74 protein-coding genes are annotated in these 86,913 nt (G+C 59.7%); 41 read left to right on the forward strand and 33 right to left on the reverse strand.

Going from position 1 to position 86,913, the window contains the following annotated elements:
- Positions 1 to 161: 161 nt before the first annotated feature.
- The 5 genes from ACNA0J_RS19705 to ACNA0J_RS19725 are packed head-to-tail and all read right to left on the reverse strand — an operon-like array spanning position 162 to position 6,427.
- Positions 162 to 2,276 carry an acetate--CoA ligase family protein gene (locus tag ACNA0J_RS19705; RefSeq protein WP_415820561.1) on the reverse strand — a complete coding sequence of 705 codons (2,115 nt, stop codon included), beginning with the start codon at positions 2,274 to 2,276 and terminating at the stop codon, positions 162 to 164.
- A complete protein-coding gene (locus ACNA0J_RS19710) occupies positions 2,276 to 3,418 on the reverse strand; it encodes an acyl-CoA dehydrogenase family protein (RefSeq protein WP_415820562.1) in 1,143 nt (380 codons plus the stop codon). Before ACNA0J_RS19710 ends, ACNA0J_RS19705 begins: the two co-directional genes overlap by 1 nt.
- 3 nt (positions 3,419 to 3,421) lie before the next feature.
- Positions 3,422 to 4,633 carry an acyl-CoA dehydrogenase family protein gene (locus tag ACNA0J_RS19715; protein WP_415820563.1) on the reverse strand — a complete coding sequence of 404 codons (1,212 nt, stop codon included), beginning with the start codon at positions 4,631 to 4,633 and terminating at the stop codon, positions 3,422 to 3,424.
- Between the two features lies 1 nt (position 4,634).
- Positions 4,635 to 5,411: an enoyl-CoA hydratase/isomerase family protein gene (locus ACNA0J_RS19720; protein WP_415820564.1), complete on the reverse strand. Its 777-nt coding sequence runs from the start codon at positions 5,409 to 5,411 to the stop codon at positions 4,635 to 4,637.
- A 50-nt stretch (positions 5,412 to 5,461) separates the two neighbouring features.
- Positions 5,462 to 6,427, reverse strand: coding sequence for a Bug family tripartite tricarboxylate transporter substrate binding protein (locus tag ACNA0J_RS19725; protein WP_415820565.1), 966 nt, complete (start codon positions 6,425 to 6,427; stop codon positions 5,462 to 5,464).
- Between the two features lie 137 nt (positions 6,428 to 6,564).
- On the opposite strand from ACNA0J_RS19725, the gene ACNA0J_RS19730 reads away from it, so the two are divergent.
- Positions 6,565 to 7,749: an RNA-guided endonuclease InsQ/TnpB family protein gene (locus ACNA0J_RS19730; RefSeq protein ID WP_415820566.1), complete on the forward strand. Its 1,185-nt coding sequence runs from the start codon at positions 6,565 to 6,567 to the stop codon at positions 7,747 to 7,749.
- A gap of 52 nt (positions 7,750 to 7,801) precedes the next feature.
- Here ACNA0J_RS19730 and ACNA0J_RS19735 read toward each other — a convergent pair whose 3' ends face one another.
- A complete protein-coding gene (locus ACNA0J_RS19735; protein ID WP_415820567.1) occupies positions 7,802 to 8,782 on the reverse strand; it encodes a Bug family tripartite tricarboxylate transporter substrate binding protein in 981 nt (326 codons plus the stop codon).
- 282 nt (positions 8,783 to 9,064) lie between these two features.
- On the opposite strand from ACNA0J_RS19735, the gene ACNA0J_RS19740 reads away from it, so the two are divergent.
- Entirely contained in the window at positions 9,065 to 10,459 is a 1,395-nt protein-coding gene (locus ACNA0J_RS19740; protein WP_415820568.1) for an ankyrin repeat domain-containing protein, read from the forward strand.
- 310 nt (positions 10,460 to 10,769) lie between these two features.
- Positions 10,770 to 11,372 carry a TetR/AcrR family transcriptional regulator gene (locus tag ACNA0J_RS19745; protein WP_415820569.1) on the forward strand — a complete coding sequence of 201 codons (603 nt, stop codon included), beginning with the start codon at positions 10,770 to 10,772 and terminating at the stop codon, positions 11,370 to 11,372.
- A 239-nt stretch (positions 11,373 to 11,611) separates the two neighbouring features.
- On the opposite strand, the gene ACNA0J_RS19750 is transcribed toward ACNA0J_RS19745, so the two are convergent.
- Entirely contained in the window at positions 11,612 to 12,439 is an 828-nt protein-coding gene (locus ACNA0J_RS19750) for an SAM-dependent methyltransferase (RefSeq protein WP_415820570.1), read from the reverse strand.
- Positions 12,440 to 12,466: 27 nt separating this feature from the next.
- Positions 12,467 to 13,873 (reverse strand): APC family permease, encoded by a 1,407-nt coding sequence (locus tag ACNA0J_RS19755; RefSeq protein WP_415820571.1) that lies wholly within the window; start codon positions 13,871 to 13,873, stop codon positions 12,467 to 12,469.
- Between the two features lie 137 nt (positions 13,874 to 14,010).
- On the opposite strand from ACNA0J_RS19755, the gene ACNA0J_RS19760 reads away from it, so the two are divergent.
- Positions 14,011 to 15,195 (forward strand): RNA-guided endonuclease TnpB family protein, encoded by a 1,185-nt coding sequence (locus tag ACNA0J_RS19760; RefSeq protein WP_415820572.1) that lies wholly within the window; start codon positions 14,011 to 14,013, stop codon positions 15,193 to 15,195.
- A gap of 71 nt (positions 15,196 to 15,266) precedes the next feature.
- Here the strand turns inward: ACNA0J_RS19760 and ACNA0J_RS19765 are convergent, their stop codons facing one another.
- From ACNA0J_RS19765 to ACNA0J_RS19820, 12 genes are all read right to left on the reverse strand, one after another.
- A complete protein-coding gene (locus ACNA0J_RS19765) occupies positions 15,267 to 16,649 on the reverse strand; it encodes a heavy metal sensor histidine kinase (RefSeq protein ID WP_415820573.1) in 1,383 nt (460 codons plus the stop codon).
- Positions 16,646 to 17,344, reverse strand: a complete 699-nt coding sequence (locus tag ACNA0J_RS19770; RefSeq protein ID WP_415820574.1) for a heavy metal response regulator transcription factor — start codon at positions 17,342 to 17,344, stop codon at positions 16,646 to 16,648. The genes ACNA0J_RS19765 and ACNA0J_RS19770 overlap by 4 nt, the downstream gene beginning before the upstream one ends.
- 195 nt (positions 17,345 to 17,539) lie before the next feature.
- Positions 17,540 to 17,920 (reverse strand): YchJ family protein, encoded by a 381-nt coding sequence (locus ACNA0J_RS19775; RefSeq protein ID WP_415820575.1) that lies wholly within the window; start codon positions 17,918 to 17,920, stop codon positions 17,540 to 17,542.
- A gap of 3 nt (positions 17,921 to 17,923) precedes the next feature.
- The gene (locus ACNA0J_RS19780; RefSeq protein WP_415820576.1) at positions 17,924 to 18,208 is read right to left on the reverse strand and encodes a GNAT family N-acetyltransferase; all 285 of its coding nucleotides are present in this window, start codon (positions 18,206 to 18,208) and stop codon (positions 17,924 to 17,926) included.
- Between the two features lie 41 nt (positions 18,209 to 18,249).
- Positions 18,250 to 18,630, reverse strand: a complete 381-nt coding sequence (locus ACNA0J_RS19785) for a hypothetical protein (protein ID WP_415820577.1) — start codon at positions 18,628 to 18,630, stop codon at positions 18,250 to 18,252.
- A gap of 47 nt (positions 18,631 to 18,677) precedes the next feature.
- Entirely contained in the window at positions 18,678 to 19,943 is a 1,266-nt protein-coding gene (locus ACNA0J_RS19790; protein ID WP_415820578.1) for a glutamate-5-semialdehyde dehydrogenase, read from the reverse strand.
- A gap of 169 nt (positions 19,944 to 20,112) precedes the next feature.
- Positions 20,113 to 21,171: a DNA polymerase III subunit delta gene (gene holA, locus ACNA0J_RS19795; RefSeq protein WP_415820579.1), complete on the reverse strand. Its 1,059-nt coding sequence runs from the start codon at positions 21,169 to 21,171 to the stop codon at positions 20,113 to 20,115.
- Positions 21,172 to 21,174: 3 nt separating this feature from the next.
- On the reverse strand, positions 21,175 to 21,834 hold the full coding sequence (locus tag ACNA0J_RS19800; RefSeq protein WP_415820580.1) for an LPS-assembly lipoprotein LptE: 660 nt from the start codon (positions 21,832 to 21,834) through the stop codon (positions 21,175 to 21,177).
- Positions 21,835 to 21,844: 10 nt separating this feature from the next.
- Entirely contained in the window at positions 21,845 to 24,502 is a 2,658-nt protein-coding gene (leuS, locus tag ACNA0J_RS19805; protein ID WP_415820581.1) for a leucine--tRNA ligase, read from the reverse strand.
- An 84-nt stretch (positions 24,503 to 24,586) separates the two neighbouring features.
- Entirely contained in the window at positions 24,587 to 25,804 is a 1,218-nt protein-coding gene (locus ACNA0J_RS19810; protein ID WP_415820582.1) for an MFS transporter, read from the reverse strand.
- 14 nt (positions 25,805 to 25,818) lie between these two features.
- The gene (locus ACNA0J_RS19815) at positions 25,819 to 26,322 is read right to left on the reverse strand and encodes a MarR family winged helix-turn-helix transcriptional regulator (RefSeq protein ID WP_415820583.1); all 504 of its coding nucleotides are present in this window, start codon (positions 26,320 to 26,322) and stop codon (positions 25,819 to 25,821) included.
- 137 nt (positions 26,323 to 26,459) lie between these two features.
- Positions 26,460 to 26,915, reverse strand: a complete 456-nt coding sequence (locus ACNA0J_RS19820) for an HU family DNA-binding protein (protein WP_415808489.1) — start codon at positions 26,913 to 26,915, stop codon at positions 26,460 to 26,462.
- A gap of 295 nt (positions 26,916 to 27,210) precedes the next feature.
- Here ACNA0J_RS19820 and ACNA0J_RS19825 point away from each other — a divergent pair, with 295 nt between their 5' ends.
- From ACNA0J_RS19825 to ACNA0J_RS19840, 4 genes are all read left to right on the forward strand, one after another.
- Complete coding sequence (locus ACNA0J_RS19825; protein ID WP_415820584.1) at positions 27,211 to 29,007, forward strand: chloride channel protein; 1,797 nt, start codon at positions 27,211 to 27,213, stop codon at positions 29,005 to 29,007.
- Positions 29,008 to 29,015: 8 nt separating this feature from the next.
- Positions 29,016 to 30,179, forward strand: a complete 1,164-nt coding sequence (locus ACNA0J_RS19830) for a D-alanyl-D-alanine carboxypeptidase family protein (protein WP_415820585.1) — start codon at positions 29,016 to 29,018, stop codon at positions 30,177 to 30,179.
- Positions 30,180 to 30,285: 106 nt separating this feature from the next.
- Positions 30,286 to 30,834: a hemerythrin domain-containing protein gene (locus ACNA0J_RS19835; RefSeq protein WP_415820586.1), complete on the forward strand. Its 549-nt coding sequence runs from the start codon at positions 30,286 to 30,288 to the stop codon at positions 30,832 to 30,834.
- A 237-nt stretch (positions 30,835 to 31,071) separates the two neighbouring features.
- Positions 31,072 to 32,874, forward strand: a complete 1,803-nt coding sequence (locus ACNA0J_RS19840; RefSeq protein ID WP_415820587.1) for a SulP family inorganic anion transporter — start codon at positions 31,072 to 31,074, stop codon at positions 32,872 to 32,874.
- A 140-nt stretch (positions 32,875 to 33,014) separates the two neighbouring features.
- Here ACNA0J_RS19840 and rpmG read toward each other — a convergent pair whose 3' ends face one another.
- The 3 genes from rpmG to ACNA0J_RS19855 all read right to left on the reverse strand — a co-directional run bounded on the left by rpmG (position 33,015) and on the right by ACNA0J_RS19855 (position 34,931).
- A complete protein-coding gene (gene rpmG, locus ACNA0J_RS19845) occupies positions 33,015 to 33,182 on the reverse strand; it encodes a 50S ribosomal protein L33 (protein ID WP_003810296.1) in 168 nt (55 codons plus the stop codon).
- 30 nt (positions 33,183 to 33,212) lie between these two features.
- Complete coding sequence (gene rpmB / locus ACNA0J_RS19850) at positions 33,213 to 33,449, reverse strand: 50S ribosomal protein L28 (RefSeq protein ID WP_012250213.1); 237 nt, start codon at positions 33,447 to 33,449, stop codon at positions 33,213 to 33,215.
- Between the two features lie 303 nt (positions 33,450 to 33,752).
- A complete protein-coding gene (locus ACNA0J_RS19855) occupies positions 33,753 to 34,931 on the reverse strand; it encodes a Bcr/CflA family multidrug efflux MFS transporter (protein WP_415820588.1) in 1,179 nt (392 codons plus the stop codon).
- A 214-nt stretch (positions 34,932 to 35,145) separates the two neighbouring features.
- Between ACNA0J_RS19855 and ACNA0J_RS19860 the strand changes: the two genes are divergently transcribed.
- The 4 genes from ACNA0J_RS19860 to ACNA0J_RS19875 all read left to right on the forward strand — a co-directional run bounded on the left by ACNA0J_RS19860 (position 35,146) and on the right by ACNA0J_RS19875 (position 40,461).
- Complete coding sequence (locus tag ACNA0J_RS19860) at positions 35,146 to 36,405, forward strand: class I SAM-dependent methyltransferase (RefSeq protein WP_415820589.1); 1,260 nt, start codon at positions 35,146 to 35,148, stop codon at positions 36,403 to 36,405.
- A gap of 573 nt (positions 36,406 to 36,978) precedes the next feature.
- Positions 36,979 to 37,977 carry an ABC transporter substrate-binding protein gene (locus ACNA0J_RS19865; protein ID WP_415820590.1) on the forward strand — a complete coding sequence of 333 codons (999 nt, stop codon included), beginning with the start codon at positions 36,979 to 36,981 and terminating at the stop codon, positions 37,975 to 37,977.
- 370 nt (positions 37,978 to 38,347) lie between these two features.
- Positions 38,348 to 39,205, forward strand: a complete 858-nt coding sequence (locus ACNA0J_RS19870; RefSeq protein WP_415820591.1) for an ABC transporter permease — start codon at positions 38,348 to 38,350, stop codon at positions 39,203 to 39,205.
- Entirely contained in the window at positions 39,202 to 40,461 is a 1,260-nt protein-coding gene (locus ACNA0J_RS19875) for a quaternary amine ABC transporter ATP-binding protein (protein ID WP_415820592.1), read from the forward strand. The genes ACNA0J_RS19870 and ACNA0J_RS19875 overlap by 4 nt, the downstream gene beginning before the upstream one ends.
- A gap of 206 nt (positions 40,462 to 40,667) precedes the next feature.
- Here ACNA0J_RS19875 and ACNA0J_RS19880 read toward each other — a convergent pair whose 3' ends face one another.
- From ACNA0J_RS19880 to ACNA0J_RS19890, 3 genes are all read right to left on the reverse strand, one after another.
- The gene (locus tag ACNA0J_RS19880) at positions 40,668 to 41,639 is read right to left on the reverse strand and encodes a Bug family tripartite tricarboxylate transporter substrate binding protein (RefSeq protein WP_415820593.1); all 972 of its coding nucleotides are present in this window, start codon (positions 41,637 to 41,639) and stop codon (positions 40,668 to 40,670) included.
- Between the two features lie 150 nt (positions 41,640 to 41,789).
- Positions 41,790 to 42,260 carry a MaoC family dehydratase gene (locus ACNA0J_RS19885; RefSeq protein ID WP_415820594.1) on the reverse strand — a complete coding sequence of 157 codons (471 nt, stop codon included), beginning with the start codon at positions 42,258 to 42,260 and terminating at the stop codon, positions 41,790 to 41,792.
- Positions 42,257 to 43,510 (reverse strand): CaiB/BaiF CoA transferase family protein, encoded by a 1,254-nt coding sequence (locus ACNA0J_RS19890; protein WP_415820595.1) that lies wholly within the window; start codon positions 43,508 to 43,510, stop codon positions 42,257 to 42,259. The genes ACNA0J_RS19885 and ACNA0J_RS19890 overlap by 4 nt, the downstream gene beginning before the upstream one ends.
- 102 nt (positions 43,511 to 43,612) lie before the next feature.
- Between ACNA0J_RS19890 and ACNA0J_RS19895 the strand changes: the two genes are divergently transcribed.
- Positions 43,613 to 44,506, forward strand: a complete 894-nt coding sequence (locus tag ACNA0J_RS19895; protein WP_415820596.1) for a LysR family transcriptional regulator — start codon at positions 43,613 to 43,615, stop codon at positions 44,504 to 44,506.
- 38 nt (positions 44,507 to 44,544) lie between these two features.
- Here the strand turns inward: ACNA0J_RS19895 and ACNA0J_RS19900 are convergent, their stop codons facing one another.
- From ACNA0J_RS19900 to ACNA0J_RS19910, 3 genes are all read right to left on the reverse strand, one after another.
- Positions 44,545 to 44,919 carry a tautomerase family protein gene (locus ACNA0J_RS19900; RefSeq protein ID WP_415820597.1) on the reverse strand — a complete coding sequence of 125 codons (375 nt, stop codon included), beginning with the start codon at positions 44,917 to 44,919 and terminating at the stop codon, positions 44,545 to 44,547.
- Between the two features lie 87 nt (positions 44,920 to 45,006).
- Positions 45,007 to 46,020 carry an acyl-CoA dehydrogenase family protein gene (locus ACNA0J_RS19905; protein ID WP_415820598.1) on the reverse strand — a complete coding sequence of 338 codons (1,014 nt, stop codon included), beginning with the start codon at positions 46,018 to 46,020 and terminating at the stop codon, positions 45,007 to 45,009.
- Between the two features lie 70 nt (positions 46,021 to 46,090).
- Positions 46,091 to 47,248 carry an acyl-CoA dehydrogenase family protein gene (locus ACNA0J_RS19910; RefSeq protein WP_415820599.1) on the reverse strand — a complete coding sequence of 386 codons (1,158 nt, stop codon included), beginning with the start codon at positions 47,246 to 47,248 and terminating at the stop codon, positions 46,091 to 46,093.
- A gap of 188 nt (positions 47,249 to 47,436) precedes the next feature.
- On the opposite strand from ACNA0J_RS19910, the gene bktB reads away from it, so the two are divergent.
- Together bktB and ACNA0J_RS19920 are read left to right on the forward strand one after the other, a co-directional pair.
- On the forward strand, positions 47,437 to 48,618 hold the full coding sequence (gene bktB, locus ACNA0J_RS19915; protein ID WP_415820600.1) for a beta-ketothiolase BktB: 1,182 nt from the start codon (positions 47,437 to 47,439) through the stop codon (positions 48,616 to 48,618).
- A 65-nt stretch (positions 48,619 to 48,683) separates the two neighbouring features.
- Positions 48,684 to 49,454: a spermine/spermidine synthase domain-containing protein gene (locus tag ACNA0J_RS19920; protein WP_415820601.1), complete on the forward strand. Its 771-nt coding sequence runs from the start codon at positions 48,684 to 48,686 to the stop codon at positions 49,452 to 49,454.
- A gap of 47 nt (positions 49,455 to 49,501) precedes the next feature.
- Here the strand turns inward: ACNA0J_RS19920 and ACNA0J_RS19925 are convergent, their stop codons facing one another.
- A complete protein-coding gene (locus ACNA0J_RS19925) occupies positions 49,502 to 50,209 on the reverse strand; it encodes a VIT1/CCC1 transporter family protein (protein WP_415820602.1) in 708 nt (235 codons plus the stop codon).
- Positions 50,210 to 50,425: 216 nt separating this feature from the next.
- Here ACNA0J_RS19925 and ACNA0J_RS19930 point away from each other — a divergent pair, with 216 nt between their 5' ends.
- The 8 genes from ACNA0J_RS19930 to ACNA0J_RS19965 all read left to right on the forward strand — a co-directional run bounded on the left by ACNA0J_RS19930 (position 50,426) and on the right by ACNA0J_RS19965 (position 59,118).
- The gene (locus tag ACNA0J_RS19930; protein ID WP_415820603.1) at positions 50,426 to 51,208 is read left to right on the forward strand and encodes a GntR family transcriptional regulator; all 783 of its coding nucleotides are present in this window, start codon (positions 50,426 to 50,428) and stop codon (positions 51,206 to 51,208) included.
- Positions 51,159 to 52,457: a malonyl-CoA decarboxylase domain-containing protein gene (locus tag ACNA0J_RS19935; RefSeq protein ID WP_415820604.1), complete on the forward strand. Its 1,299-nt coding sequence runs from the start codon at positions 51,159 to 51,161 to the stop codon at positions 52,455 to 52,457. Before ACNA0J_RS19930 ends, ACNA0J_RS19935 begins: the two co-directional genes overlap by 50 nt.
- 15 nt (positions 52,458 to 52,472) lie before the next feature.
- Positions 52,473 to 53,285, forward strand: a complete 813-nt coding sequence (locus ACNA0J_RS19940) for an enoyl-CoA hydratase/isomerase family protein (RefSeq protein WP_415820605.1) — start codon at positions 52,473 to 52,475, stop codon at positions 53,283 to 53,285.
- A gap of 5 nt (positions 53,286 to 53,290) precedes the next feature.
- Positions 53,291 to 54,832 (forward strand): malonate--CoA ligase, encoded by a 1,542-nt coding sequence (locus ACNA0J_RS19945; RefSeq protein ID WP_415820606.1) that lies wholly within the window; start codon positions 53,291 to 53,293, stop codon positions 54,830 to 54,832.
- Between the two features lie 237 nt (positions 54,833 to 55,069).
- Positions 55,070 to 56,053, forward strand: a complete 984-nt coding sequence (locus tag ACNA0J_RS19950) for a Bug family tripartite tricarboxylate transporter substrate binding protein (protein WP_415820607.1) — start codon at positions 55,070 to 55,072, stop codon at positions 56,051 to 56,053.
- Between the two features lie 295 nt (positions 56,054 to 56,348).
- Complete coding sequence (locus ACNA0J_RS19955; protein WP_415820608.1) at positions 56,349 to 57,326, forward strand: ABC transporter substrate-binding protein; 978 nt, start codon at positions 56,349 to 56,351, stop codon at positions 57,324 to 57,326.
- A gap of 104 nt (positions 57,327 to 57,430) precedes the next feature.
- Positions 57,431 to 58,321 carry an ABC transporter permease gene (locus ACNA0J_RS19960; RefSeq protein WP_415820609.1) on the forward strand — a complete coding sequence of 297 codons (891 nt, stop codon included), beginning with the start codon at positions 57,431 to 57,433 and terminating at the stop codon, positions 58,319 to 58,321.
- A gap of 2 nt (positions 58,322 to 58,323) precedes the next feature.
- Positions 58,324 to 59,118: an ABC transporter ATP-binding protein gene (locus tag ACNA0J_RS19965; protein ID WP_415820610.1), complete on the forward strand. Its 795-nt coding sequence runs from the start codon at positions 58,324 to 58,326 to the stop codon at positions 59,116 to 59,118.
- 333 nt (positions 59,119 to 59,451) lie between these two features.
- Here the strand turns inward: ACNA0J_RS19965 and ACNA0J_RS19970 are convergent, their stop codons facing one another.
- On the reverse strand, positions 59,452 to 60,258 hold the full coding sequence (locus ACNA0J_RS19970) for a TOBE domain-containing protein (protein ID WP_415820611.1): 807 nt from the start codon (positions 60,256 to 60,258) through the stop codon (positions 59,452 to 59,454).
- Positions 60,259 to 60,422: 164 nt separating this feature from the next.
- On the opposite strand from ACNA0J_RS19970, the gene ACNA0J_RS19975 reads away from it, so the two are divergent.
- From ACNA0J_RS19975 to ACNA0J_RS20025, 11 genes are all read left to right on the forward strand, one after another.
- A complete protein-coding gene (locus tag ACNA0J_RS19975; protein WP_415820612.1) occupies positions 60,423 to 61,019 on the forward strand; it encodes a DUF4136 domain-containing protein in 597 nt (198 codons plus the stop codon).
- Positions 61,016 to 62,203: a DUF3734 domain-containing protein gene (locus ACNA0J_RS19980; RefSeq protein ID WP_415820613.1), complete on the forward strand. Its 1,188-nt coding sequence runs from the start codon at positions 61,016 to 61,018 to the stop codon at positions 62,201 to 62,203. The genes ACNA0J_RS19975 and ACNA0J_RS19980 overlap by 4 nt, the downstream gene beginning before the upstream one ends.
- Before the next feature lie 182 nt (positions 62,204 to 62,385).
- Positions 62,386 to 63,606 (forward strand): efflux RND transporter periplasmic adaptor subunit, encoded by a 1,221-nt coding sequence (locus ACNA0J_RS19985; protein WP_415820614.1) that lies wholly within the window; start codon positions 62,386 to 62,388, stop codon positions 63,604 to 63,606.
- Between the two features lie 62 nt (positions 63,607 to 63,668).
- Positions 63,669 to 66,899, forward strand: a complete 3,231-nt coding sequence (locus tag ACNA0J_RS19990; protein WP_415820616.1) for a multidrug efflux RND transporter permease subunit — start codon at positions 63,669 to 63,671, stop codon at positions 66,897 to 66,899.
- 44 nt (positions 66,900 to 66,943) lie between these two features.
- Positions 66,944 to 68,533 carry an efflux transporter outer membrane subunit gene (locus ACNA0J_RS19995; protein ID WP_415820633.1) on the forward strand — a complete coding sequence of 530 codons (1,590 nt, stop codon included), beginning with the start codon at positions 66,944 to 66,946 and terminating at the stop codon, positions 68,531 to 68,533.
- An 88-nt stretch (positions 68,534 to 68,621) separates the two neighbouring features.
- A complete protein-coding gene (pdxJ, locus tag ACNA0J_RS20000; protein ID WP_415820617.1) occupies positions 68,622 to 69,362 on the forward strand; it encodes a pyridoxine 5'-phosphate synthase in 741 nt (246 codons plus the stop codon).
- A gap of 10 nt (positions 69,363 to 69,372) precedes the next feature.
- On the forward strand, positions 69,373 to 69,807 hold the full coding sequence (gene acpS / locus ACNA0J_RS20005) for a holo-ACP synthase (protein ID WP_415820619.1): 435 nt from the start codon (positions 69,373 to 69,375) through the stop codon (positions 69,805 to 69,807).
- 45 nt (positions 69,808 to 69,852) lie between these two features.
- On the forward strand, positions 69,853 to 70,908 hold the full coding sequence (gene nagZ / locus ACNA0J_RS20010; RefSeq protein WP_415820620.1) for a beta-N-acetylhexosaminidase: 1,056 nt from the start codon (positions 69,853 to 69,855) through the stop codon (positions 70,906 to 70,908).
- Positions 70,871 to 72,700 (forward strand): excinuclease ABC subunit UvrC, encoded by a 1,830-nt coding sequence (uvrC, locus tag ACNA0J_RS20015; protein WP_415820621.1) that lies wholly within the window; start codon positions 70,871 to 70,873, stop codon positions 72,698 to 72,700. Before nagZ ends, uvrC begins: the two co-directional genes overlap by 38 nt.
- A gap of 81 nt (positions 72,701 to 72,781) precedes the next feature.
- A complete protein-coding gene (pgsA, locus tag ACNA0J_RS20020) occupies positions 72,782 to 73,354 on the forward strand; it encodes a CDP-diacylglycerol--glycerol-3-phosphate 3-phosphatidyltransferase (protein ID WP_415820622.1) in 573 nt (190 codons plus the stop codon).
- 144 nt (positions 73,355 to 73,498) lie between these two features.
- Entirely contained in the window at positions 73,499 to 74,785 is a 1,287-nt protein-coding gene (locus ACNA0J_RS20025; protein WP_415820623.1) for an MFS transporter, read from the forward strand.
- Between the two features lie 18 nt (positions 74,786 to 74,803).
- On the opposite strand, the gene ACNA0J_RS20030 is transcribed toward ACNA0J_RS20025, so the two are convergent.
- The gene (locus tag ACNA0J_RS20030) at positions 74,804 to 75,727 is read right to left on the reverse strand and encodes a LysR substrate-binding domain-containing protein (RefSeq protein WP_415820624.1); all 924 of its coding nucleotides are present in this window, start codon (positions 75,725 to 75,727) and stop codon (positions 74,804 to 74,806) included.
- A 108-nt stretch (positions 75,728 to 75,835) separates the two neighbouring features.
- Between ACNA0J_RS20030 and ACNA0J_RS20035 the strand changes: the two genes are divergently transcribed.
- The 6 genes from ACNA0J_RS20035 to ACNA0J_RS20065 all read left to right on the forward strand — a co-directional run bounded on the left by ACNA0J_RS20035 (position 75,836) and on the right by ACNA0J_RS20065 (position 83,782).
- On the forward strand, positions 75,836 to 76,423 hold the full coding sequence (locus ACNA0J_RS20035) for a cysteine dioxygenase family protein (protein ID WP_415820625.1): 588 nt from the start codon (positions 75,836 to 75,838) through the stop codon (positions 76,421 to 76,423).
- A 42-nt stretch (positions 76,424 to 76,465) separates the two neighbouring features.
- The gene (locus tag ACNA0J_RS20040; protein WP_415820626.1) at positions 76,466 to 78,043 is read left to right on the forward strand and encodes a rhodanese-like domain-containing protein; all 1,578 of its coding nucleotides are present in this window, start codon (positions 76,466 to 76,468) and stop codon (positions 78,041 to 78,043) included.
- 41 nt (positions 78,044 to 78,084) lie between these two features.
- The gene (metC, locus tag ACNA0J_RS20045) at positions 78,085 to 79,299 is read left to right on the forward strand and encodes a cystathionine beta-lyase (protein WP_415820627.1); all 1,215 of its coding nucleotides are present in this window, start codon (positions 78,085 to 78,087) and stop codon (positions 79,297 to 79,299) included.
- Positions 79,296 to 80,123, forward strand: an 828-nt coding sequence (locus tag ACNA0J_RS20050; protein ID WP_415820628.1) for a M14 family metallopeptidase, incomplete at its 3' end; no start/stop codon positions are given. The genes metC and ACNA0J_RS20050, both read left to right, overlap by 4 nt.
- Before the next feature lie 270 nt (positions 80,124 to 80,393).
- Positions 80,394 to 81,389 (forward strand): tripartite tricarboxylate transporter substrate binding protein, encoded by a 996-nt coding sequence (locus ACNA0J_RS20060; RefSeq protein WP_415820629.1) that lies wholly within the window; start codon positions 80,394 to 80,396, stop codon positions 81,387 to 81,389.
- Positions 81,390 to 81,448: 59 nt separating this feature from the next.
- The gene (locus ACNA0J_RS20065; RefSeq protein ID WP_415820630.1) at positions 81,449 to 83,782 is read left to right on the forward strand and encodes a molybdopterin guanine dinucleotide-containing S/N-oxide reductase; all 2,334 of its coding nucleotides are present in this window, start codon (positions 81,449 to 81,451) and stop codon (positions 83,780 to 83,782) included.
- 131 nt (positions 83,783 to 83,913) lie between these two features.
- Here ACNA0J_RS20065 and queF read toward each other — a convergent pair whose 3' ends face one another.
- On the reverse strand, positions 83,914 to 84,735 hold the full coding sequence (gene queF, locus ACNA0J_RS20070) for an NADPH-dependent 7-cyano-7-deazaguanine reductase QueF (protein WP_415820631.1): 822 nt from the start codon (positions 84,733 to 84,735) through the stop codon (positions 83,914 to 83,916).
- 426 nt (positions 84,736 to 85,161) lie between these two features.
- Between queF and aceA the strand changes: the two genes are divergently transcribed.
- Positions 85,162 to 86,490 (forward strand): isocitrate lyase, encoded by a 1,329-nt coding sequence (aceA, locus tag ACNA0J_RS20075; protein WP_415820632.1) that lies wholly within the window; start codon positions 85,162 to 85,164, stop codon positions 86,488 to 86,490.
- Positions 86,491 to 86,913: the final 423 nt, after the last annotated feature.

An 86,913-nucleotide genomic window follows, 5' to 3' on the forward strand; every position in this document is an offset into this window, starting at 1 on the left:
CGCCGATGATAGTGAACATTCGTTTGTGAAAGTAGGTCATCGTCAGGCTCTTATCCTCAAAACCCCACCAGATTCCCTCTGGTGGGGTTTTGTCTTTGGTGCGGCAAAAAAATAACTCCTTCGTCCCGCATCCTCCGTAAAAATGATTTCATCCGGCAGATTTATCTAATTGCCGATCTCAGCGTGATCAAGGCATCCAGGCAAACGGCGCCGTCCTGTCTCAAGATGAATGGGTTGATGTCTACACCCGACAGGACGTCTCGCCAGTCGTCGGCCAGGCGGGATAGCGCGACCAGGGCATTCGCCAGTATGGGAATATCGAGTGCGGGTTTGCCGCGCCAGCCGTTCAGCAGTTTGTGCGACTGCACAGACTGGATCAGTGCGAGTGCTCGTTCTGTCGTGAGCGGAGCGCTGGCAAAGGCGACATCCTTGAATAATTCTACCGACACGCCACCCAGGCCAAACATCACCATCGGGCCGAACCACGGGTCTACATGTACCCCTAAGATCGTTTCAGTGCCTCCTTTGCTCATTGGAGAAATCAGCACGCCGGAAATGCGTAGATTGCCTGGCACGCCGGCTGCACGTTGTTGCAGCGTGGCATAGGCGTTCCGAACGGCCTGGTCGTCCGGCAGATCCAGCAGGACGCCTCCCATCTCGGTTTTGTGCAGAATGTCCGGCGATACGATTTTTGCCACGACAGGAAAACCGATTGCGTTAGCGGTTTGTACGGCTTGTTCCGCAGTCGTGCATAGTGTTTCGCGCAGCATGGGCAATCCATATTGCGCGAGGATATGCTTGGCTTGCGCTTCGTCGAGTTGCGTACCGGCCACCGGGACAGCAACGATAGGCGCACAGGTTTCTCTGGCCTGATGATGGACTAGATGGCGCCGCCGTTCAACCAGCGCGGCCAGCCCTCCCAACGCAGCCATGGCGCGTCCAGGATCAGCAAAGATAACCAAATGGCGCGTCTCTATCTCTGCGCGCATTTTTTCGCTGTGCGGTCCCACGAGAACGACGAGCTTGTCTGGATGGTCGCGGCGCAGCTTCCCTAACGATTCCAGCATGTCGGGAAAACGGCGTTCGTCGCAGGGAATCTGTGCCAGATAAATACACAGCGTGGACCAGTCCGTGTCTTGCAGGAGCATCTCGGCCAACCCGGGGATGCCTTGCTTGACCGCACTGATTTGCGCTGTGGTGTCCAACGGGTTGTCGCCGATCGCAAACGGGACAAGCCCGTGTATACGGTTCTGTAATGCCGGTGGGATGGAAGGGATGTCAATGCCGTGACGTTCGGCGTCGTCGGTCATGAGTACGCCGATGCCGCCTGAGACGGTCAAAATACCCGCTCGGGGGTTGGCCGGTAGCGGCAGGTGGGTGCACAGATAGGCGATATCCAGCATTTGTTCAATGGTGCTCGCCCGATATGCGCCACACTCGCGTATGACTGCGTCAAAGATGCGATCATTGCCTGCGACTGCGCCGGTATGAGTGGCTGCTGCAAGTTGCCCGCGAGACGAGGTGCCTACCTTCATCAAGATGACCGGCTTGTCGGCAGAGGCAGCCTTTAACAAGGCTTGGCGCAGCATGGCGCCGTCTCGGCACCCCTCGATCGCAGCGCAGATGACCTGGGTGGCAGGATCGGAGGCGAGGAAATCGATGCATTGGGCGACATCGACATCAGCTTCGTTCCCAGTGGCGACAATGCGGGAAATACCCAGGTTTCGCTGGATCGCCTGCGCGTAGGCGCAGGAACCGAATGCTCCACTTTGCGTGGCGAAACTGACGCCACCGGGTTGAGGGGAGAGCGCTTCCAGAGCGGTGGAAAACGTGGCGTAAAAACGGTTGCTGGTGCTGACGATGCCCAGGCAGTTGGGGCCCAGCAACCGTACCCCGTGTTTGGCTGCCAATGAAACCAGCGCATCCTGATGCGCTTGTCCGGCGGGGCCTTCTTCGGCAAATCCCGAGCTGAGGATTTGTACGTGACGTATGCCTTTCTCGATACAAGCCTGCAGCGCGTCGTACGCGCCAGTCGCCGGAACGATGATCACGGCGTGGTCTATCGCATCGGGGACGTCGTTCAGTGTCGGATAGGCTTTCAGTCCCTGGATCGTGTCGTAACGGGGATTGATCGGAAAGATTTTTCCTTTATAGCCAGCCTCACGCAGGAAACGGATAGGCCGTCCGCCAAGTTTATCGGGATCCGACGAGGCGCCGATGATGGCGACCGATGTCGGATCGAAAAAACACTGCAAAGGATGTGCAATCGCAGTCATCAGTCGCCTCGCGAGCCCTGGGTATTCACGCCGTGGGAAAAAGAGGTGTAGCCGCCAGATCGCAGATTGTGGATTTTCTGCTCGTAAGTCAGCGGGTCACCATAGCGTAATGCATTGGCCAATAGCCGAGTTGCCAACTGTGCCGCCGGCATTTCGCGGGTCATGCCCATGCCGCCGTGCAGTTGAATAATCGTTTCTGCAAATCGAATGGCCTCGTTTCCGATGTACAGACCCAGCAAATCCAGCGCTGGGATATCGTCGTTTGCTGCAACAGGTTCCAAGGTTCTCAGGGTGGCTTGTAGCAGGCTTCTGCAGAGTTCATAGACGACGTATAAGCGGGCGACATCATGGCGCAATGCTTGGAAATCGGCGAGAGCATGGCCAAACTGTTTGCGCTCGATCAAATACGAAATCGTGCGGCTCAATGCGCTGCCCATGCTGCATACCGAGTCGGTGGCCGTGGCTGCCGCCGCGATACGCCAACCCGCGTGGATGGACTGGGCCGCAGCGGTACCGGTGGCGAGAGTGTCAGCATCACTGACGTGAAATTTATCCAGCTCAAAGACGGTAATCTGACGATCATCCATGGTGCGATAGACAGTACTGCTGCACGTCAACTGCTCTATGGCAAGGCAAATCAGCATGGCCTTGTTGTTGCCGACGGCATCCCGGCCGATCAACAGCACGTGGGTGCAATCATCAGTCAGCTCGATGCCGGAGGTGGTTCCCGATAGCTGCCAGCCGTGTTTGTCTTTGCTCGCGGATAGCGGTGGCGTCGGATCGCCCGGATGGAGCGGTCCTCCTACTTCGACGATGATGGCGCCGTCGGCGATACCGGTTTGCAGGGTATGTGCAGATGGCTGTTTGGGCAATGCATTCAATATGGTGGGTATCACGCCGCACCGCGTCACAATGGGAAGGTTGACCGCATGCGTCGCGATGCCTTCGATGATCGCAGCCAGGTCTTGGAGATCGCCACCCGCGCCGCCTTGTGCCTCCGGGATCAGCACCGCGTTCCATCCCATTTCACGGATGAGGGCGGCAGCAGGGCGATTGCCAGGACGGTTCGCCATGTCCTGTGCGACGCGGGCAGCGCTTTCCGACAATAATCCCGGGAACAAGGTATTTGGTTCAAACGGCATATCTCACGCTCCAAACAACGATTTTGCAATGACGTTCAGTTGGACCTCGGTCGTTCCTCCTGCGATGGTTTTCGACCGAGAAAACAGGTAGTTCTGCACCCATAGGCCATCGCTTGTCGATGCCTCGTCATCACGGACGAGTTGCTGTGCACCGACAGGTCCAGCGACCAGTAGTCCGATCCGCGTCAGTGATTGCGCAATGGCGCTGCATGCCTGTTTCAATGCGGAGGGTTTGGCGCCCAACGGCTCGCGGCGCGTCATGGCGTCAATCGCTGAGGCCAACATTTCCCGCGCGCCTTTTATTTGCGCCGCCAGCATGGCCATCTGGTGTTCGAGCGAGGAAAAATCGCGCATAGGCTGACTGGCCTGATGTTCTGCCAGCAAGCGCGCCACGCGTCGCCATTGACGTATCAGCTGCGAAACACTGGCGGGTGGCAGACGCTCGCGTTCCAGCAGATATTTGGCGCAAGCCCAGCCTTGACCCTCGGTGCCCAGGAGCCTGTCTGCAGGAACCCGGACATTGTCCAGAAAGGTTTCGTTGACATGATGCCATCCATCTATCGTACGTATCGGCCGCACGGTAATGCCGGGCGTATTCATGTCGATCAGGAAAAGCGAAATGCCTTCTTGTTTTTTTGCTTCGCGTGATGTGCGGGCCAGCAGATAAATGCGATCTGCTTCGTGGGCATGCGATGTCCAGATTTTTTGGCCATTGATGACATAGTGGTCACCGTCACGCACTGCTGGTGTGCTTAATGAGGCAAGGTCCGATCCCGCACCTGGTTCAGAATAACCCTGGCACCACCAATCCGTGGTGTCCCGAATGCGTGGCAGAAAGTATGACTTCTGCGCTTCGGTGCCGAACTGCATGATGACGGGACCAATGTGCCCAAGGCCGTGGTGATACAACGGAGGGCAATCCTGGTCGGCCATGACTTCTTCGAAAATCATGCGTTGCCGTAGGCTCCAGCCCGTGCCACCATACTCGACGGGCCAGTTCGGTGCAGCCCAGCCGCGCTGATAAAGAATCGCTTGCCACTTGCTGTAGACCGGACGCGTTATTTTTTCACCGGAGGCGACGATTTGCCGGATGTCGTCAGGACAATGCGTCTGGGCGAAGTGGCGCAGCTCCTCACGAAAAGCGGCATCTTGTTCGTTCTCGCGATGTCCGTCAGACAAGAGCGCGGAATAGCGGGGATTCAATTCTGGTGGCATATCAACGGCCTTTATAGACAGGAGTACGCTTTTCCAGAAATGCGCGCTGGGCCTCGTTGGCGTCTTCGGTTTTTGAGAGTGCGACGGTGATGTTCTGTTCGAAGCGATAGCCTTCTCGTGGAGGCATGGAGGAGGTGACTTGCGAGGCTTCCTTGGCATAACGCAGCGCGATGGGGGCTTTGCTGGCGATCTCTTGTGCGAGCGCCATGACGTAAGGCATGAGTTCTGCCGGAGGCAGGCTGGCCTCGATCAACCCCAGTCGATAAAGCTCGTCAGCCGAGACTTTCATGCCGGTAAAGAACATGCGGCGTGCGCGCGATTTGCCGAATACGCGCTGCAATAGCGCCGTGCCGCCCGCGAGCCCCACGTTGATTTCCGGCATGGAAACGTAGGCGTTATTCGATGCGACCCAGATGTCGCACGAGGTCATCAGCCCAAAGCCTGCTCCCAATGCAGGGCCATTCACAGCGGCGATCACGGGTTTGTTGCATTCTTGTATCGCCAATGATGATTCACGTACCAGGCGGTTGTGCCGCCAATAGGCGCCTGGGCCTTTTTGTTTGATCGCGGGCCGTTCCGATACGTCTGCGCCCGCGGAGAATACGGATGTCTTGCTGGCCAATACGACGCAGCGGACATCGTCATCATCGTTGAAGCTATCGAAAACCTCGACGATTTCCGCGCGCATCTGCGCATTCTGTGCATTGACGGGCGGACGGTTCAAATACACGATGGCCACGTGGCCGTCGCGTTCGACTTCCAGGCATTCATAGGTCATGCTTTGCTCCTCGTTCAGGGTCAGTACGGCATTCTTGTTGCAAGCAGGTGTTATTGCAGACGCAGGTCGGCACTCGTCTTGGCCAGTTTTTGCAGACGCTCCGATTCGTAGTCCAGAAAATCGGAAAATTGTTCAGGCGACCCGACGGATAACAGCAGCCCCGTTTTATCGATGGCGGCTTTCACGGTGGGGTCTTCTACGGCGTGGCGCAGATCGGCATTGAGCTTGTCGACGATGGCGTCGGGCGTGCCTTTGGGAACCAGAAATCCGAACCAGCTGCCAAAGACCAAGTCCACACCCAGTTCTCGGAATGTAGGTACGCCGGGCGCGAAGGGATGCGGTTTTTCACTGGCAATGGCAATGGCCCGCAGCTTGCCTGCTTTGACATTAGGCATGGCGGACGGACCGTCGAAAATACCGTCGACTTCTCCTGCAAAGACGTCATTCATCGCGGGGGATGTCCCGCGATAAGGTACGTGCGTAATCTGTACTCCGACCGCGCGAGCCCATAGTTCAGCGGCGACGTGCGGGCTGGAGGCGATCCCCGATGAGGCCAGGCGTAGGTTTCCAGGAGATTTTTTTGCTTTGGCGACGACGTCGTCCAGCGTATGCAGATCACTGCGTGCCGATACGACGAGCATGTTGCGGCTGTTGCCTAACAACATGACCGGGCGAAACGCATCTTTGTCGTACGAGAGATCTTTGCGCAGGATGGGGTTGGACGTGTACGCATAGCTCGTCAAGAGAATGGTGTTGCCGTCGGGCTCGGAGCGTGCGACAGCGGACGTGCCTATCATGGTGCCGCCGCCGGCTTCGTTCTTGACGATGACGGGGACCTTCCATTGACGTCCCAGATAGTCCGCAATGATGCGGCCATAGACGTCTGTGACGCCGCCAGGGGCATACGGGACCACGATCGTCACAGGTTGACGCGGGTAGTCCTCGGCAGCCGTGGTTGTTGTGGTGATGACAGATGCGCTGATGACAGCAGCACACAGGTGCAGCAGTTTTTTCATCCATTGCTCCGAGAAGCCTCGGCATTCATGCCGGGGAGGTAAGGGGCGCAGCCGCAAGGCTGCAAGATTGGTCTGATTTGAGTTGATGGCTGGATAAATATCCAGTTTTCTGGTCTGGCGCGGATAGGATCTCGGGCATGCAAACCAAACGTGCCTACCGATTCCGGTTCTATCCAACTCCCGAGCAAGCGATCACGCTGGCTCGCACGTTCGGTTGCGTACGTGTGGTCTACAACCACATGCTTAGTCTTCGTTCGACGGCCTGGGCTGAGCGACAAGAGAGTCTGGGGTATAGCGCGGCATCTGCGGCCCTGACGGCACTGAAAAAGCTGCCGGACTACGCGTGGTTGAACGAGGTCAGCAGTGTTCCGCTGCAACAAACGCTGCGCCATCTGCAAACGGCGTTTACCGGATTCTTTGCCAAGCGAACGGGATATCCCCGTTTCAAGCGCAAGGATGGCACGCAATCGGCGGAATACATCGCCAGTACCTTTCGATGGGATGGCCGCTCGCTCAAGCTGGCGAAGATGACTGAGGCGTTGCCCATCCGTTGGTCCCGTCAAATTCCCAAAGCCGCCAAGGTCACTACTGTCACGGTCAGCAAAGACGCAGCGGGCCGATACTTTGTCAGCCTGCTGTGCGACGACGTGGTGGCGCAGAAAGGGCCTACGTCGACCTGTGTCGGGATTGATCTGGGCCTGTCTCATTTTGCGGTGCTCTCAACAGGAGAAAAAGTCGATGCGCCACAGATCTTTCGCAAGCATGAAGTTAAGTTGGCCAAGCTACAGCGCCAATTGGCCAAGAAACAAAGGGGATCGGCTCGTCGTGCCAAGGCCAAACTGAAAGTCGCCAAGCTGCATGCCAAGATCGCAGACACCCGCAGGGATTTCCTGCACCAGCTTTCTACCCGGTTGATCCACGAGAACCAAGTGATTGCCGTAGAAAGCTTGTCTGTGTCCAACATGCAGAAGAACCGCTGTCTTGCTAAGTCCATCGGCGATGCCGGATGGGCGGAGTTTGTGAGGCAGCTGGAATACAAGGCCCGTTGGTATGGGCGTGAGTTCGTGCGGGTGGATCGCTGGTACCCATCGAGTAAGCGTTGCCACAGCTGTGGGTATGTTTCAACGAAGCTGCCGTTGAGCGTGCGTCGGTGGTCCTGTCCGGGATGCAACGCCGACCACGACCGCGACATCAACGCGGCGCATAACGTATTAGCCGCCGGGCTGGCGGTGTTAGCCCATGGAGAAACGGTAAGACCTGAGTGCATGAGTGAGGATGTGCAACGGCTCGGTTCGGTGAAATGGGAATCCCTTTCCTTCTAGGGAAGGGAGCAGTCAATGATTGTCTCCGTCCAGCTTGAAAAGAGGGCAGCGCCTATTCGATTTTTATGTGAGCGCTTTCGATGAGGGTTTTCCATTTCCTGCTTTCCGAACGGACCAGTGCATCCATCTGTTCGGGGGTACTGCCTTGCGGTGTTGTTCCTACGGCTATCAGGCTTGCACGCAACTTGGGGTCCTGCAGTGCCTGGTTCAACGTGGCGTTGAGTTTTCTGATGATGGCTTCAGGCGTTCGGACAGGAGCTGTGATGTAGTTGACCGGATAGGCCTCGAAACCCTGCAGTGTTTCAGCAATGGCCGCAATGTCGGGCGCCGTGGGATTGCGTGTCGATGTCGACACGCCCAATGCGCGGACGGCACCAGCTCGGATATCCGGCAGATAGACGCTGAGTGTGTCTATTGTCATCGGCACCTGTCCGCTCAGGACATCGGTGCGTGCGGGCCCTGTGCCTCGGTAGGGCACGTGAAAAATATCGATGCCAGCCTCCTTTTTAAAGAGCTCTCCAGCCAGATGGCTGCTGGAGCCGATCCCCGAGCTGGCGAACCCCAGCTTGCCGGGATGGGCGCGGGCATAGTCGATCAGCGTTTGCACATCATGTACCGGCAGATTTTTCGAAACCACAAGGACGTTTGCGCCTTCGGTGACTTTCCCGATAGAGACGAGATCATCGAAAGGCCGATAGGGCAATTGCTTTAGCAGATATGGTGCCGTCATTTGCTGACCGGGCGTGGTGTACAGCAGGGTGTAGCCATCGGCAGCCGCATGCGCGACATAACTCGCGCCCAGGGTGCCTCCCGCCCCGGGTTTGTTTTCGATCACGATGGTCTGCCCCAGGGCTTTGGACCAAGGCTCGGCGATCTGACGGGCGTTGTTGTCGGCGCCGCCTCCAGGCGCAAAAGGGACGATCAGATGAATCGGGCGCTGCGGAAAAGCGTCTGCTGCCTGGGCCTGTGGCATGGCCGTAAATACTGCAAGCATCAACCACAAAGTCAGCGTGACGCGGACGTTGTCATTCATGTTGTCTCCACCTATCTACTTGTTTTATCTGAGAAAACTTGTGCTTTAGGCGCTATGCTGCTTAGTATTATCTGAACTGACCGACCGGTCGGTCAGTTCAGATATGATAGATCGTTTCCTCAGAAATTCAAGTCTTTGAATCCCTGATGCATCTTTACAAGGCGCAGCGTTCGCTATGTCTCGCCCTGCTCGAGTTACCTATGTCCACTTCGGCGATATAGGACGATGGGAAATTTTTTTGTCGGATTGGAACCATGTTTATGTGGGTTGCCACATAAGGTAATGGTTGATGTCGATTTGCCCTCAGGTGGTCGTTTCAATCTGACGTTCGGAAGGCCGTGTTCCGGTGTCTCTTGTTTTTTCCATCTCATCTCTGCGAGCTACTTCATGAGAATCGATCCAAACCGCCCTGTCTCGGAGACCTCTGCAACAGGACTCCATAACGTTTCGGGTGAGTCAGCGGGGAAAATTCCCAATGACGACTTTTTTTCTGCCGTGACCAAGGGGAGTAACGAAGAGGTCGCCGGTATGTTTGCGCGAGGCCGAGTCGACCTCGCCGCGATAAACGACGCTCACGGGCAAACTCCGCTGCATATGGCGATCGCCATGGGGCACAACGAGATCGCGAAGACGATACTGGCTCATTGCGGCGACAATCCCCAAGTGCTGGATGCTCCCGACAGACAAGGATATACGCCGCTAATGCGGGCCGCCGCATTGAAAAATGTGGACCTGATGCAAGCCTTGGTGAAGGCGGGAGCGAGCCAGCCCAATAGTCAGAAGGTGAAAGACAATCTTTCCTCTACGGAAAAGCAAGCGATCAAAATGTCGGCAGTGTTGATCGAGGCAAAAGGGGATCTCAATGCTGCGTTGGAAATCGCTGTTAAAGAGGGCATGAACGGTATCGCAGAATTGTTCGCCGACAATGGAGCCGATCCAGCGTCACTTTTGCAGCGTGTTGCAGAGCAAGCCAGCACTGGCGATAAGCATGACAGAGTACTTGCCTCACGTACTACCAACGCGGTGCTGTTGTTAAGAAATATCTTGCGTCAAGACAAGTTTAGCAGCGAGGGCGCGTTTGAAGCAGTCCTGGACAATTTGGTGAGATCAGGGGACGTGAGGGCACTGAGCACAGTGCTGATGGAGAACGACGACGCGACATCGCTTTTCAAGCATTACGCTCAATCGAATGAGCTAAAGGAAGCGACCTCTTTGTTCAAAGCCGGTGCCATTGCGGACGATGCGCTATGGGATCTAGCCGAGGATGCAACGCTGACCGCCTCAGAAAAGAAAATGAGTCTGGGCGTGCTCATTACCGCGGAGAAAAATGTGAAGGCCGAGGCAGATGGCGCGGGTCATGTCACACCTTCGCACAGTGCCGCGCGTATTGCAGGTCTCGCAGATACTGCTATGGAACGTGCGGTATCGGAAATGTATGAACAAGGGAAACAGGACGAGGCAAAACTCTTGGTTAAAGCCGGAGCGCCTGCGGTAGCGTTGCTGATGCATCTTTGCCAGAAGGGCGATATGCGCGCTGCAAAATCACTCATTAACCTCGGTGCTGATTTCATTACCACGATGAATCTGCTGATGGAGCAGCGGCGGCAGAGCGATGCTGATGTCTTGGCTGTCGCGCTGAGCGCGGCACGGGATGAAAAAATCGCCGCACGAAATTAAGGCCCTTTACTGTAGCTAAACGGGTTCGTCCTCACCGGTGAGAAACGCGGGAGGGCGACTTCAGCATGCCGTACGCGGGATTGCGGGTGCCGGTTAATACCGAGGTGGAACCGCAGCCGGTGCGCGAACAGGGGGGAGCCTAGAATCATGCGCCGGGATCTCTGGATCGTCCCCTTCAATCAATAAAGCTCGTCAGCCGAGTTGACCGACCAGTCGGTTAGTTGGAATATGATGGATCGTTTCCTCAGAAAATCGAGTCTTTGAAATCCCGTATCATCAATTTCGTGTTTTCAGGACAGATCCCTCAGCTATGACCACACGTGAGCCCGAGCGTAATAATCAGATCATTGACGTGGCCCGCCGGTTGTTTGCCCGCCACGGCTATCGTGGCACATCGTTGAACATGATCGCGGCCGAGGTGGGAGTCTCGAAGTCTGCGCTCTATCACCATTTCCCGGACAAAGAAACGCTATACCGAAGCCTGGTTGCCAGCGGCATGCAGGTCCTGTTCGAGTATGTGCGTGACCGGATGCCGCCTGCGGAAAGCGGCGCGGCGGAGCGCTTGTACAGTTTCATGAGAGCGTCGATTCAGTACTACGAGCAGTTTCACGATAGCTGGGTGTCCGGCTCGCAGCTCTTTTGGTCGGCCGAGAATGAGGAAACGCGGGCCATGGTGCTCGAGTGGCGTGATGCCTACGAGGAACTGTTGAAAACCTCGATTCGAGATGGCATTGCTACGGGTGTATTTCGTCCTGGTACAGACGTCAGCCTGGCCAGTAAATTTCTGTTGTCGTCGCTGAATCAATTGTCCCGCTGGTACCGGCCGGATGGCGAAAAGACGGCGACAGAAATCATGGATAGTTTTGTGGGTATGTTTTTGCAAGGGATAGAACAACCGCCACGGGCGAGATGAGTTCATTACGTCTTAGAGAAAAAAAGTCGTATGGATCAAGCGCAGCGGGAGAACCATACGATTCAATATTGATTGATGCTGGAGCGCCCGTTGGCGGGGCCGATGTCTGTTTCTGACTCGGCCCCNCCGGCCCCGTATTGCAATGGAATTAGGCTGCTGGAGCGTTATCCGGTTGTCATCGCGATGGACCTCGCGCGGGGCGTCTTGTTATAGCTCTGTGCGAGTGGAATGGGTCTGGTTTACAACGAACTCAACGACGCTTGCCATGGGGCATTGTTTTGCGTGTTGCCGTTCATGCGTTTGCCCGATACTCGACCGGTATATTGCTGATCACCTGCGGTGAATTGAATCGTCTCTCCTTCAAGCTTGGCATCGGTGATCGGTGTGACGTTATTGCCATCGCGCAGTGATCCGCTGAGCATCTGGTAGGTTTGCTGCAATACGAGTTCTTTGTCACCGAGTTTCCACGTGCCAGCGACTTTGGCGGGGACGATCCACTTGTGGGCGTTGCAGTAAGCGGTGCAGTTTTCGCTGACTTGTGCGGATTCGTCGGGTTGCCAGTCGCCCATGGTGAATGAGTTGGAGACGACTCGTGTGCCGGGTTTCATTTCCAGGATGATGGGACGTAGGCGTTCATTCAGGCTGGGCAGCAGAAACAAGGTCAATACGGTGGCTTCGGAGAAATCCGATTTGAAAATATCCGCTTGTTCGAATGTCGCTTTGTCAGCGACTCCTTCGGCTTTTGCGGCGCGTTGGGCCAAGGCGACCATGTCGGGGTTGAATTCGATGCCGCGCGCCGTGGTGCCGCGTTTGGCGGCGGTGATGACGGTGCGGCCGTCGCCTGATCCCAGATCGACCAAGCGGTCTTGCGGGGTGAGCTCAGCCATTTCCAGCATGCGGTCGACCAGCGCTTGAGGTGTGGGAACCCACACCACGTCTTTGCCGGACTGACCGACCGTGGGTTCATAGGTCGAGGGCTTGTCAGCCGTGGTCTGGGCGGCGACGCTCGCGTGCCAGGCCATGGCGCACAGCACGGCAGATACTAGGGATTTTTGCAGCGTTTGCATTGACGTTCTCCTTGTTGAGAGGGCAAGTCAGAGGGCGGCATCGTCCCGCGGACGGGCGGTGGCGACGGGTTCTACAGCTTTGTTTCTAAGCAACAAGAGCGGAGTGCCGGCAGCCAGCACAGCCAGTCCGATCCAGGCCGCGGCACCGGTGTGCAGAATGCTCGCGTGCAGCATGTACAGGCACGTCAGGCAGAACGCGATCGGCGTGAAGGGATAGAGAGGAACGCGATAGGGCAGTTGGCGTTCTGGATGCCGCCAGCGCAGCACGAATACGGCGAACCCGATCAACAGCAGGAATCCCCAAAATACAGGGGCTGTGTAGTCCACCATGGCTTTGAAACCATCGCGCGTGATGGCGCCCATGCCGATCAGGGCCAGTGCGATGGCGCCTTGGACCAATTGCCCGTTGGCTGGGGTTTTGCCCCGGCCGTCCCAGATACCCATCCAATGCATGACAGAGAGGTCCTGTGCCATGGCATAAAAGACGCGGGCTCCGGTAAAGATGGTGGCGTTGAGGGTGGAGATGGCGGCGACGATAATGGCCAGCGTGACGATGGTTTCCCCTGCGGGGCCAGCGACTTGGCGCATCATGTCGGCAGCCACGGCATCCGAGGTGCGCAGCCCGTCCAGGCCGAGAATGGAGACGAGGGCGAGATTGGCCAGCACGTAGAGGACGATCAGAATGATTGTGCCGGTGACGAGGACTTTCGCGATGTTGCGCGGCGCGTCTTTGAGCTCGCCAGTCAGATAGGCCGCTTCGTTCCAACCGCCAAAGGTCAGCAATACAAAGATCATCGCCAGCCCTAGCGCGGCGGTGTCTGGTGAGATCGGCGCCGGCGGGGCAGCGGTTTCTGCCGGGGCGCCGAATAGTCCAAAGAGAATCACTGCAGCGAGGGCGCCTATCTCGATCAGGGTCACGACGACCTGCAGCGTTTTGCTTTCTGCCGTGCCGATGATGTTGATGCCCGTAAACAGAATGACTGAGAGGGCGGCGTAGAGCGCAGGGCCATAGGGACCCAGTGGAAAGAGTTGAGCTACATAATCGCCCAACATGAACGCGACACCCGCGATGGCGCCCGTCTGGATGACGGTGCCCCGTGCCCAGCCAAATAGCATGGCGACAGGACGTCCATAGGCTCGCGACAGAAAGTGGTATTCACCGCCTGCATGAGGGTGCGCCGCGGAGAGCTCGGCATAACAGAGTGCACCGATCAGCGTGACCACACCACCGGCCACCCAGACCATAATGAACGCCCATTCCGAATCGACATTGGCCGCGACGATAGAGGGAGTCCTGAAGATACCGATGCCGATGACCAGGCCTACGAGAATAATGACGGCATCAAAGACCGACAGCAGTCCTGCGGGTTTGGCCTCGACGTGGTGAGAGGCTTGAGTGGGTGATGCCGTACTGCGCTGGTGTAAATTGTTCATCCATTGCTCCGAAAAACCTCGGCATTCGTGCCGGGGAGGTAAGGGGCGCAGCCGTAAGGCTGCAGGATTGGTCTGATTTGAGTTGGTGACTGTATGAATATCCAGCTTTCTCGTCTGGCGTGGATAGTATCTCGGGCATGCAAACCAAACGTGCCTACCGATTCCGGTTCTATCCAACGCCCGAGCAAGCGATCACGCTGGCTCGCACGTTCGGTTGCGTACGTGTGGTCTACAACCACATGCTCAGCCTTCGTTCGACGGCCTGGGCTGAGCGACAAGAGCGCTTGGGGTATCACGCGACGTCTGCGGCCCTGACGGCACTGAAAAAGCTGCCGGACTACGCGTGGTTGAACGAGGTCAGCAGTGTTCCGCTGCAACAGACACTGCGCCATCTGCAAACGGCGTTTACCGGATTCTTTGCCAAGCGAACGGGATATCTCCGTTTCAAGCGCAAGGATGGCGCGCAATCGGCGGAATACACCACCAATGCCTTTAGATGGGATGGTCGTGCGCTCAAGCTGGCGAAGATGACTGAGGCGTTGCCCATCCGCTGGTCCCGTCAAATTCCCAAAGCCGCCAAGGTCACTACTGTCACGGTCAGCAAAGACGCAGCGGGCCGATACTTTGTCAGCCTGCTGTGCGACGACGTGGTGGCGCAGAAAGCGCCTACGTCGACCTGTGTCGGGATTGATCTGGGCCTGTCTCATTTTGCGGTGCTCTCAACAGGAGAAAAAGTCGATGCGCCACAGATCTTTCGCAAGCATGAAGTTAAGTTGGCCAAGCTACAGCGCCAATTGGCCAAGAAACAAAGGGGATCGGCTCGTCGTGCCAAGGCCAAACTGAAAGTCGCCAAGCTGCATGCAAAGATCGCAGACACCCGCAGGGATTTCCTGCACCAGCTTTCTACGCGGTTGATCCACGAGAACCAAGTGATTGCCGTAGAAAGCTTGTCTGTGTCCAACATGCAGAAGAACCGCTGTCTTGCTAAGTCCATCGGCGATGCCGGATGGGCGGGGTTTGTGAGGCAGCTGGAATACAAGGCCCGTTGGTATGGGCGTGAGTTCGTGCGGGTGGATCGCTGGTACCCATCGAGTAAGCGTTGCCACAGCTGTGGGTATGTTTCACCGAAGCTGCCGTTGAGCGTGCGTCGGTGGTCCTGTCCGGGATGCAACGCCGACCACGACCGCGACATCAACGCGGCGCATAACGTATTAGCCGCCGGGCTGGCGGTGTTAGCCCATGGAGAAACGGTAAGACCTGAGTGCATGAGTGAGGATGTGCAACGGCTCGGTTCGGTGAAATGGGAATCCCTTTCCTTCTAGGGAAGGGAGCAGTCAAGAGTTTGTAAGCTTCAGAACAATAGGCCGCCAGCGTGGCGGGGGAGCTGCGGGAGTTAAATTGACTTCAACAGCGAAAAGCCGAAGGTATTGATGCCGTGTTCGCTACGGATACAGACGGACCCGCCATGCATGGACGCAATGGCGCGCACGATGGACAGACCGAGGCCGTGATGGATGCCGCTATGGGTGCGTGCGGCATCGCCACGGTAAAAGCGTTCGAATAGACGAGACTGCTGTTCAGGGGGAATCGGATCGCCGTGATTGGAAACGGAAACCCATGCATAGTCGCCGCGTATTTCAATGGCGACGACGACTTCGGTGCCGGCATACGCATAGCGCACGCTGTTGGAGAGCAGGTTGGCCAGTGCGCGATGGAACAGGCGTTTGTCGGCGTGTACGTCGGCCTCACCGTCGACGCGGACCGTGAGGTTGCGTTCGAAGAAGGTGTCCTCGACGTATTCCACGGTTTTACGAGATTCGGTCAGCAGCGAGATATCGCTGAGTTCCGCGGCACGATGTCCGTTCTCGGCGCTGGACAGGAACAGCATGTCGTTGACGATACTGCTCATCCGCTCGAGCTCTTCCAGATTGGATTCGAGCAAGTCTTGTAATGCACCGAGATCACGTTCGCGCACAAGGGCGACCTGAGTCTGGCCGATGAGATTGGTCAGTGGGGTACGCAGTTCGTGGGCGACGTCGGCGTTGAATCCCTCAAGCTGCAACCATGCGGCCTCGCGGCGCTCGAGCGCGTTATTGAACGACACAGCGAGTTCACGGATTTCCGGTGGCAGGCCGACGACGTCCAATCGTTGCCGGGGATTGTTGGGCGGCAAACTGTTGGCCTGCCGGCTGAGACGGCGTACGGGGCTCAAGCCCAGTTTTGCGATCCAGTACCCCAGTATGGCAACCAGCAAGATACCCAGGGCTGAGGTGATGCTCATGACCCGGGTGAATTTTTCTTTGGTGTGGATGTAGGCCGAGCAGTCGAGCGCGACGATGAATTCCACTTCGGGCCGATCGCCCGAGGCGGGAATGGTGCGGCTCAAGGTCGCCCAGATGTTGGACGGCTCGCGGACTTTGATGAATCCGAACGGTTCTTTGGGTATTTCCCAGCCGTCTTCCAGCAACAAGGGGGTGCTATAGGCAAAGCGCTCGTCCGAGGAGCGTATCCAGTAACGGACCCGCGCGCCTTCTTGGGAAAATCCGTCGAGTTTGCGGCGTACGGTGTCCCACTCTTGTTCGTTGGCGCGCGAGTGGATGTAGGGGTCTAGCAGGGTATGGTGATATTCCAGCTCACCGCGCACCTGTTCGCGCACGGACTCGGTCAATACGCAGTACAGAAAAAAAGCCACGCCCGAAAATACCACCGCTGCGGTGATGGCGAACATCGTCGCCAATCGCCATGCAATCGGTAGGCTGCGTCTCGGCCGTATCATGCGGCCTCGTCCGACTGGTCACTATGCCGGTTTTCGAGCACGTAGCCCATGCCGCGCACCGTGTGCAGCAGTTTGCGGCCATAAGGGGCATCGACCTTGGCGCGCAGGCGTTTGACTGCGACTTCGACGACGTTGATGTCGCTATCGAAGTTCATGTCCCAGATCTGCTCGGCGATCATGAGCTTGGAGAGGACTTCTCCTTGATGGCGCGCGAGCAGGCTGAGCAGCGAGAATTCTTTGGCAGTGAGATCCAGGCGCTGCCCTGCACGGGTGACTTTGCGCGCCAGGAGATCGATCATGAGGTTGTCGACTTGCAGAGTGGTGACCTCGTGCCCCTCTGTGCGGCGTCGCGTCTGGGCTTGCAGGCGGGCGACCAATTCCGTAAACGAGAAGGGTTTGGGCAGATAGTCGTCGGCGCCTTTGCGCAATCCCGTGACGCGGTCGTCTACGGCGCCGCGCGCCGACAGCATGATGACCGGCGTGGATTTCTGGCGGCGTAACTGGGTCAGCACGCCGTAGCCATCCAGGCCAGGGAGCATCAGGTCCAGGACGATGGCGTCATAGTCGAACTCGAGGGCCAGGTGCAGGCCGTCAACGCCCGTGTCGGCGATGTCGACGGTATAGCCGAGTTCGGTCAGTCCTCGCAGAATGTAGGAAGACGTTTTCGCTTCGTCCTCGACGACAAGTACTCGCATGGTGGAATTTGCTTTTGTACCAGGGGAAAAATGGCTCGTACAGTATGGGGCCAGTTTACGCAGGCTCGTAGGTCATCGCGCTGACGATACGCTGACATTTCTGTCAGCCAGGAGCTGAGGCCGTCCTGGTGTACGCGCATGTCGTCACGGGCTGTGGCAAAAGCCCAACTGCAATTAATGCCTAGTGTAGGGCAATCAGCGATGTTCGCCGTTTAGGTAGAGCCAATGTCCGCCGACGCGCAGAAACCGGCTGATTTCGTGCAGGCGCGTGGCGCGGCCTGCCTGACGGTAGCGAGCCACGAATTCGACCGTGGCGTGATCGGCGTCTGGCTGGTGATGTTGCTTGATCTGCAGGCCTAGCCACTTCAGGTCAGCGGGGTTGGGCTCTAGTTGGGCGGGGCGTGTGTCGGGGTGCCAGGTGTCGAGCAAATACGGCAAATCGTCCAGCACAAACGCGCTGTAGCGCGAGCGCATCAAGGCTAGGGCGTCAGGGGCGAGCAGGCGCTGCGGGCCGCGATGCCACGGTTCGCAGCAACGCGCATAGGCCAGGCCGCTTTCGCACGGACACGCGGACATGGGTCAGACTACCAAGTCTTGATAGTCGGGGTGCCGGACGATATAGGCCACGGCATAGGAACACAAGGGCAGAACGCGCCAGCCGCGCTGGCGAGCCGTGTCCAGGGCATGCCGGGTGAGGGCTGCTGCGATGCCCCGGCCGCCGACGGCACTGGGGACGCCAGTGTGCTGGATGATCATGGTGTTGTCGCGCAACTGATAATCCAGAACACAGGCGTGGCCGTCTACACGGGTTCCGAAGCGGCCTTGGGCTTCGTTATGCTCAATGACAAGCGTGGTGTCGGACATGGGCGTAAACCAAGGAAGACGAGTCGGCTGCTATAGGCAGATCAGCGATACATGAACAGGATAACCCAGACCGCAATCATGGCGATAAGGCCCACCCAGCATGATGCCCAGAAGCCTACGATGGGGGCTTTCACAATGAAGGGTACGCGTTTGGGCTCGATGTGGCCGAGCTGCTTGTTGGCATGGGCAAACAGGCCGAAGTTGAATCCCGGAAAGGCCAGGCGAAGGAAATAATCCTGGAAAATCGAGGTCTTGATGACCAAGGGGAATTGCCGAAACGATCCGTGCTTCAGTAACGGATGCTTTAGCGTAGCGTTGATTCTGTCCGTTTGTACAAAGAACAGCAAAATGCCGCAGATCGAGCAGACGACGAAGCACAACGTGACGAGACTGAATGCGTAGGCGAGAACGGGAGTGGACATGAGATGCAGTGCAGTAATGGATGGCTTGTGGGGCGGCGAGGCGGGAGCTACCCGCGTGTCTGTCCTTCGCCGCTGAGTACCCATTTCAGGGTGGTGAGGCCTTCGAGGCCGACAGGGCCGCGTGCGTGCAGGCGGTTGGTCGATATGCCGATTTCAGCACCCAGGCCATACTCGAACCCGTCCGCAAAACAGGTGGGCAGATTGACATAGACTGAGCTGGAATCGACTTCGCGTTGAAAGCGCTGGGCGGCCGAGAGATCCTCGGTCACGATGGCGTCGGTATGGCCGGAGCCCCAGCGAGCGATGTGTTCGATAGCTTGGTCCAGCGAGTCGACGATGCGTATGGCCAGGATCGGGGCGAGGTATTCAGTGGCCCAGTCCTCGTCGGTGGCGGGCTTGGCGGCAGGCACGATCTCGCACGTGCGAGGGCAGCCACGCAGTTCGACGCCGTGTGCGGTAAACGCGGTGGCCAGGCGGGGCAGGATCGAGATGGCGGCGCCCGCATCGATCAGCAGGGTCTCCATGGCGCCGCAGATACCGTAGCGATAGGTCTTGGCATTGAAGGCAATCGTATGGGCCTTTTGCGGATCGGCGGCGGCATCGATGTAGACGTGGCAATTGCCGTCCAGGTGTTTGATCAAGGGCACGCGGGCTTCGCGCGCCAGCCGGGCGATCAGGCCTTTGCCGCCTCGGGGAACGATGACGTCGATGTGCTCGGTCATGGTGATGAGCTTGCCTACTGCGGCGCGATCGGTCGTGCCGACAACCTGGACGGCTTCAGGGGGCAGATTGGCAGCCTGCAGGCCGGTTTGTACGATCTGTCCCAGCGCGACATTGGAGTGAAAGGCCTCGCTGCCGCCGCGCAGGATGGTGGCATTGCCTGATTTCAGGCACAGCGCTGCCGCGTCAATGGTGACATTGGGGCGGGATTCGTAAATGATGCCGATCACCCCCAGTGGTACGCGCATTTGAGCGACGCGCATGCCATTGGGGCGCACGGAGCCTGCTGTGGTGCTGCCGATCGGATCCGGCAGGTTGGCGATCTGATGCAGGCCTTCTGCCATTTTGTCGATGGCGTTGTCCGATAGGGTCAGGCGGTCGAGCAGCGCCGGCTCGAGGCCGTTGGCGCGTGCGGCTTCCAGATCCTGGGCGTTGGCGGCCTTGAGGACAGCCCGGTTTTCCAAGAGCGCATCGGCCATGGCGAGCAGCGCCTGGTTTTTGGCCGCGCCGCTGGCGCGCATCATGGCGCGCGAGGCGCGCCGGGCGTTTTCACCCAAGGCCAGCATGGCGTTATCGATATCAGAAGAGGACATGAGAGTGTCTGGCATGATTCGGAGGACGGCGCAGCATGCACCGGCAGATAGTCTTAAGTGTATCGTGCTGCGCGGCAGCGAAGGGAGAGCCGCGGCAGCAGGAGCGCAACCGCAAGGGGCGGCTGCGCAGAGCGCTGCAGCCTGCCGCGCGGGCCGCAGCACCAGATAGTCATCGAGCCCGGCTGCCGGCCGCTGCAACGCGCAGTGCCAGGCGGGTCATTTCTTCCCAAGGGTCTGCGAGGCGTCCAGAGACGGTCAATCCCTTGATCAGACGGTCGACCTCGTGCGCATGCTGGACCGCCGCCGGCCAGGCTTTGGCGGGAATGCGGCCCAGGGCCTGCAGGGCGAGTTTCTCGTGAGCCCCAAAAATCCGCAGCCGGCGCATCAGTGCGCCCGCGTCCTGGCCGGTGGCGCGGGCTTCGGCGACTCGTGCCAGCAGGCGGATTTCGTCGCCAACGGCCCACAGGACCAGGGGCAGGGCCTCGCCTTCGGCGCGCAGGCCCTCCAGCATGCGGATGGTGCGCGGTGCGTCGCCCGCGAGCATGGCGTCGCGCAGACCGAAAACGTCGTAACGGGCGACGTTGAGCACGGCGCGCTCGACGTCCTGGGCGGCTAATTGGCCTTCGGGATAAAGCAGGCCGAGTTTCTGGATTTCCTGGTGAGCGGCCAGAAGGTTGCCTTCGACTTTGTCGGCCATCCACTGCAGGGTGGCGGCGTCGGCACGCTGGTTTTGGCGCGCCAGGCGGGCGCCGATCCAGGCGGGCAGGCGGCCGCGTTCGATCGAGGCGATGTCGATCATCATGCCGCTTTGCGCCAGCGCCTGGACCCATTTGGCGTCGCGCGTGGCCTTGTCCAAGCGGGGCAGGGACACGACGATCAGGGTGTCGGGATCAGGTTGCGCCGTGGCTTGCGTGGCCAGTTTGGTCAGCGTGTCTGCACCTGTTTTCCCGGGCTTGCCGGTGGGCAGCTTGATTTCGAGGATGCGTTTATCGCCAAAGAGCGAGACGCTTTGCGTGGCGGCGAAAACAGCGCTCCAGTCACTGCGCGCATCCATGATCATGGAGGTGCGGTCGGTGTAGCCGGATTGGCGTGCGGCAGCGCGCAGGGCGTCGGCGGCTTCGATGACGAGCAGGGGTTCGTCGCCGGATATGGTGTACAGCGGCGCCAGGCGCTGCCCGGCGCGTTGCAGATGTTCTGCCAATCGGTCAGCGTCTAGCGGCTGCGCCATGCATCACCACGTGCCCGTGCCGGGCGTCCCTGGCGTTTGCCATGTTTCGGGCCGATTGTCGGACGGCACGACATTGGGGTCGTAGACCGGAGAGTCGGGATCGCTCTCGCCACGTTGTGCGGCTTCGTAGGCAGTGTTTACGTCAGGCGCCGTCAAGCGTCGGAGCAAACGGCTGACCAAGGCTTGTTGCATGGATTGGTACAGGGTTTCCATTTGCGCTTCTTTGGCCTGGACGACTTGGTCGTCGTACGGCATTTCGCGGTAGATCGACAAGGTGGTGTCGGGCAGGATGGCCACCCCTTTATTGGTGACTAGGCGAAATGTGAAGTTGATGCCGAGTTCGTATTCCTCGACACGGCCTTGCGCGTTGAGCGAGACCTCGCGCAGTGAGCGGCTATTGTCGACCACTTGCAACACGGCGTCGGCATCCTTGGTCTGGTCCGCGAGGCGCGTGTTGGGGGATGCCGCGCGTATGGCGCGCCGGACGTCGGCGCCAAAACGCGTGTTTTCGGGGATGCCGACATAAAGCGTATCGAACGGCAATGGCGTGACGCCACGCATGGCGAAGCCGCACGCCGCCAGCAGCATGACGGTCGCCAGGCTGGCTGCACGCAGCCACCAGCGGGAGCGGAAATGTTGCAGGCGGGGCGGGGCAAAGTGCATGCGTGACCTCTTAACCAACGACGTTGACGAGCTTGCCCGGCACGACAATCACGCGCTTGGGCGGACGGCCTTCGAGGAAGCGGGAGACTTCTTCTTGGCTGGCGGCGAGTTGTTCGATCTCTGCTTTCGAGGCTTGCGCTGCGACGCGGATCGAGCCGCGCAGCTTGCCGTTGACTTGCAGCATGAGCTCGATCTCGTCAGCCACCAAGGCGGCCTCGTCGACGTGCGGCCAGGGCGCGTCCAGCAAGTCGCCCAGCGGGGCTGCGTAACCCAGGTCACGCCACAGATGCCACGTGATGTGCGGCACGACCGGATACAGCACACGCAACAGGATGCCGATGGTTTCGGCGCGGGCTGCGTCGGCGTGGGCGCCGTCGGGGAGCTTGGCGCTGTCGATGGCGTTGAGCATTTTCATGCAGGCCGACACCACGGTGTTGTATTGGATCCGTTGGTAATCGTAGTCGGCTTGCTTGAGCAGGCTGTAGACCTCGCGGCGCAGATCCTTGACGGGGGCGGGGGCTTGAGCCCAATCGCTGCCCGCAGCCAGGCCGCGCGCAATGGACTCATGTTGGCCATGGCACAGCGTCCACAGGCGGCGCAAGAATCGATTCGAGCCATCTACGCCGGAATCAGACCACTCCAGGGTCTGTTCGGGAGGGCTGGCGAACATGACGAACAGCCGTGCAGTGTCGGCGCCGAGGGTATCGATGAGCGCTTGGGGATCCACGCCGTTGTTTTTCGACTTGGACATGGTGCCCACGCCGCCATACTGCACGGCGGAGCCGTCGGCCTTGAGTTTGGCGCCGGTGATGGCGCCCTTGGCGTCGTACTGGTTTTCGACTTCTTCGGGCCAGAAATACTCGATACCGCCCTGGGCGTTTTTGCGCGAATAGATGTGGTTCAACACCATGCCCTGGCACAGCAGCTTGGTGAATGGCTCGTCAAAATTCAGCAAGCCCATGTCGCGCATGACGCGTGTCCAGAATCGCGCGTACAGCAGGTGCAACACAGCATGTTCGATGCCGCCGATGTACTGGTCCATGGGCATCCAGTAATCGTTGCGGGTGTCGACCATGGCCTCGTCGTTGCCCGGCGAGGTGTAGCGCATGAAATACCACGACGAGTCCACAAAGGTGTCCATCGTGTCGGTCTCGCGCCGCGCGGGCTTGCCGCAGCTCGGGCATGAGCACGACAGGAATGCCTCGTTTTTGGCCAGCGGGTTGCCGCTGCCGTCGGGAATCAGATCATCCGGCAGGATGACTGGCAGGTCTTTTTCGGGCACGGGGACCGGACCGCAGTCGGGGCAGTGGATGATGGGAATGGGGGTGCCCCAGTAACGCTGGCGCGAGATCCCCCAGTCGCGCAGGCGCCAGGTGGTTTGTTTTTCACCCAGGCCCTGGGCTGTCAGGTCGGCAGCAATCGCGTCCACGGCTTCGCGGAACGTCAGGCCATCATATTTGTCGGAATTGACGGTGCGGCCGCTTTGTTTGTCGCCGTACCATTCTTGCCAGGCGTCGGTGGAATAGGTTTTGCCCTCGACCGCGACGACTTGCTTGATGGGTAATTGGTATTTCTGGGCAAAGGCGAAATCGCGCTCGTCGTGAGCGGGCACGCCCATGACGGCACCGTCGCCGTAGCTCATGAGCACGTAATTACCCACCCAGACGTCGATTTGCTCGCCCGTCAGCGGGTGAGTGACGGTCAGGCCCGTGGGCATGCCGGATTTTTCGCGCGTGGCGATTTCGGCCTCGGTGGTGCCGCCGAGCTTGCATTGCTCGATAAACGCGGCGAGTTCCGGATTGGATTGCGCTGCGTGCGTGGCCAGCGGGTGTTCAGGCGCAACCGCGCAGAACGTGACGCCCATGATGGTGTCAGCACGCGTGGTGAAGACGTACAGCTTGCCATCCTGGATAAGCTGGCCGTCCGCGCCGGCGATCTGGTGCGGGAATGCAAAGCGCAGGCCCTCGGATTTGCCGATCCAGTTTTCCTGCATGATGCGTACGCGCTCCGGCCAGCCGGGCAGGCCATCGCGGACTTGTTCCAGCAGTTCGTCGGCGTAATCGGTGATGCGCAGGTAGTAGCCGGGGATTTCGCGTTTTTCCACGAGGGCGCCCGAGCGCCAGCCGCGCCCGTCAATGACTTGCTCGTTGGCCAGCACGGTCTGATCGACCGGGTCCCAGTTGACGACCTGTGTCTTGCGATAGGCGATGCCTTTTTCGAGCATCTTCAGGAACAGCCATTGGTTCCATTTGTAGTATTTCGGGTCGCAGGCGCACATTTCGCGCGACCAATCGATCGCCAGACCCATCGATTTCATCTGCTTTTTCATGTAAGCGATGTTGTCGTAGGTCCATTTGGCCGGGGGGACTTTGGACTTGATGGCGGCGTTTTCGGCGGGCATGCCGAATGCGTCCCAGCCCATGGGCATCAGCACGTTGTAGCCGCGCATGCGCAGTTGGCGCGCCATCATGTCGTTGATGGTGTAGTTGCGGACGTGCCCCATGTGGAGCTTGCCGCTGGGGTACGGCAGCATGGAACACGCGTAGAACTTCGGCTTTTCGGTGCCGTCGGCGTTCTGGGCGTGCTCGGTGACGCGGTAAGCGTCGCGGGCCTGCCAGTCTTGGTGGGCGGCTGCTTCGACGGCGGTGGGGCTGTAACGTTCCTGCATGGGCTCGTGCGCGTATATATAGAAAGAAAGTGGGCCGCCGTTGCGCAATGCAACGGCGGTCAAACCCCTGATTATAGAGAGTCCCTAGCCGCGAGGGGCCACGGGCGGGTTTTCGGGGATGCGCGCCGATGGGGACCAGAGGGCGTAGGCCAGGCCAGCCAGGCTCACGGCCAGACCGCCGGCCGAGACCGCCAGCCATCCGCCGGCGGCGTACAGGAACGACGATATCAGTGAGCCGGCTGCGCCGCCAATAAAATAAGACGTCATGTAACCGGCGGTGAGCCGGCTGCGGGCGTCGGGTTGCAGTCGATAGATGGTGGTCTGGTTGGTGACGTGGACACCCTGAATCATCATGTCCAGAACGACAACACCAATCAGCAACGCCGCCAGCGAGTGTGCGCCCAGGGCCAGCAGCACCCACGAGGCTGCCAACAGTATCAGCCCGATCCTAGTCGCCAGATTGCCGCGTCCGCGATCATTGAGGCGGCCGAATCGATTGGCGGCAAAAGCACCCGCCGCCCCCGCCAGGCCAAATAGACCAATGGTGCTGTCACTGTAGGAATAGGGTGGATTGGCCAGCAGGAACGTCAGTGGCGTCCAGAACATGCTGAACGAGGCAAAGATCAACGCCCCCAGCAGCGAGCGAGCCCGAAAGAGAGGTTCACGCGCGTAGAGATGAAAAATAGAGGCCAGCAAGCTCGTGTAGCTGAGATGCGTGGTGGCCTTATAGCGCGGCAATACACGCCACAAGGCCGCGGCCATGATGAGCAGCAATCCCGATGCGACCCAGTAAACCGTGCGCCAACTGCCCAGTTCGGCGAGCCCGCCAGCTACCGTGCGTGCCAGCAGAATGCCGAGCAACAGGCCGCTCATGACCGTGCCCACAGCCTTGCCGCGCTGGTGAGGGGCCGCCAATGTGGCGGCGAACGGCACGAGGACCTGGGCGACCACGGACAATACGCCCGTGGCGGCGGTGCCTGCCAGCAGCATCGGAAAGCTGTTGGCAAAGCCTGAAATCAACAAGCCCGCAGCACTCAGCAGGGTCATGCACACGATCAGTGCACGGCGTTCAAGCATATCGCCCAGGGGAACCAGCAGCATCAGACCGATGGCATACGAGAGTTGGGCCGTCATGACGATGCTGCCGGCGGCGGTTTCGTTCAAGCCGAATTGCTGGCTGATGGTATGCAACAAGGGCTGCGCGTAGTAATTGCTGGCGACAATCAGCCCGGTGGCTGCTGACATCAACAAAATGATAGGTGTGGTCAGCGTGGGCGCGTGGACGGGAGTGGGATGAGACATGGAACAGACTGCAATCAAGAGGAGTGGGCGTTGGCGTCGTGCGGGCTGAGCAGTTGTCGCAGCAGCGTCGCGAGATGTTTGCGGTCGGCCGCAGGCAGCGGGCTCAATAGCTCCTCGAGCTTGATCAGGTAGTCATCCAGCACGGCTTTGATGACGCGCAATCCCTGGGGAGTCAGCGACACCAGGACGCTGCGGCGATCATCGGGGTTTGGCGCTCGGACCAGCAGGCCGGCTTGTTGCAAGCTATCCAGACGATGAGTCATGGCACCGGAGGACAGCAAAAGGGCGCCGACCAAGGCCTGTGGGTTCAGTGCATGCGGCGGGCCCGCACGGTACAGCGTGGCCAATACATCGAATTCACCCTGATGCAGGCCGTATTCGCGAAAAGTAATGTCTACCTCGCGCGCGGCGAGCGTATGCAGCCGAAACAGCCGGCTGAATACCGCCATGCTGGAGACATTCAGGTCGGGGCATTGCTCGTGCCATTGGCCGAGCACGAAATCAACATGGTCGCGCATGATTATCTTTACGTTAAGTATTTTGATATAAAGATAATTGGGCGAGCCTCGAATGTCAACGTTGCACGCAAAAACGGCAAGGCCCGCCTCTTGCGAGACGGGCCTTGCCGATCAAACTGTAGGGACTGTGCGCAGATTTACTGAGCAGCGTCTTTCAGTTTTTTCAGAGGACGAACCTTGACCTTGACCGAAGCGGGCTTGGCCGGGAACCAGCGCTCTTGGCCGGTGAACGGGTCTTTGCCGAAGCGCTTGGCCTTGGCAGGAACCTTTTGCACGGTGACTTTGAGCAGGCCAGGCAGAGAGAACTCGCCAACGCCTTTTTTGTTTACCGAACCCAGTGCAGCGTTTTCCAGGCCGGCCAGGACGGCCTTGACCGATTTGGCTTCCACGCCGGTCTGTGCGACCAGGTGAGCAACCAACTGCGACTTGTTCAGCGCTTCTTTGATGACGGGAGCCGCAACCGTTTTTACTGCAGCGGTCTTGGCGGCGGTTGCCTTTTTGGCAGGTGCTTTCTTAGCCGCAGCCTTGGTGGCAGGGGCTTTGGCAGCGGTCTTGCTGACTTTCTTGGCGGGAGCTTTTGCTTTGGTAGCCATGGTCGAAATCCGTATGTTGAGAACGCGAGTGAGCTCTGTACCGAAGATCGGCACGTGGCACCTCGCGCCCGATGATAGCGGAACTTCACGCGCTGTGTGCGTATTTCTTTGCGTTGACCCCTTAAAACATGTTGTTTTCGTGACAAAGACATAGCTGATTGCAGTCTCAGTTATCTGTAATTTATATCGTGATACGATATTTTTCGGGATCGGTGTGGCAGCCGGTCCTGTTTTCTTTTGTCGTTGCGCTCACTGTTCTTTAACCTGCTTTTCTCATATGGCTCCTCTTGCTTCTATGTCTTCTGCGCGTACGCCTGGTACGTCGCGATTAGGTGATTTCACGACGGACCGCCGGGTCCTCTTATTAATGTTGATGGCGGTGTTGGTCGGTCTGGCTGGCGTAGGCGCGGCGTGGTTGTTGCTGCGTTTGATTACGCTGTGTACCAACCTGGCCTATTTTGGCCGTCTGTCGCTGGAGGACCTGCCGATTGCGAGCCATGCCTTGGGATGGTGGGCCATCGCCGTACCGGTGGTGGGCTGCATCATCATTGGTTTCATGGCGCGTTACGGTTCAGAGAAAATTCGCGGCCACGGCATTCCAGAGGCCATGGAAGCAATCCTGATTGGCAAAAGCCGCATTCAGCCCAAGGTCGCAGTGCTCAAGCCCGTATCGTCGGCCATCTCTATCGGTACGGGTGGTCCCTTTGGCGCCGAAGGTCCCATCATCATGACGGGCGGCGCGATCGGTTCGTTGTTGGCGCAGATGGTGCATATGAGTTCCGGCGAGCGCAAGACGCTGCTGGTGGCGGGTGCTGCGGCGGGCATGACTGCGGTGTTTGGAACGCCTGTCGCCGCGATTTTGCTGGCCGTTGAGCTGCTGCTGTTTGAATGGAAGCCGCGCAGTTTCCTGCCTGTGGCGGTGGCTGCCATCGTGTCGGCAGCGGTACGGCCGTTACTGTTGCATGGCGCTCCGATTTTTCCGTATGCAGGCGTGGGCGAGCCGTCGCTGCATCATGTGGTGGCGTGGGCAGGCCTCGGTGTATTGGCCGGGTTGGGGTCTGGTGTGCTCACCTCATTGGTGTATCTGTTTGAAGACTGGTTCGAAAAACTGCCCGTTCATTGGATGTGGTGGCCCGCCCTGGGCGGTTTGGTCATCGGCATCGGCGGCATGATCGAGCCCTCTGCGTTAGGTGTCGGGTACGACAACATTACGGATTTGCTGGCGGGCAAACTGGCGATTCAGGCCGTATTGCTGTTGTTGATTGTGAAAGTGGTGATCTGGTCTGTTGCCCTGGGGTCGGGGACCTCGGGCGGCGTGTTGGCGCCTTTGCTGATTTTTGGTGGCGCGTTGGGGGCATTGATGACCCCCTTGCTGCCTGAGGCTAGCCCGGGATTCTGGGCCTTGCTGGGAATGGCGGCCATGATGGGAGGCACGATGCGTGCACCGTTGACGGCAACGTTATTCGCCGTGGAGTTGACGGGTAATTTCAGCGTGTTGCTGCCTGTGCTGACGGCCTGCGCATTTGCGTACGGCCTGACTGTATTGTTGTTAAAGCGTTCGATCCTGACCGAGAAAATCGCGCGACGCGGGCATCACATCACGCGTGAATATCACGTAGACCCCTTCGACCTCGTACGCGTGTCTGCGGTGATGACGACCTCGGTGCAGACGCTGCCGGCTTCGATGAGTGTGGCCGATGCCATTGCCCATTTCACAACGTCGCAGCGACGCCATACGGCCTATCCTGTGGTGGACGAGCAAGGCAAAGTGGTGGGGGAAATGACGCGCGCCGATAGTCTGGCGTGGACCATGGAGGACGAAGACCGCGCACGTCCGTTAGGCGACATGATGGCCGAGCGTGAACTTTTCCTGGGTTATCCTGACGAACTTGCCAGCCAGGTGGCTGATCGTATGGCGTTGACAGGCGTCGGCCGCGTGCCGATTGTCGAGCGTGCGACCGGACGCCTGGTGGGATTGGTGGGCCGCAAAGACCTGCTGCGTGTGCGGGCCGGCCGGCTGCGCGACGAGCGTGAGCGTACCGCCTATTTCCGTTGGCGTAGTGCGCGCCGGCGTCCGGTTGATTCCCAGTAGGAGTTCTCTTGTTCAAAAAAGTATGTGCCAGCTGGCTGCTCGTTGCAGCCTGCGTGGCAGGTGTGCCTGCGCAAGCCGCGGCCGTCGTGCCGCCGCCGGTGACGGCCAAAGCGTGGTTGTTGCTCGATGCCACGAGTGGTCAGGAAATCGCGTCATTCAATCCTGATACGCGAATCGAGCCGGCGTCGTTGACCAAAGTCATGACGGCTTATCTGGTGTTCCAGGCGTTGCGCGATGGACGGCTCTCGGCGCAACAGCAAGTGACCGTATCGACGCGGGCCTGGAAAGTCGCGCCGGGCAGCTCCAAGATGTTTCTCGAGCCAGGCAAGCGTGTGTCGATCGATGATCTGCTGTATGGCTTGTTGGTGCAGTCGGGCAACGATGCGGCGATTGCTTTGGCTGAGGCGACCTCCGGTTCGGTCGAGGCATTCGTGCAGCGGATGAACGAGCAGGCCGGGAAAATGGGCCTGCATGGGACGCGTTTTGCGAGTCCGCACGGCTTGCCCGATCCGAACACCTACTCGACGGCGCGCGATCTGTCGGTGTTGGCACAGCGTCTGGTCAGCGATTTTCCCGATCTGTATAGGACCTATGATTCGGTGCGGACGTTTACCTATAACAATATTTCGCAGTCGAATCGCAACCGCCTGCTGTGGTTGGATCCGAGTGTAGATGGCTTGAAAACCGGCCACACGGATTCGGCGGGATATTGTTTGATAGCCTCGGCGGAGCGCCCCGATGGCCAGATGCGCCGGCGTTTGATCAGCGTGGTGCTGGGCACAGGGTCTGACAAGCTGCGTACCCAGGACAGCCAGGTGTTGCTGAACTGGGGGTTCCAGAGCTTCAAGACCGTCAAGCTGTATGCTAAAGGGGAGGCTGTAGACACCCCGCAGGTCTGGAAAGGCGAGCAGGATGCCGTGCGTATCGGACTGGCGCGCGATGCTTACGTGACGGTTCCACGGGCCTCGGAGGTCAAGCCGGTCGTGACTCAGCAGCAACCCTTGGTCGCACCTATCGCCGCTCAGGCCGAGGTAGGGTCGTTGCAAGTATTGGTTGATGGTCGGCCTGCGGGACAGTGGCCGGTCGTGGCACTGGATGCGGTGCCGCAGGCCGGGATCATGGCGCGGACCTGGGATACGGTGCGGCTGTGGTGGCGGCAGACCATGGGGTAGACGCGAGCGGTGCGGTTCGATGGTAGGAACGGCCGGGCTTGAGCGGTGCGGTGCAATGACGGAAAGGTCGTGAGCCGCACGGCGCAATAACAGGAAAGGAGTGATCATGACCGTCGATATTCCTGGATTTTCGTCGCCGGCCGTTGGGCTGGATACGCCGTTGGAACTGCTTTCCGCGTGTCATGATCGGATGGGCCGCCAATGCGCCACGCTGCGGCGGTTGGCTGCGCATGTGGCGCAGCATGGTTCCGATGCTGTCGCGCAGACGGCGGCCGCCAGCGTGCTGAAGTACTTCGATACGGCCGCCGTGCTGCATCACCGTGACGAAGAAGCCGATCTCTTTCCTGCGCTGATCGATTCCATGGCGGGTTCGGACGCGAGATGTCTGCATGAAATGGTGGACGGTTTGACGCAGGAACACCGCCAATTGGAGGCCTTGTGGCGCCGCCTGCATAGTCCCTTGGAGGCAGTCAGTGCGGGGCATCCTGTCGAGCTCGACGAGACCAGTGTCGAGCAGTTTTGCGCGCAGTATGCCGCCCATATTCAGCGCGAGGAGGATGAATTGTTGCCCATGGCTGCGCGATTGCTGGACGATCTGGCGCTGTCAGAGATGAGTCAGGCGATGCGGGCGAGGCGCGGTGGCGGGACGAGCTAGGTGCGGATATGCCGTGTCCTGCAAGGGAATCGGGCCGGTCATGGCATGGTAGCGGGCACCTGCTCATGAAAATGTCTCTGTGATTGCCATTGTGCATTGCACGCATTAATGCATGGGATTACCCTATATGCCCGCTGGTTATAAGCGGTGCGTTGTCGCTGGTCTATCGCCTGCCCATTAATATGAACTCGTGGCGCTGAATCGAGCCTGGCCGACAATCCTCATCACAATAGGAAGATGCAGCGCGTGGTTAAGTTGGCAAATCGCATATTTGGTGCATGGATTCATGATGTCGGGCCTGCCTCGCTGCGGGCCGATGCGTTTGCCGGGCTGCTGGGGGCGTTGTTGGTGCTGCCGCAAGGGGTGGCATTTGCCACCTTGGCAGGCTTGCCTCCCGAGTATGGGTTGTATTCGGCCATCGTGCCCTGTGTGGTCGCGGCGTTGTTTGGTTCCAGCCGCCATGTGATGTCGGGGCCGACGAACGCCAACTCGCTGGCGTTGTATGCCGTGCTGGCGCCGTTGGCGATGGCCGGCAGTCATGACTATATCCAGATGGCGCTGGCGGTCACGATCCTGGTGGGGATTTTGCAATCATTGGTCGGCGTGCTCCGATTGGGCGCGTTGGCAAATTTCATTTCGCCGTCAGCCTTGTTCGGTTTTACCAGCGGCGCAGCCTTGTTGATCGCGGTACATGCATTGAAAGATGCGTTGGGCCTGGATGGTATTCACGCGCATGGCGCGGGGGCGGTACTGCTGGGCGTGGCGAGAGGGCTGAGCGAGTTGCATTGGGGGGCGCTGCTGGTGGCGCTGGTCACAATAGGGGTGTCGTTACTGGCGCGCCGTTGGGATCGTCGCAAGCCGCATATGCTGATCGGCCTCGCAGCGGGAACCGCGATAGCTGCCGCACTGAATGCCTGGGTGTTTTCTGAGCCCGGCAGCAGCATTCGAGTGTTGGGCAAGCTGTCTCAGCCTGTGCCGCCGTTTCATGTGCCCGAGGTCCCGTGGAGTTCGCTACCGGATCTGCTGGGTCTGGCCTTTGCATTATCCATTGTGGCGCTGGCGCAATCGATTTCGATTGCCAAGGTCGTGGCGTCGCGGTCGGGGCAAACGATCGACGCCAATCGTGAATTCATGGGGCAGGGGCTGTCGAATATCGTGGGCGGGTTTTTCTCGTCCTATTTGTCTTGCGGCTCGCTGAATCGCTCGATTCCCAATTTCGAATCAGGGGCGCGCACCCCCATGGCGGCGGTATTCGCCGCGGTGTTGTTGATGCTGCTGGTGACGGTGAGCTCGCCTTTGTTGGCGCAGATTCCGTATGCGGCGATTGCCGGGCTGCTGCTGCTGGTGGCATGGAATCTGTTGGAGTTGCCGCACTGGCGGCGTATCGCGGGTGTGCAGCGCAACGAGTTCTTGATTGCGCTGGCGACCATGGTGGCGACGGTGACGATCCGTATGGAGATCGCTATTTTGCTGGGGACGTTGCTGTCGCTCATGACATATTTGCATCGCACCTCGCATCCCGCCATGCGCACGATGGGATTCAGGGCGAGCGATCCTGATCGTCATTTCGCCGTGCTCGAAGGGAACTCGGATGAGTTGCCCGAATGTCCGCAGTTGAAATTACTGCGCATGGAGGGCTCGGTCTATTTTGGTGCCGTGGCTCATGTCGCGGATCGGCTGCAGGCGCTGCGCAGCCAATCCAATGCGCCGCGTCATCTGCTGGTGATGACGAAAAGCATGAATTTCATCGATCATGCGGGGGCGCTGGTGTGGGAATACGAGCTGCGCAAGCGGCGCGAAATGGGCGGCGATCTGTATTTTCATCGGCCCCGGCCCGAGGTGATGCAAATGTGGCGCCGCATGGGGTTCGTCGACTATCTGGGCGAAGACCATATCTTTCCAGACAAAGCCTCCGCGATTTCGCAGATTTTCCAGCGCTTGAATCCCGATATCTGCGCAGGCTGTACGGCGCGTATTTTCCGCGAGTGCAATCAACGGCCGTTTCGGCCCAATAACGAAGCCGGCGATGACGATTCGTGATCCGCAATGAAAAAAAGCCCCCACGCTGCGCCTTCGGCTTGCTGCCCCCCCGAGGGGGCGTTTTTGTTTTGGGGCGGCCCGGCAACAAAAAAGCCTCGCAATATTGCGAGGCCTTTTTGCTACGTCGAGAACCGGCTGGATTACTTCAGCTTGGTTTCTTTGTAGTCAACGTGCTTGCGAGCGACGGGATCAAATTTCTTGATCAGCATCTTTTCGGGCATGTTGCGCTTGTTTTTGGTGGTCGTGTAAAAGTGGCCCGTGCCGGCAGTCGACTCGAGCTTGATCTTTTCGCGGATACCTTTGGCCATGTCTTGCTCCTAGATTGTGATGGGGCCGGATCAGGCCAGTTCGCCGCGGGCGCGCAGGTCTGCCAGAACAGCGTCGATGCCGTTCTTGTCGATGATGCGGATGGCCTTGGCAGAAACACGCAGGCGAACCCAGCGGTTTTCGCTCTCGACCCAGAACCGGCGCGATTGCAGGTTGGGCAGGAAGCGACGCTTGGTCTTGTTGTTAGCGTGCGAAACGTTGTTGCCCGTCATCGGGCCTTTGCCAGTTACTTGGCATACGCGTGCCATGATTTTACCTCTAAGTATTCTGGCCGCGTATGGCGAAGCTGGGGAAGGAAAGACAGGTAGATAGGCTTTACGCCTGTGCTTATACCCGCTACCCGCCGCCCGCTGTACCTATACACGGGGTGCTGGTCGAAAGTGGTAGCTACAAAGCATAGTAGGCTACTCACGGGAAAACTTCATACGAAGCTCGCTATTCTAATACGAAAAGGCGAGAAAAATCAATAACTAGGCTGATGAGTGTTGGTCAAAGGGGAAAACATCCCATTTTCCCAGCGCGCAGGGCAGGGCGTTGCGCGCTGGTTTGCCCTATAGCGAGAGGGGTGGACCCCGTCGGGCGATGCGGCCAGACAGCCAGGACAGGGTAGCGCAACAGGCCAGGACAGTGGCCAGCGGCAACGGGCCGTCTGCCTGCCAAATACTCACGACGAAGCCGGCGAGCGCGCCGCACGACATTTGCAGCGTGCCGAGCAAAGCCGATGCGGCCCCCAGGCGCATGCCTTGTTCCGATAAGGCCAGCGCGGCCGAGTTGGGATTGACGAACCCCTGGCTGAACATATAGCCGACCAGGCACGCCATCAGCAGCGGTAATGTCATCCAGCCGGTCACGGCCAGAACCAGGGCCACGAGGCTCGCGACAGCCAAGGCATTTTGGGCGACGCGCTGCAATTGCACGGGGGAACGTTTGCGCAGCAGCCGGGCGCTGATCTGCGAACCGATGATAAGCCCGGCGGCATTGGCGCCGAACAGCAGTCCGTAGTGCTCGGGCGCGATGCCGTAGTACTCGATAAATACCCGAGGCGAACAAATGATGTAGGCAAACATGCCGGCGGAGCCCAGGCCGCCGGCCAAACTGTGTGCGATAAAGCGGCGGTGCCGGATCAGGGCCAGATAATTCTCAGCGATGACGCGGGCGCGTAACGGTTGTACGCGTGCCGGGGGCAGGGATTCCTTCATGATCAACGTGGTGGCAATGATCATGGCGAGCGAGACAGCCGCCATCAGCCAAAACAAGCTGCGCCAGCCGACGAAGAAAAGCAATTGCCCGCCGGCCAGTGGCGCCAGGATCGGTGCCAGGCCCATGATCAGCATCAGCATGGACATGGCGCGTGCCGCGTCCTGGGTTTCGTAGTGATCGCGAATCACCGCGCGAGGAATAACAATGCCGGCCGCGCTGCCCAAGGCTTGCAGTACCCGGCACAGCGTCAGCATCTCGATGTCGCTGGCCAGCGCGCAGCCCAGCGACGCGACGGTGTATATGCTCAGTCCCGCCAGCATGGGGAGTTTGCGGCCGTAGCGGTCGGCGAGGGGGCCGTAGACAATTTGGGCCAGGGCCAATCCGATCAGATAGGCTGCCAACGTGCGCTCGACGTCGCCGCGCGGGACCTGCAGCCCGGCGGAGATTGCCGGAAAAGCCGGCAAATACATATCAACGGAGAATGGCCCGATGGCGGTGAGTACGCCCATCAAGATGAGCCAGCCGGGCATGCGGCGAGGTAAAGACTGCGATGGCATGAATGCGTGGGGAGGGGCTGGGCTACTGATAATGCGCGTGCCGCACAGAAACACGGCGCATGGAGAGGGAAGTTGACGTCTCGCTGAATTAGATAGCAAGCTAACTATTCTAGCACGCTGCCGGGGCTGGCAAGGAGTGGGGATTTTCGGATAGAGTTGCTCAGTTCTTTCATGTAGGGGAGAAGCTGTGAATCCTATGCTGTCTGCTGTAGAACGCAAGTTGCACGCATTGCCAGTCACCGTACAGTTAGAGTTGCCCGACGGCACTGTCGTGGGACCTGCCGATCCAAAGGTTCGGTTCGTTGCTCGGGATAAATCGGCGTTGGCTCACTTGGCCGAAGGGGCGGTCGGGGTGTTGGGCCAGGACTACGTCGAGGGCCGCATTGATATCCAAGGCAATATGCGCGATGTCATGGCCGCGGCGGCGGCGCTGTTGCCGGGATCTCCGGTCGATGCAGCTCGGGGGGGCTGGTTGACCGATCTGGTGCGCAAGGTGATCTCGGTGTGGCGCCACTCTGTCGAGCGTGACGCCAAGCAGATTGAGTTTCACTATGACTTATCCGACGAGTTTTATGCGATGTGGCTGGATCCGCGCCGTGTTTATTCCTGCGCGTATTACCGTACGCCCGAGATGAATCTGGCGCAGGCTCAAGAGGCCAAGCTGGACCACATTTGCCGCAAGCTGCGTTTGCAGACGGGTGAGCGTTTTCTGGACGTGGGAGCAGGCTGGGGCGGATTGCTGCTGTGGGCTGCGGAGAACTACGGTGTGGATGCGACAGGGATCACGCTGTCGCGCAATCAGCATGCCTATGTCAATAAACTGATCCAGGAAAAGGGCCTGTCGGGCCGGGTACGGATGGAGTTGCTGGACTACCGCAAACTCGACGAGTCCCAGCCGTACGACAAATTGGCGTCGGTCGGCATGTTCGAACACGTGGGCCGTGCGCAACTGCCAGGGTATTTTGCCAAGCTGCGCCGCCTGGTCAAGCCGGGTGGGTTGATCATGAACCACGGCATTACCGCGGCCGGTTTATACAACGGCGAGCTGGGCAGCGGGATGGGCGAGTTCATTGAAAAATATATCTTTCCGGGCGGCGAGCTGACCCACATCAGCAGCGTGATGGAGGCGATGACCAACGGCGGCCTGGAAGGTGTGGATGTGGAGAATCTGCGTCCTCATTATGCGCGAACCTTGTGGGCATGGAGCGATGCCCTGGAGGCACGTTTGCCCGAGGCAATCCAGCTCTTGCAGGGCGAGCAGGGGGCGCGTTCGCTGCGAGCATACCGGTTGTATTTGGCCGGTTGCGCGATGGCGTTCGAGCATGGCTGGATCGCGTTGCACCAGGTGCTGGCCACGATGCCGGCGACGGGGCGGCCCGACGAGCTGGATAACCCGGCCGATCTGGCCTATCCATGGCGGCGATCCTATATGTATACCGAAGCGTGAGGTGGATGCCTGTCCGTTTGTCTCAGGAGTTGCTGATACGGACGGACAGGCAATACGAGCCGGCCAGGATGGCGGCCTCGATACCTGGTTGATGAAAATTCAGTGCGTGAAATTGTCCGAAAGGCAGCAATGAGCGGCTGATTGCTGGCTCAATAATAACTGTTAGAAACTCAAAGAAACTGAATGTGTCGTTTCTATATTGCAGTGCAGCACCGCGTGGATACGGGCTTTGGGCTTGATCGATGAGTAGTTTCCCTAGCCAATTTCAGGCTATTTGTATCTAAATGATTCTGATTGGGTGTTGGTCGCATGGTCAAAATCGGCTAAGATGCTGGCTTCTTCATTTAGTTGTATTCAAAATTCTGTCATCCCGACAGGGGCTTTTTTCATAGGGCTACTGTTTGGGTTTGCTGTCTGATGAGACTGCTGCCCCTTGCGGCACCACGTCTCGCTGCTAGTGTCGGTTTGTATTGGCGGTTCTGCCCGTCTTCCGCACAACCCCCTTAGCTCCACGGCATCACGCAACCTGGTTTGGTTGGCGGGGTGTCCTTGAACCTATGGAGGCAAAAGCCAATGCGTTTCAATCCTGTAAAAACCCTGTCTGCTGCAGCGGTGTTCCTTGCGTTTGCCGGTACTGCTCAAGCGGCTGACGCGCAATGCGAAATCGACCGTCCGGTCAAGTTTGGCGGCATGAACTGGGAGTCCAATCTGGTCCTGGTCGATGTCCAACGATTCATCATGGAAAAGGGCTTTGGTTGCAAGACCGAAACTCTGCCCACGGAAACGCTGCCGGCGTTGGCCGCGCTGGAGCGCGGTGATCTGGATATCAATACCGAGATCTGGCTAAACAGCGTCGCCGAGCCTTGGGAAAAGGCCGAGAAGACCGGCAAGGTCAAGCGCATCGGTGATGTGTATATGGGCGGCGAAGCCTGGTTTATCCCGCGCTATACGGCTGAACGTCTGCCCGAGCTGAAGTCGGCGGCGGATCTGCCCAAGTTCAAGGATGAGTTCAAAGATCCGGAAGAGCCCTCCAAAGGCCGCTTCTACGGCTGCCCGGCAGGGTGGGGTTGCGAGGTTGTCAGCACGAATCTGTTCCATGCGCTGAAGCTCGATGACTCGTTCACGCTGTATTCGCCGGGGACAGGCGCCGCACAGAAGGCCGCGCTGACTTCTGCCTATAAGCGTAAGCAGAATGTGGTGTTTTATTACTGGTATCCCACGCCGCTGGTGGGGGCGCTGGATCTGGTGAAGCTGGAATTGCCGCCGTATGACGCAGAAAAGCATAAGTGCCTGACGTCGCCGCAGTGCAAGGATCCTCAGCCTAGCGCTTATCCGGAGAACCCCGTCTTTACGGCTGTGAATTCTGGTTTTGCGGAGAAAGCACCGAAGTTGACCGAGTTCTTGTCCAAGGTTTCCGTGCCGCTGCCTGAGATGGATGCGACGTTGGCCCATATGGAAGAGTCGGGAGACGAGTCGTCTGATGTCGCCCAATGGTTCCTGAAGAATAAGTCTGATGTGTGGAGCAAGTGGGTGCCTGCTGAGGTCGCGACGCGGGTCAAGGCGGCGTTGTAAGCGTCGCTTGTTGGGGCGCTAGCCTCTCGCCTTGCTGAGGCGAGGGGGCCGTGTTTCTTTCGTGAGCGTGGCTCCGCTGTTTAGCGTTGTTTTCGTGCGGTGGGGCTCTTGTTCAGTGCGGCGGGTTTCTCTGCTTGGGCGTCCCTGCTGGGTGCCGGGCGATATGTGCGTGCGGCGCGTGCCACGTCGGACGTGAGCGTGAAGCATGTTGTGTGAATGTTCGTACGGCATGTTCATGTGACCTAGGCCGAAGGCGATTGTGGCCGTTGGCTTGGTACGGGAGGCACGTTGCGTGATTAGGGTCATGCAGCTGATTGCTCTGTCTATTTATCGGCTGCATCGCTCTACGGCATGCCCGTAAGGAGGGTTTATGTTTCCAGAAATTATTCCGCCACGCGCTGTGCGTGGCGCTATTGATTCGTTCGTCGATCACTTGGTGACGCAGTATGCGGACACGTTGGAGTCGATGTCGCAGCCGTTCCTGAGCGCGTTGGTGTGGCTGGAGCAGGTCTTGCGCAGCACGCCATGGTGGCTGGTGGTGTTGGTCACGATCGCGATTGCTTGGGGCGTCAGCCGCCGTATTGGTCTGAGCATTGCCATGGGCGCGCTGCTGTGCGTGATCGGGTTGCTGGGGCTGTGGGATGCCGGGATGCAGACGCTGGCGCTGATGATCATGGCGGCCGGGCTGTCGGTGATTATCGGTATTCCGGTGGGCGTGCTGATGGCGCGGATTAATTGGTTGCGGTCCATCATGCTGCCGCTGTTGGACATCATGCAGACGATGCCGAGTTTTGTCTATCTGATTCCGGTGGTGATGCTGTTTGGCCTGGGCAAGATTCCCGCGATTATTGCTACAGTGATTTATGCAGTGCCGCCGCTGATTCGTTTGACTGACTTGGGTATCCGTCTGGTTGACCGCGAGGTGCTCGAGGCGTCGCGTGCGTTTGGCGCGAATGCGCGCCAACAGTTGTTCGGTGTGCAACTGCCACTGGCGCTGCCAAATATCATGGCTGGTATCAACCAGACCACGATGATGGCGCTGTCGATGGTGGTGATTGCGTCGATGATCGGCGCGCGCGGCCTGGGTTATGAAGTGCTGTTGGGTATCAATCGTCTGGAGGTCGGCCGTGGCCTGCTGGCAGGCCTGGGGATTGTGGTGCTGGCGGTGTTGTTTGACCGCATTACGCAATCTTATGGACACCGTGTACGTAAAGGAGGCCACCGATGAGCAAGATTGAAGTCAAAAACATTTATAAGGTCTTTGGCCCGCATCCGGAAAAATGGTTGTCTGCCGCACAGAGCGGCATGAGCAAGGAAGATCTGCTGGCCAAGAGTGGTCATACGCTGGGGTTGCGTGACATCAGCCTGTCGATCGAAGAAGGCAGTATCTACGTCATCATGGGTCTGTCGGGCTCGGGTAAATCGACGTTGATCCGCCATTTCAATCGTTTGATCGAGCCTAGCGCCGGCCATATTCTGGTCGATGGCGTGGACGTGGTCAGCCTGGGCAAGCGTGAGCTGGAGACGTTTCGCCAAAAGAAAATGAGCATGGTGTTCCAGCGCTTTGGTCTGTTTCCCCATCGTACGGTGCTGGATAACGCGGCGTACGGCCTGACTGTGCAAGGTGTGTCCAAGGCAGAGCGCGAAGAGCGTGCGCGGCATTGGCTGGATCAGGTGGGCCTGAATGGGTTTGAGGCGCAGTATCCGCATCAGTTGTCAGGCGGAATGCAGCAGCGTGTGGGCTTGGCTCGCGCCTTGGCGACCGATGCCGAGATTCTGTTGATGGATGAGGCGTTTTCGGCGCTGGATCCGCTGATCCGCCGTGAAATGCAGGATCATCTGTTGCAGTTGCAGGCCAAGCTGAACAAGACCATCGTGTTCATTACGCACGATCTGGACGAGGCGCTGCGTCTGGGTAACCGCATTGCGATTCTGAAGGACGGCGAGCTGGTGCAGGAAGGCACGCCGGAAGACATCTTGCTGAATCCGGCGAATGACTATGTGCAAGCGTTCCTGCAGGACGTCAACCGTACGAAGGTCCTCAATGCTGCGCATGCGGTGAATCCGCCGCGACTGACGTTGACCATGCGTTCCCGTCCGGCGCATGCCTTGGACCGTATGCATGCGTTGAGTTTCGAGTATGCGCCCGTGCTTGACGGTAAGCGGTTGGCAGGCGTGCTCACGAGCGAGGCTGCGCAGCGTGCCGTCGAAGCGGGTGTGCGCGATGTGTCAGCGTATGTCGAGGATCTGGCCTCGGTGCCTGCCACGGCTGGTTTGGATGAGGTGTTGGCTCGTCTGGTGCACAGTGATCAACCGGTCGCCGTGACGGGCGAGGATGACGAGTTCATCGGTATGTTGTCCCGCAAGAAGGTCGTGGATCTGGTCACGCCAGCATTGCAGGAGGCTGCCTCTGAGGCGACTGCATCGTCAACGGCTGACGACGAACCGAATCAGAATGCGGTCAAGACGACCGAGTCGGTTTAGCGCGGTGTGAGCCTTTGGGTGTTCCGGAATGATTCCTGAGCACCTTGCGAGTTTGGCATTAGGGGGCGGCTTGGATCGCCCCCTAATGCATCTGGTCATGTCGAGGCAACGCATCGAGGCCCATCGCTCAATGCCTGGACCTCTGCGTTTCAACATTCGACATTCACTGCGCGGATAGCTGCACGCTGAGTCGGAGTCAAAAATACTCAGTCGAGCCGTACGTTGGCGGCTTTGACGACTTCGTGCCAACGCTGGATCTCGTCGCGGATGTATTGTTTGTATTCCTGTGGTGAGGCACCCAGTGGTTGCGCGCCTTGAGCGGCTAGCTGTTTCAGGACGTCGGGCGATTGCAGGGCTTTGCGGATCTGTGCGTTGAGGCTGTTGATGATCGCTGGCGGCGTGCCTGCCGGGACGACGACGCCTTGCCATGCACCCATTTCAAAGTCGGGAACGACCGTTTCGGCCAAAGTGGGGGTATCGGGTAATTGAGGACTGCGCGTTTTGCTGCTGACGGCCAGGGCGCGTAGTTTTCCTTCGCGGATAAAACCCAATGAGTCATTCAGAGTGTTGGTCATGAACTGCACTTGGCCGCCTACCAAGTCTGTCATGGCGGGCGCACTGCCGCGATAAGGGATATGGGCGGCGTCTATGTCTACCGAGCGCAAGAATAGCAGCGCGCCCAGATGGGTGACATTGCCCGCGCCTGCTGAGGCATAAGACAGTTTGCCTGGATGGGATTTGGCATAGTCGACGAATTCCTTGACGTTGTGGACAGGCACTGAGGGATGCGTCAGCAACACGAGAGGGATCACTGCTGTCGACGAGACTGCATCGAAATCTTTGACGGGATCGAACGACAGGTTGCGGTATAGATTGGGGCTTAACGCAATGGACGAGGTGTTGTACAGCACGGTGTAGCCATCAGGTTTCGCTGCTGCCGCGTACTGCATGCCTATGTTGCCGTTGGCGCCGCCTTTGTTTTCGACGACGAAGGTCTGGCCCGTTTGATCGGATAGCTGCTTGGCCAATACCCGGGCGACCAGGTCTGTAGGGCCGCCTGGTGGAAACGGCACCACCATGGTGACTGGGCGTTCGGGCCAGGCGGCCAGTGCCGACGAGGCAAGGCCGATGCCCGCCAGAGTCATTATCGCAGTGAGTAGGCGGTGAATGCGTTTCATGCGTTTGTCTCCTTGTGTTGTTGTGGCTTTTGTTTGGCAGCGCGAACGGTGGTGTGTTGTTGTTCCTTTTGCGGCAAGACGTTGTTGTACGCGCCGCCTTGCGTTTAACGGTCACTGTTGTCCCGACGCACCTGGATGCGCCGGGGCGGTTCAATCAGGCTTGCCGGCGAGCAGTCGCGTCGCGGTGTAAGTCATCACGGGCTGCCCGTGTTGATTGCGGACTTCGATCGATGAGTTCACTACGGCGCGATTGTTTTTGGAGGTGGGGCGTATGCCCGTGACTTCCACTTCTGCCCAGACGGTGTCGCCAGCGACGACCGGGGCCAGCATTTTCTTGTGTACCTCCAGGAGCGCGAGACCCGTACCCTGGACCATGCCTTGCATCAGCAGACCCTCGATCAGGCCGTAGGTCAATGCGCCCGGGGCGGGGCGGCCGCGGATGGCGCCGTGTTCGTACGTGGCATCGATAAAGATGGTCTCCAGCATGCCGGTCACGCTGACGAAATTGACGATATCCGTTTCGGTGATGGTGCGGCGGAATGTGTGAAAGCGTTGGCCGACTTGCAGGTCTTGCCAGTAGTAGCCGCGTCCTAGCAGGGCAGGGGGTTGGGGAGTTGTCATTGCTCGACCTCGGGTGGAATGGAAAGGGAAATGGAATGGCTGCTGTCGCGAGCACTGCCGCTCGCCAGCAACTGCTCGATACGTTCGGTTGACAGTCCTGCCTGTTGCAGCACCTGACGGGTGTGTTCGCCCAGTCGAGGCGGCATGGCCGGTGGTACATGAGAGCGCTGTAGGCGGACAGGGTTGCGTGTAAAGCGATAGTGATGACCGGCAGCGCTGGTCAGTGGCACAAAGAAATCTACGCTGCGCAGATGCGGGTCTTGCTCCAGGTCTTCCAGGCGATTGACGGGCGCAGCCGGGATTTCCAGGCGCTGGCACAAGGCGAGCCAGTGGGCTGTGGGGTGGTCTGCGACGATGCGGCCCACCAGCGCATAGAGGTCCTCGATATGCTGAGTGCGTGCTGCGATGTCCGTAAAGCGTGGGTCATCGGCCAGCGCGCCATGGCCGGTTTCGTTAAAGAAGCGGCGCCAATGGGCGTCGGTGTAGGGCATCATGCACAAATAGCCATCGGTGGTCTGATAGGGACGGCGCCACGGAGCCAAGACGCGCGGATAGCCGGCGGCGCCCGGGCTGTCTTGCAGGTGGCGGCCGTAGAAGTGCTCCACCAGCAGATACGACGCCATGGATTCGAACATCGGGACTTCGAGTTGCTGTCCCAGGCCTGTGCGTTCGCGTTGAAACAGGGCTGCCAGAATGGCGTGGGCCGCCACCAGACCGCAGGTTTTGTCGGCGGCTATGGTGGGCAGATAGCGCGGTTCGCCGCTTTGCCGTTGTGTGATGTCAGCGATGCCCGTCAGGCCCTGCACGATGTCGTCATAGGCGGGTTGATCGGCATAGGCGCCGCCTGCGCCAAAGCCATACAGGCCAGCATAGATCAGCCGTGGGTTACGGGCGCACAGCGTTTGCGGGTCCAGGCCCAGCCGCGCCATTTTCGCTGGGCGCATGCTGTGCATGAGAACATCGGCACTGTCGACCAGGGTCAGCAGGGCCTCGCGCGCCTCGGCTTGTTTCAGATCCAGTACGACACTGCGCTTGTTGCGGTTGATGCCCAGGAAAATGGCGGCGAGGTCGTCTTCCTGTTTAGGCCCGGTGCGGCGGGTCGAGTCGCCCTCGGGCGGTTCGATCTTGACGACATCCGCGCCGTAGTCGGCCAGGATCTGCGAGGCATAAGGACCGAATACCACGGCAGTCAGGTCCAGGATGCGTATGCCGGCCAGGGCGCTGCGCTCAGTGGGGTTCTTTGTCGTCATGAATTGCTGCTCTGCGATAGGGACATCTGATGCATGCCATCCTAATCACCGCGCAGATAACCGTCTAATATGGCGTTGGTATGACGCGATATGGAATTTGTTATGGCTGTGGACCTGAGGCAGTTACGCCAGTTCGTCACGATCGCCGAGCTCGGCAGCTATCGGCGTGCCGCCGAGGCGCTGCATATTGCCCAGCCTGCGCTATCGGTATCGATACAAAAGCTGGAGCACAGCGTAGGCGTGTTGTTGTTGGAGCGTGGCGCAAAAGGGGTGTCATTGACCCCTGCCGGGCAGGCGTTGATGGCCGATGCCCAACGTGCCTTGTTTCATGCCGACCAGGCACGGCAGTCCGCACGGCGTGTGGCGTTGGGCGAGCTCGGGCGATTGCGTCTGGGTTTTGTCGGCTCGGCCACGTACATGCTATTGCCGCGTTGTTTGCCTGAGTTCCGGCGCCGTTATCCTGACGTCGCGTTGGAGTTGCGCGAAGACAGCACGAAGCGCTTGGCGGAAATGTTGCGTGCCAATGAGATCGATGCGGGTCTGGTGCGTGGCCCATTGGCCGAAGATGCGTCGTTATCGACGTGGGTAGTCGAGCGCGATAGCTTGATTCTGGCGTTGCCCGCTATGCATCCGTTGGCCCATGATGGGCCTGTCACGCTGCAAGCATTGCGGGCAGAGCCGTTTGTGATGTACGCGCCCGACAAGGTCCCGGGCCTGCATGGCGTTGCTCAAGCACTGTGCCACAAAGCCGGTTTTTCGCCGCTGATCAGCCAGGAGGCGATTCAGGTGCAGACGCTCGTCAGTCTGGTGGCCAGCGGTTTGGGAGTAGCCCTGGTGCCTGGCGTGACACGCGCTTATTCCACACCGCATGTGAAATTCGTGGATTTGCTGGACGCCGATGCACATGACGCGCTGGCATTGTCGTTGGTGGCGCACCGAGATACCTCGTGTGCGCCGGTATTGCGGCTGCGCGACTCCATGCTGTCGGCGCAATGATGTGCCATTGCAAACGATGGAGAGGCAGCGAGGCGGGATCAGCGTCCCGCAGCCAGGGCGCTGATCCCGCCCGCGACGCCCATGTCGGTCTTGGGCACATCGTTGACGATGACGCGCACGTCTTGTTCTGAAATATCGAGGCTGTGGTGGACGGCGCGGCTGACGGCAGCGATGAGTGCGGCTTTTTTCTCGGGAGTGCGGCCCTCGATGAGGCGTGCGATGACCAGCGCCATGGGCTTGCCGATTTCTCCTGCGACGATGACATGCTCGGCGGCGACTTCTTCCAGCACGATACGGATGGAGGGCAGGGGCGCAGCGATGCTGTCGACGACGGCTTGCGAGCAGTTCTGCAACAGTTGCGCTTTTTGAGCGGTGCTATGGCCTTGCATGATTTGCATATTCAGGACGGGCATGGCGATTCCTGGCGGGTCACGCGAGCCTTCGGCTCGCTGGGGTTGAGATGAGTCGCATCATAGCAATCTTGGCAGGCGAGGATACGATCACTCGATCACGGCAAAGAGATGCTGGCGCACATAGTCCAGCGTTGTCATAGGGCTAGACAGCGCGTCAGCGCCTATGCGGGCGTTCCAATACGCCTCGCCACCCGCTGCCCGGCGCCATTCGCGCAATCGGCGCGTGCCATACTGCAATTCGTACTCGGCGGTTACGCCGATTGCGCCATGCACGGCATGCGCTATGTCTGCAGCTCGAGTCACGGCGGCGCTGGCTCGCGCTTTGCCTAGTGCAGCCAACAAGGGAGCAGGGCGCCAGTCAGGGCTCTGATACGCTAGCTGCGCCGCCGTCCGTACTGCCCAGACCTGCTCGGCCAAGACGCTGATTTGTTGCTGCACTGCTTGAAAACGCCCGATAGGTTTACCAAACTGCGTACGTTGGTTGGCATAGTCTATGGTCAGCGCCAGGATCCGTTCCAGCGCGCCAGCGATAAGACCGGCGTAGGTCACAGCCGCCAAATCGGCCAAGCTGACGTCGGCGACGTTCAGCAAGGGGCTGTCAGACAGTACGGCGGATGGCCAATGTAAATCCGCATCGAGGCTGCCGTGGCCTCCAGAGGGGGTGACGTCGGCCTGTGCGATGGGCAGCAGGCGGACCCCTTCCGTCGTCGCCGCTAAAACCCATTGTGCAACTCGTGCGGCGCTGACGGCATGGGCCTGGATGCCGGATGCCGTAGCGTGTACTTGAAAGGGAGCCAAGGCAATGGGGCCTGACGGTGGTTGCTGGCCGGCGTGATGCAGCCAGACGCGTGCCAGTAGCGTTTGAATCACTGGCGCACCCACGGCGTGCCACCCTGCCGATTGGGCCAATGGCACGATGTCGGCCAGGCGCAGGCCGGCCCCGTTGGCGTCCTCGGGTAATAGCGCATCCAGAAAACCGGAGTCTTCCACTGCTTGCCAGGCTGCATCGGCGGATGCGCCGTGCTCGATGGCATACAGAACCTCTGTGGAATAGGCTTGTGCAAACAAGCGCTGGGCGGCGTCGCCGAATAAGGTATCCATCGTCAGTCGCTTCGAAATGCCTCGGCATCGATGCCGAGATAAAAAGAGATGCTGCAGCAAGACTGCAACGTTAATTTGACCTGAGCCCCAGCCCTCGCGCGATGATGCCGCGCAGGATCTCGCGCGTACCGCCACGCAGCGAATAGGTCGGGCTGACTTGCTCTACGTAAGCCAATGTGCGCAGCAGTTCTGGAGGTATTGCGTGGTCAGGCGTTTGGCTCAAGGTTAGTGCCAGCAGGTCGGGAATGCGCTGCTCCAGTTCTGTACCCAGGTCTTTGACCAAAGCAGCCTCGATGCTGGGGCTGCGGCCACTGGCGAGTTGCCCGGCGACGGCCAGCGACATGGCGCGTAGTGTGGCGAGCTGCGTCAGGATTTCACCGAGCGCGGCGGCGGTATGGGTGTCGTCGATCTGCATGGCACGGCAATGGGACAGCCAGCACTGCACCAGCGCCATGCTGGAATAGATGCGTTCGGGGCCGCTGCGTTCAAACGCCAGTTCTGCATTGACCTGCTGCCATCCATCGCCCTCTGTGCCGATCAGTGCTGACGCATCGAGTGCCACGTTGTCGAAGAACACTTCGGAAAAATGTGCGTCTCCCGCTAGGTCTTCGATAGGGCGTATGGTGATGCCCGGCAGCGACAGGTCGACGATCAGTTGCGACAGCCCCTGGTGCCGATCGCTTGCTGTGCCGGAGGTGCGTACCAGCGCGATCATGTAATGGGACCGATGGGCGTTGGTGGTCCAGATCTTGCTGCCATTGAGCAGCCAGCCGCCCTCTTTGGGCTCGGCTCGCGTGCGGATGCTGGCGAGATCCGAGCCTGAGTTCGGTTCGCTCATGCCGATGCAGAAAAACGCTTCGGCGCGGCAGATGCGGGGCAGATAAAACTGGCGCTGCGCTTCTGTGCCGTACTTCAGAATCAACGGGGCGCTTTGGCGATCGGCGATCCAATGGGCCGATACCGGTGCACCGGCGCACAGCAGCTCCTCGGACAGGACGAATCGCGCAAAATGCCCACGGGCGGCGCCGCCGTATTCGCGGGGCAAGGTCATGCCCAGCCAGCCGCGGGCAGCCAAGGCTTGGCTGAATGCAGCATCAAAGCCCATCCAGGATCGAGCGCGCTGATCGGCCGGCATATCCGCCAACGCGTCGGTCAGAAAGGCGCGTATGTCTGTACGCAGGGATTCGTCTTCGGTGGGAATGGTGGTCAGTTCAAGCGTGTCTATCATGTTGTGGATTAGCGGCTCCTTGGCGTTGGACTATCCCTCTGGAGGCCGATCCTTGTCTAATATTTTTTTATGGCCGCCCGATACATATTTCGTATCGGACGGCGCCAGACCTGTTTTGCCGCAGCGCAGTATGATGAGGGAGTTGCTGCCGGTATGGTGCCGGCATGTCGTGCTCCTGGAGATATTGCATGAATGAAGTCATCATTGCCGCAGCCGCCCGTACCGCTATTGGCGATTTCGGCGGTGCGTTGAAAGATGTGGCGCCCATCGATCTGGGCGCGACTGTCATCAAAGAGGCATTGGCCCGCGCGGGCGTCGGCGGCGACGAGGTGGGACATGTCGCCGTCGGGCATGTGATCAACACCGAGCCGCGCGATATGTATCTGTCGCGTGTGGCGGCCATGAATGCCGGCATCGCCAAAGAGACGCCCGCCTTTAACGTCAACCGCCTGTGCGGTTCCGGGCTGCAGGCCATTGTGTCGGCCGCGCAGACCATTCTGCTGGGCGATGCCGATATCGCCATCGGCGCGGGTGCGGAAAGCATGAGCCGTGCTCCCTATATCGCGCCAGCGCAACGCTGGGGCGCGCGGATGGGCGATGCAGCCTTGCTGGACATGATGACCGGCGCGCTGTCGGATCCGTTTGAGCGCATCCACATGGGGGTGACGGCTGAAAACGTAGCGGCGAAATTCGGCATCAACCGCGCCGACCAGGACGCGTTGGCGGCAGAATCGCACCGCCGCGCGGCGGCTGCGATCGACGCGGGCTATTTCCGCGACCAGATCGTGCCCATCGTCCAGAAAACCCGTAAAGGCGAAGTCGTGTTCGATACCGACGAGCACGTGCGGCGCGACGTGACGGTCGAAGGGTTGGCCGGGCTCAAGACCGTGTTCAAGAAAGAAAACGGGACCGTGACGGCGGGTAATGCCTCGGGCCTGAACGACGGTGCCGCTGCTGTCGTGCTGATGAACGCCTCAGTCGCGGAAAAGCGCGGTGTCAAACCGTTGGCTCGGCTCGTGGCCTATGCGCATGCAGGTGTCGATCCCTCCATCATGGGCATCGGGCCCGTGCCGGCGACTCAGGCCGTGCTCAAGCGTGCCGGCCTGACGGTGGATCAGCTGGACGTCATCGAGGCCAACGAGGCCTTTGCCGCACAGGCGTGCGCGGTATCGCGCGAGTTGGGCCTGGATCCGGCCAAGGTGAACCCGAACGGCAGCGGGATCGGCCTGGGCCATCCGATCGGCGCGACGGGCGCCATCATCACGGTCAAGGCGCTGTATGAACTGCAACGCATCCAAGGCCGCTATGCGCTGGTGACGATGTGCATTGGCGGTGGACAAGGGATTGCCGCGATATTCGAGCGCGTGTAATCCTGCGCCAACACGTCCCGGGGAAGGCTCGCTACAATCACGCGATTATTCGCTGAGACTTTCCGATGCCTGCCCGTACTCGCCCCGCTGCTGCCGATCAGCCCACGCTTTCCGAATCCGAGGGCATCCGTTATCTGCATTTCGGTACGGAATGGATCCAGGGCGCCATGCGCATCAAGGCGCCTGCGGAACTGGTGTTGGAATACACCTCGCAGATGTTGGCCTGGTTGTTGTTTCTGGAGCCGCCCAAAGAGGAATCGATCGGCCTGTTGGGACTGGGGGCGGGCTCTCTGACGCGGTTTTGCCTGAAACACACGCGCAGCCCGCTGACGGTCGTGGAATGGAATCCTCAGGTCACGGCGGTGTGCCAGATGTTTTTCCGCCTGCCGGCATCGCCGCGCCTGACGGTGCATCACGAGGATGCCGCCGTGTGGGTGGCGGACGCGCAGCATGCGGGGAATTGCCCGGTGCTGATGGTGGACTTGTACGATGCCGAGGCTCGCGGGCCGGTACGGGACTCTATTTCGTTTTATCGTGCCTGCCGCCGCGTGCTGGGCGAGGTGGGCGTTTTGTCGGTCAATCTATTCGGCCAGCACGAGAGCTTTGACCGCAATATCGAAAATATACGCCAGGCGTTTGACGACCGCATTGTGCTGTTGCCCGAGATCGACGCAGGGAATCAGATCGTGCTGGCGTTCAGCGGCCCATCGTTGGCCATTACCCCGGCGCAATTGCTAGCCCGGGCGGAAATCGTGGAAAGCCAATATGGGTTACCGGCCCGGCGCTGGGCCCGGGCGTTGACTAGGCACGCCGTTGACGGAGTGCTGTACTTTTAAGGCGGGGCTGGTATGTGGCCCCACCTTCGGTATCAAGCCCGCAAGCGTTAGGGCGGGCTGCCAAACAAGGCGCCGATGCCCGCTGTCACGGCCATGGCCAATGTGCCCCAGAAGGCCACACGCAGCGTGCTTCTGACGACGGATGCGCCACCGATCATGGCGGCAATAGCGCCGAGCAACGCCAAAAAGAAAATGCTGGTGGCCACCGTCCATGGCAGCAATGACTGTGCCGGGGCCAGCACCACCACGGCCAATGGCAGCGCCGCGCCCACCGCAAAGCTGGCGGCTGAAGCCACCGCTGCCTGCAGCGGGCGGGCGCGCAGCGTTTCCGTGATGCCAATCTCGTCGCGGGCGTGAGAGCCCAGCGCATCATGTTCCATCAATTGCGTCGCGACTTCGGCCGCCAGTTGAGGATCCAGTCCACGCCGCACGTAAATCCCTGTCAGTTCCCGGTGCTCGCCCGCCGGATTAGCCAACAATTCCCGGCGTTCTTGCGCGAGGTCGGCTTTTTCGGTATCCGCCTGCGAATAGACGGATACGAACTCGCCCGCGGCCATCGACATGGAGCCGGCGGCCAGCGCGGCGATGGCGGTGGTCAGGATGCTGGCGTGGCTGACGTTGGCCGCCGCGACCCCTGCAATCAGGCTGGCAGTGGAAATGATGCCGTCATTGGCGCCGAGCACTGAGGCACGCAGCCATCCAATACGTCCCGTACGATGGGGTTCAGCGTGAGCGCGGTAGTGAGGATGGGGCACAGGGAAGAGAAGCTTATGTGAGTTGAGGTGTAGTCTGCTTCTGGAAAGGATACGCGAAATTTCCTGACAGGATGTTGCGGGCCGCGCTGGCGGACGGGGCCGAATTCGCATGGCAAGGGATTACCCCAGGAGGAAGGGGGCTATCGCTTCAGCGCCGGAATGGCTATGATCAAGATTCCTATAATTATGAATTACAGGACTCCAAACAGGCTCGCCATGACTGCACCTATTGTTCGTCAAGCGCTGTATCTCGAGGTCGCCGACCGGTTGCGCGACATGATTCGCTCGCGGGCGCTGGCCAGCGGCGAATGGATCGACGAGGTGTACCTGACGGGCGTCCTCGGCATTTCCCGCACGCCCTTGCGCGAGGCGCTGAAGGTCTTGGCGACCGAAGGGCTGGTGCGGCTGGAGCCGCGCCGCGGGTGTTTCGTCAACGAGCTGTCGTTGCAGGACCTGGAAGACATCTTTCCCCTGATGGCCATGCTGGAGGGGCGCTGTGCGCATGAGGCGGCATTGAAAGCCTCCGATGATGAGCTCGCCGGGCTGGAATCGCTGCATCGGGCACTGCAAACGCATGCCGCGGCGGGCGAGGTCGATGCGTATTACGACACCAATGCGCAGATCCACGAGGCCGTCCAGGCGCTGGCGAACAATCGCTGGCTGTCGGACATGGTGGGGAATTTACGCAAGGTGCTGAGCCTGTTTCGCCACAAGAGCCTGACGGTGCCCGGGCGAATCACCGAGTCCTGCGCCGAACACATGGCCATCTTTGCCGCCCTGAAAGCCCGTGACCCTGAGGCAGCCGAGGCGCTGGCCCGCAAACATTTGCTGCGTCAACTGGACGCCTTGCGTCTGCTGGCCCAGCGGGCCGAGGCCGCGGCCGTGACGACAGCTGTTCATTCATCATCCCCTTCATCCTCAAATACGTCTGCTATCCAGGAGGTTCCCCATGACAGCCCTAGACTCCAGTCCGCTCGCACGCGGCGCTCGGCCGCCTGAGGGCGATACCGTGTCAGATGAAAAGGCGGTTGCAGAGAGCGCAGGGCTGATGGCCCGGCTGGGACGTCTGTGGGACAGAGACCGTCCTCCTAGCACTGCAGAAATTTTGCCGCTGTTCCAGGCACGGTTGACCGACGTCGCCGCGAACAAGTTGGCGCGCACCTGGTGCGCTGCGTATACCGCGGCGGACGGTAAGCGCCGGCGCGAATTGTTGACGGGCCTGGCGCAAGTCGATGCCGGTTTACAGCCGCGTGGCGACCGCGGGCTGGCGTTTTTCAAGCGTCTGAATGCGTTGCCCGATGGCTTGCGTTTCCTGGTGGCATTGCGTGCCGATATGCTGCGTTGGCGCAAACAGGTGGCAGGCCTGCAGGCGTTGGACAAGGATCTGGAAAGCCTGCTGTCGGCCTGGTTTGACGTGGGGTTGCTGGAGCTGCGCCCCTTGACCTGGGACTCGCCGGCATCGTTGTTGGAAAAACTGATCATCTATGAGGCCGTGCACGAGATCCGGTCATGGGATGATCTGCGCCATCGCGTCGCGCCGGATCGGCGTTGCTATGCCTATTTCCATCCGCAAATGCCGGATGTGCCGTTGATCTTTGTCGAGGTGGCTTTTGCCACGCAGATGGCCGACAACGTACAGGTCGTGCTGGATACGACCGCGCCGCCAGCGGATCTGGACAAGGCCCGCTGGGCGATTTTCTATTCCATCTCGAATACGCAGCCGGGATTGCGCGGGATCAGTTTTGGTAATTTTCTGCTCAAGCGTGTGATTGAGCGACTCGTCGAGGAACTGCCCAAGCTGCGTTTCTTTGCCACCTTGTCGCCGATTCCTGGGCTGGTCGACTGGCTGTCGCGTTTGAGTGCGGCGGAAGTCGAGAAAATTGTGCGCGACAAGGGCCGCACGAGGGCCGGCGCGCCCGATGGCGCCCGCTGGGCGGCCAGGCTGTCCAAGGCTGCGACAGGCAAACCGTCTGAGGTGGTGCAGCGTGCCGGCATGAAGCTGGTAGCGCAATATTTATTGACGATGAAAAACAATCAGCCCATTGATCCCGTCGCGCGTTTTCACCTGGGCAACGGTGCGCGTATCGAGCGGCTGAATTGGGCGGCGGATACGTCGGCCAAGGGACTGGGCCAATCCTGCGGCATGATGGTGAATTATCTGTATGACTTGGATGACCTGGACAGCAATCTCGAGCAATTGGGGCAGGGCAAACCGCGTGTGAGCCGTGGTATTGCGCGGATTGCATAGTGAATGGGCAAAACAATGAATAAGCATGACGCATCATCTGTAGAGCTTGCGCCGGACAGCGTACAGCTGACGCGCGAGGGCGGTTTGGCCTGGGTGACGTTATCGCACCCCGGACGGTTGAACGCCATTACCGTGTCGATGTGGAATCAGTTGCGCGTGGTATTCGACACGCTGTCCGCAGACGATTCTGTGCGCTGCGTGATCGTCCGTGGCGAGGGCGGTCAGTTTGCTGCGGGGGCGGACATTCGCGAGTTTCCCGCGGTACGGGGTGACTTGTCCCAAGTGCGCCACTATCACCAGCATATTCTCGCGCCGGCGCTACAGGCGGTGGCGGATTGTCCACATCCCGTCGTCGCACAGCTAGAGGGCGTCTGTGTGGGGGGCGGGCTGGAAATCGCCTGTCAGGCCGACCTGCGGATCGCGGGGGCATCGACGCGCTTCGGGGTGCCGATCAACAAATTGGGGTTCCCGATGGCGCCCGACGAAATGCGGGGCTTGCTGGCGTTGGTCGGCCGCGCGACGACCATGGCGATTCTGCTCGAGGGGCGCGTATTCGATGCCGGCGAAGCGCTTTCGCTGGGGCTATTGACCCGTGTCGTGCCGGATGCCGAGCTCGCCGATCAGACCCGTGCCTGTGCCGAGCGTATTATGCGTGGCGCGCCGTTGGCCGCACGTATCAACAAGCGGCAGTCGCGCCATTTGCAGCAAGGCGCACCGCTGGACGAATCCCATTATCAAGACTTTTTTTCTTATGCCGACAGTCACGACCATCGCGAAGGCGTCGACGCCTTTCTGGCTGGCCGGACACCGGTATTCACTGGAGACTAAATAAGGTGAGCAACGCCAATCTGTACACTGTGCTGGCTAGCGGCTTTCCCGCAGATCGCAGTCAAATCGCCCTGGAAACGCCTGAGCTGCTTTACACCTGGGACGATATCGATCACGCCAGTGCGTGCCTGGCTAATTTGTTGACCTCGTTGAATTTACCCGAGGGGTCGCGCGTCGCGGTACAAGTTGAAAAATCCCCCGAAGCGCTGTTGCTTTATCTGGCCACGTTGCGGGCCGGGCTGGTGTATTTGCCTTTGAATACGGCCTATCGCGAGTCGGAAATTTCGTATTTCCTGGGCGATGCGGAGCCTGCGGTGGTGGTGTGCTCCAGCAAAAATCTGAGCTGGGTCAGCAAGGCCGCCGCGCAGGCCGGTACCGCTCATGTCTATACGCTCGATGAGGATCGCACGGGCACCCTGCTGCATGCGGCCGCAGGCCAGAGCCGGTCGTTCAAGGACGTCGTGCGTAAGGCGGATGATTTGGCCGCGATCCTGTACACGTCGGGGACCACGGGCCGCAGCAAGGGGGCGATGTTGTCGCACGGCAACCTGGCCTCCAATGCGCAGGTGTTGCATCGGTATTGGGGCTGGCGTTCGGACGACGTGCTGCTGCATATGCTGCCGATCTTTCACGTGCACGGCTTGTTTGTGGCCTCTCACGGCGCGCTGTTGGCCGGTGCCCGCATGATTTGGCTGCCCAAGCTCGACGTCGAACAAGCATTGCATTACCTGCCGCGTTGCACGGTGATGATGGGCGTGCCGACCTATTACGTCCGTCTGTTGGCCGAGGCGCGCTTCAATCGCAAGGTATGCGCGCGCATGCGTTTGTTCATTTCCGGCTCGGCGCCGCTGTTGATGGAGACCTTCAACGATTTCCGCGAGCGCACGGGGCAGTCCATTCTCGAACGCTACGGCATGAGCGAGACGGTGATGCTGACCTCCAATCCCTACGATGCGGCCGATGGCGAACGCCGTGGCGGTACCGTGGGCAAAGCCTTGCCGGGCGTGCAGGTCCGCGTCGTCGATGACAATGGCGTCGAGCAGGGCGCGGGCGATATTGGCAATGTGCAGGTGCGTGGTCCGAATGTGTTCTCGGGCTACTGGCGCATGCCGGAAAAAACGCGCGAAGAGTTCACCTCGGACGGTTGGTTCCGTACCGGCGATGTGGGCCGTTGGGGCGGCGAATCCGGTGGTGCAGCGGTGCCCGACGATTACTTGTCTATTGTCGGCCGCAGCAAAGACCTGATCATCTCCGGCGGCTACAACGTCTATCCCAAAGAAATCGAACTGATCATTGACGAAATGCCCGGCGTGATGGAGTCGGCCGTCATCGGCGTACCCCATCCGGATTTTGGCGAAGCCGTGGTTGCCGTCGTCGTCGCACGCGAGGGTGCTGCTCTGGACGTCGCTGCGATGCAGGCCGAGCTGAAAAGCCGGATCGCCAATTTCAAAGTGCCCAAGCAATTGCATCTGATCGATCAGTTGCCGCGCAACACGATGGGCAAAGTTCAAAAGAACGTTCTGCGCGAGTCATATAAGACTGCGTGACCTTCGATTAACCGCGCCAGACAGGAGGCTCGCTCACCAGCTCATTCTTATTGGATCCGTCGTGCTGGCAGACTCACAGGCCTGGACCGGGCTCGATCCTGGTCTGCGAGGCGACGGAAATCCGAGACAGTCTCGCGGTCTTTGGAGAGAGGCGCAGGCTGTCCGGCGACACACTGATGCATTCATATAAAACCAATACGGGCAGCATTTCCGTGCTGTTTCAATCGAGGAGACGAAATGAAGCATTCCATGATTCGTGCATTGAGCTTGGCAGCCGCGCTGGGGGCCAGCGCGGCTTTGGCACCGACCGCCGCCTTGGCCGATTGGCCTGAGCATCCTATCAATTTGATCGTGCCGTTTCCCGCTGGTGGCGGCACTGACACGTTTGCACGGCCGTTGGCTCAGCAACTGAGCACACAGCTGGGGCAGACCGTCGTGGTCGATAACAAAGGCGGCGCTGGCGGAACCGTCGGCGCCTCCGTGGCCGCAAAAGCGAAAGGCGACGGCTACACATTTTTTATGGGCGGTGCGCATCATGTCGTGGCACCTGCGCTCTACAAGAACCTGACCTACAACATCCAAAAGGATTTCATCCCGGTGGCGCTGTTGGCGCAGCCGCCTCAGGTGGTCGTGATCAACACATCCAGGTTGCCCGTGAAGACCTTGCAGGAGTTCATCGAGTATGCGCGCAAACGCCCCGGCGAAATCAATTTCGGCACGGCGGGTAAGGGCAGCACGCACCATTTGGCCGGCGAACTGTTTGCCATGCAGACGGGGATCAAGCTCGTCGATGTGCCGTATCAGGGCGCGGGCCCGATGTTGTCGGCGTTGATCGGTGGACAGGTGGACCTGGCTTTTGACGGTTTAGGTTCGTCGGCAGGTCATATTCGATCCGGTACTATCAAGCCACTGGCCGTCGCTGCGGTCCAGCGATCGCCGTCGTTCCCTGATGTGCCGACCGCCGCCGAGGCAGGCGTGCCGAACTATGAAGTATCGACCTGGTACGCCTTGTGGGCACCGGCAGGTACGCCCAAGCCCATCGTCGACAAGATGATCGCCGAGGTGAGCAAAGCCTTGAATACTCCCAAGATCAAGGAAACGTGGGCAGGCAACGGTTCGGCCACGCCGGATCTCACTGGCGAAAAATTCGGCGCCTTTGTCGATAGTGAAATCGTCCGATGGGGCAAGGTCGTCAAAGATTCGGGAGTGACGCTGGATTGACGAAAGGTAAACCGCTCGCGGCACACTAGTCGTGATGCAGCGGTTTATCGGGCCTTGTGGCGAGCCGCTGCACTGACTGGATGAGTCGCGTAATAACCGGTGTCAGCGGTGTTTGGGGCATGACGTGAGGCGAACTGTCGTGGCGACAGCATTTTTCAGGGATTACCCCCGCCACCAAGTCCGCCGCGACACGTTAGACTTAGCGGTTTCACAGGCGTGTGAGCTTGGCGGTCAGTTGCCAGGCTCACACGCTGATAAGTAAACCAACACCCAAACGGTGCAAGGAGTAGACCCGATGCTGATCGGAAAAAAACATTTTCTGACGGTGGGCGCAGTGGCGGTGGCGTTGGCTATCCACGCTGTTCCTGCTGTTGCGGCGCAACAAAAATCGGTGGCCGTGACGGCTATCGTCGAGCATCCCGCCCTGGATGCCGTACGTGATGGCGTCCAGGACGCCCTGAAAAAAGCCGGCTACGAGCCCGGCAAGAATCTCAAATGGCAATATCAGAGCGCGCAGGGCAATACCGGCACGGCCGCACAGATCGCCCGCAAGTTCGTCGGCGACCGTCCTGACGCCATTGTGGCCATCGCGACGCCGTCGGCCCAGTCGGTCGTCGCTGCGACCAAGGACGTGCCAGTGGTGTACTCGGCAGTGACGGACCCTGTGGCTGCGCAACTCGTGCCCAGCATGGAGCCTTCAGGTACCAACGTGACCGGTGTGTCCGATCTGCTGGCCTTGGACAAACAGGTCGAGTTGATCAAAAAGGTCGTGCCCAACGCCAAACGCGTTGGCATGGTCTACAACCCCGGCGAGGCCAACTCGGTGGTGGTGGTCAAACGATTGCAGGAACTGCTGCCCAAGGCCGGCTTGACGCTGGTCGAGGCCGCCGCGCCTCGCACCGTTGACGTCGCCTCAGCCGCGCGCAGCCTGATCGGCAAGGTCGATGTGATCTACACCAATACCGACAATAACGTGGTGTCGGCCTACGAGGCTCTGGTGAAAGTCGGCAACGACGCCAAGATTCCCCTGGTGGCCTCGGACACCGATAGCGTAAAGCGCGGTGCCATCGCGGCGCTGGGGATCGACTATCACGATCTGGGCGTGCAAACGGGCAAGATCGTGGTGCGTATTCTCAAGGGCGAAAAACCGGGCGCGATCGCCTCGGAAACCAGTTCGAACCTCCGCCTGTTTGTGAACCCGGGCGCGGCCACCAAACAAGGTGTTACGCTGTCGGATGCGTTGGTGAAGTCGGCGGCAGAGATCATCAAATAATTCCGCCACTGCTGGCCCGACGGGCCAGCAGTTTGTTTTTAACTGAACATAATTCAAGGTAATGCCAGCTGGGTTCACGAGACCTGGCGGGTCAGATTCTATTCATGTCCTTATTCTCTTTGCTGGGCGCACTGGAAATTGGCCTGATTTTCAGCTTGGTCGCGCTAGGCGTCTTTATTTCCTTTCGGCTGCTGCGTTTTCCCGATCTGACCGTGGATGGCAGCTTTCCCTTAGGCGGCGCAGTCGCCGCGACATTGATTTCCGGGGGCGTGGATCCCTTTACCGCTACGTTGGCCGCCACAGCGGCTGGGGCCGTGGCCGGGCTCATCACCGGTTGGCTGAACGTCAAACTGCGCATCATGGATCTGCTGGCCAGCATCCTGATGATGATCGCCTTGTACTCCGTGAACCTGCGCATCATGGGCAAGCCCAATGTGCCACTCATCACCGAGCCGACCGTCTTTACTATCTTGCAGCCCGAATGGCTAAGCGATTATGTAGCGCGTCCGCTGATCCTGGTCGGCGTCGTCCTGATCGTCAAGCTGCTGCTCGACTGGTTCCTGTCCACCCAATCGGGCCTGGCCATGCGCGCGACTGGCTCCAACGGCCGCATGGCGCGCGCCCAGGGGGTGAACACCGGCGGCATGATCCTGGCCGGCATGGCCCTGTCCAACGCCCTCGTCGGCCTGGCCGGCGCCTTGTTCGCGCAAACACAAGGAGGCTCGGATATCTCTATGGGGATCGGGACCATCGTGATCGGCTTGGCGGCCGTGATTGTCGGCGAAAGCATCCTGCCGTCTCGCAAACTCGTATTGGCCACCTTGGCGGTCATCATCGGCGCGTTGGTGTACCGGCTCTTTATCGCTTTGGCGCTGAATAGCGATTTCATTGGCCTGCAGGCCCAAGACCTGAATCTCGTCACTGCCGTATTGGTCACCATTGCTCTGGTGATCCCGATGTTGAAGCGCCGCTTGATCGGCAAGAAAGGAGCCTGATCATGTTGCGTGCACAAGATTTGAAAATGACTTTCAACGCGGGAACGCCGATTGAAACACGCGCGTTGCGTGGATTGTCGCTGGAGATTCCCAGTGGCCAGTTCGTGACCGTCATCGGTTCAAACGGGGCGGGCAAGTCGACGTTCCTGAATGCCGTTTCTGGCGATTTGCCCGTCGATTCCGGCCGGATCGAAATCAACGGCGAAGACGTGACCCGCAAGCCCGTCTGGGAACGCGCAGGCCGTGTCGCACGCGTATTCCAGGACCCGATGGCAGGTACTTGCGAGGATCTGAGCATCGAGGAAAATATGGCGCTGGCTCAAATGCGAGGCGCTCGCCGGGGCTTTGGCCGCGCCGTCAAAGTCAGCATGCGAGATGGGTTCCGGGAACGGCTCGCTACATTGGGGCTAGGGCTGGAAAACCGCTTGACCGATCGCATCGGTCTGCTCTCGGGCGGGCAGCGTCAGGCAGTCAGCTTGTTGATGGCGGCGTTGCAGCCGTCCCGGATTCTGTTGCTGGATGAGCATACGGCCGCGTTGGATCCGCGTACGGCGGATTTTGTTCTGCAATTGACCGCTCGTATCGTGGCGGAGAGCAAGCTCACGACAATGATGGTGACTCACAGCATGCGGCAGGCGCTCGATGTGGGAGATCGTACCGTCATGCTGCATCAAGGGCAGGTCGTGCTGGATGTTTCCGGTGATGAGCGCAAAGGGATGGATGTGCCGGACTTGCTGGCGATGTTTGAGCGGGTTCGGGGAGAGAAACTCTCGGACGACGCGCTGCTGCTGGGGTAGTACGCGTTTCTTTGTATTTTCGTAATAGCAGTTATTGTTGTGACGCCCTCCCCATAGCATCCGCCAATAATAGACATTGTGAGCCGGGGGCCGTCATGTAAAGGCTGCGCTGGCCCGTTGAGTCCGCCGAGCCATCCTTGTCAGGCGGGGGGCAGTCGGCTGGGCATGTNTGAGCGCAGCGCAGCGGAGCGAGTTTGCCCAGCCGCNCCGNCGGCCAGACCGGACGATAGGGCCAGCGCAGCCTTTACATGACGGCCCCCGGCGGCTAAAGAACTCATCTATTTGCGAGCAGATTCCGCCCACGCAGATAAACACCTGCATCAATCCTGACGCCTAAGCAACAACCCCCAATATCACATTAGACGCATCAAACACTGCCACCACCCGCACCCCACGCGCCAATTCCAACGCCTGCGCACTTTCCTGCGTAATGATGGCCGCAAGGCTAGCCCCATTGCCAATATCGACGATGATCTCGCTATTGACTGCACCCGGCCGAATGTCTGCCACCGTACCCGCTAACTGATTACGAGCCGAGAGGCGCAATCCCTTGCCAGGCATAGCGATCATGACGGAAGGAGCTTTGATGAGTGCGATGGCTTCGCTGCCGACAGCCAGGCCGAGATCCGCCGTGCTTTCGCGAGTGATGGTGGCAACGACATCATGCCCGCCCGCGATACGCAGCGTGACTTCGTCATTGACTGCGCCCGTCCGGATCGCGCTGACGGTACCCAGGAGTTTGTTGCGCGCACTGGTCTTCAACATGATTCGCTTCATTAAATTCAGGTCATTCGGCGCGTTCAGATTCGTTTGAGCCAGATGCTCCATCACGCGCCGATGTTCCGCCTCCAGGGTCTGAAAGGTTGCGATGAGCTGTTCGGCACGGGCCGTGAGATGTGCGCCGCCGCCGCCTTTGCCTCCCGTTGCCCGCAACACCAGTTCCTCGCCAGCCAGATTGTTCATGGCGTCGATCGCATCCCAGGCCCCTTTGTAGCTCATGCCGACCGCGCGCGCTGCCGCACTGATCGAGCCCGTGAGTCCGATTTGAGTCAGCAGGTCGATACGGCTTTTGCCGCCCAATGTCTGGCTGCCGGCGCGTAGCCAGATGGATCCATCAAGCTCCAGCGGGGAAGTGGTCATGGCGTAGTCGGAGGGGGTAGAGAGTGTTGTCGACAGGGTATGGACGTGGCAGCATAGACGAAGGAAGACATGATGTCGCCATTGCTGAACGCGAATGAGATTCCATTGCAAGTTTACAAACTTCAGGGCATGATGTTTGCGCACTTATTGCGGAGAATGTCGTTATGAAACGCGTTGCGCTTGTCCCGGCTCTGGCTATGGTTGGATTGTTGGCTGCCTGCTCGTCCGGCCCCACGATCCGCAGTGATTATGATCACAGCGCCAATTTTGCCCAGTATCGCAGTTTTGGTTTTATGTCGCCGCTGGGCACCGATAAGGCAGGGTACAGCACACTGCTGACGGAGCGCCTGAAATCCGCCACGCGCAGCCAGATGGAAATGCGCGGCTACGTCTATGCCGAGCAGTCTCCCGATCTATTGATCAACTTCAACGCAAAATTGCAGCAGAAAACCCAGGTGACTCCTGCAGCGCCGATGGGCCCATACTATGGCTACCGCGCGGGGTTCTACGGCGGTTGGCCGGGTTACGCTTGGGGCAATGACGTGTATCAGTACACCGAAGGCACATTGAATATCGATCTGATCGACGCGCGCCGCAAGCAATTGGTCTGGGAGGGCGTCAGCGTCGGCGTCATCGATGATCAGGCAACGGCCTCCTCCGCACAAAATGTCGACGCCAATGTGGCGCAGATATTCCAACGCTACCCGTTCCGTGAGGGCAGCGGTGCGCCGCAAACGCCTCAATCGACCAAGGCTCAATGAGTGTGACGCTGTCCGATCCATGTGCGTGTCCGTCAGAGACTGACGGCTACCAGACCATCGCCTTGGTCTTACAAGGCGGCGGCGCGCTGGGCTCTTATCAAGCCGGGGTCTATCAAGGCCTGCACGAGGCCGGCATCCGTCCGAATTGGATAGCCGGAATTTCGATCGGCTCGATCAATGCCGCGATTATTGCGGGTTCGCCGCCCGATGAGCGTGTGGAGCGTCTGCGCGGATTTTGGGAAACCATTTGCCGGCCTACCGGGTTTTCTGCCTTGCCATGGGGTGAGGCTTGGGCCCGGTTGTTTCAGGGCGTTCCCTTTGGCTTTGGATCTCCCGCCATGAACGGTCAATTGGCGGCTTTTCACGCATTGACATCGGGCCAGCCGGGTTTTTTCAAGCTGCGCTATCCGCCTCCCTATTTGATGCATAACGGTCCGCAAGCAACCAGCTTCTATGACACGTCGCCATTAGTGGAGACACTCAATCGGTACGTGGATTTTGACTTGCTCAACCGCGGAGACGTACGCGCCAGTTTTGGGGCCGTGAATGTGCGGACTGGCAATTTTGCGTATTTCGATAGCACCACGACGCGGTTGCGGGCCGAGCACATCATGGCGTCCGGGGCGTTGCCGCCAGGGTTCCCTGCGGTAGAGATCGACGGCGAGTATTACTGGGATGGTGGCGTGGTGTCGAATACGCCGCTGTCTCAAGTGTTGTCTGTGCATCCGATGCCGGACACACTGGCTTTTCAGGTGGATCTCTGGCCCGCCAGAGGGGCATTGCCTACCAATCTCGAAGAAGTCGCGGAGCGTCAGAAGGACATTCAATACTCCAGTCGCACCCGCACAGTGACGAATATTTATCAACGCATCTTGAAATTGCGCCGCGGATTGCAGCGTGTGTTGGAGCGCTTGCCCGAGGACGAGCGCTGCAGTGCGGAATTGGCGGACATTCGCGAGCTGGCATGCACGCCCGCGGTGAATGTCGTCAATTTGATCTACGAAGCCAAGCACTACGAACGCAATTCAAAGGACTATGAATTTGGATCTGAGGCCATGCGTGAACACTGGCAAAGCGGCCTGACGGATATTCAACAAACCTTGGCCATGCCCAAAGTGCTGGACCGTCCGCCTGTGGATCAGAGCTTTGTTACGCATGACATACACCGCTCGGCCAAGCGCTGAGCGCGGCGGTCAATGGGGCGTCACTTTACCGGCGTATCGTAATATTACGGGGCATTTGATGCCAAATTCGGTAGTTTTGCGACAAAAATAAGGTTACATTAACGGGCTTGCCGGACGTGATTATTCAGTTTGGCACCGCGTGTGCGGGTTCGCGCGCCTTGGCTCTACTCCGTGAGGAATTCATGCGTTTTTCGCACCATCGTGTCTCTGGATTCGGTGTCGTTGCGCTTGTTGCTTTGGCATTGGCAGGCTGCAAAGAACACCCTCAAATGAACCCCGGAATGCCGCAAGTCAGCGTCATTACGGTTCAACCTCAACCCGCATCGATCGTGTCCGATTTGCCGGGCCGCGTGGACGCTGTTCGCGATGCGGAAATCCGTGCGCGCGTCACGGGCATTGTGCAAAAGATCGAGTTCGAACAAGGCGGCGAGGTCAAAGAAGGGCAACTGCTCTTCAAGATCGATCCTGCTCCCTATAAGGCAACGCGCGATCAAGCTGCCGCCCAGCTCAAACAGTCGCAGGCCGATCTGTATAGCGCCAAAGCGCTCGCAGACCGCTATGCGCCGCTGGTCAAGGCCAATGCCGTCAGCAAACAGGAATATGACAACGCTGTGGCCAGCTATCGTCAGGCCGAGGCTGCTGTCGCGGCTGCCAAGGCCAACCTGGACGCGGCTGCAATCAATCTGGGGTACACGGATGTCACCTCGCCGATTACAGGAATCATCGGCAAGGCCCTGGTTACCGAGGGTGCTCTGGTCGAAGGGACCTCGGCCACGCAGATGGCCCTGGTCCAGCAGCTCGATCCGATCTACGTCGATTTCACTCAGAGCACTGCGGATCTGGCCCAGTTGCGCCAGGCGTTTGCCAGCGGCCAGATCGAGCGCATCGGCAAAGACGCCGCACGCGTGAGCGTCGTTCAGGAGGACGGCTCCGTCTACGAACATCCCGGCAAGCTTCTGTTTACCGGCATTACGGTGGACCCGACGACCGGACAGGTCAACCTGCGTGCCGAGGTACCCAACCCGGATGGCCTCTTGCTGCCCGGCATGTACGTGCGCGTCCGTCTGGACCAAGGGACCAATCAGCAGGCGTTGATGGTGCCTCAACAGTCCCTGCAGCGTACGGCCGATGGTTTGCAGAGCTTGATGCTTGTGAAAGACAACAAGATCGAGCAGATCGCCGTGACGACCGGTGGGGTAATCAAAGGACAATGGCTGGTGACCAGTGGCCTGAAAGCCGGCGACGTGGTAGTTGTCGAAGGCTTCCAGAAAATCCGCCCTGGCGCGCCTGCGCAGGCCTCCCCCTGGAACCCCGGTGGACCAAGCAAAGCCGCACCGCCCACGCAAGGCAAGCCCGAAGGCGCCGCGCCACCTGCGCAGCCCGCTTCGGAGCAAAAATCCTAAAACGGTACGCGGCGCGATGCGCCGCGTGCCTGTTTTCGTGAGCACTTTCCGAGTTAGCCCACATGCCGCAATTTTTTATCGATCGACCAATTTTCGCCTGGGTAGTTGCCCTGTTCGTCTTGCTGGCGGGCATATTGGCCATTCCCAATATGCCGGTCGCGCAGTACCCCGACGTGGCGCCTCCTGCCATTACGATTACTGCTACCTATCCTGGCGCCTCGTCCAAAGAGGTCGCCGAGTCGGTGACCAGTATCATCGAGGATCAGCTCAACGGCGCCAAGGGGCTGCTGTATTACGAGTCCGTCAGTGACAACAACGGCCAGTCCACGATCACCGCGACGTTCTCGCCGGGAACCGATCCCGACCTGGCGCAGGTGGACGTGCAAAACCGCGTGTCGAACGTGACGGCGCAGTTGCCGACGGCTGTCACGCAGCAGGGCATCCAGTACGAGCAGACCAGTGCCGGCTTTCTGATGATCGTGACGCTGTCCTCGACCGACGGCACGTTGGACCAGACGGCATTGGCCGACTACATCACACGCAACATTCAGAACCCCGTATCGCGGGTGCCTGGGGTAGGGCAGTTTCAGTTGTTCGCCGCACCGCGTGCCATGCGGGTCTGGATCGATCCCGACAAGCTCGTTGGTTATAACCTCAGCGCATCGGATGTCAATGCTGCCATCAGCCAGCAAAACGTGCTGATTTCGGCGGGCAGCCTGGGGGCGCCTCCCAATCCGGAAAGCCAGCGCTACACGGCGACGGTCGTGGTCAATGGCCAGCTTTCGACGGTCGAAGCATTCGGCAACATCGTGCTGCGCGCCAATACCGACGGTTCGTCAGTGCGTCTGCGTGACGTAGCCCGCATCGAGGTGGGCGCTGACAACTATCAGTTTGGTGCCCGCCTCAATGGCAAGCCCACGGCAGCCTTTGCCATCGTGTTGTCTCCGGACGCCAACGCCCTGGCCACAGCACAGGGTGTACGCGACCAGATGGAGTCGTTGTCGCAGTATTTCCCGGGCAACATCAAATTCGACATTCCCTACGACACGGCGCCGTACGTCAAGGTCTCGATCGAGCAGGTGGTCCATACCCTGGTCGAAGCCATGGTGCTGGTGTTCCTGGTGATGTTCCTGTTCCTGCAGAACGTGCGCTATACCCTCATTCCGGCGTTGGTGGTGCCGGTGGCGATGATGGGGGCATTCGCAGTGATGCTGGGGTTGGGCTTTTCCATTAACGTCTTGACCATGTTCGCCATGGTGCTCGCCATCGGTATTCTGGTGGACGACGCTATTGTGGTGGTGGAGAACGTCGAGCGCATCATGGCGGCCGAGGGCTTGTCTCCCAAAGAGGCGACCAAGAAAGCCATGCCGCAGATCAGCGGCGCTATCGTGGGTATCACGCTGGTGCTGGTGACAGTGTTCCTGCCATTGGCCTTCATGAGCGGCTCGGTGGGCGTGATCTACCGGCAGTTCTCGGTGGCAATGGCTGTGTCGATTTTCTTCTCGGCCTTTTTGGCGCTGAGTTTCACGCCGGCCTTGTGCGCCACGATTCTCAAGCCCATCCCGAAAGGGCACCACGAGGAAAAGAAAGGCTTTTTCGGGTGGTTCAATCGCAAATTCGACGCGACGACGCATAGTTACCAAAGCTGGGTGGCCCGTATCCTGCATCGCGGCGGCCGCATGATGCTGCTGTTCCTGTTGCTGGTGATACTGCTGGGCTGGCTGTATTTGCGCTTGCCATCCTCGTTCCTGCCCGAAGAAGACCAAGGTTACGTGGTCAGCAACATCGAGCTGCCTACCGGGGCCAGCGCCAACCGTACAGTCGATGTGCTCGAGCAGGTCGAAGACTACTTCATGCACCTGCCGGCCGTCGAAAACGTCATTACCGTTCAGGGCTACAGCTTTAACGGTAACGGCCTGAATGCGGCGATCGCCTTCTCGACGCTCAAAGATTTCTCCGAACGCAAGGATCCCAAAGATTCGGCAGGTGCCATTGCGTTTGCAGCATTCGAAAAGCAGCTGATGGGCATCCATGATGCACAGGTGTTTACACTGGTGCCGCCCGCCATTTCATCATTGGGTAACGCGACCGGTTTCGACCTGCGCCTGCAAGACCGCGGCAACGGTGGTACGGCTGCATTGGCGCAAGCGACGGCTCAGTTGATGGAAATGGCGTCCAAGAGCCCCATTCTGTCCCAAGTGCGTATCACCGGGCTGCAGCCTGGTCCGCAACTGACCTTGAAGATCGACCGTGAGAAGGCCGCGGCCCAAGGGGTGGATTTCCAAGCCGCCGCTACGCTGATTGCAACGTCGCTAGGGTCCAGCTACATCGACAAGTTCCCCAACATGGGGCGCATGCAGAACATCTGGGTACAGGCCGAGGCCAGCCACCGTATGCAGGCGGACGAGATTCTCAAGATGAACGTCGCCAATAGCCAGGGCCAGATGGTGCCCTTGTCCACGTTTGTGTCGTACGACTGGACGCAAGGTCCGGTGCAGGTCGTGCGCTACAACAGCTATGACTCTATGCGTATAGGCGGCGATGCTGCGCCGGGCTACACCACGGGTGAAGCCATGGCCGAGATGGAGCGCCTGGTTGGGCAACTGCCCTCGGGCTTTGGCTACGAATGGAACGGCTTGTCGTACCAGGAACGTCAGGCTGGTAACCAGGCTCCCATCCTGATGGGGCTGGCGCTGCTGGTGGTGTTCCTGGTGCTGGCCGCACTGTACGAGAGCTGGGCAATTCCTTTGTCGGTCATGCTGGTGGTGCCGCTGGGGATGTTGGGCGCGGTCGGGTTGGTGTCTCTGCTGGGCATGTCCAATGACGTGTATTTCCAGGTGGGGATGGTGACCGTGATCGGTCTGGCGGCCAAGAACGCCATTCTGATCGTGGAATTTGCCAAGGACCAATACGCCCGCGGCATGGGCCTGTACGAGGCCACGGTCGAGGCGGCGCGTCTGCGTTTCCGCCCGATTCTGATGACCTCTCTGGCTTTCATTCTGGGCGTGGTCCCGCTGGCTTTGGCGAGCGGTGCGGGCGCTGCCAGCCAAAAGGCGGTGGGTATCGGCGTGTTGGGCGGCATGTTGGCGGCGACACCTTTTGCCGTGATTTTCGTGCCCACGTTCTTTGTGGTGATGCTCAGCCTTTTCAAGACCAAGCCTCGCTTGTTGGGTAATGAGCTCAAGGCCTTTGAGGCCGAACAAGCCGAAAAACGCGCTCGCGAAGCCGCCGAGGGCTCCTCCGCTGACGGCACTACGCCTCGCCCGGCAGACGATCAGGAGAGCAAGCAATGAGTGCTCTGATGTCTAAACGAGATAAGTCATCTATACGGCGCGACATGTTGCAGCCTTCTTCGAAATATCAACGCGCCACGCTGTCGCTATGCTTGGCCGCGCTGCTGGGGGGCTGCTCGCTGGCGCCCGATTATCATCGCCCCGAGTCTCCTGTCCCAGGCGATTGGCCGACGCAACCCAAAGTGCAATTCGGTTCGGCCGCCGGCCAGGTTTCGTTGTCTGAGCAGCCGGCTTCGGCCGTGGCGCCTGCGTCGACAGTGCCGGCAGCCGATCTCGGCTGGCGCGAGTTTTTCCGCGATCCGCGCCTGCAGGCCTTGATCGAGCTGGCGTTGGCCAATAACCGCGATCTGCGCGTCGCGGTCGAAAGCGTCGAAGAAGCGCGCGCCCAATACGGGGTGCAGCGTGGCGCGCAATGGCCCAGCATCGGTGCCGGTATCGAAGGCACGCGCCAACGCATGCCGCCCAATATGCGGGTAGGTGGCGAGGATTCACCTTCGGTGTCCAGCAGTTATCAGGCCGGCGTCGGGATGACGTCGTTCGAGATCGATCTGTTCGGCCGCTTGCGCAGTCTGTCCGAAGCCGCCTATCAGACCTATCTCGCCAGCGAGCAATCGCAACGCAGCGTTCACATCACGCTGGTCGGCGCGGTGGCTCAAGCCTACTTCAACATGCGCGCGGCCGATGTCCAACTGGATCTCACCCGCAAGACGCTGGCCGCCCGCCAAGAGTCCTACAACCTCGTCAAACGTCGTTTCGACGGCGGCGTGGCGTCAGAGATGGAGTTGAATCAGTCCAAGAGCCTGCTGGATTCGGCCTCGGCCGATCTGGCGCAATTGGCCCGGTTGCGCGCGCAGTCCGTCAACGCATTGACCGTGCTGGTCGGCGTGCCATTGCCGGACAACCTGCCGGCGCCGGCGGAGTTCGGCCGGGATCAATTGCTGGCCACCGTTCCGGGCGGGTTGCCTTCCGATTTGCTCGAGCGTCGCCCCGACATCATGGCGGCGGAGAACAATCTGAAATCGGCCAATGCCAACATCGGCGCAGCCCGGGCGGCGTTCTTCCCCACGATTTCTCTGACCGGGATGCTGGGGGTGGCCAGCCCGTCCTTGGGTACCTTGTTCCATGGTGGACAGGGGGCATGGAGCTTTTCGCCGTCCATCACGACGCCGATATTTGCCGGTGGCAGCATCCGCGAGGGCTTGAACCTGGCCAATGCGCGTAACAACATTGCCGTGGCGCAGTACGAGCAGACCATCCAACAGGCTTTCCAGGAGGTCTCGGACGCCCTGGCGGGAGAGGCCACTTATGGGGCTCAAGTCGAATCGTTGAGTTCCTTGCAGAACTCGACGGCGCGCACCCTGGAGCTCTCGAATCTGCGCTATGTGAATGGCATCGACAGCTACCTGCAGGTGCAGTCTGCCCAGGTTGATTATTTCAACGCTCAGCTGAGCCTGGTCCAGGCTGGCCTGGCCGCGTTGAACAACCGCGTGGCGCTGTACAAGGCCCTGGGCGGCGGCTGGTCAGAGGTGACTCCTACGGCCAGCAACGCAAATGGCGCGGCGTCAGGCGGCAATCCGGCGGGTACGGGTGCTACTACGCCGGGGGCATCGACGACGCAACCATCCGGCTCCTGATCTGAGAGTTACACTTGAGGGCGGCATCCGATATCCTGATATTCAGGATGTTCGGGGCCGCCCTTTCAGATTCATCCACGACAGCATCATGATAGAACTTGGCGTCAACATCGATCACGTGGCGACGCTGCGCCAGCAGCGCCACACGACTTATCCCGACCCGATCCAGGCCGCTTTGCGTGCAGAGGACGCCGGTGCGGATCTGATTACCTTGCATTTGCGCGAAGATCGCCGCCATATTCAGGACGCAGACGTGCATGCCATCCGGCCGCTGCTGCGCACCCGCATGAATCTGGAATGCGCGATCACGCCCGAAATGCTCGAGATCGCATGCCAGGTTCGTCCCAGCGATGTATGCCTGGTGCCCGAAAAACGCACTGAGCTGACGACCGAGGGCGGTTTGGATGTCGCGGGCGCCTTGCCTGCCGTCACCAACGCCGTGGCTCGCCTGCAGCAGGCGGGCATTCGGGTGTCGTTGTTTATCGATCCCGATCCCGCGCAGATTCAGGCTGCCGTTCAGGCAGGTGCTCCGGTGATCGAGCTGCATACGGGAGCCTATGCCGAGGCAGAGGGCGATCAGGCTCGCCTGGAGCTCGACCGAGTGCGAGCAGGGGTGGCCGAAGGCCTGCGGCACGGATTGCGCGTCAATGCCGGCCATGGGTTGCACTATGGCAACGTGGCGCCTATCGCGGCGCTCGACGGTATCTCTGAACTCAATATCGGTCATGCCATTGTGGCGCAGGCTGTGTTCGACGGCTGGGACAAAGCCGTACGCGACATGAAGGCGCTCATGGTGCAGGCGCGCCTGCAGGCCGTGCGGGGCCGCTGAGGCTCGTCTCATGTCTGAAGCCCCCTCCCATTCGACGCCGCCGGCCAGCAGTATTGCTGGCATCGGCATGGACTTGCTGCGTATCGACCGTATCGAGCGTGCGTTGGCGCGTCATGGGGATCGATTTGCCGAGAAAATCCTCGGCGCAGAGGAACTGCAGAAATTTCATGCTCGACGTGCCCGGGACGCCGCTCGCGGCGTGCGTTTCCTGGCCACGCGCTTCGCCGCCAAAGAGGCATTCTCCAAGGCCATCGGCCTGGGAATGCGCATGCCGATGACCTGGACGCGCGTACAAGTTCTCAATGCGCCCAGCGGACGTCCGGTCCTGGTTATCGCACCGAGCCTGCTGGAGTGGTACACGCCGCGTTTTGGTGTGGCGCATGTCTCCATTACCGATGAATCCGATATGGCCGCTGCGTACGTCATCGTCGAGCGCAAGGCGTAATGCCTGCCGGATTCCTCTTTTTCTCTCATCAAAGGACCAGACCGTATGGCCAAGAAACATAAAACCTTGTTGCCCCCCGGCCCCGTCATGGTGGATGTGGCAGGCACCACATTGACCAAAGCAGAGAAAGCACGCCTGCGCCACCCTCTGGTGGGCGGGGTGATCTTGTTCGCCCGAAATTTCGAGAGCCGCAAACAATTGTGCGAGCTGACACGCCAGATCCATCGTGCGCGCCATGAGCCGCTGATGATCGCGGTCGATCACGAGGGCGGGCGAGTGCAACGGTTCCGTGAAGACGGTTTTACCGTGTTGCCGGCCATGCGCGATTTGGGGGTACTGTGGGACCGCGACCCCTTGACCGCCATGCGATTGGCCACCGAGGCGGGCTACGTGCTGGCTGCCGAGTTGCGCGCCTGTGGCGTGGATCTCAGCTTCACTCCGGTGCTGGACCTGGATTACGGCGTGAGCAAGGTCATCGGCACGCGCGCTTTTCACCGCGATCCTCGCGTGGTCGCCATGCTGGCGCGCGCGGTGGCTCAGGGCTTGGCTCAGGCCGGGATGGCCGCGTGCGGCAAGCATTTCCCGGGACATGGTTTCGTGGGCGCGGATTCGCATCACGAGATGCCGGTCGACCCGCGCCCGCTGGAGCGTATCCTCGGTGAAGACGCCGCACCGTATGCCTGGCTGGGCGATGCCGTCATTCCGGCCGTCATGCCTGCGCACGTGATTTATCCCAAGGTCGATAAACAACCCGCGGGCTTCTCTCGCCGTTGGGTGCAAGACATTTTGCGTGAGCGCCTGGGCTACGGGGGTGTGGTGTTCTCGGACGACCTGACCATGGAGGGGGCCACGGTGGCGGGCGATATTCTCGCGCGCGCTCAAGCCGCCTTGGGCGCCGGTTGCGATATGGTGTTGGTGTGCAATCGTCCAGATCTGGCCGATGACTTGCTGTCCCGCCTGGACGTGACGCACGCGCCCGAATCGGTCGAGCGCATTCGCCGACTGATGCCCCGTTTTGCCGCTCCCTCCTGGAAGGCCCTGCAAGCCGAAACTCGCTACCAGCATGCCCGACGACTTCAATCTCAAATCGTTTCTGGCTGATCTGCCGCACCTGCCCGGCGTCTATCGACACTTGGACGCCGAGGGTGTGGTGATGTATGTGGGCAAGGCGCGTGATCTGAAAAAACGCGTCTCCTCGTATTTCCAGAAAAATCTGGCCAGCCCGCGAATTGCCCAGATGGTTGCCAAGGTCGCGCGTGTCGAGGTCACGGTCACGCGTTCCGAGGCCGAAGCATTGCTCTTGGAGAACAATCTCATCAAGAGCCTGCGGCCGCGCTACAACATCCTGTTTCGCGATGACAAGTCGTACCCGTATCTATGGATCACGGGGCACGAATGGCCTCGCGTGGCCTACTATCGCGGCGCGACAAACAAACGTGGACAGTATTTTGGTCCGTTTCCCAATGCCTGGGCCGTGCGCGAGACCATCCAGATCCTGCAAAAGGTCTTTCGCTTGCGGACTTGCGAGGATACGGTCTTTGCCAACCGCTCGCGTCCTTGCCTGCTGCATCAAATCGGCCGCTGCTCGGCGCCCTGTGTCGATGCGATCTCGGCCGAGGATTATGCCAGCGATGTGAATCGCGCCGCGCGTTTCCTCAACGGCGAGGCGCGCGAGGTGATGGATGAGATCGAACAGCGCATGCTGCAGGCATCGACCGAGCTGCGATTCGAAGAGGCCGCCGCCTTGCGTGACCAGATGGGATCGCTGGCGCGCGTGCTGCATCAGCAAACCATGGAGGACGTGGGCGGCGAGGATACTGATGTCATCGTTGTCGCCTCTGCAGGCGGCAAGGTCTGTGTGAACCTGGCCATGGTGCGCGCCGGCCGGCATTTGGGCGACAAGCCGTTCTTTCCCGTGCATGTCGACGGCCAAGAGGCGCCCCAGGTGCTCGAGGCTTTCATCGCGCAACATTACACTGATAATCCCCTGCCTCCTGTGCTGGTTTGTTCGCACGCCTTGCCCGATAGCGGCTTGATGACATTGTTGGCCGAACAGGCACAGGTCCGTCCTGCGAGGGTACTGACGCGTCCTCAAGGTGTGCGCCGCGCCTGGCTGGAGCAGGCCGTCAAAAACGCCGAAATGGCCCTGGCCCGAGCGCTCACCGAATCCGGTGCGCGCGCTGCACGGACGCTGGCGCTTGCCGAAGTGCTGGATCTGGACACCGACGAGGCCGCGCTGGATGCATTGCGTATCGAGTGTTTCGATATCAGCCATACGGCAGGCGAGGCGACGCAGGCGTCCTGTGTCGTGTTCTTGCATCACGACATGCAGCCTTCTCAATATCGCCGCTACAACATCGCGGGGATCACGCCGGGCGACGACTATGCCGCGATGCGCCAGGTATTGACCCGGCGTTTTGGCAAGGTCGCCGATGGCGAGGCACCGATGCCCGGGCTGGTCTTGATCGACGGCGGCAAGGGGCAGGTCGAGATTGCGCGCCAGGTCTTTGCTGAATTGGGGCTGGACATACAAACCCTGGTTGGCGTCGCCAAAGGGGAAGGGCGCAAGGTCGGGCTGGAAACGCTGGTGTTTGCCGACGGCCGCCCGCCGGTGGCATTGGGTGGGGAATCGGCTGCGCTGATGCTCATCGCCCAGGTCCGCGACGAGGCCCACCGTTTTGCAATCACCGGTATGCGCGCTCGCCGCGCCAAGGCTCGCAATGTCTCGCGTCTCGAGGAAATCGAGGGCGTCGGAGCGCGCCGCCGCCAGCGGCTGCTGGCCCGTTTTGGCGGGTTTTCCGGCGTGTCCTCTGCCAGCATCGAGGACTTGGCCTCAGTGGACGGCATTTCGCACGATCTGGCCGAGCGTATCTACGAGGCTTTGCATGGATAAACGGCCTGCCGCCGGCTATTTCCCCACCATGGCGTGTCCTGCCAAGAGTTTTTCACGCTGGTGATGTAGCATACGTTCATTATGCCAATCAATGTGCCGATTATCCTGACGTGGCTGCGCATCGCCATGATCCCGCTGGTAGTGGGGCTGTTTTATCTGCCCAGTAGCTGGATGGCTGAGCCTGCCCGCGACACCCTGGCCGCCTGGGCCTTTATCGTTGCTGCCTTGACCGACTGGTTTGACGGTTGGCTGGCCCGCCGCTGGAACCAGACCTCGGCGTTTGGCGCATTTCTGGACCCCGTGGCGGACAAGCTCATGGTCTGCGCCGCGCTCATCGTCCTGCTCGATCTCGGCAGGGTAGACGCCTTTATTTCGCTGATCATCATCGGACGGGAAATCACGATTTCGGCGTTGCGGGAATGGATGGCCAAGATCGGCGCCAGCGCCAGCGTCGCCGTGCACCGCCTGGGCAAATTCAAGACCGCTGCGCAGATGGTCGCTATCCCGTGCCTGCTCTACGATCAACCGTTGTTTGGGATGTCCAGCCGGCTCCTGGGCGATATATTGATTGTGATCGCGGCCGTGTTGACGGTGTGGTCGATGTTTTATTACTTGCAACGCGCTTGGCCCGCCATCCGTGAAAAGTCTCAATAGACGGGCCGGGTTCTAAGGAGCGTTGAGATTCCGGCATCGCGGCGAATTCAATAACCCGATATCGCGTCCGAGATCTCGACAATGATATTTACGCAGTGGCGCTGCGCGAGCCGCGCTTTTGCGTTGAGATGAGTTTTGCTAGCCATGCATTCCGCCGCAGATACCGTTACGCTGGATTCTCCTGATCTTCGCCGCCGTGATTGGCTGACCATCCTGTTGATCGGTGTCGTGCATGCATCGTCGCATTTCTTTCAGCTGGTGCTGCCCTCGCTGTATGTATCCTTGGGCACGGCGTTTGATCTGGATTTTGCCCGGTTGGGGCTGCTGGTCTCGACCTTCTATGTCGTGTCGGGCATTGGTCAGGCATCGTCCGGCTTCGTGGTGGATCGGATCGGCGCCCGACCTGTGCTGTGGTTCGGGCTGACGTGCTTTGTCTTGGCGGGCGTCTTGATCGGTTCGGCCAACGGTTATCTCATGCTGCTGATAGCGGCGGTGATCGGCGGCATCGGCAACTCGGTATTCCACCCGGCAGACTATTCCATCATCAATCATCGCGTCAGTCCGGCACGATTGGGCCATGCCTTTAGCACACATGGTTTGACGGGCAATCTCGGGTGGGCGCTGACGCCGGTCTTCATTACCTCGATTACCCTGTTGGCCGATTGGCGCGTGGCGGCGTTCAGTGCAGCAGCCTTGGTGGCTGTGGTGTTGCTGCTGGCGATCGTGGGGCGCGACCTGTTGGGAGGCAACCATCCTGTATCCGATACGGTCCAGGCCAAAGCAACGGTGAGCACGCCTGCCGCTCAAGAAAGTGTATTGACCACTTTGACGGCCTTGCTGGCCAAGCCGGCATTGTGGGGCGCCTTTCTGTTTTTCGCCTTTACCTCGATTGCGCTGTCGTCAGTTCAGAACTACACAATCCCGCTCTTGGGCGAGTTGTATAACTTGTCCAAAGTCGTCGCCAGCTCGGCATTGTCCGGGTACATGGTGGCGTCGGCGCTGGGAATGGCGGCAGGGGGCTTTCTCGTATCCGCCAACCCGCGTACCGAGTTGACTGTCACCGTGGCGCTGATCTTGGCTGGCGTTACCTTGGTGATCCTGGCTTTGGGAATGGTGCCTCCTGGTTGGGCGGCATTAGTCGTGGGCCTGGCGGGTTTTTGTTCGGGCGTTGCAGCCCCGTCGCGAGATATGCTGATCCGGCGCGTCACGCCCAAGGGCGCGACAGGTTCCGTGTACGGCCTGGTCTACTCTGGCATGGACGTGGGCTCGGCGCTGGGCCCGTTGGGATTCGGCCTGCTGCTGGATGCCGGGATGAGTCACGGCCCCTGGATCGGAGCGGGCATCGCATTTGCCGTGGCAGCCTTGCTGGCACAGTGGATTGCCGTGCAAGCGCGCAAGGCGAGCGCGCCACTGGCGACCGCGGCGCGTTAATTGGGAATCAGGGCCTGGTCAGACCGCAAAGCGGACATGATTTCCGCCGCCGAGTACGTCCCCCGGGCGATTCTCTCGATCAGCGCTGCGCAACAACCGCATATTGCTCTTGAGCATGTCAAAGACCCGCCGAGTCAGCGGGCGCACGACGTTATTGCGCACGAATAGGTAGTACTCGACGTCGGGCAGACGCGGCATGCCGTCGTTTTCTCCCAATACGCGGAAATCCGTACCAATCAGCTCGATGCCGCGGGCGGTCACGCCCAACCCTGCCCGGAGCGCGGCTTTGATTCCTATCAGGCTGGATGATGTATAGCTGGGCGACCAACGAATGCCCGCGTCGTCCAGCGCCTCTTGCGCCAGGCGCCGGAACAGGCTCGGGCCGTCGGCCAGGACGAGCGGGATAGGCTTGCTGGTGTCCAGCACATAGCTGGACGAGCAGACCCACACCGTGGGGGAGGTACGTAGTACGACACCCTCCAACGTAGGATCGTGACGATTGGAAATCGTCATGTCGATCTCGCCGCGATGTAGAGATTCCATCAGAAACGGGCTGCGCCCCACGTGGATATCGATTTGCAGCAACGGCGAATGACGGGCGATTTGTGCGAGCAGCGGAGGAAGCATGTTATCGGCCACATCGTGCGGTGCGCCGATGCGCAGCACGCCCTCCAGGCTGCCTTGCTGCAGGTTGCGCAAGGCTTCGTCGTTGACCGATAGCAGGTGCCGCGCGTAGTCCAGCAGCCGCTCGCCGTGCGGGGTCAGGCGCTTTTGCCGACCGCGCCGCTCAAAGATGGCGCGGCCGAGCTGGCTTTCGAGCCGCTGCATCTGTTGCGACACGGCGGACTGTGTTCGGCCCAGATGAATGGCCGCCGCAGCAAAGCCGCCCTGTTCCTGGATGACAGTCAGCGTTCTCAGGGTGTCGAGGTCTAGTGTTTGCATATATCAGTTTTACTAATCGATTTCGACTCGATTCTAGATTGTTTCGTCTTGCGTCTGTGCCTATATTTTCAATCAACGTAGTTTGAAAATTTTTTAAGGGGTGAAAGCATGAGCGTATCGACAGAGCGTACCGAGGCAGTACAGAGCGCCATTGAGCAAGTCAAGCAGATCGCACTGGCGGGTGAGCTCAGCCGAGCTGGGCTCGACGGCATTCTGGCGCAACTGAATCGATTAGCCGCGCGTAGGGAATTGTGGAGTGAGCAGGCGTTTGCTGCACCGCAGGATGGTGAGTTGCAGGCGCGCTATTTGATCTCTGAAGAGCCGGATCAAAGTTACGCCTTGTATCTCAACGTCATGCGTCCAGGTAAACGCATCGTGCCGCACAACCATACGACCTGGGCTTGTATCAGCGCCGTCGAAGGGGTGGAGCTCAACCGTGTCTATGAGCGCCTGGACGACGGCAGCGTGCCGGGACGTGCCCAGTTGCGAGAGTCCGGCCAGGTCCGGGTCGAGCCTGGTACGGGGATCGCGCTGATGCCCGAGGACATCCATTCGGTGGAGATTCTGCCGGGGCAGGTCATCCGTCATTTGCATCTGTATGGACGTGCATTGGAAACGTTGACCCAGCGTACGGGCTATGACCTGGAAAACGGGACCTGCGAAACGATGTCGATCGGCGTGCAGACGCGCCGTTGATCAAGCCTTGCCTTTCATTCATTCATCTTTTCGTTGCGGAACATGCATTTAATTAACGCGCAAACCCTGAAGTCCTGGTTGCATGACGGCGCTGAGATTGCGCTTTTTGATGTACGGGAGCATGGGCAATATGGTGAGTCTCACTTGTTCTATGGCATCACGTTGCCGTACAGCCGATTGGAGCTGGACGTGCAGCGTCTGGCACCGCGCAAACAAGTGCGCACTGTGGTCTACGATGATGGACACGGCGTCGCCCAGGCTGCGGCGCAGCGACTGACCGAACTGGGTTATTCGAACGTACATGTGCTCGACGGCGGGACGGCGGGTTGGCAGGCAGCGGGCTATACCTTGTTTGCCGGCGTGAACGTGCCATCCAAGGCATTCGGCGAGTTGGTCGAGCAGATTTACGAGACGCCGCATGTGACTGCCACCGAGTTGCATGCCATGTTGCAGGCGGGCGAGGATGTTGTCGTGCTGGATGGTCGGCCCTATGCGGAATATCGCAAGATGTCGATCCCGACCGCGACGAGTTGCCCGAACGGTGAGTTGGCCTATCGCGTGCGGCGTATTGTGCCCAACGACAAAACGCATATCGTGGTCAATTGTGCCGGCCGTACGCGCAGCATCATCGGCGCGCAGACCTTGATTAACCTGGGTTTGCCCAACCGAGTTTCGGCATTGCAAAGTGGTACGCAGGGGTGGATGTTGGACGATCTGGTGCTGGACCATGGCGCGAGCCGGCGCTATGGCGAGCCGAGCGATGATCTGCCGGCTATCAGACGGTCTGCCGAGGAACTGGCGAAACGTTATGAGGTGCCGACCGTTGATGCGCCGACCGTACAGCGTTGGAATGCGGATACGCAGCGATCGCTTTTCTTGTGCGATGTCCGCACGCCTGAAGAGTACGCCGCCGGCACCTTGGCCGGCGCGGTGCATACGCCTGGCGGTCAGTTGATCCAGGCCACTGATCAGTACATCGGTGTACGTCGCGCGCGGCTGGTGTTATTCGATGACGACGGCGTACGAGCCCTTGTTGTCGCCAGTTGGTTAAAGCAGTTGGGACACGATGTTTACGTGTTGGACGGCGGACTGGCGAGTGGTTTGACACTGGCCGCGCTTGCGCCACCTGCGATACCGCAGCCCACCCTGATCGATGCAGCGGCGTTGGCTGAGCAATTGCGTCAAGCTGCACCTCCCATTGTCATCGATGTGGGCGCCAGTATGCGTTTTCGCCAGACGCATATTCCGGGGTCGCGTTGGTCGATACGGCCGCGTTTGGCTGCCGATCTGAAAGGCATCGATGCGTACATTGTGCTGGTGGCCGATGAACCTGGCGTTGCTGCATGCGCAGCGATCGAACTGGATCGGCTGGGCATGTCAGTAAGGGTATTGGCAGGCGGATTGCAGGCTTGGGTCGATGCGGGTTTGCCGGTGCAGTCCAGTCCACAGTCGCCCGCTGACGACGAATGCATCGACTACTTGTTCTTTGTCCATGATCGTCACAGCGGCAACAAGGCTGCGGCACGCCAATATCTGGAATGGGAAATCAACCTGATCTCGCAACTCGATGAGTTCGAGAAGGCCGAGTTTCGCTTGCCATCGTTTCAGGCTGATGCCTGATCGATATCTGTCCTCATCTCGTTATGAACAGGAAAGACATCATGTCGCAACGGCAATTACAGACACGCATGTTGCACGCGGGCAAAACGCCCGCCTATGAAGGGGGATCGCCCGTCAACCCTCCTGTGGTGCGTGCCAGCACTGTCGTGTTTGACAATGTTGCTCAACAGCGGGACTTGCGTGCGCGGCGTTCGGGGGAACGCGTGTTCACCTATGGCGCACGGGGTAATCCCACCGGCTTCGCCCTGGAAGACGCGGTGAGCGAACTCGAGGGGGCTTATCGCACCAAGCTGTTTCCCACCGGTCTTGCTGCCATCGCCATGACGCTGCTTGCGTATCTCAAGCCCGGAGACCATCTATTGATGTCCGATGCGGTGTATGAGCCTGCGCGCAAATTGGCCGAGTCGTTTCTGGCGCCGTATCAGATCCGTTGCACGTTCTTCGCCGCCGACGGTTCGGATGTCGAGGACAAAATCGAGCCGGCAACACGGATGATTTATGCCGAATGTCCCGGCTCATTGGTCTACGAGATGTGCGACTTGCCGAGGCTGGCCGACATTGCGCATCGTCATGATGCACTGCTGGTCTGCGATAACACCTGGGGCTCGGGCTGTCAGTATCGCCCTCTCGCATTGGGCGCCGATGTATCCGTCATGGCGGCGACCAAGTATCTCAGCGGCCATTCCGACGTGATGATGGGGACTGTCGCGACCACCGAGGCAGCGTGGCCCGCGCTGTCGGCGCGCAGTGACGCATTCGGCATGACGGTGAGTCCCGATGACGCCTATCTGGTCTTGCGTGGCATTCGCAGCCTGACCGCGCGCCTGGCCATGCACGAGCAGCATGCACTGCGAGTGGCGAGCTATCTGCAAAGCTGTCCTGATGTCCGCTCGGTGTTTTGCCCGGCATTGCCGGAACACCCGGGACATGACATCTGGAAACGCGATTGCACGGGTACGAACGGCCTGCTGTCGTTCGAGTTTCAGCCGCAGGTGACACGCGCCGCCGCAGATCAATGGATCGATAGTCTGGAGTTGTTTGGGCTCGGCGCATCTTGGGGCGGCTACGAAAGCCTGGTGACGTCCGCGGATTTGCCCAACGCGCGCAGCGTGACCGATTGGTCTGCGCACGGTTGCATTGTGCGTCTGCATATCGGTCTGGAAAGCCCGGACGATTTGATTGCCGATCTGGGACAAGCGTTTGACGCCATTAGTCCTGAGCGATCCACCTACGGAATTTCAAGGAGCAAAGCGTGAGCAGCATTGGTCAGTGGTTAGCAAACAATGAAGGTGGCGCACGACGCAGCGGCAAGCTGCGTGTCGGGTCGATGGCATCAGGCGTGGATGTGTCACTGCCGTATATCGCCGTACGAGGTGCGCGTCCAGGACGCACGCTGTGGTTGCACGGGCAGGTGCATGGTGACGAAATCAACGGCATGGTAGCGGCGCTGCGCTTTGCCAACAGCCTGGATCCGTCGACCATGTCGGGCAATCTCGTCGTGACGCCCACGGGCAATCCGCAGGCGCTGGATGCGCGCCGCAAACGCAATCCGTACGACGAACTGGATCTGGATCAAACGTATCCAGGCAAGGCGGACGGCATGATTACCGAGCGAGTTGCACACGCACTGATGCAGGAGATACGCGGGGTCGCAGACGTCCTGATCAATCTGCACACGATGAATCCGCTATTCGATTCGCGTCCCTACACCGTGTACAAAACGCCTCCCAATGACCAGGTCAAAGAAGACGACCTGCTCGCAGCGATGGCGCCTTTCTTTCCTGTATTGGCTTGCCGGCAAGATGTCAGCGGCAAGGGCGAATTACCGGGCAATATTGCCGGCGGTCTCGATTACCAGTGCCTGAGTGCGGGGATCTGCGCCTTTATGCTGGAACTGGGGGCAGGCAATCGTTATCAGCCTGACAATATCGAACGCGCCGAGGTCGGTTTTCGTACGCTGGCACGCAGCATGGGCATTTTGCCTGGCGCACCGGCACCGGCCGATTCTGCACAATCTCTGAGGTTGGTGTCGCAGCGCGGTTGGATTACGGCAGACGAGGGCGGTCTCTTTGTCCCGCGCNTTTGCGCGGGTGACCGGGTATCCCAAGGAGAATCCCTGGGCGACGTCATCGCGCTCGATGGCACCGTAACGCCGGTGGCGCCCATGCCACGCGAAGGCATCCTGATCGGTTTGCGATCGGATCCTGTCGTGCATACCGGCGAGCGTCTCGCATTTGTAGCCTGGGAGTGGCGAGAGGGGACAACACCCGTCCCATCCTGGCACTGACAGGTGCAAGTCTGGCGCGATCCACGACATCGCGTCAGTTCTATATATCAAGGGGAATTTCCAATGAATAGCCTAGTGACTATCACTGGCCGCATGATGCTGGCCGCAACAATCGTATCAACCGCATTGGCTGCCGTTGCCTCCGGCGCGCAAGCGGCTGGTTTTCCGGCCGAAGGCCGTCCTGTACGCATCGTCGTCGGGTTTCCGCCGGGCGGCGGGGCGGACGTGCTGGCGCGCTCTGTGGCGCCGGGGCTGGCGGCTAAATTGTCGGCCAACGTGATCGTAGAAAATCGTCCTGGGGCAGGCGGCCTGACAGCAACCGAGTATGTCGCCAAGTCCGCGCCGGATGGCTATACCTTGTACATCGCCACGCCGGGTTCGTTCACCATCTGGCCGAACTTGCGTAAATTGAATTATGACCCCAGCAAGGATTTCGCGCCGATCAGCACATTGGTGACGATGCCGAATCTGCTGGTGGTCTCGCCGAGTGCGCCTTACAAGACCGTTCAGGACCTGATTGACGCGGCAAAAAAACCGGACGCGCAAATCAACTATGCCTCGGGTGGCGTGGCAACAATCGGTCAGATCGCAAGCGAGCAGTTCAAGATGATGGCGGGTCTGAAGATGATGCACGTGCCGTACAAGGGCACGACGCCCGCCTTGACGGATGTGATGGCGGGGCTGGTGCCGTTGACCTTCTGCGACCCGACAGCCAAGGGGATGATCGACTCGGGCAAACTGCGCCTGCTGGCCGTCACGACATCGAAACGCTCGCCGCTATTTCCCCAAACGCCGACGATGGCCGAGGCCGGAGTCCCGGGCTACGATCTGATGAATTGGTACGGTATTGTGGCTCCTGCGGGCACACCTGCGCCGATCATCAAGCAGCTCAACGAGGCATTGGTCGAGGCCATGGCTCAACCCGACGTCCGTGACCGGCTTGCCGCCGCGGGCATGGAGGCGACCTCGAGTACGCCCGACGGGTTCGGCCAGTTGATGGCAACGGAGCGCGCAAAATGGGGGAAATTGGTTCAACAAGCTGACATGCGTGCAGAATAGATGCGCCGCACAGCCAGCCCGATGGGCTGGCTTGTCTTTCTTTTCAGGTATATCGCGTCATGGTGTCCGTTCCCCATTCCCGTTCCGTTGCTCCTGGCGCCGCCGAAGGCTCACATAGTTCTCACTGGGGGACGTTTTTTGCGAGCTTCGACGGCCATCATGTAAAGGTGCGTCCGCATCCGGGCGATCCGGATCCCAGTCCGCTGATCAATAACTTCACCAACGCATTGCGCCATCCGGCCAGAGTCACGGCGCCCATGGTGCGGCGGGGCTGGTTGACACGCGGCCCGGGTGCGGATCGCGCGCGCGGCAACGACACATACGTGCAGGTGTCGTGGGACGAGGCGTCGGATCTGGTCGCACGCGAGTTGCAACGCCAGCGCGACACGTATGGATTGGAAAGTATCTTTGGCGGCTCGTACGGTTGGTCCAGCGCCGGGCGATTCCATCATGCACAAAGCCAAGTACATCGATTCCTGAATACGGCGCTGGGCGGTTATGTCCGTTCCGTCAACAACTATAGCGCCGGTGCATCGGCGGTCATCATGCCGCACGTATTGGGACCGCTGGATGCGGTTGCCCGCCGCAATGTGACGTGGGATCAGATCGTCGAGCATAGCGACGTTGTGCTGGCATTCGGCGGCATGGCAGTACGCAACACCCAAGTGGCCAGCGGCGGGATCAGCCGCCACATCGAGCGCGATGCGATGGGCAGCGCCGCGCGCCGCGGCTGCCGTTTCATTTGCGTCAGTCCATTGCGTGAAGATTTGCCCGACGAGGCGCAGGCCCGTTGGCTCCCTGTGCGGCCAGGCACGGATACGGCGCTGATGCTGGGGCTGTTGCACGTATTGGTCAGCGAGGACCTGCATGACCAAGAGTTTCTCTCGCGTTATTGCGACGGTTGGGAAAATTTTCAGGCGTATCTGTCAGGGCAGATAGATGGCCAGCCCAAGGATGCTGCCTGGGCCGCTGGCGTGACGGGCCTTGTCGAGACGGACATTATTGCGCTGGCTCGCTCTCTGGTATCCAAGCGGGTACTGGTGGTGGTGTCTCATTCCCTGCAGCGTGCCGAGCATGGTGAGCAACCCGTCTGGCTAGGGGTGGTGCTGGCAGCGGCGCTAGGGCAGCTGGGTTTGCCAGGAGGGGGATACAACTACGCGCTGGGTACGCTGGCTCATTACGGCAAACGCAACAATGCTGTACCGATCGCGGCGTTCCCTCAGGGGCGCAATAGCGTGGACGCCTATATTCCGGTGGCGCGTATTGCCGATATGCTGCTCCATCCCGGCGGGACGTTCGACTATAACGGCCAGCGTTTGAGATATCCCCACGTGCGCCTGGCGTATTGGGCCGGCGGCAACCCGTTTCACCATCACCAGGATCTGACGCGTCTGCGCGAGGCATTTCGCACGCTCGACACGTTCATCGTGCACGAATGTGTCTGGACCGCGACCGCTCGGCATGCCGATATTGTCTTGCCATGCACGATGACGCTGGAACGCGAGGATATCGGCGCCACGCCGACGGATCCGTTGATGGTGGCGATGCACCGTATCGCACCGCCAGTGGGGCAGGCGCGGGATGATTATGAGATTTTTGCCGATCTGGCGGAGCGGCTCGGGCGGCGCGAGGCTTTTACAGAAGGGCGCAGCAGCCGTGAGTGGCTGCGCCATATCTATGAAACGACGCGTGCCGCATTGGCCGAACGCGGCGCGGATGCGCCGGATTTCGATGCTTTCTGGCAGCGCGGTGAGGTGATTCTGCCGCAGTCGCCGGATGACGGTGGAATGCTGCGTGCGTTTCGCCAGGATCCGGATCAGCATCCTCTGCCTACACCCAGCGGCAAGGTCCAGATCAGCTCGCCGGCCGTGGCGTCGTTTGGTTACCGTGACTGCCCTGGATATCCGGCCTGGATCGAGCCTACGGATGCGCCCGATAGTGCGCATCCTCTCTATCTCGTGGCCAATCAACCTGCGACCCGGCTGCATAGCCAATTGGATTTTGGTGCGCACAGCGCGTCGTCCAAACGCCATGGCCGCGAAGTGTGCCGTGTGCATCCGGCCGATGCCCAGAGCCGCCGGATCGCCGACGGCGACATCGTGCGTTTGTTTAACGCGCGCGGTGCGTGTCTGGCGGCCGCGCATGTCACCGACAGCATTATGCCGGGCGTGGTGCAATTGCCGACGGGGGCATGGTTTGATCCAGAGGATCCGGCCGACGACCGCCCGATGTGTGTGCACGGCAATCCTAATGTGCTGACGCGAGACGTTGGCACGTCGTCATTGGCGCAAGGGTGTACCGGGCAGCTGACGGCCGTACAACTCGAGCGCTACGATGGGCCGGTGCCGCCGATACGGGCGTATGAGCCGCCAGAGCTGGGGGCGTATCCATGACGTATGCATTCGTCAGGGGTTTAGGGCGTTGATGCGCTTATGGGCATTGACGTACTTTCGGACGTCGAGCCGAGGCAATCGGGCCGCTTGGACGTCCAATAGAACGGCTTGGCGCACGTACGCCTAGCCCGTTACTGCCGGGCCATCCGCACATCCTGAGGCGCAGACTCTCCTGTATTGCTGCGCCACGGATTGATATCCAGCCCCCCACGCCGCGTATAGCGCGCATACACCGTCAACTGCTCGGGCCGGCAAGCGGCCATGATGTCGGTGAAAATCCGTTCCACACAATGTTCGTGAAACTCCGCATGATTGCGAAACGACACGATATAGCGCAGTAGCGCGGCGCGATCCAGCGGCTGGCCGCGGTAGCGGATTTGGACGCTGGCCCAATCGGGTTGACCGGTGACAGGGCAGTTGGACTTCAACAGGCGCGAGGTCAATGTTTCGGACACAGCGGGGCCGTCGGCGCAGCGCAAGAGCGCAGCGTCAGGCGTATAGGTGTCAATCTCGATATCGAGCGCATCCAGATTCTCGCCTTCGAGTTCGCTGATGGTCAGCGCGGCGAAGCGCTCGGGCAGGATCAAATCCACGCCGACATCGCCACCCGCTGCAGCAGACAAATCGCGCACCAGGTGATCCCGCAATTGTTGAGTGCTATCCAGGCGGGTCTGATTGAACGAATTCAAATACAGCTTGAACGACTTGGATTCGATGATGTTCGGGCTGTCGGCGGGCACGGTGAACGTGGCCATGCCGATCTGGGGCTTGCCCTTGTGATCCAGCCACGAGAGTTCATAGGCATTCCAGATATCCACGCCGGCAAAGGGCAGCGTTGCGGGCAGATTCAGGCTGGCGCGATTGTGCGAGCGCGCAATAGGAAAGAGCAGGTTGGCGTTGTATTGCGCCGGGTAGTCGACATGGTGGCCCAGCGGGGCATTGGCTAAAGACATGGAGCAGTGATCAAGAGCAACGTTGAAGACAACGTTCGGAACCTGCATTTTAGGCCCTTCGAAAGACCCTTTTTTTCATATAGTGAAAAGTAATCTGCGCCATATGAAAGTGGTTGGTGCATAGCAGCGACGAGACATTTCATAGATGGCAAAGTCTTTTCGTAATGCGAAATTAAAGTTTTAACTTTATGATTTAAAAGAAAAATATTTTTAGTCTTGTATAAGATTTAAAAGCGCCTTGCTCCGCAACATAGGCATAGACTTTTATCCAACGCGGCACTGAATGATCTGACGCAATACCGATGGCATCACCTCCAGGTTGATCCTCCGGTCTGTTGTTCAGGACGACCTTGGTGTCTGCCTCCGAATTCAAGTTTTTCTCTGTGTTTCTTCTCTTTTTGCCTTTTGTTTTTTCAGGAGCATGTCATGAGCAATCGCGAAACCGAAATCCGTAATCTGCAGAAAGACTGGGCGGAAAACACCCGGTGGCAGGGCATCAAGCGCAGCTATAGCGCCGAAGACGTGATCCGTCTGCGTGGCTCAGTGCCGGTCGCACACACGCTGGCCCACCGCGGCGCGACCCGTTTGTGGGAGCTCTTGCATAGCGAGCCCTTTGTGAACTCGCTGGGTGCGATGACGGGCAACCAAGCCATGCAACAGGTGAAGGCCGGTCTGAAGGCCATCTATCTGTCTGGCTGGCAGGTCGCCGGTGACGCGAACTTGGCGGGTGAGATGTATCCCGATCAATCGCTGTATCCCGTCAACTCGGTGCCGCAAGTGGTTCGCCGTATCAACAACGCCTTGTCGCGTTGTGATCAGATCCAATGGATGGAAGGCAAAAATCCGGGCGACGAGGGCTACATCGATTACTACGCGCCTATCGTGGCCGATGCCGAGGCAGGGTTTGGCGGCGTGCTCAATGCGTTTGAATTGATGAAATCCATGATCGATGCAGGCGCCGCCGGCGTGCACTTTGAGGATCAGCTGGCGTCGGTGAAAAAATGCGGCCACATGGGCGGCAAGGTTCTGGTGCCCACCCGTGAAGCCGTGTCCAAGCTGGTGTCGGCTCGTCTGGCTGCCGACGTCATGGGTACGCCGACGGTGGTGTTGGCGCGTACGGATGCGGACGCTGCCGATCTGGTGACGAGCGATGTGGACGAAAACGATCGTCCGTTCATCACTGGCGAACGCACGGTGGAGGGCTTCTTCCGCACCAAGGCCGGTATCGATCAAGCGATCTCCCGTGGCCTGGCCTATGCGGCGTACGCGGATCTGATCTGGTGCGAAACCTCGACGCCGAATCTGGAATATGCCCGTAAATTTGCCGAGGCCGTCCATCGCCAATTCCCGGGCAAGCTGTTGGCCTATAACTGCTCGCCGTCGTTCAACTGGAAAAAGAACCTGGACGACGCCACGGTGGCCAAGTTCCAGCGCGAACTCGGCGCCATGGGCTACAAGTTCCAGTTCATCACGCTGGCCGGTTTCCACGCCTTGAATTACGGCATGTTCGAGTTGGCGCATGGTTATGCCCGCCGCCAGATGAGCGCCTTTGTGGAGTTGCAGCAAAAGGAATTCGCCGCGGCCGAGCTGGGCTTTACCGCCGTCAAGCACCAACGCGAAGTCGGCACGGGCTATTTCGATGCGGTCACGCAAACCATCGAGAGCGGCAAGTCGTCGACGACGGCATTGACCGGCTCGACCGAAGAGGCGCAGTTCCATCATGACGAGCCCGTGACCCAAGTGCGTGCGGCTTGATCGGAGCGGGACCGTCGTCATGGCTAACCGTGACGACATGAATGACTGGTGCCGCTGAGGGGCGGTGCCAGCTGGTTTATCGGCATGACAACCTTGTTGCCGTGCCGAGATGCTTGAGTTTTAGTTTGCTGTAGTAGGGTGGTTGGGGATGCCTGCGGGCATCCCGTTTTTTTGTTGCCGGGCAGTAAGCCGAGGGCGCGGCGTGGGGGCTTTTCTTATGCCACGGTTGTAGTCTGTGGCATGCGTCGGTTGGAGTTCTTTTGGCGCAGGAGGTCGGCGTGTAAAAGCCCCGCCGGGCCTATCGCCGCGACTCGGCCCATGAGCTGTCCTGGTCCAGTTATTTTGGACACGAGGATAGGACTTTTTAAAGAGTGGCCATATTGGTCTTTTCGTAGTCTGCCGGAGAGAGATAGCCCAACGTGG

This window comes from Bordetella tumbae, from assembly GCF_965139195.1.
Lineage (GTDB): Bacteria > Pseudomonadota > Gammaproteobacteria > Burkholderiales > Burkholderiaceae_B > Bordetella_A > Bordetella_A tumbae.

Excerpts from the sequence above, each read along its gene's own strand:
- queF (WP_415820631.1), bottom strand. The coding sequence starts at position 84,735 with ATGTCTTTAGCCAATGCCCCGCTGGGCCACCATGTCGACTACCCGGCG.
- ACNA0J_RS19875 (WP_415820592.1), top strand. The coding sequence starts at position 39,202 with ATGAGCAAGATTGAAGTCAAAAACATTTATAAGGTCTTTGGCCCGCAT.
- ACNA0J_RS19815 (WP_415820583.1), bottom strand. The coding sequence starts at position 26,322 with ATGCGCGACCATGTTGATTTCGTGCTCGGCCAATGGCACGAGCAATGC.
- ACNA0J_RS19890 (WP_415820595.1), bottom strand. The coding sequence starts at position 43,510 with ATGACGACAAAGAACCCCACTGAGCGCAGCGCCCTGGCCGGCATACGC.
- ACNA0J_RS19740 (WP_415820568.1), top strand. The coding sequence starts at position 9,065 with ATGGTTGATGTCGATTTGCCCTCAGGTGGTCGTTTCAATCTGACGTTC.
- ACNA0J_RS19865 (WP_415820590.1), top strand. The coding sequence starts at position 36,979 with ATGCGTTTCAATCCTGTAAAAACCCTGTCTGCTGCAGCGGTGTTCCTT.
- ACNA0J_RS19980 (WP_415820613.1), top strand. The coding sequence starts at position 61,016 with ATGAGTGTGACGCTGTCCGATCCATGTGCGTGTCCGTCAGAGACTGAC.
- rpmG (WP_003810296.1), bottom strand. The coding sequence starts at position 33,182 with ATGGCCAAAGGTATCCGCGAAAAGATCAAGCTCGAGTCGACTGCCGGC.
- ACNA0J_RS19940 (WP_415820605.1), top strand. The coding sequence starts at position 52,473 with ATGAATAAGCATGACGCATCATCTGTAGAGCTTGCGCCGGACAGCGTA.
- ACNA0J_RS19930 (WP_415820603.1), top strand. The coding sequence starts at position 50,426 with ATGACTGCACCTATTGTTCGTCAAGCGCTGTATCTCGAGGTCGCCGAC.
- ACNA0J_RS19705 (WP_415820561.1), bottom strand. The coding sequence starts at position 2,276 with ATGACTGCGATTGCACATCCTTTGCAGTGTTTTTTCGATCCGACATCG.
- ACNA0J_RS20065 (WP_415820630.1), top strand. The coding sequence starts at position 81,449 with ATGGTGTCCGTTCCCCATTCCCGTTCCGTTGCTCCTGGCGCCGCCGAA.
- ACNA0J_RS19965 (WP_415820610.1), top strand. The coding sequence starts at position 58,324 with ATGTTGCGTGCACAAGATTTGAAAATGACTTTCAACGCGGGAACGCCG.
- ACNA0J_RS19750 (WP_415820570.1), bottom strand. The coding sequence starts at position 12,439 with ATGCAAACGCTGCAAAAATCCCTAGTATCTGCCGTGCTGTGCGCCATG.
- ACNA0J_RS19840 (WP_415820587.1), top strand. The coding sequence starts at position 31,072 with ATGCAGCGCGTGGTTAAGTTGGCAAATCGCATATTTGGTGCATGGATT.
- ACNA0J_RS19775 (WP_415820575.1), bottom strand. The coding sequence starts at position 17,920 with ATGTCCGCGTGTCCGTGCGAAAGCGGCCTGGCCTATGCGCGTTGCTGC.
- ACNA0J_RS19785 (WP_415820577.1), bottom strand. The coding sequence starts at position 18,630 with ATGTCCACTCCCGTTCTCGCCTACGCATTCAGTCTCGTCACGTTGTGC.
- ACNA0J_RS19790 (WP_415820578.1), bottom strand. The coding sequence starts at position 19,943 with ATGTCCTCTTCTGATATCGATAACGCCATGCTGGCCTTGGGTGAAAAC.
- ACNA0J_RS19745 (WP_415820569.1), top strand. The coding sequence starts at position 10,770 with ATGACCACACGTGAGCCCGAGCGTAATAATCAGATCATTGACGTGGCC.
- ACNA0J_RS20040 (WP_415820626.1), top strand. The coding sequence starts at position 76,466 with ATGCATTTAATTAACGCGCAAACCCTGAAGTCCTGGTTGCATGACGGC.
- ACNA0J_RS19905 (WP_415820598.1), bottom strand. The coding sequence starts at position 46,020 with ATGGATACCTTATTCGGCGACGCCGCCCAGCGCTTGTTTGCACAAGCC.
- ACNA0J_RS19985 (WP_415820614.1), top strand. The coding sequence starts at position 62,386 with ATGCGTTTTTCGCACCATCGTGTCTCTGGATTCGGTGTCGTTGCGCTT.
- ACNA0J_RS19765 (WP_415820573.1), bottom strand. The coding sequence starts at position 16,649 with ATGATACGGCCGAGACGCAGCCTACCGATTGCATGGCGATTGGCGACG.
- ACNA0J_RS19755 (WP_415820571.1), bottom strand. The coding sequence starts at position 13,873 with ATGAACAATTTACACCAGCGCAGTACGGCATCACCCACTCAAGCCTCT.
- ACNA0J_RS19895 (WP_415820596.1), top strand. The coding sequence starts at position 43,613 with ATGGCTGTGGACCTGAGGCAGTTACGCCAGTTCGTCACGATCGCCGAG.
- ACNA0J_RS19800 (WP_415820580.1), bottom strand. The coding sequence starts at position 21,834 with ATGCACTTTGCCCCGCCCCGCCTGCAACATTTCCGCTCCCGCTGGTGG.
- ACNA0J_RS19975 (WP_415820612.1), top strand. The coding sequence starts at position 60,423 with ATGAAACGCGTTGCGCTTGTCCCGGCTCTGGCTATGGTTGGATTGTTG.
- metC (WP_415820627.1), top strand. The coding sequence starts at position 78,085 with ATGTCGCAACGGCAATTACAGACACGCATGTTGCACGCGGGCAAAACG.
- acpS (WP_415820619.1), top strand. The coding sequence starts at position 69,373 with ATGTCTGAAGCCCCCTCCCATTCGACGCCGCCGGCCAGCAGTATTGCT.
- aceA (WP_415820632.1), top strand. The coding sequence starts at position 85,162 with ATGAGCAATCGCGAAACCGAAATCCGTAATCTGCAGAAAGACTGGGCG.
- ACNA0J_RS19825 (WP_415820584.1), top strand. The coding sequence starts at position 27,211 with ATGTCTTCTGCGCGTACGCCTGGTACGTCGCGATTAGGTGATTTCACG.
- ACNA0J_RS19955 (WP_415820608.1), top strand. The coding sequence starts at position 56,349 with ATGCTGATCGGAAAAAAACATTTTCTGACGGTGGGCGCAGTGGCGGTG.
- ACNA0J_RS19715 (WP_415820563.1), bottom strand. The coding sequence starts at position 4,633 with ATGCCACCAGAATTGAATCCCCGCTATTCCGCGCTCTTGTCTGACGGA.
- bktB (WP_415820600.1), top strand. The coding sequence starts at position 47,437 with ATGAATGAAGTCATCATTGCCGCAGCCGCCCGTACCGCTATTGGCGAT.
- pgsA (WP_415820622.1), top strand. The coding sequence starts at position 72,782 with ATGCCAATCAATGTGCCGATTATCCTGACGTGGCTGCGCATCGCCATG.
- ACNA0J_RS19735 (WP_415820567.1), bottom strand. The coding sequence starts at position 8,782 with ATGAATGACAACGTCCGCGTCACGCTGACTTTGTGGTTGATGCTTGCA.
- ACNA0J_RS20030 (WP_415820624.1), bottom strand. The coding sequence starts at position 75,727 with ATGCAAACACTAGACCTCGACACCCTGAGAACGCTGACTGTCATCCAG.
- ACNA0J_RS19870 (WP_415820591.1), top strand. The coding sequence starts at position 38,348 with ATGTTTCCAGAAATTATTCCGCCACGCGCTGTGCGTGGCGCTATTGAT.
- ACNA0J_RS19990 (WP_415820616.1), top strand. The coding sequence starts at position 63,669 with ATGCCGCAATTTTTTATCGATCGACCAATTTTCGCCTGGGTAGTTGCC.
- nagZ (WP_415820620.1), top strand. The coding sequence starts at position 69,853 with ATGGCCAAGAAACATAAAACCTTGTTGCCCCCCGGCCCCGTCATGGTG.
- holA (WP_415820579.1), bottom strand. The coding sequence starts at position 21,171 with ATGGCGCAGCCGCTAGACGCTGACCGATTGGCAGAACATCTGCAACGC.
- ACNA0J_RS19950 (WP_415820607.1), top strand. The coding sequence starts at position 55,070 with ATGAAGCATTCCATGATTCGTGCATTGAGCTTGGCAGCCGCGCTGGGG.
- ACNA0J_RS19880 (WP_415820593.1), bottom strand. The coding sequence starts at position 41,639 with ATGAAACGCATTCACCGCCTACTCACTGCGATAATGACTCTGGCGGGC.
- ACNA0J_RS20025 (WP_415820623.1), top strand. The coding sequence starts at position 73,499 with ATGCATTCCGCCGCAGATACCGTTACGCTGGATTCTCCTGATCTTCGC.
- ACNA0J_RS19900 (WP_415820597.1), bottom strand. The coding sequence starts at position 44,919 with ATGCCCGTCCTGAATATGCAAATCATGCAAGGCCATAGCACCGCTCAA.
- ACNA0J_RS19935 (WP_415820604.1), top strand. The coding sequence starts at position 51,159 with ATGACAGCCCTAGACTCCAGTCCGCTCGCACGCGGCGCTCGGCCGCCT.
- ACNA0J_RS19920 (WP_415820601.1), top strand. The coding sequence starts at position 48,684 with ATGCCTGCCCGTACTCGCCCCGCTGCTGCCGATCAGCCCACGCTTTCC.
- ACNA0J_RS19730 (WP_415820566.1), top strand. The coding sequence starts at position 6,565 with ATGCAAACCAAACGTGCCTACCGATTCCGGTTCTATCCAACTCCCGAG.
- ACNA0J_RS19885 (WP_415820594.1), bottom strand. The coding sequence starts at position 42,260 with ATGACAACTCCCCAACCCCCTGCCCTGCTAGGACGCGGCTACTACTGG.
- uvrC (WP_415820621.1), top strand. The coding sequence starts at position 70,871 with ATGCCCGACGACTTCAATCTCAAATCGTTTCTGGCTGATCTGCCGCAC.
- pdxJ (WP_415820617.1), top strand. The coding sequence starts at position 68,622 with ATGATAGAACTTGGCGTCAACATCGATCACGTGGCGACGCTGCGCCAG.
- ACNA0J_RS19710 (WP_415820562.1), bottom strand. The coding sequence starts at position 3,418 with ATGCCGTTTGAACCAAATACCTTGTTCCCGGGATTATTGTCGGAAAGC.
- ACNA0J_RS19995 (WP_415820633.1), top strand. The coding sequence starts at position 66,944 with ATGTTGCAGCCTTCTTCGAAATATCAACGCGCCACGCTGTCGCTATGC.
- rpmB (WP_012250213.1), bottom strand. The coding sequence starts at position 33,449 with ATGGCACGCGTATGCCAAGTAACTGGCAAAGGCCCGATGACGGGCAAC.
- ACNA0J_RS19770 (WP_415820574.1), bottom strand. The coding sequence starts at position 17,344 with ATGCGAGTACTTGTCGTCGAGGACGAAGCGAAAACGTCTTCCTACATT.
- ACNA0J_RS20035 (WP_415820625.1), top strand. The coding sequence starts at position 75,836 with ATGAGCGTATCGACAGAGCGTACCGAGGCAGTACAGAGCGCCATTGAG.
- ACNA0J_RS19835 (WP_415820586.1), top strand. The coding sequence starts at position 30,286 with ATGACCGTCGATATTCCTGGATTTTCGTCGCCGGCCGTTGGGCTGGAT.
- ACNA0J_RS20060 (WP_415820629.1), top strand. The coding sequence starts at position 80,394 with ATGAATAGCCTAGTGACTATCACTGGCCGCATGATGCTGGCCGCAACA.
- ACNA0J_RS19970 (WP_415820611.1), bottom strand. The coding sequence starts at position 60,258 with ATGACCACTTCCCCGCTGGAGCTTGATGGATCCATCTGGCTACGCGCC.
- ACNA0J_RS19855 (WP_415820588.1), bottom strand. The coding sequence starts at position 34,931 with ATGCCCGGCTGGCTCATCTTGATGGGCGTACTCACCGCCATCGGGCCA.
- ACNA0J_RS19960 (WP_415820609.1), top strand. The coding sequence starts at position 57,431 with ATGTCCTTATTCTCTTTGCTGGGCGCACTGGAAATTGGCCTGATTTTC.
- ACNA0J_RS19780 (WP_415820576.1), bottom strand. The coding sequence starts at position 18,208 with ATGTCCGACACCACGCTTGTCATTGAGCATAACGAAGCCCAAGGCCGC.
- ACNA0J_RS19810 (WP_415820582.1), bottom strand. The coding sequence starts at position 25,804 with ATGTCTCATCCCACTCCCGTCCACGCGCCCACGCTGACCACACCTATC.
- ACNA0J_RS19820 (WP_415808489.1), bottom strand. The coding sequence starts at position 26,915 with ATGGCTACCAAAGCAAAAGCTCCCGCCAAGAAAGTCAGCAAGACCGCT.
- leuS (WP_415820581.1), bottom strand. The coding sequence starts at position 24,502 with ATGCAGGAACGTTACAGCCCCACCGCCGTCGAAGCAGCCGCCCACCAA.
- ACNA0J_RS19720 (WP_415820564.1), bottom strand. The coding sequence starts at position 5,411 with ATGACCTATGAATGCCTGGAAGTCGAACGCGACGGCCACGTGGCCATC.
- ACNA0J_RS19725 (WP_415820565.1), bottom strand. The coding sequence starts at position 6,427 with ATGAAAAAACTGCTGCACCTGTGTGCTGCTGTCATCAGCGCATCTGTC.
- ACNA0J_RS19760 (WP_415820572.1), top strand. The coding sequence starts at position 14,011 with ATGCAAACCAAACGTGCCTACCGATTCCGGTTCTATCCAACGCCCGAG.
- ACNA0J_RS19910 (WP_415820599.1), bottom strand. The coding sequence starts at position 47,248 with ATGATAGACACGCTTGAACTGACCACCATTCCCACCGAAGACGAATCC.